The 113,853-nt window shown below is 73.0% G+C and carries 102 protein-coding genes, 4 pseudogenes and 1 riboswitch (1 of these 107 cut by a window edge); of the genes and pseudogenes, 37 read left to right on the forward strand and 69 right to left on the reverse strand.

Annotated elements, in window-relative coordinates:
* Positions 1-43: 43 nt before the first annotated feature.
* On the reverse strand, positions 44-844 hold the full coding sequence (locus AF335_RS00465; protein ID WP_102916258.1) for a S1 family peptidase: 801 nt from the start codon (positions 842-844) through the stop codon (positions 44-46).
* Positions 845-1,106: 262 nt separating this feature from the next.
* Between AF335_RS00465 and AF335_RS00470 the strand changes: the two genes are divergently transcribed.
* Positions 1,107-1,988, forward strand: a complete 882-nt coding sequence (locus tag AF335_RS00470) for a hypothetical protein (protein ID WP_102916259.1) — start codon at positions 1,107-1,109, stop codon at positions 1,986-1,988.
* Positions 1,989-2,079: 91 nt separating this feature from the next.
* On the opposite strand, the gene AF335_RS00475 is transcribed toward AF335_RS00470, so the two are convergent.
* Together AF335_RS00475 and AF335_RS00480 are read right to left on the reverse strand one after the other, a co-directional pair.
* Positions 2,080-3,138 carry a glycoside hydrolase family 113 gene (locus AF335_RS00475; RefSeq protein WP_221505130.1) on the reverse strand — a complete coding sequence of 353 codons (1,059 nt, stop codon included), beginning with the start codon at positions 3,136-3,138 and terminating at the stop codon, positions 2,080-2,082.
* Positions 3,139-3,143: 5 nt separating this feature from the next.
* Positions 3,144-4,979, reverse strand: coding sequence for a DUF2334 domain-containing protein (locus AF335_RS00480; RefSeq protein ID WP_102916261.1), 1,836 nt, complete (start codon positions 4,977-4,979; stop codon positions 3,144-3,146).
* Positions 4,980-5,328: 349 nt separating this feature from the next.
* On the opposite strand from AF335_RS00480, the gene AF335_RS34315 reads away from it, so the two are divergent.
* From AF335_RS34315 to AF335_RS00495, 4 genes are read left to right on the forward strand one after another with little or no spacing between them, the layout of a single operon-like run.
* The gene (locus AF335_RS34315; protein WP_170127551.1) at positions 5,329-5,493 is read left to right on the forward strand and encodes a hypothetical protein; all 165 of its coding nucleotides are present in this window, start codon (positions 5,329-5,331) and stop codon (positions 5,491-5,493) included.
* Positions 5,490-6,761 carry a glycosyltransferase gene (locus tag AF335_RS00485; protein WP_102916262.1) on the forward strand — a complete coding sequence of 424 codons (1,272 nt, stop codon included), beginning with the start codon at positions 5,490-5,492 and terminating at the stop codon, positions 6,759-6,761. Before AF335_RS34315 ends, AF335_RS00485 begins: the two co-directional genes overlap by 4 nt.
* A 45-nt stretch (positions 6,762-6,806) precedes the next feature.
* Positions 6,807-8,000, forward strand: coding sequence for a non-hydrolyzing UDP-N-acetylglucosamine 2-epimerase (gene wecB / locus AF335_RS00490; protein WP_228773049.1), 1,194 nt, complete (start codon positions 6,807-6,809; stop codon positions 7,998-8,000).
* Entirely contained in the window at positions 7,997-8,665 is a 669-nt protein-coding gene (locus tag AF335_RS00495) for a 3-keto-alpha-glucoside-1,2-lyase-like domain-containing protein (RefSeq protein WP_102916263.1), read from the forward strand. The genes wecB and AF335_RS00495 overlap by 4 nt, the downstream gene beginning before the upstream one ends.
* Before the next feature lie 109 nt (positions 8,666-8,774).
* Here AF335_RS00495 and AF335_RS00500 read toward each other — a convergent pair whose 3' ends face one another.
* The 14 genes from AF335_RS00500 to hisI form a co-directional block, all read right to left on the reverse strand.
* A complete protein-coding gene (locus tag AF335_RS00500; RefSeq protein ID WP_102916264.1) occupies positions 8,775-10,235 on the reverse strand; it encodes a glutamate synthase subunit beta in 1,461 nt (486 codons plus the stop codon).
* Positions 10,228-14,811, reverse strand: coding sequence for a glutamate synthase large subunit (gene gltB / locus AF335_RS00505; RefSeq protein WP_102916265.1), 4,584 nt, complete (start codon positions 14,809-14,811; stop codon positions 10,228-10,230). The genes AF335_RS00500 and gltB overlap by 8 nt, the downstream gene beginning before the upstream one ends.
* 313 nt (positions 14,812-15,124) lie before the next feature.
* Entirely contained in the window at positions 15,125-15,856 is a 732-nt protein-coding gene (locus tag AF335_RS00510; RefSeq protein ID WP_102916266.1) for a VIT1/CCC1 transporter family protein, read from the reverse strand.
* A gap of 208 nt (positions 15,857-16,064) precedes the next feature.
* Positions 16,065-16,928 carry a prolipoprotein diacylglyceryl transferase gene (gene lgt, locus AF335_RS00515; protein ID WP_102916267.1) on the reverse strand — a complete coding sequence of 288 codons (864 nt, stop codon included), beginning with the start codon at positions 16,926-16,928 and terminating at the stop codon, positions 16,065-16,067.
* A 120-nt stretch (positions 16,929-17,048) separates the two neighbouring features.
* The gene (locus AF335_RS00520) at positions 17,049-17,831 is read right to left on the reverse strand and encodes a DsbA family protein (RefSeq protein WP_102916268.1); all 783 of its coding nucleotides are present in this window, start codon (positions 17,829-17,831) and stop codon (positions 17,049-17,051) included.
* Between the two features lie 64 nt (positions 17,832-17,895).
* The gene (trpA, locus tag AF335_RS00525; RefSeq protein ID WP_102916269.1) at positions 17,896-18,711 is read right to left on the reverse strand and encodes a tryptophan synthase subunit alpha; all 816 of its coding nucleotides are present in this window, start codon (positions 18,709-18,711) and stop codon (positions 17,896-17,898) included.
* A complete protein-coding gene (gene trpB, locus AF335_RS00530; protein WP_102916270.1) occupies positions 18,708-19,952 on the reverse strand; it encodes a tryptophan synthase subunit beta in 1,245 nt (414 codons plus the stop codon). The genes trpA and trpB overlap by 4 nt, the downstream gene beginning before the upstream one ends.
* A 52-nt stretch (positions 19,953-20,004) precedes the next feature.
* Positions 20,005-20,193, reverse strand: a complete 189-nt coding sequence (gene trpM, locus AF335_RS35280) for a tryptophan biosynthesis modulator TrpM (RefSeq protein ID WP_102916271.1) — start codon at positions 20,191-20,193, stop codon at positions 20,005-20,007.
* Positions 20,194-20,257: 64 nt separating this feature from the next.
* Positions 20,258-21,067 carry an indole-3-glycerol phosphate synthase TrpC gene (gene trpC / locus AF335_RS00540; protein WP_102916272.1) on the reverse strand — a complete coding sequence of 270 codons (810 nt, stop codon included), beginning with the start codon at positions 21,065-21,067 and terminating at the stop codon, positions 20,258-20,260.
* Positions 21,068-21,292: 225 nt separating this feature from the next.
* Positions 21,293-21,724, reverse strand: a complete 432-nt coding sequence (locus tag AF335_RS00545; RefSeq protein WP_102916273.1) for a DUF2752 domain-containing protein — start codon at positions 21,722-21,724, stop codon at positions 21,293-21,295.
* A gap of 105 nt (positions 21,725-21,829) precedes the next feature.
* Positions 21,830-22,063: an HGxxPAAW family protein gene (locus tag AF335_RS00550; protein WP_102916274.1), complete on the reverse strand. Its 234-nt coding sequence runs from the start codon at positions 22,061-22,063 to the stop codon at positions 21,830-21,832.
* Between the two features lie 112 nt (positions 22,064-22,175).
* The gene (locus AF335_RS00555; protein ID WP_102916275.1) at positions 22,176-22,829 is read right to left on the reverse strand and encodes a TIGR02234 family membrane protein; all 654 of its coding nucleotides are present in this window, start codon (positions 22,827-22,829) and stop codon (positions 22,176-22,178) included.
* Between the two features lie 91 nt (positions 22,830-22,920).
* Positions 22,921-24,447 (reverse strand): anthranilate synthase component I, encoded by a 1,527-nt coding sequence (locus tag AF335_RS00560; RefSeq protein ID WP_102916276.1) that lies wholly within the window; start codon positions 24,445-24,447, stop codon positions 22,921-22,923.
* Positions 24,448-24,458: 11 nt separating this feature from the next.
* On the reverse strand, positions 24,459-24,842 hold the full coding sequence (gene hisI, locus AF335_RS00565; protein WP_102916962.1) for a phosphoribosyl-AMP cyclohydrolase: 384 nt from the start codon (positions 24,840-24,842) through the stop codon (positions 24,459-24,461).
* Positions 24,843-25,172: 330 nt separating this feature from the next.
* Here hisI and AF335_RS36095 point away from each other — a divergent pair, with 330 nt between their 5' ends.
* From AF335_RS36095 to AF335_RS00580, 3 genes are all read left to right on the forward strand, one after another.
* A complete protein-coding gene (locus AF335_RS36095; RefSeq protein WP_146045400.1) occupies positions 25,173-25,982 on the forward strand; it encodes a hypothetical protein in 810 nt (269 codons plus the stop codon).
* 134 nt (positions 25,983-26,116) lie between these two features.
* Positions 26,117-26,749 (forward strand): TIGR03085 family metal-binding protein, encoded by a 633-nt coding sequence (locus AF335_RS00575; RefSeq protein WP_102916278.1) that lies wholly within the window; start codon positions 26,117-26,119, stop codon positions 26,747-26,749.
* A gap of 104 nt (positions 26,750-26,853) precedes the next feature.
* A complete protein-coding gene (locus tag AF335_RS00580; protein WP_102916279.1) occupies positions 26,854-27,363 on the forward strand; it encodes a DoxX family protein in 510 nt (169 codons plus the stop codon).
* A 112-nt stretch (positions 27,364-27,475) separates the two neighbouring features.
* Here AF335_RS00580 and hisF read toward each other — a convergent pair whose 3' ends face one another.
* From hisF to hisD, 8 genes are read right to left on the reverse strand one after another with little or no spacing between them, the layout of a single operon-like run.
* Positions 27,476-28,231 (reverse strand): imidazole glycerol phosphate synthase subunit HisF, encoded by a 756-nt coding sequence (gene hisF / locus AF335_RS00585; protein WP_102916280.1) that lies wholly within the window; start codon positions 28,229-28,231, stop codon positions 27,476-27,478.
* The gene (locus AF335_RS00590; RefSeq protein WP_102916281.1) at positions 28,228-28,635 is read right to left on the reverse strand and encodes a RidA family protein; all 408 of its coding nucleotides are present in this window, start codon (positions 28,633-28,635) and stop codon (positions 28,228-28,230) included. Before AF335_RS00590 ends, hisF begins: the two co-directional genes overlap by 4 nt.
* Positions 28,632-29,357 carry a bifunctional 1-(5-phosphoribosyl)-5-((5-phosphoribosylamino)methylideneamino)imidazole-4-carboxamide isomerase/phosphoribosylanthranilate isomerase PriA gene (priA, locus tag AF335_RS00595; protein ID WP_102916963.1) on the reverse strand — a complete coding sequence of 242 codons (726 nt, stop codon included), beginning with the start codon at positions 29,355-29,357 and terminating at the stop codon, positions 28,632-28,634. The genes AF335_RS00590 and priA overlap by 4 nt, the downstream gene beginning before the upstream one ends.
* Before the next feature lie 8 nt (positions 29,358-29,365).
* Positions 29,366-30,010 (reverse strand): imidazole glycerol phosphate synthase subunit HisH, encoded by a 645-nt coding sequence (gene hisH, locus AF335_RS00600; RefSeq protein ID WP_102916282.1) that lies wholly within the window; start codon positions 30,008-30,010, stop codon positions 29,366-29,368.
* Entirely contained in the window at positions 30,007-30,174 is a 168-nt protein-coding gene (locus tag AF335_RS34320) for a hypothetical protein (protein WP_170127552.1), read from the reverse strand. Before AF335_RS34320 ends, hisH begins: the two co-directional genes overlap by 4 nt.
* Positions 30,171-30,764 carry an imidazoleglycerol-phosphate dehydratase HisB gene (hisB, locus tag AF335_RS00605; RefSeq protein WP_087928524.1) on the reverse strand — a complete coding sequence of 198 codons (594 nt, stop codon included), beginning with the start codon at positions 30,762-30,764 and terminating at the stop codon, positions 30,171-30,173. Before hisB ends, AF335_RS34320 begins: the two co-directional genes overlap by 4 nt.
* Positions 30,761-31,888 (reverse strand): histidinol-phosphate transaminase, encoded by a 1,128-nt coding sequence (locus AF335_RS00610; protein ID WP_102916283.1) that lies wholly within the window; start codon positions 31,886-31,888, stop codon positions 30,761-30,763. The genes hisB and AF335_RS00610 overlap by 4 nt, the downstream gene beginning before the upstream one ends.
* Positions 31,885-33,261 (reverse strand): histidinol dehydrogenase, encoded by a 1,377-nt coding sequence (hisD, locus tag AF335_RS00615; protein ID WP_376697797.1) that lies wholly within the window; start codon positions 33,259-33,261, stop codon positions 31,885-31,887. Before hisD ends, AF335_RS00610 begins: the two co-directional genes overlap by 4 nt.
* 163 nt (positions 33,262-33,424) lie before the next feature.
* On the opposite strand from hisD, the gene AF335_RS00620 reads away from it, so the two are divergent.
* The 4 genes from AF335_RS00620 to AF335_RS36785 all read left to right on the forward strand — a co-directional run bounded on the left by AF335_RS00620 (position 33,425) and on the right by AF335_RS36785 (position 36,675).
* Positions 33,425-35,026, forward strand: a complete 1,602-nt coding sequence (locus tag AF335_RS00620) for an oxidoreductase (protein WP_102916284.1) — start codon at positions 33,425-33,427, stop codon at positions 35,024-35,026.
* Between the two features lie 225 nt (positions 35,027-35,251).
* Positions 35,252-35,989, forward strand: a complete 738-nt coding sequence (locus AF335_RS00625) for an LON peptidase substrate-binding domain-containing protein (RefSeq protein ID WP_102916285.1) — start codon at positions 35,252-35,254, stop codon at positions 35,987-35,989.
* Positions 35,990-36,009: 20 nt separating this feature from the next.
* Positions 36,010-36,507, forward strand: a complete 498-nt coding sequence (ybaK, locus tag AF335_RS00630; protein ID WP_102916286.1) for a Cys-tRNA(Pro) deacylase — start codon at positions 36,010-36,012, stop codon at positions 36,505-36,507.
* A 93-nt stretch (positions 36,508-36,600) separates the two neighbouring features.
* Positions 36,601-36,675, forward strand: coding sequence for a hypothetical protein (locus AF335_RS36785; RefSeq protein ID WP_483409768.1), 75 nt, complete (start codon positions 36,601-36,603; stop codon positions 36,673-36,675).
* A 6-nt stretch (positions 36,676-36,681) separates the two neighbouring features.
* Here AF335_RS36785 and AF335_RS00635 read toward each other — a convergent pair whose 3' ends face one another.
* The 4 genes and pseudogenes from AF335_RS00635 to AF335_RS00650 all read right to left on the reverse strand — a co-directional run bounded on the left by AF335_RS00635 (position 36,682) and on the right by AF335_RS00650 (position 40,797).
* Positions 36,682-37,305: a hypothetical protein gene (locus tag AF335_RS00635; protein WP_102916287.1), complete on the reverse strand. Its 624-nt coding sequence runs from the start codon at positions 37,303-37,305 to the stop codon at positions 36,682-36,684.
* 59 nt (positions 37,306-37,364) lie between these two features.
* Positions 37,365-38,219 carry an ABC transporter permease gene (locus AF335_RS00640; RefSeq protein WP_102916288.1) on the reverse strand — a complete coding sequence of 285 codons (855 nt, stop codon included), beginning with the start codon at positions 38,217-38,219 and terminating at the stop codon, positions 37,365-37,367.
* A gap of 49 nt (positions 38,220-38,268) precedes the next feature.
* Positions 38,269-39,240, reverse strand: coding sequence for an ABC transporter ATP-binding protein (locus tag AF335_RS00645; protein ID WP_102916289.1), 972 nt, complete (start codon positions 39,238-39,240; stop codon positions 38,269-38,271).
* Positions 39,241-39,488: 248 nt separating this feature from the next.
* Positions 39,489-40,797 (reverse strand): annotated as a pseudogene (locus tag AF335_RS00650) (NYN domain-containing protein).
* A gap of 296 nt (positions 40,798-41,093) precedes the next feature.
* On the opposite strand from AF335_RS00650, the gene AF335_RS36100 reads away from it, so the two are divergent.
* Positions 41,094-41,222, forward strand: coding sequence for a hypothetical protein (locus AF335_RS36100; protein WP_260421951.1), 129 nt, complete (start codon positions 41,094-41,096; stop codon positions 41,220-41,222).
* A gap of 104 nt (positions 41,223-41,326) precedes the next feature.
* Here the strand turns inward: AF335_RS36100 and dnaE are convergent, their stop codons facing one another.
* Complete coding sequence (dnaE, locus tag AF335_RS00655) at positions 41,327-44,878, reverse strand: DNA polymerase III subunit alpha (protein ID WP_102916290.1); 3,552 nt, start codon at positions 44,876-44,878, stop codon at positions 41,327-41,329.
* 179 nt (positions 44,879-45,057) lie between these two features.
* Between dnaE and AF335_RS00660 the strand changes: the two genes are divergently transcribed.
* The 6 genes from AF335_RS00660 to AF335_RS00685 all read left to right on the forward strand — a co-directional run bounded on the left by AF335_RS00660 (position 45,058) and on the right by AF335_RS00685 (position 51,409).
* Positions 45,058-46,386 carry a DUF2252 domain-containing protein gene (locus AF335_RS00660; protein WP_102916291.1) on the forward strand — a complete coding sequence of 443 codons (1,329 nt, stop codon included), beginning with the start codon at positions 45,058-45,060 and terminating at the stop codon, positions 46,384-46,386.
* 62 nt (positions 46,387-46,448) lie between these two features.
* Positions 46,449-47,126 carry a hypothetical protein gene (locus tag AF335_RS00665; RefSeq protein WP_102916292.1) on the forward strand — a complete coding sequence of 226 codons (678 nt, stop codon included), beginning with the start codon at positions 46,449-46,451 and terminating at the stop codon, positions 47,124-47,126.
* An 81-nt stretch (positions 47,127-47,207) separates the two neighbouring features.
* Complete coding sequence (locus tag AF335_RS00670; RefSeq protein WP_102916293.1) at positions 47,208-48,029, forward strand: thioredoxin domain-containing protein; 822 nt, start codon at positions 47,208-47,210, stop codon at positions 48,027-48,029.
* Between the two features lie 119 nt (positions 48,030-48,148).
* Positions 48,149-48,826, forward strand: a complete 678-nt coding sequence (locus tag AF335_RS00675; RefSeq protein WP_102916965.1) for a hypothetical protein — start codon at positions 48,149-48,151, stop codon at positions 48,824-48,826.
* A gap of 43 nt (positions 48,827-48,869) precedes the next feature.
* Complete coding sequence (locus AF335_RS00680; RefSeq protein WP_102916294.1) at positions 48,870-49,691, forward strand: thioredoxin domain-containing protein; 822 nt, start codon at positions 48,870-48,872, stop codon at positions 49,689-49,691.
* A gap of 74 nt (positions 49,692-49,765) precedes the next feature.
* Entirely contained in the window at positions 49,766-51,409 is a 1,644-nt protein-coding gene (locus tag AF335_RS00685; RefSeq protein ID WP_102916295.1) for an alkaline phosphatase D family protein, read from the forward strand.
* 54 nt (positions 51,410-51,463) lie between these two features.
* Here the strand turns inward: AF335_RS00685 and AF335_RS00690 are convergent, their stop codons facing one another.
* Entirely contained in the window at positions 51,464-52,054 is a 591-nt protein-coding gene (locus AF335_RS00690; protein WP_102916296.1) for a dienelactone hydrolase family protein, read from the reverse strand.
* Positions 52,055-52,165: 111 nt separating this feature from the next.
* On the opposite strand from AF335_RS00690, the gene AF335_RS00695 reads away from it, so the two are divergent.
* A complete protein-coding gene (locus AF335_RS00695; protein WP_102916966.1) occupies positions 52,166-53,269 on the forward strand; it encodes a mechanosensitive ion channel family protein in 1,104 nt (367 codons plus the stop codon).
* A 15-nt stretch (positions 53,270-53,284) separates the two neighbouring features.
* On the opposite strand, the gene AF335_RS00700 is transcribed toward AF335_RS00695, so the two are convergent.
* The 5 genes from AF335_RS00700 to AF335_RS00720 all read right to left on the reverse strand — a co-directional run bounded on the left by AF335_RS00700 (position 53,285) and on the right by AF335_RS00720 (position 58,391).
* Positions 53,285-54,877 (reverse strand): Na+/H+ antiporter, encoded by a 1,593-nt coding sequence (locus AF335_RS00700; RefSeq protein ID WP_102916297.1) that lies wholly within the window; start codon positions 54,875-54,877, stop codon positions 53,285-53,287.
* A gap of 466 nt (positions 54,878-55,343) precedes the next feature.
* Positions 55,344-55,838, reverse strand: a complete 495-nt coding sequence (locus AF335_RS00705) for a GNAT family N-acetyltransferase (protein ID WP_102916298.1) — start codon at positions 55,836-55,838, stop codon at positions 55,344-55,346.
* A complete protein-coding gene (locus AF335_RS00710) occupies positions 55,835-56,776 on the reverse strand; it encodes an RluA family pseudouridine synthase (RefSeq protein WP_102916299.1) in 942 nt (313 codons plus the stop codon). The genes AF335_RS00705 and AF335_RS00710 overlap by 4 nt, the downstream gene beginning before the upstream one ends.
* A gap of 51 nt (positions 56,777-56,827) precedes the next feature.
* Complete coding sequence (gene lspA, locus AF335_RS00715) at positions 56,828-57,391, reverse strand: signal peptidase II (protein ID WP_102916300.1); 564 nt, start codon at positions 57,389-57,391, stop codon at positions 56,828-56,830.
* Between the two features lie 64 nt (positions 57,392-57,455).
* Positions 57,456-58,391: a TraR/DksA family transcriptional regulator gene (locus AF335_RS00720; protein ID WP_102916301.1), complete on the reverse strand. Its 936-nt coding sequence runs from the start codon at positions 58,389-58,391 to the stop codon at positions 57,456-57,458.
* Between the two features lie 471 nt (positions 58,392-58,862).
* Here AF335_RS00720 and ileS point away from each other — a divergent pair, with 471 nt between their 5' ends.
* A complete protein-coding gene (gene ileS, locus AF335_RS00730) occupies positions 58,863-62,006 on the forward strand; it encodes an isoleucine--tRNA ligase (protein WP_102916302.1) in 3,144 nt (1,047 codons plus the stop codon).
* Between the two features lie 291 nt (positions 62,007-62,297).
* Here the strand turns inward: ileS and AF335_RS00735 are convergent, their stop codons facing one another.
* The 16 genes and pseudogenes from AF335_RS00735 to rsmH all read right to left on the reverse strand — a co-directional run bounded on the left by AF335_RS00735 (position 62,298) and on the right by rsmH (position 80,347).
* Positions 62,298-63,521: a DivIVA domain-containing protein gene (locus AF335_RS00735; RefSeq protein WP_087928501.1), complete on the reverse strand. Its 1,224-nt coding sequence runs from the start codon at positions 63,519-63,521 to the stop codon at positions 62,298-62,300.
* Positions 63,522-63,582: 61 nt separating this feature from the next.
* A complete protein-coding gene (locus tag AF335_RS00740; protein ID WP_087928500.1) occupies positions 63,583-63,867 on the reverse strand; it encodes a YggT family protein in 285 nt (94 codons plus the stop codon).
* 76 nt (positions 63,868-63,943) lie between these two features.
* Complete coding sequence (locus AF335_RS00745; RefSeq protein WP_087928499.1) at positions 63,944-64,546, reverse strand: cell division protein SepF; 603 nt, start codon at positions 64,544-64,546, stop codon at positions 63,944-63,946.
* Between the two features lie 122 nt (positions 64,547-64,668).
* On the reverse strand, positions 64,669-65,388 hold the full coding sequence (locus AF335_RS00750; RefSeq protein WP_102916303.1) for a YggS family pyridoxal phosphate-dependent enzyme: 720 nt from the start codon (positions 65,386-65,388) through the stop codon (positions 64,669-64,671).
* 3 nt (positions 65,389-65,391) lie between these two features.
* Entirely contained in the window at positions 65,392-66,138 is a 747-nt protein-coding gene (gene pgeF, locus AF335_RS00755) for a peptidoglycan editing factor PgeF (RefSeq protein WP_102916304.1), read from the reverse strand.
* 27 nt (positions 66,139-66,165) lie between these two features.
* Positions 66,166-67,401, reverse strand: coding sequence for a cell division protein FtsZ (gene ftsZ, locus AF335_RS00760; protein ID WP_102916305.1), 1,236 nt, complete (start codon positions 67,399-67,401; stop codon positions 66,166-66,168).
* A 241-nt stretch (positions 67,402-67,642) separates the two neighbouring features.
* Positions 67,643-68,488 (reverse strand): cell division protein FtsQ/DivIB, encoded by an 846-nt coding sequence (locus tag AF335_RS00770; RefSeq protein WP_102916307.1) that lies wholly within the window; start codon positions 68,486-68,488, stop codon positions 67,643-67,645.
* Positions 68,489-68,517: 29 nt separating this feature from the next.
* Entirely contained in the window at positions 68,518-69,612 is a 1,095-nt protein-coding gene (murG, locus tag AF335_RS00775) for an undecaprenyldiphospho-muramoylpentapeptide beta-N-acetylglucosaminyltransferase (RefSeq protein WP_102916308.1), read from the reverse strand.
* Positions 69,613-69,618: 6 nt separating this feature from the next.
* Positions 69,619-70,962: a putative lipid II flippase FtsW gene (gene ftsW / locus AF335_RS00780; protein ID WP_102916967.1), complete on the reverse strand. Its 1,344-nt coding sequence runs from the start codon at positions 70,960-70,962 to the stop codon at positions 69,619-69,621.
* Between the two features lie 100 nt (positions 70,963-71,062).
* Positions 71,063-72,526: a UDP-N-acetylmuramoyl-L-alanine--D-glutamate ligase gene (gene murD / locus AF335_RS00785; RefSeq protein ID WP_244926875.1), complete on the reverse strand. Its 1,464-nt coding sequence runs from the start codon at positions 72,524-72,526 to the stop codon at positions 71,063-71,065.
* On the reverse strand, positions 72,523-73,587 hold the full coding sequence (gene mraY / locus AF335_RS00790; protein WP_102916310.1) for a phospho-N-acetylmuramoyl-pentapeptide-transferase: 1,065 nt from the start codon (positions 73,585-73,587) through the stop codon (positions 72,523-72,525). Before mraY ends, murD begins: the two co-directional genes overlap by 4 nt.
* Complete coding sequence (locus AF335_RS00795; protein ID WP_102916311.1) at positions 73,587-75,008, reverse strand: UDP-N-acetylmuramoyl-tripeptide--D-alanyl-D-alanine ligase; 1,422 nt, start codon at positions 75,006-75,008, stop codon at positions 73,587-73,589. Before AF335_RS00795 ends, mraY begins: the two co-directional genes overlap by 1 nt.
* 65 nt (positions 75,009-75,073) lie before the next feature.
* Positions 75,074-76,762: a UDP-N-acetylmuramoyl-L-alanyl-D-glutamate--2,6-diaminopimelate ligase gene (locus AF335_RS00800; protein ID WP_102916312.1), complete on the reverse strand. Its 1,689-nt coding sequence runs from the start codon at positions 76,760-76,762 to the stop codon at positions 75,074-75,076.
* 13 nt (positions 76,763-76,775) lie between these two features.
* Positions 76,776-78,731, reverse strand: a complete 1,956-nt coding sequence (locus AF335_RS00805; RefSeq protein ID WP_244926912.1) for a peptidoglycan D,D-transpeptidase FtsI family protein — start codon at positions 78,729-78,731, stop codon at positions 76,776-76,778.
* 402 nt (positions 78,732-79,133) lie between these two features.
* Positions 79,134-79,391 (reverse strand): annotated as a pseudogene (gene ftsL / locus AF335_RS36520) (cell division protein FtsL); the annotation flags it as partial.
* Positions 79,388-80,347, reverse strand: a complete 960-nt coding sequence (gene rsmH / locus AF335_RS00810; RefSeq protein ID WP_102916314.1) for a 16S rRNA (cytosine(1402)-N(4))-methyltransferase RsmH — start codon at positions 80,345-80,347, stop codon at positions 79,388-79,390. The pseudogene ftsL and the gene rsmH, both read right to left, overlap by 4 nt.
* A gap of 499 nt (positions 80,348-80,846) precedes the next feature.
* On the opposite strand from rsmH, the gene AF335_RS00815 reads away from it, so the two are divergent.
* From AF335_RS00815 to AF335_RS00830, 4 genes and pseudogenes are all read left to right on the forward strand, one after another.
* Positions 80,847-81,407 carry a beta-class carbonic anhydrase gene (locus AF335_RS00815; RefSeq protein WP_102916315.1) on the forward strand — a complete coding sequence of 187 codons (561 nt, stop codon included), beginning with the start codon at positions 80,847-80,849 and terminating at the stop codon, positions 81,405-81,407.
* A gap of 166 nt (positions 81,408-81,573) precedes the next feature.
* Positions 81,574-82,632: an AAA family ATPase gene (locus tag AF335_RS00820; RefSeq protein ID WP_102916316.1), complete on the forward strand. Its 1,059-nt coding sequence runs from the start codon at positions 81,574-81,576 to the stop codon at positions 82,630-82,632.
* The gene (locus tag AF335_RS00825; protein ID WP_102916317.1) at positions 82,632-84,002 is read left to right on the forward strand and encodes a DUF58 domain-containing protein; all 1,371 of its coding nucleotides are present in this window, start codon (positions 82,632-82,634) and stop codon (positions 84,000-84,002) included. The genes AF335_RS00820 and AF335_RS00825 overlap by 1 nt, the downstream gene beginning before the upstream one ends.
* Positions 83,999-86,481 (forward strand): annotated as a pseudogene (locus AF335_RS00830) (transglutaminase TgpA family protein). Before AF335_RS00825 ends, AF335_RS00830 begins: the two are co-directional and overlap by 4 nt.
* Before the next feature lie 87 nt (positions 86,482-86,568).
* Here AF335_RS00830 and AF335_RS00835 read toward each other — a convergent pair.
* The 3 genes from AF335_RS00835 to AF335_RS00845 form a co-directional block, all read right to left on the reverse strand.
* Positions 86,569-86,973, reverse strand: a complete 405-nt coding sequence (locus AF335_RS00835; RefSeq protein ID WP_102916318.1) for a DUF3040 domain-containing protein — start codon at positions 86,971-86,973, stop codon at positions 86,569-86,571.
* A 239-nt stretch (positions 86,974-87,212) separates the two neighbouring features.
* Positions 87,213-87,977: a methyltransferase gene (locus AF335_RS00840; RefSeq protein WP_102916319.1), complete on the reverse strand. Its 765-nt coding sequence runs from the start codon at positions 87,975-87,977 to the stop codon at positions 87,213-87,215.
* 406 nt (positions 87,978-88,383) lie between these two features.
* Positions 88,384-88,830, reverse strand: a complete 447-nt coding sequence (locus AF335_RS00845; RefSeq protein ID WP_102916320.1) for an SAV_6107 family HEPN domain-containing protein — start codon at positions 88,828-88,830, stop codon at positions 88,384-88,386.
* A gap of 168 nt (positions 88,831-88,998) precedes the next feature.
* On the opposite strand from AF335_RS00845, the gene AF335_RS00850 reads away from it, so the two are divergent.
* Both AF335_RS00850 and AF335_RS00855 read left to right on the forward strand, forming a co-directional pair.
* Positions 88,999-89,613: a TetR/AcrR family transcriptional regulator gene (locus AF335_RS00850; RefSeq protein ID WP_102916321.1), complete on the forward strand. Its 615-nt coding sequence runs from the start codon at positions 88,999-89,001 to the stop codon at positions 89,611-89,613.
* Between the two features lie 448 nt (positions 89,614-90,061).
* Entirely contained in the window at positions 90,062-91,585 is a 1,524-nt protein-coding gene (locus AF335_RS00855) for a phytoene desaturase family protein (RefSeq protein ID WP_102916322.1), read from the forward strand.
* 25 nt (positions 91,586-91,610) lie between these two features.
* On the opposite strand, the gene AF335_RS00860 is transcribed toward AF335_RS00855, so the two are convergent.
* The 5 genes from AF335_RS00860 to AF335_RS00880 all read right to left on the reverse strand — a co-directional run bounded on the left by AF335_RS00860 (position 91,611) and on the right by AF335_RS00880 (position 96,206).
* Positions 91,611-92,621, reverse strand: a complete 1,011-nt coding sequence (locus AF335_RS00860; protein ID WP_102916323.1) for a hypothetical protein — start codon at positions 92,619-92,621, stop codon at positions 91,611-91,613.
* 41 nt (positions 92,622-92,662) lie between these two features.
* Entirely contained in the window at positions 92,663-93,580 is a 918-nt protein-coding gene (gene metF / locus AF335_RS00865) for a methylenetetrahydrofolate reductase [NAD(P)H] (RefSeq protein WP_087928477.1), read from the reverse strand.
* A gap of 143 nt (positions 93,581-93,723) precedes the next feature.
* Positions 93,724-94,383 (reverse strand): thiamine phosphate synthase, encoded by a 660-nt coding sequence (thiE, locus tag AF335_RS00870; RefSeq protein WP_102916324.1) that lies wholly within the window; start codon positions 94,381-94,383, stop codon positions 93,724-93,726.
* Positions 94,384-94,508: 125 nt separating this feature from the next.
* A complete protein-coding gene (locus tag AF335_RS00875) occupies positions 94,509-94,874 on the reverse strand; it encodes an Rv2175c family DNA-binding protein (RefSeq protein ID WP_095584097.1) in 366 nt (121 codons plus the stop codon).
* 162 nt (positions 94,875-95,036) lie between these two features.
* A complete protein-coding gene (locus AF335_RS00880; RefSeq protein ID WP_221505155.1) occupies positions 95,037-96,206 on the reverse strand; it encodes an NAD(P)/FAD-dependent oxidoreductase in 1,170 nt (389 codons plus the stop codon).
* 247 nt (positions 96,207-96,453) lie between these two features.
* A riboswitch (TPP riboswitch) is annotated at positions 96,454-96,566 on the forward strand.
* On the opposite strand from AF335_RS00880, the gene thiO reads away from it, so the two are divergent.
* From thiO to AF335_RS00905, 5 genes and pseudogenes are all read left to right on the forward strand, one after another.
* Positions 96,564-97,742, forward strand: a complete 1,179-nt coding sequence (gene thiO / locus AF335_RS00885) for a glycine oxidase ThiO (protein ID WP_102916326.1) — start codon at positions 96,564-96,566, stop codon at positions 97,740-97,742. (Overlaps the previous riboswitch by 3 nt.)
* On the forward strand, positions 97,739-97,978 hold the full coding sequence (thiS, locus tag AF335_RS00890) for a sulfur carrier protein ThiS (protein WP_102916327.1): 240 nt from the start codon (positions 97,739-97,741) through the stop codon (positions 97,976-97,978). The genes thiO and thiS overlap by 4 nt, the downstream gene beginning before the upstream one ends.
* 9 nt (positions 97,979-97,987) lie before the next feature.
* Positions 97,988-98,788 (forward strand): thiazole synthase, encoded by an 801-nt coding sequence (locus tag AF335_RS00895; RefSeq protein ID WP_102916328.1) that lies wholly within the window; start codon positions 97,988-97,990, stop codon positions 98,786-98,788.
* 114 nt (positions 98,789-98,902) lie between these two features.
* Positions 98,903-100,847 (forward strand): annotated as a pseudogene (pknB, locus tag AF335_RS00900) (Stk1 family PASTA domain-containing Ser/Thr kinase).
* A 3-nt stretch (positions 100,848-100,850) separates the two neighbouring features.
* Positions 100,851-101,756, forward strand: coding sequence for a deoxyribonuclease IV (locus tag AF335_RS00905; RefSeq protein WP_102916329.1), 906 nt, complete (start codon positions 100,851-100,853; stop codon positions 101,754-101,756).
* Between the two features lie 22 nt (positions 101,757-101,778).
* Here AF335_RS00905 and AF335_RS00910 read toward each other — a convergent pair whose 3' ends face one another.
* Positions 101,779-102,411, reverse strand: a complete 633-nt coding sequence (locus AF335_RS00910; protein WP_102916330.1) for a sulfite oxidase-like oxidoreductase — start codon at positions 102,409-102,411, stop codon at positions 101,779-101,781.
* A 153-nt stretch (positions 102,412-102,564) separates the two neighbouring features.
* On the opposite strand from AF335_RS00910, the gene bfr reads away from it, so the two are divergent.
* Positions 102,565-103,053 (forward strand): bacterioferritin, encoded by a 489-nt coding sequence (gene bfr / locus AF335_RS00915; RefSeq protein ID WP_087928467.1) that lies wholly within the window; start codon positions 102,565-102,567, stop codon positions 103,051-103,053.
* A 144-nt stretch (positions 103,054-103,197) separates the two neighbouring features.
* Here the strand turns inward: bfr and AF335_RS00920 are convergent, their stop codons facing one another.
* Positions 103,198-103,446 (reverse strand): (2Fe-2S)-binding protein, encoded by a 249-nt coding sequence (locus AF335_RS00920; RefSeq protein WP_102916331.1) that lies wholly within the window; start codon positions 103,444-103,446, stop codon positions 103,198-103,200.
* 126 nt (positions 103,447-103,572) lie between these two features.
* On the reverse strand, positions 103,573-104,922 hold the full coding sequence (locus tag AF335_RS00925; protein WP_102916332.1) for a class II 3-deoxy-7-phosphoheptulonate synthase: 1,350 nt from the start codon (positions 104,920-104,922) through the stop codon (positions 103,573-103,575).
* Between the two features lie 71 nt (positions 104,923-104,993).
* Between AF335_RS00925 and AF335_RS33765 the strand changes: the two genes are divergently transcribed.
* Together AF335_RS33765 and AF335_RS00930 are read left to right on the forward strand one after the other, a co-directional pair.
* Positions 104,994-105,164, forward strand: coding sequence for a trp operon leader peptide (locus tag AF335_RS33765; protein WP_107503470.1), 171 nt, complete (start codon positions 104,994-104,996; stop codon positions 105,162-105,164).
* Positions 105,165-105,260: 96 nt separating this feature from the next.
* Positions 105,261-107,192, forward strand: coding sequence for an anthranilate synthase family protein (locus tag AF335_RS00930; RefSeq protein WP_102916333.1), 1,932 nt, complete (start codon positions 105,261-105,263; stop codon positions 107,190-107,192).
* Between the two features lie 216 nt (positions 107,193-107,408).
* Here the strand turns inward: AF335_RS00930 and AF335_RS00935 are convergent, their stop codons facing one another.
* Genes AF335_RS00935 through AF335_RS00950 form a run of 4 tightly spaced genes read right to left on the reverse strand, consistent with a single transcriptional unit; the run spans position 107,409 to position 111,223 of the window.
* Positions 107,409-108,440: a 6-phosphofructokinase gene (locus AF335_RS00935; RefSeq protein ID WP_102916334.1), complete on the reverse strand. Its 1,032-nt coding sequence runs from the start codon at positions 108,438-108,440 to the stop codon at positions 107,409-107,411.
* Between the two features lie 46 nt (positions 108,441-108,486).
* Positions 108,487-109,158, reverse strand: coding sequence for a response regulator (locus AF335_RS00940; protein WP_102916968.1), 672 nt, complete (start codon positions 109,156-109,158; stop codon positions 108,487-108,489).
* A 41-nt stretch (positions 109,159-109,199) separates the two neighbouring features.
* A complete protein-coding gene (gene macS / locus AF335_RS00945; RefSeq protein WP_376697798.1) occupies positions 109,200-110,450 on the reverse strand; it encodes a MacS family sensor histidine kinase in 1,251 nt (416 codons plus the stop codon).
* Between the two features lie 26 nt (positions 110,451-110,476).
* Positions 110,477-111,223 carry a lysophospholipid acyltransferase family protein gene (locus AF335_RS00950; RefSeq protein ID WP_184743235.1) on the reverse strand — a complete coding sequence of 249 codons (747 nt, stop codon included), beginning with the start codon at positions 111,221-111,223 and terminating at the stop codon, positions 110,477-110,479.
* Positions 111,224-111,350: 127 nt separating this feature from the next.
* Between AF335_RS00950 and AF335_RS00955 the strand changes: the two genes are divergently transcribed.
* Both AF335_RS00955 and AF335_RS00960 read left to right on the forward strand, forming a co-directional pair.
* Positions 111,351-112,121 (forward strand): alpha/beta hydrolase, encoded by a 771-nt coding sequence (locus tag AF335_RS00955; protein ID WP_102916337.1) that lies wholly within the window; start codon positions 111,351-111,353, stop codon positions 112,119-112,121.
* On the forward strand, positions 112,114-112,710 hold the full coding sequence (locus tag AF335_RS00960; RefSeq protein ID WP_102916338.1) for a hypothetical protein: 597 nt from the start codon (positions 112,114-112,116) through the stop codon (positions 112,708-112,710). Before AF335_RS00955 ends, AF335_RS00960 begins: the two co-directional genes overlap by 8 nt.
* Before the next feature lie 75 nt (positions 112,711-112,785).
* On the opposite strand, the gene AF335_RS00965 is transcribed toward AF335_RS00960, so the two are convergent.
* Complete coding sequence (locus AF335_RS00965) at positions 112,786-113,547, reverse strand: endonuclease/exonuclease/phosphatase family protein (RefSeq protein ID WP_102916969.1); 762 nt, start codon at positions 113,545-113,547, stop codon at positions 112,786-112,788.
* A 92-nt stretch (positions 113,548-113,639) separates the two neighbouring features.
* A protein-coding gene (locus AF335_RS00970) for an ROK family glucokinase (RefSeq protein WP_102916339.1) crosses the window boundary here: on the reverse strand, positions 113,640-113,853 show its final stretch. 728 nt of this gene lie beyond the right edge of the window; the window shows 214 of its 942 coding nt (coding positions 729-942); its start codon lies off the right edge, out of view; it ends in the stop codon at positions 113,640-113,642.

The raw sequence follows: 113,853 nt of genomic DNA on the forward strand, positions 1-113,853 counted from the left end.
CCGGGCTGGTCCGTCCGGGTCGGTGGGACGGGGCCGGCGGGGGTCAGCCGCCCAGGCTCGCGGCGGCGGTCCTGATGTTGGCGGCGAAGGTGCTGACCTCGCTGTAGACGCCGGGGTACCCGGGCCGGGCGCAGCCCTCGCCCCAGCTGACGATGCCGACCTGGATCCAGGCGCCGGCGTCGTCCTTGCGGAACATCGGGCCGCCGGAGTCGCCCTGGCAGGTGTCCACGCCGCCCTGCTCCAGATAGCCGGCGCATATCTCGTCGCCGGGGGTGAGGGCGCCGCCGTACGCCTTCTGGCAGGTGGCGTCGTCGACGAACGGGACGTTGGCCTTCAGCAGGTAGCGCTGCTGGGAGCCGCCCTCGGTCGCGGCGCCCCAGCCGGCGACGGTGAAGGTGCCGTTGTTGTACGCGGTGTTGTCGGCGATCTTGAGGGTGGGCAGGTTGACGGGCTTGGCGAGCTTGATCAGGGCCCAGTCCTTGCCGGTGCCGGTGTAGCCGGGGGCCTGGACGACCTGGGTGGACTTGACCTTGATCGCCTGGCTGGACTGGAGGTCGACGACGCCGGCGGTGGCGGTGATCGAGGTGTTGGGTCCGCTGCCGTCCACGCAGTGCGCGGCGGTCAGGACGATCTGCTGGGTGTAGAGGGCGCCGCCGCAGCCCATGGACAGCCGCACCATCCATGGGAACTCGCCCTGCGCGGCGCGGGTGCCGCCGACGACGCCGGGGCCGGGCCGGGCGGTGGGGTCCTGGGCCTGGGCGCTGCCGGGCTGGAGGCTGAAGGCGGCGAGGGCGACGGCCGCGACGGCGAGGGTTCTCCGGAAAGCCTTGAAGTAGGTGAGCAACGGGCTTCCTTTCGTGGGAGGTTGCACGCTTTGTCAGGCTCATGTCAATCCGATAATCGGAATACGGCCTTCGGAGCGCGGTGCGATTATGAGGAGTGGGCGAAAGGTGCGACAAGCCTTGCTTTTCGGCCAGTTTCTGTGTTCGTCGGCGGTCCGTCGCACGCCGTTCACGATGGCCGCGCGCCCTGCCCGGCCGGGGGTCCCGCCCGTAGAGTGCTCGTAGAGTGGAGACCGGGGCAGGACGGACCGAGGGGGTGGTCGCGTGGGCTCGGGCAGCGGAACCGTCGAGATCGCGCACGGATTCCCGCACCTGGAGACGGTGCGCGCCGCGATCACCGCGCTCTACCGCCGGCTCTCCTACGACACGGTGCACTCCTTCGGCCTGAGCGTGCCCCCCTCCGACGTGGCCTTCTCCGACGACGAGGACCCCTACCTGGGCGTGCAGCGGGTGGCCGGGGCGATGGTCGGGCACCTGCGGCTGCCGGACGCCCGGATGATCGTCAGCTTCCGGGAGATGCGGCACGCCGGCAGCGTCGAACTCGCCGCCGGCCCGGAGTACTTCATCGAGCTCAACTCCCGCTTCAAGACCCACCGCCGGGACATCGGCGCCGCCCTCGCCCACGAGGTCATGCACGTCTATCTGCACCGGCTCGATCTCGCCTTCCCGGGCACCAGGGACAACGAGATCCTCACCGACACCGCGGCGGCGTACCTGGGTTCCGGCTGGCTGCTGCTGGACGCCTACCGCGAGTCGTCGGTCACCACGCAGAAGCTCGGCTACCTCACGCCCGAGGAGTTCGGCTACGTCCTCGCCAAGCGGGCACTGGCCTTCGGGGAGGACCCCTCCCCCTGGTTCACCAGCCCGCAGGCGTACGACGCCTACGTCAAGGGGCTGGCGCACGCCCGGCGCGACGAGCAGCGGCCGCCGCTGGCCGCGGCCGGCCGGCTGGGCCGCCATCGCTACGCCCGCGACCGCCGCGCGGAGCGGGGCTCACCCGGCGGCGGGTACGCCTTCGAGGGGCGGGATCCGCTGCGGGTCAGCTTCCCGTGCCCCACGTGCCATCAGCGGATCCGGGTGCCGGTGCAGGGGCGGGTGCGGGCCCGGTGCGGGCTGTGCCGGACGGTGCTGGACTGCGATACGTAGCGGCCGGCGCCGGGCTTTTCCCCCACCCCGCCCCTTCCCGTGCCCGGGGGTTTCACCCCCGGGCCCCCTTCCGCGCTACCGCGCGGTGTCCTCAATCGCCGGACGGGCTGGATTTTCCCCACCACTTCCGCAGCACCTTCTCCGCCGGCTTGCCGTGCGGGGTGTACGCGAGGCGCTTCGCCGTCTCCCCCGTGTCCGGCCAGTCGTCCCACATCCACCAGCAGACGCCCGCCCACCACTCCTTGCCGTCCAGGGCGGCCAGCAGCGCCTCGTACGCGGCGGCCTGCTCGTCGGTGGCGGGCTTCTCGCTGACGGTCCAGGAGAAGGGGGCGGTCGTGGTGCCGCGCTGGCTGACGTAGCCGGCCTCGGTGAAGAGGATCTTGCGGTGGTGGGCGGCCGAGAAGGCCGCCAGCTCGTCCGTGATGGGCTGCCAGGCCCGGCGCAGCCGCGCGGTGTCGGTGGTGGGCCGGTCGCCGAGGGGCCAGTAGGCATCGATGCCGATGACGTCGAGGGCGTCCCAGAAGGGGATGTTCCGGTACTCGTCGTAGTTGGCGGCGTAGGTGAGCGGCCCGTGGTAGACCTCGCGGACGGCGGCGACGGCCTTGCGCCAGCGGGTGCCGTCCCGTGAGGTGCCCGCCAGTTCGGTGCCCACGGAGAACTGCTCGGCGCCGGTGGCGGCGGCCAGTCGCGCGTAGTGGGTCAGGAAGCGGGTGTACGCGCCGAACCAGGCGTCGGGGTCGGCGGGGCGGATCTCCGCGCGGTCGCCGCCCTTCACCAGGTCGACATGCGGCTTGATCATGGTCTTGAGGCCGGCCTCGTGGGCGAGGCCGATGATGTGGCGCAGGCTGTCGTCGGCCGCGGTCTCGTCGGTGACGCGCATGGCCGGGTCGGTGACGCGGTCCTGGTACCAGGTGGGGGTGAAGGTCACCCAGCCGGCGCCGGTGGCGGCGATCTGCCGGAGATATGTCGCGGCCTCGGGCCTTTTGTAGTCGTCGGCGTTCCAGGCGGGGAGCGTGATGCCTCGGATGTCGCTCACCTTGCCCTTCCCCGTCGGCGACGGGCTGGCGTCGTCCTCGGCCGGGCCGCCTGAGGAGCAGCCCGCGAGGAAGAGGGCGGCCGCGGCCGCGAGGGCGGCGACCGCCCTCTTCATCGCGTTCACTGGGTGAGGGCCGTGGGGCCGACGAAGGTGTAGCCGAGGGCGCGCATGCCCTCGATCGTCTGCTGGAGCGGTGCCACCGGGTAGTACGGGTGGTAGAAGAAGCTCGCCACCCCGTCCCGGACGGCCAGGTTGGCCTTGGCGGAGGCGATCAGATCGGCGGGGAGCCTCGGCGGGTGGTTGTTGAACGCGCCGGGCTCGTAGTTGCCGATGTTCTCGGGCAGCACGGTCGAGCCGTAGACGTCCTTCACCGCGTACGGGAAGAACTGGCCGATGTAGCGGCCGGGGTCGGCGGTGCCGCCGAGGGTGCCGGAGAAGTACAACGCTCTCTCCAGTCGGGCGGAGAAGTTCTGGCCGAAGACACGGTAGTCCGCGGCGGAGGCCGCGTAGTGCGGTGTCGTCCAGAGCGTCGGCCTGGGCAGGCCGGCCGCGGCGAAGGCGGCGAGGCCGGCGGTGACGCGGGACTGCGCCCAGGCGGTGGAGTCCTCGGCGACCGGGCCGTCGTAGACGACGTTGTCCGAGCCGTCGATGTGGGCGCGGAAGAACTCGAAGTCGTCGCCGGTGACGCCGTTGTAGGGGTTGTCGGTGTTGCCGTACTGGTGGGTGTAGCCGTGGTTCATCAGGACGGCGCCGTTGGCGAGCATGTTCTTGATCTCAGCGACGACGGCCGGGGCCTGGGCGAGGGTGACAGTCTGGGGGACGCCGTTGTTATAGGCGCCCTTGGGGTCCGTGTACACCGGGATGACGTTGATGCCGTACGGGATGTTCTGCGACTTGAGGTAGGTGGCGATGGTGCGCAGTCCGGCCGGGTCGGCCTTGGGGCTGATGTCCTCCAGGCGGACGAAGGCCCGGTGCCGCTCGGCGGTCGCGGGGGCGAGGGCGTCGAAGAGGAGGTCCTCGAAGACGATGACGCGGTCGCTCTCGGAGACGTACGCGAACGGGATCTCGCCCAGATAGGTGAGGTTGGCCGAGCGGATCGCCCAGGGGCTGATGGCGCCCGTCGTGCCGTCCTTGGCCTGCGCCAGCTGGGTCACCTGGGGGTGGCCGGGGCCGGTGAGCAGGGCCGGGTGAAGCACGCCGCCGTCCTGGCCCGCGGGGACCTTCCGGGTCAGCTGCTGGCCCCGGTAGGTGACCTGGTCGATGTTCCCCACGCCGCTGCCCGTGTCGTAGAACGAGTTGGTGGGGTCCCAGCCGTACTTCTGGCCGAAGGCTCCGGTGCCGACGGCGTTGGCCATGTTCCAGATGTTGTCGCCGATCCAGGTGACGGGCCGGCTGGTGGCCAGCGCGTCCTGGTAGAAGGCGGCGGGCACGGCGTCGGGCAGGGTGCCGCCGTAGTACGTGGAGCCGATGTAGACCGTGGCGGTGTACTGCTCGACGAGGCCCGCGGTGTAGGCGGAGACGGGTTTGGCGGTGACGGTGCCGAAGTGGCCGGCGAGGTTGGCGGCGGCCATGGCGTAGAGCTCGCCCAGATATCCGTAGGGGCCCGCGGTGTCGTAGAGGACGAGGGCGGAGGTGCCGGCCGGGGCGGCGGCGGCCGCCTTGGCGACCGGGGCGGTACCCGGGCGGGGCGCGGGCTGGACGAGGAGCGACTTCGCCCGGCGCAGCTTGTCGAAGCCGAGCCGGGTCCTGACCCAGGCGCCGAGGTCCTTGGCACTCTTCGGTGAGAGCGCGGCGGGGCCCGGCAGGTCCCCGGTGAGCCGCCCGGATATGGGGCCGCTCACCGCTTGTGCGGCCTGGCCGGGCGAGGTGAGTACGGAACCGCCGAGAAGGGCGGCGACGAGCATGACGACGGCTGAGATCCAGGAAATCCTGTATCTCGCTCTCGCTTTTCGCATTCTTTTTCCCCCTGATTTTACCGCTTGTCGCCACCCCCGGTGATCGAGGGCCCGACAGTTTGCAGATTCTTCTTGCCCCGAACAACCCATGTCAATAGACAGCAATGATCCCGAGTGCGCAGTTCCTTGCACAGCATTTGGCACAGACCATTAATCACACCCGTAACATTGGGCCCTGACCAGGCATAACAAACGGTATGCCCATTGAATTCGAGATTCCGATCAAACAACTCCAACCAAGTCCGACAGTAGTACCCTTGACCTCTGATACCTTCCCTGCGCACGCCTCAAGAGGCGCAATCGGGGGGAACTCATGTACGGAAAACCAGCTCTGGGGACAGTCCTGCCCATGGCAGGACTGACGGCCGCCCCGGAAGTGCTGCCGGGCATTCCTTTTGCCCGGGGTCTGCAGGAAGTCGCGGGTGCGGGCTTTCTGCTCTATGTCTCGACCGCGATAGCCCTGCTGTCGATCAAGTTGTGGTTCCGTCTGCACGGCGCCGGTGACCGGACTTGATCACCGAACTCCTGCTCTGGGCCGCCATCTCGATCATCGTGATCGCCGGCTGCTACAACGCCACGCTCTTCGTGCTCTCCCGGCGCCGGATCCGCCGCACCCACGGTCCGCGCCGGCCCCGGCTCTATGTCTTCCTGCTCGCCTGTCTCAACGAGGAGCGGGTCCTCGCGGAGAGCCTGGCCCGGATCACCGGGCTGCCCGCGGGCGAGTTCATGGCGCTCGTCATCGACGACGCCTCCGACGACGGCACCGCCGAGCTCGCCCGCGCCGCCGCCCGCGCCACGCCGGGCCGGGTCCACCTGCTCCAGCGGCACCTTCCGAACGCCCGGCGCGGCAAGGGCGCGGCCCTCAACGCCGGTATCCGGCACCTGAGATCGTCCGGGCTGCTCGACGGCCACGACCCGCACGACGTCATCGTCTGCGTCGTCGACGCCGACGGCCGGCTCGATCCGCACGTGGTCCAGGCGGTGGACCCCTACTTCGACGACCCGCGCACCGGCGGCACCCAGATCGGCGTGCGGATGTACAACCGTGACAAGGGCCTGCTGGCCCGGCTCCAGGACATGGAGTTCGTCATCTACGGCGACATCTTCCAGAGCGCCCGGCGCTACATCGGCAGCGTCGGCATGGGCGGCAACGGCCAGTTCATGCGGCTCGCCGCGCTCGACACCCTGATGGGCGAGGACGGCACCTCCCCCACAGGGCCCTGGAGCGACTCGCTGACCGAGGACCTCGACCTGGGGGTCCGCCTGATCGCCGGCGGCTGGACCAATCAGCACTGCACCACCGCCGCCGTCTCCCAGCAGGCCGTGCTCGACGTACGGCGCCTGGTGCGCCAGCGGTCACGCTGGTTCCAGGGCCACCTCCAGTCGGCCGGACTGGTCCCGCTGATCCTCCGCGAGGTGCCCACCCGGGCCGCCGTCGACCTGCTCTACCACCTCTCCAGCCCGGTGCTGATCCTGCTCACCTCGCTGCTGCCGCTGTCCTTCCTCGTCGCCCTGGGGGGCACCGCCGTCGGCTCCGTACAGGCGGGCCGGCCACTGATCTCGCCCCTGTGGGTCCTCGGCCCGTACGTGCTCTCCTTCACCGCCGCGTACGCCTACGCCTTCGTCTACGCCCGGCGCGAGCGGGGGCTGGGGCTGCTGCGCGCCGTCCTGCTCTCGCACGTCTTCGTCTTCTACGGCTACATCTGGTTCGCGGCCGGCTGGTGGGGGCTCTGGCGGATGCTCACCGGCAAGCGGACCTGGCTGAAGACCGCGCGCACCTGAACCACCTCGCCCCGCCCACCAGACAGGCCCTTCCTAGGGAGAACCATGTCCCCGAACATCATCACCGTGCCCGTACGCGCCATGCTCGTGCTCGGCACCCGCCCGGAGGCCATCAAGCTGGCGCCCGTGGCCCGCGCCATGGCCGCCTCCCCGCTCTTCGAGCCGATCGTCGTCACCACCGGCCAGCACCGCGAGATGCTCCAGCAGATGCTGGAGATGCTCCAGGTGCCCGTGCACACCCAGCTCGACGTCATGCGCGACCGCCAGCAGCTCTCGACGCTGACGGCACGTCTGGTCGACGGCCTCGGCGAGGTGTTCCGCGCCGAGCGGCCCGACCTCGTCCTCGTGCAGGGCGACACCACGACCGCGCTGACCGGCGCCCTCGCCGCCTTCTACGAGCACGTCCCCATCGCCCACGTCGAGGCCGGGCTGCGCACCGGGGTCCTCGACAACCCCTTCCCCGAGGAGGCCAACCGCCGCCTGATAGGCCGGCTGGCCCGCTGGCACTTCGCCCCCACACCGCGCGCCGCCGCGCACCTGGCCGCCGAAGGAGTGCCGGACGCGGAGGTGTTCACCACCGGCAACACCGTCATCGACAACCTCCTCTGGGTGCTGGCCGAGGGCACCGGGCACAACCACTTCGAAACCGGCCTGCGGCGGGTGCTGCTCACCCTGCACCGGCGGGAGAACCAGGGCGCCACCATGCGGGCCATGGGCAAGGCCATGCGACGGCTGGCCGACCGCGGTGACGTCGAGATGGTCGTACCGCTGCACAAGAGCCCCGCAGTCCGGGAGGCCCTGCTGCCCGAGCTGACCGGGCATCCGCACATCCGGGTCGTGGAGCCGCTGGGCTACGTCGACTTCTCCGCCACGCTCGCCGCCTGCGACCTGGTGCTGACCGACTCCGGCGGCATCCAGGAGGAGGCGCCCAGCCTCGGCAAACCCGCCCTGGTGCTGCGTACGACCACCGAGCGCCCCGAGGCGGTGGAAGCGGGCGCGGCCCAGCTGGTGGGCACCGAGCCGGAGCACATCCTGGCGGCGGCCGTGGGGCTGCTGGACGACCCCGTGGCCTACGAACGGATGGCGACGGCGGGCAATCCCTTCGGGGACGGCCACGCCACGGACCGCATCGTGGCCCAGCTCGCGGAGGACTTCGGCGCGGACGCCGGACCCGATCGGGGCGTCGTCCCGCTGGTCGCCTCCCGTCCCGAGGGCCCGGGGTCATACTCGACGGCATGACGAGAGTTCACCGGCTGCTCGGCCTCGCACTGCTCGCCGCCGCCGTGGTGGCGGGCGCCGCCCTCGCGATGAGCGGGCTGTGGGGGGACGACGGCGAGCCGGCACGCCCGTGGGCCGAGGGATCGGTCCACGGGCCGTGGCGGTCGGTGTTCGACGGGCACGGCGAGAACATCGGCCGCCACGACGGACTGGAGCTCTCGCCCAAGCCCGCCCGGGCCGCCGACGAGACACACGCCGGGCTGATCGTCTCCACCGCGCGGTACGGGGCGGTGGACTTCCAGGCGCGGATACGGACGGTCGCCCAGCTGCGGACGCCGCGGCCGAATCCGTGGGAGGTGCCCTGGCTGGTCTGGGCGTACACCGACCCCGAGCACTTCTACTACCTCACCCTGAAGCCCAACGGCTGGGAGCTGGGCAAGCGGGATCCCGCGTACGGCGGCGGGCAGCGCTTCCTGGCGACCGGCGCGGGGCGGTTCCCGGTCGGCGAGTGGTCGCAGGTGCGGATCGCGCAGCGCGGGGCCCGGATGGAGGTGAGCGTGGACGGGAAGGGGCTGGTGGCCTACCAGGACCACGAGCGCCCCTACCTGGAGGGGGCGGTCGGGGTGTACTCGGAGGACGCGAAGGTGGAGTTCCGGGATCTGCTGGTGCGCCCGCTGGACGACTGACGCGTCCCGGACGGGCCGAGGGTCTCGGCCCGTCCGGGACGGGGAGTGCCGCGACGCCCGTCTCCGGTCGGGGAAGGGCGGGCGCCGCGTGTTCAGGGGGTGCCGGGTCTCAGACGGTGAGCGCCCGGTCCGTCGGCCGCACCGGCGCCGGCAGGGTGCTGGCGCCCGTGAGGTGGCGGTCCACGCCGCGCGCGGCGGAGCGGCCCTCGGCGATGGCCCAGACGATGAGCGACTGGCCGCGCCCGGCGTCGCCGGCGACGAACACGCCGGGGACGTTGGTCCGGTAATCGGCGTCGCGGGCGATGTTGCCGCGCGCGTCCAGCTCCAGGCCGAACTGCTCGACCAGGCCGTTTCGCACGTCTGTGCCGGTGAAGCCCATGGCGAGGGTGACGAGTTGGGCGGGGATGCGCCGCTCGGTACCGGGCAACTGAGTGAGCGCGCCGTCCTTGAACTCCACCTCGACCAGGTGCAGCCACTGGACGTTGCCGTCCTCGTCGCCTTCGAAGTGGGTGGTGGAGACGGAGTAGACCCGCTCGCCGCCCTCCTCGTGCGCCGAGGTGACCTTGTAGAGCATGGGGAAGGTGGGCCAGGGCTGGCCCTCGTTCCGCTCCTCCCCCGGCCTGGGCATGATCTCCAGCTGGGTGACGGAGGCGGCGCCCTGCCGGTGGGCGGTGCCGACGCAGTCCGCGCCGGTGTCGCCGCCGCCGATGACGACGACGTGCTTGCCCTCGGCGGTGATCGGGGAGACCGTGAGGTCGCCCTCCTGCACCTTGTTGGCCAGCGGCAGGTACTCCATGGCGAAGTGGACGCCGCCCAGCTCGCGGCCGGGCACCCGGAGGTCGCGGGAGGTGGTGGCACCGGCGGCGATCACCACGGCGTCGTAGCGCTTGCGCAGCTTCGCGGCGTCGATGTCGCGGCCGATCTCCACCTCGGTGCGGAACTTGGTGCCTTCCGCACGCATCTGCTCGATGCGGCGGTTGATGTGCCGCTTCTCCATCTTGAACTCGGGGATGCCGTAGCGGAGCAGGCCGCCGATGCGGTCGGCGCGCTCGTAGACGGCGACGGTGTGGCCGGCCCGGGTCAGCTGCTGGGCGGCGGCGAGCCCGGCGGGGCCGGAGCCGATGACGGCGACGGTCTTGCCGGAGAGCCGCTCGGGCGGCTGCGGGGTGACGGAGCCGTTGTCCCACGCCTTGTCGATGATGGTGACTTCGACGTTTTTGATGGTGACGGCCGGCTGGTTGATGCCGAGCACGCAGGCGGACTCGCAGGGGGCGGGGCAGAGGCGGCCGGTGAACTCGGGGAAGTTGTTGGTCGCGTGCAGCCGCTCGCTGGCGCCCCGCCAGTCCTCGCGGTAGGCGTAGTCGTTCCACTCGGGGATGAGGTTCCCGAGCGGGCAGCCGTTGTGGCAGAACGGGATGCCGCAGTCCATGCAGCGGCCGGCCTGCTTGCTGATGATCGGCAGCAGGGAGCCGGGGACGTACACCTCGTTCCAGTCCTTGACGCGCTCGCCGACGGGGCGGGTCCGCGCGAGCTCGCGGCCGGTGGTCAGGAAGCCCTTGGGGTCAGCCATGAGTCGCCGCCTCCATCATCTTCTCGTGGGTCTCCTTCTCGGAGAGACCCGCTCGCTCGGCGGCGTCCTTGGCGGCGAGCACTGCCTTGTAGGTGGCCGGGACGACCTTGCGGAAGCGGTCGGCCGCCGCGTCCCAGTCGGCGAGGAGGCGGGCCGCGACGGTGGAGGCGGTCTCCTCGTGGTGGCGGCGCACGACGTCGTGCAGCCACCGCCGGTCGTCGGCGTCGAGGGTGTCGACGGCGGCGGCCAGCTCCTTGTTGACGTTGTCGGGGTCGAGGTCGATCACATAGGCGACGCCGCCGGACATGCCGGCCGCGAAGTTGCGGCCGGTCTCGCCGAGGACGACGGCGCGGCCGCCCGTCATGTACTCGCAGCCGTGGTCGCCGACGCCCTCGGAGACGACGGTGGCGCCGGAGTTGCGGACGCAGAACCGCTCGCCGACCCGGCCCCGGAGGAAGAGCTCGCCGCCGGTGGCACCGTAGGCGAGGGTGTTGCCGGCGATGACGGAGTACTCCGCGAGGTGGTCGGCGCCGCGGTCGGGGCGGACGACGATCCGGCCGCCGGAGAGGCCCTTGCCGACGTAGTCGTTGGCGTCGCCCTCCAGGCGCAGGGTGACGCCGCGGGGCAGGAAGGCGCCGAAGGACTGGCCGGCGGAGCCGGTGAAGGTGATGTCGACGGTGTCGTCGGGCAGTCCGGCACCGCCGAACTGCCGGGTGACCCGGTGGCCGAGCATGGTGCCGACGGTGCGGTTGATGTTGCGGATGGGCACCTGGGCGCGGACGGGGCGGGCGTCCTCGGCCGAGGCCACGGCGAGGGCGTCGGCGGCGAGCTCGATGAGCTCGTTGTCGAGGGCCTTGGCCAGACCGTGGTCCTGCTCGGTGACACGGTGCCGGACGGCGCCCTCGGGCAGCTCGGGGACGTGCAGCAGCGGTGCCAGGTCCAGGCCCTGGGCCTTCCAGTGGCTGACGGCCCGGCCGGTGTCGAGGAGCTCGGCGTGGCCGACGGCCTCCTCCAGGGTGCGGAAGCCCAGCTCGGCGAGGAGCTCGCGGACCTCCTCGGCGATGAACTCGAAGAAGTTGACGATGAATTCGGCCTTGCCGGAGAACCGCTCGCGGAGCACGGGGTTCTGGGTGGCGATGCCGACGGGGCAGGTGTCGAGGTGGCAGACGCGCATCATGACGCAGCCGGAGACGACCAGCGGCGCGGTGGCGAAGCCGAACTCCTCGGCGCCCAGGAGGGCGGCGACGACCACGTCACGGCCGGTCTTGAGCTGGCCGTCGGTCTGCACGACGATGCGGTCGCGCAGGCCGTTGAGCAGCAGGGTCTGCTGGGTCTCGGCGAGGCCGAGCTCCCAGGGGCCGCCCGCGTGCTTGAGGCTGGTCAGGGGCGAGGCGCCGGTGCCGCCGTCGTGGCCGGAGATCAGGACGACATCGGCGTGGGCCTTGGAGACGCCCGCCGCGACCGTGCCGACGCCGACCTCGGAGACCAGCTTCACATGGATGCGGGCCTCGGGGTTGGCGTTCTTGAGGTCGTGGATGAGCTGGGCGAGGTCCTCGATGGAGTAGATGTCGTGGTGCGGGGGCGGCGAGATGAGGCCGACGCCGGGGGTGGAGTGCCGGGTCTTCGCCACCCAGGGGTAGACCTTGTGGCCGGGCAGCTGGCCGCCTTCACCGGGCTTGGCGCCCTGGGCCATCTTGATCTGGATGTCGTCGGAGTGGACCAGGTACTCGCTGGTCACGCCGAAGCGGCCGGAGGCGACCTGCTTGATGCTGGAGCGGCGGGCCGGGTCGTGGAGCCGCTCGGGATCCTCGCCGCCCTCACCGGTGTTGGACTTGCCGCCCAGCTGGTTCATGGCGATGGCGAGGGTCTCGTGGGCCTCGCGGGAGATGGAGCCGTACGACATGGCGCCGGTGGAGAAGCGCTTGACGATCTCGCTGACGGGCTCGACCTCGTCCAGCGGGACGGCCGGGCGGTCGCCGGCCAGGGAGAAGAGGCCGCGCAGCGTCATCAGCCGCTCGGACTGCTCGTTCACGCGCCGGGTGTACTGCTTGAAGATGTCGTAGCGGCGGGCGCGGGTCGCGTGCTGGAGCCGGAAGACGGTGTCGGGGTCGAAGAGGTGCGGCTCGCCCTCGCGGCGCCACTGGTACTCGCCGCCGATGTCGAGGCGGCGGTGGCTGGCGGCGATGCCGGTGGCGGGGTACGCCTTGGCGTGCCGGGCGGCGACCTCCTGGGCGACGACGTCCAGGCCGATGCCGCCGATCTTGGTGGCGGTGCCGTGGAAGTAGGTGTCGACGAAGTCGCCGGCCAGGCCGATGGCCTCGAAGACCTGGGCGCCGCGGTAGGAGGCGACGGTGGAGATGCCCATCTTGGACATGACCTTGAGGACGCCCTTGCCGAGGGCCTTGATGAGGTTCGCGATGGCGTCCTCGGGCCCGGTGTCCGGCAGGTCGCGGAAGTAGGTGCCGGCGCGGACGAGGTCCTCGACGGACTCCATCGCCAGGTACGGGTTGACGGCGGCGGCCCCGTAGCCGATCAGCAGGGCGATGTGGTGGACCTCGCGGACGTCGCCGGCCTCGACCAGCAGGCCCACCTGGGTGCGCTGCTTGGTGCGGATGAGGTGGTGGTGGACGGCCGAGGTGAGCAGCAGGGAGGGGATCGGGGCGTGCTCGGCGTCGGAGTGCCGGTCGGAGAGCACGATGAGGCGGGCGCCGCCCGCTATGGCGGCGTCGGCCTCGGCGCAGATCGCCTCCAGCCGGGCGGCGAGCGCCTCGCCGCCGCCGCTGACGCGGTAGAGGCCGGCGAGGGTGGCGGCCTTCAGTCCGGGCAGGTCGCCGTCGGCGTTGATGTGGATGAGCTTGGCGAGCTCGTCGTTGTCGATGACGGGGAAGGGCAGGGTGACGCTTCGGCAGGAGGCCGCGGTGGGGTCGAGGAGGTTGCGCGCGGGGCCCAGGGAGGAGATCAGCGAGGTGACGAGCTCCTCGCGGATGGCGTCCAGCGGCGGGTTGGTGACCTGCGCGAACAGCTGGGTGAAGTAGTCGAAGAGCAGCCGGGGGCGCTTGGAGAGGGCCGCGATCGGGGAGTCCGTGCCCATGGAGCCGATGGGCTCGGCGCCGGTCCTGGCCATGGGGGCGAGGATGACGCGGAGCTCCTCCTCGGTGTAGCCGAAGGTCTGCTGGCGGCGGGTGACCGAGGCGTGGGTGTGCACGATGTGCTCGCGCTCGGGGAGGTCGGCGAGGTCGATCAGACCGGCCTCCAGCCAGTCCCCGTAGGGCTGTTCGGCGGCGAGCCGGGCCTTGATCTCGTCGTCCTCGATGATGCGGTGCGCGGCGGTGTCGACGAGGAACATCCGGCCGGGCTGGAGGCGGCCCTTGCGGACGACCTTGGCGGGGTCGATGTCGAGGACGCCGACCTCGGAGGAGAGGACGACGAGGCCGTCGTCGGTGACCCAGTAGCGCCCGGGGCGCAGGCCGTTGCGGTCGAGGACGGCGCCGACGAGGGTGCCGTCGGTGAAGGTGACGCAGGCGGGTCCGTCCCAGGGCTCCATGAGGGTGGAGTGGTACTGGTAGAAGGCGCGCCGGGCCGGGTCCATGGAGGCGTGGTTCTCCCATGCCTCGGGGATCATCATCAGGACGCTGTGCGGCAGGGAGCGCCCGCCGAGGTGGAGGAGCTCCAGGACCTCGTCGAAGGAGGCGGAGTCGGAGGCGTCGGGGGTGCAGACGGGGAAGGTCCGCGTGAGGTCGCCGTCGCCGCCGAACAGGTCGGAGGCCAGCTGGGATTCGCGGGCCCGCATCCAGTTGCGGTTGCCCTGGACGGTGTTGATCTCACCGTTGTGGGCGACGAACCGGTAGGGGTGGGCGAGCGGCCAGCTGGGGAAGGTGTTGGTGGAGAAGCGGGAGTGGACCAGGGCGATGGCGGTGGCGAAGCGCCGGTCGGAGAGGTCCGGGAAGAAGGGCTCCAGCTGTCCGGTGGTGAGCATCCCCTTGTAGACGAGGGTGCGGGCGGACAGGGAGGGGAAGTAGACGCCGGCCTCGCGCTCGGCGCGCTTGCGCAGCACGAACGCCTTGCGGTCGAGGGCGATGCCGCTCGGCACGGGCCCGTCCGCGGGGGCGCCGGCGACGAAGAGCTGGCGGAAGACGGGCATCGTGGCGCGGGCGCCGTTGCCGAGCAGGTCGGGGGTGACGGGGACATCGCGCCAGCCGAGGACGGTGAGCTCCTCCTCGGCCGCGATCGTCTCGATCCGCGAGACGGCGGCGTCCGCCGCGGCCTCCTCGGCGGGGAGGAAGGCGATGCCCACGGCATAGCCGCCGGCCTCGGGGAGGGCGAAGGGGACGCTTTCCCGCAGGAAGGCGTCCGGGACCTGGAGGAGGATGCCCGCACCGTCGCCCGAGTCGGGCTCGGAACCGGTGGCGCCGCGGTGTTCCAGATTCCGCAGAACGGTGAGGGCCTGCTCCACGAGCGCGTGGCTCGCCTCGCCGGTGAGGGTCGCGACAAAGCCGACGCCACAGGCGTCGTGCTCGTTCCGCGGGTCGTACATCCCCTGCTGGGCGGGGTGGGATGCGGCAAACAAGGGACGCATCGGCTCTCCCGTCGTCGTCATGGCAGTCATGGCATGTGCATGTGCCGAGGGACGACGTTGGCCCTCTGCGGAAAGAAAATTTGGTGCAGGTTACATGATGGGCCGCTTCTCGGAAAGCGGACGATTCAATCCAGCATGTGGACACTGCGGACGAGGTGGCGAACTCCGGAGGCCGAGGGATCACCCGGCCCGGCCGCGCCGGACACAGCGCAGAGCGGGCGGCGTTGCCCGCTGCGCTTCCGGATTGTGCCCGGTCGTCAAGGGCTTGAAACCGCGAGGTAACGCTGACGTTATGCGGCTGCCCGCATAAGCATCACCCCAGAGCGGTGCCGAAGGCAATACCGAGGAGGTAAGTCACACCCGCGGCGGCTCCGCCGAGGAGCAGCTGACGCAGGCCGCTGTACCACCAGCTGCGCGCCGTCACCCGGGCCACGACGGCCCCGCAGGCGAAGAGCCCGGCCAGGGCGAGCAGGACGGCGGGCCAGAGCTGGGTGGCGCCCAGCAGATAGGGCAGCAGGGGCAGCAGGGCGCCCAGCGCGAAGGAGCCGAAGGACGAGACGGCGGCGACCGCCGGGGACGGCAGGTCGGAGGGGTCGATGCCGAGCTCCTCGCGGGCGTGGATCTCCAGCGCCTGCTCGGGGTCGCGGGACAGCTGCATGGCGACTTCCAGCGCCAGCTTCGGCTCGACGCCCCGCGACTCGTAGAGCGCGGCCAGCTCCGCCAGCTCGTCGGCGGGGTGCTTGCGCAGCTCACGGCGCTCCACCTCCAGCTCGGCCAGCACCAGCTCACGCTGCGAGGCGACGGAGGTGTACTCGCCGGCGGCCATGGAGAAGGCGCCGGCCGCGAGACCCGCGAGGCCGGCGATCACGATCGCCTCCGAGGAGGCGGCGCCGCCCGCGACGCCGGTCATCAGGGCGACGTTGGAGACCAGGCCGTCCATCGCGCCGAAGACCGCGGGCCGCAGCCAGCCGCCGTTCACGTCGCGGTGCGTGTGGTTGTCGCGATGCGCCACGTGCGGCGCCTCGACGGCGTCGAGGACAGACATGTCTCCGGGTGCTCCCTTCCCCTCGGGAAGGGCCCGTCGCCCTCCCCGACAAATCGAAGGTACGCACGAACGGCCATGATCCGCTAGCAAGGAAGGCCGAACTTACCTCTCTGACCTGCGGGTTTGCGGAGAGGCTCGGAAAATTCCCTGGTCGTTGCCGAGTCTGGTGCCGATCAGGTACCGATCGGCACCAGCCGTCGGGCGGCGGTCAGCCCTTCTTCGCGGGCTCCGGGGTCTTCCCGGCGTCCTCGACCGCGGCGGGCTCCACCACGGCCTCGCGGCCGGGGCGCCGCTTGGCGGAGATCAGCATGTAGACCACCGCGCCGATGAAGACCACGATCGACGTCCAGCCGTTGAGCCGCAGGCCCAGTACGTGGTGGGCGTCGTCCACCCGCAGATACTCGAACCAGAAGCGGCCGACGGTGTACGCCGCCACATAGAGGGCGAAGGCCCGGCCGTGGCCGAGGGTGAAGCGGCGGTCCGCCCAGATCACAAGCGCCGCGATGGCCAGGCACCACAGCGATTCGTAGAGGAACGTCGGGTGGTACGTGCCGGCGACGCGGCCGATCGCGGGGTCGGCGTCGATTTTGAGGGCCCAGGGCAGGTCGGTGGCCTTGCCGTAGAGCTCCTGGTTGAACCAGTTCCCCCAGCGGCCGATGGCCTGGGCCACGGCGAGGCCGGGGGCGAGGGCGTCCGCCCAGGCCGGCAGCGGGATGCCACGGCGCCGGCAGCCGATCCAGGCGCCGACGGCACCCAGGGCGACGGCGCCCCAGATGCCCAGGCCGCCCTCCCAGATCTTGAAGGCGTTGACCCAGTCACGGCCCTCACCGAAATACAGCTCGTAGTCGGTGATCACGTGATAGAGCCGGCCGCCGACGAGCCCGAAGGGCACCGCCCACACGGCGATGTCGGCGACCGTGCCCGCCCGGCCGCCCCGTGCGATCCAGCGTCGGTTGCCGATCCAGACGGCGACGAAGACGCCGATGATGATGCAGAAGGCGTAGCCGCGCAGCGGGACCGGTCCGAGATGGACCACCCCGGTCGACGGGCTGGGAATGTAAGCGATTTCCATGGCAGCTCCGACGCTACCCTGCCGGGCCGGGCACCCGGCAACCCACCCGGCACAACGGCTGCGTAACGCACCGGCGGGCCCGGCGCCCGGCCGCCCCGCCGGCCGGGCCTCGCGCCGGGCTCAGCCCTTGGCCTTGGCCGTGACCATCTCGCGCAGTTTGTCGGGGGTCAGCGGGTTGGCCTGGTCGCCGTAGACGTCCTTGCCGTTGAGCAGCACGGTGGGGGTGGCGTGGTAGGAGGACTTGCTGAACGCCTCGTGGGACTTCTTCACCCAGCTGTCGTGGGTGCCGTCCTCGACGCACTTGCGGAAGGCGGGGGTGTCCAGGCCGGGGATCCGGCCGGCCAGCTCGATCAGGCGGGACTTCTTGCCGTAGGCGTCGTCCGTCTCCTGCGGCTGGTTCTTGAAGAGCAGGTCGTGGTACGCGGCGAACTTCCCGGCGTCCTGGGCGCACGCGGCGGCGTTGGCGGCGTTGAGGGAGCCGGAGCCGCGGAGGTTGCCGTCGATCAGGGTGACCAGGTGGTAGTCGGTCTTGAGCAGGCCCTTGGCCTCCAGGTCGCGGACGGTGTCGCGGAAGCCCATCTCGAACTGGCCGCAGCCGGGGCAGCGGAAGTCCTCGTAGACGGTCAGGGTGGACTTGGCGTCGGGCTTGCCGACCGGGATGGTCACGGTGTCCTTGCCGGTGGCGCCCTGCGGGGCGACCAGGGGGCCGGCCGTCTTCTTCTTGTCGTCCTTGCCGCCGCCGGCGACCAGGGCGGCGATCCCGGCCCCGGCGCCGAGGACGGCGACCACGACCACGGCGGCGATCAGGGTCCGCTTGCGCTTGGTGCGGCTCTCCTCCTGCCGGCGCTGTTCCTGCAGGCGCTCGCGGGCGCTGCGCTTTCCCTCAGAGTTCTTCTGGCTCACGTCCCTGTACAACGAACCGGGGGCGCGGCCTGCGCGCCCCCGGTCGTCGGTTCCATCAAAAGAGTTACGCGCGCTTGCGTACGCCCTGGGCGAGTTCACCCGCGAGGGCCCGGACCGCGGTCAGGCCCGCCTCCAGGTCGGGGGCCGCCAGCAGGCGCTTGACGAAGGCCGAGCCGACGATGACGCCGTCGGCGAACTGAGCGACCTCGGCCGCCTGCGCGGCGTCGGAGACGCCGAGGCCGACGCAGACGGGCAGCTCGGTCACGGCGCGGGTGCGGCGGACCAGCTCCTGCGCCTCGTGGCCGACGGACTCCCGGGTGCCGGTGACGCCCATCAGGGAGGCGGCGTAGACGAAGCCGGTGCCCGCCGCGGTGATCCGGGCGAGCCGGTCGTCGCGGCTGCTCGGGGCGACCACGAACACCGTGGCCAGGCCGTGCTGTTCGGCGGCCTTGCGCCACACCTCGGACTCCTCGACCGGGAGGTCGGGGAGGATGCAGCCCGCTCCCCCGGCCTCGGCCAGGTCGGCGGCGAACCGCTCGACGCCATAGGCGTCCACGGGGTTCCAGTACGTCATGACCAGGACCGGGGCGCCCGTCGCGGCGTGCGCGTCGCGGACGGTGCGGAGCACGTCGACGATCTTGACGCCGCCGCGCAGGGCGATGTCGTCGGCGGTCTGGATAACCGGGCCGTCGAGGACCGGGTCGCTGTGCGGCAGCCCGACCTCGACGACGTCGCAGCCGCCTTCGAGCATCGCGGTGACGGCGCGGACGCCGTCGTCGACGGTCGGGAAGCCGGCCGGGAGGTAGCCCACGAGCGCGGCGCGGTTCTCGGCGCGGGCCGCGGCCAGGGTGCTGTTCAGCAGTTCGATGTTGCCGCTCACTTGGCCGCCCCCTCGGTGGCGTCGTACAGCCCGAAGTAGCGGGCCGCCGTGTCCATGTCCTTGTCGCCGCGCCCGGAGAGGTTCACCAGGATCAGCCCGTCCTCGCCCAGCTCCCGGCCGAGGTCCAGCGCGCCGGCCAGCGCGTGGGCGCTCTCGATCGCCGGGATGATGCCCTCGGTGCGGGAGAGCAGCCGCAGCGCCTGCATGGCCTCGTCGTCGGTGACGGCGCGGTACTCGGCGCGGCCGGCGTCCTTGAGGTAGGAGTGCTCGGGGCCGATGCCGGGGTAGTCCAGCCCGGCCGAGATGGAGTAGGGCTCGGTGATCTGGCCGTCCTCGTCCTGGAGGACGTAGCTGCGGGAGCCGTGCAGGATGCCGGGGGTGCCGGCGGCGAGGGTGGCGGCGTGCTCACCGCTGGCGAGGCCGTGCCCGCCGGCCTCGCAGCCGATGAGCCGGACCCCGGTGTCGGGCAGGAAGGCGTGGAACAGGCCGATGGCGTTGGAGCCGCCGCCGACGCAGGCCACGGCGGCGTCCGGCAGCCGGCCGGCGCGCTCCAGGATCTGCCGGCGGGCCTCGACGCCGATCACCCGGTGGAAGTCGCGGACCAGCTGCGGGAAGGGGTGCGGGCCGGCGACCGTGCCGAAGAGGTAGTGGGTGCGGTCGACGTTGGCGACCCAGTCGCGGAACGCCTCGTTGATGGCGTCCTTCAGGGTGCGGCTGCCGGACTTCACGGCGATGACCTCGGCGCCGAGCATCCGCATCCGGGCGACGTTGAGCGCTTGGCGCTCGGTGTCGACCTCGCCCATGTAGATGGTGCACTCCAGGCCGAAGAGCGCGCAGGCGGTGGCGGTGGCGACGCCGTGCTGGCCGGCGCCGGTCTCGGCGATGACGCGGGTCTTGCCCATGCGCTTGGTCAGCAGCGCCTGGCCCAGCACGTTGTTGATCTTGTGCGAGCCGGTGTGGTTGAGGTCCTCGCGCTTGAGGAAGACCCGGGCGCCGCCCGCGTGTGCGGCGAAGCGCGGCACCTCGGTCAGGGCGCTGGGGCGGCCGGTGTAGTTGACCAGGAGGTCGTTGAGCTCGGCGGCGAAGGCGGGGTCGGCCTTGGCCTTCTCGTACTCGACGGCGACCTCGTCCACGGCGGCGACGAGGGCCTCCGGGATGAACTTGCCGCCGAAGGCGCCGAAGTAACCCTCGGCGCTCGGGATGTGACCCTCCGGGTCCGGGATGAAGAATTCAGAGGACACGTGCGTACTCCTCGAAAGGCGTGACGGTGCGGTCTACGGAAAAAGCGGTGCCTCAGCGGCCCGCGGCGGTGACTGCGCCGCCGCGCCATCGCATTCCGTTGATCTGCCCCGGCTCACAGCCGATGTGGTAACGCACGCGCCGGCCGAGCACGCGGCGCGCGGGCGCGCGGCAGCCCCGGGGACGGCAGCCCCGGGCCAGGCGCGCGTAGGAGCCGCCGGCGGACGAACCGGCCGCGGGCACGCCGGCGGGGCCGGGCGTCGGCCCGGCCCTGTGCGGCGGCTGCGGCTGTCGGCCATCCGGGACGTCAGCCCCGCCCGTGCCGCAGCGCCGGGTGCGCCCCGGCGGCGACCAGGTCGGCCACGGCGGCCTTGGGGTCGCGGCCGGTCACCAGGGACTCGCCGACCAGGACGGCGTCGGCGCCGTCGTTGGCGTAGGCGATGAGGTCGTGCGGGCCGCGCACGCCGGACTCGGCGATCTTGACGATGCCGTCCGGGATCTCGGGGGCGACGCGGGCGAAGGTGCCGCGGTCGACCTCAAGGGTCTTGAGGTTACGGGCGTTGACGCCGATGATCCGGGCGCCGGCGTCCACCGCGCGCTGGACCTCCTCCTCGTCGTGCACCTCGACGAGCGGGGTGAGGCCGATGGACTCGGCCCGCTCGATCAGGGAGACCAGGGCCTCCTGCTCCAGCGCGGCGACGATCAGCAGGACCAGGTCGGCCCCGTAGGCCCGCGCCTCCCACAGCTGGTAGGCCGTGACGATGAAGTCCTTGCGGAGGATCGGGATGTCGACCTTGGCGCGGACGGCCTCCAGGTCGGCGAGCGAGCCGCCGAAGCGGCGCTGCTCGGTCAGCACGCTGATGACGGCCGCGCCGCCCGCCTCGTAGTCCGCGGCGAGGCCGGCGGGGTCGGCGATCGCGGCGAGCGCGCCCTTGGAGGGGCTGGAGCGCTTCACCTCGCAGATGACGCTGACGCCCTCGCCGCGAAGGGCGGCGACGCCGTCCTTCGCCTGCGGGGCCTTGGCCGCCCGCTCCTTGAGCTCGTCGAGGCTGACGCGCGCCTGCCGCTCCGCGAGGTCGGCACGGACGCCCTCGATGATCTCGTCGAGCACACTCACGCGAGCGGCCCCCTTCCGGACTCGGCTGGTCTGGGCTGGTGGGGCGGGAAACATCCTCACCAGGCACTGCGATGGTACTTGCCGGAGGGCGAAGGTTTCGCATCCGGTTGACGCGGGTCCCACTCCGTGGATGCCCAGTGGACGCCCCGGGAATGCACACGAGATCGATTGAATGATCGCCCGCGGGGCCGCCGGGTATGCGCGGCGGAGCCGCGGGCGGGCCCGCTAGGGGACGAGTGCCGAGCCGCACGGCAGGTTCCGTACGACCGTGAAGGCGAGGACGAGCCCGCCCAGCGCCCACCACTGGGCCGCCCTCGGGAACACCGGGATCCCGCCGGCGCCGCGCAGCACCCGGACCGTCCAGACGGCCCAGAGCAGGGCGAAGGCGGCGTAGCCGGCGACGGCGAGGGCGTTGGCGCCCACCGCGGCCGCCAGGTCGCCGTGACACAGCGCGTGCAGGCCGCGCAGCCCGCCGCAGCCGGGGCAGTACAGGCCGGTGTACCGCAGCAGCGGGCAGGCGGGGTAGTGGCCCGGCCGGCCGGGGTCGACGGCGGCGACGTAGCCGGCGGCGACGGCGATGCCCGCCGCGACGCCGAGCGGAGCGGTCAGGCGGCGCGCCACGGCCCGGGCGGGGGCACGGCCGGCGCTGTCGCTCACGGCTCCCAGTCTCCGCCCGGCAGCGCGAAGGCGCGGCCGGGGACCCGGCGGATACCGCCGTACGGGTCCTCGGCCGCGCCTCTTCGCAACGAGCTCCGGGGGCGGTCAGCCCTGGGTCTGCGGCTGCGCCTTCTTGACGGCGGTCTTGGACGCCTGGCCGAGGCCCATCATGCGCATGATGCCGCCGACGACGCCGCCGAGGGCGATCACGACGATGCCCGCCCAGAACCCGGCCGGCTTGGCGGCCACCATGAACGCGCCGGAGACGCAAAAGCCGATGAAGGCGATGGTGACACCGGTCCAGGCGGCCGGGGTGTGTCCGTGGCTGCTACCCGACATGACTAAGACTCCTCGTTGCTGTGGCGCGCCCTGGGGCGCGGGGAACGCTCATGGTCATTGTCCCCGACGGCCGGGGCCGCCTCGCTCTGGGGTGGGGCGTGTCAGGACGGCGTCACGGCCGGGTGTCGCCGGTGGGGTCCTCGCCGCGGTCGAGGGCCTTCCACAGCTCCTCGGGGCGGTCGGGGTCGGGCGCGGTGCGGGCGCGGCGCGGGCGGGGGGTGCCGTCGCGCTCGTAGCGGCTGGACATGGCGGGCCAGTGACGGCCGTAGCGCAGGGCGAGGAGCCCGGCGAGGAGCAGCAGCACGCCGCCGGCGAGGGCGACCCAGGGCCAGGCGGTGTGGGAGACGCCGTCGATGGCGGCGCCGGTGAGCCCGCTGGCGCGGGACGCCTTCTCCTCCAGGGCGGCGGTGTCGGTGGCGCCGGTGACCGCGCCGGCGACGACGCCCGCGCCGCTCAGGGCGAGCAGGCCGGCGACGACGGTGCGCCAGACGCCGCGGACGGCGAAGACCGCGACGAGGGCGGCGAGGGCCACGATGGCGAGGGCGCCGGGCAGGCCGCCGACGTCCTGGCCGCTGGCGCTCTGGGCGACCGGCGACCCGTTGACCTGGGTGGTGCCCTCGGACCAGGTGCGGCCGCCCGCCAGGAGGACGAGTGCCGCGCCCGCGGCGCCGGCCAGCAGGGCGGTGCCGACGCTGCGACGGCGGCCGGCGCCGGTCCGGGCGGCGGGCTCGACGTGGGGGCGGGGGTGGGGTACGGCTGCGCTCACGGTTACCACTATCTCTCGTCGGTGCCGGGCGGGCGCCCCGGGGTCCCCTGTGCGGGCGTCCCGGGGCGCGCCGCGGCGGCTCCCGGGCGGCTCACGACCGGTGGGGGAGCCGGTTCGCGGAGTGGACGGCGCGGAGCACGGCGGCGGCCTTGTTGCGGCACTCGGCGTCCTCGGCCGCCGGGTCGGAGTCGGCGACGACGCCCGCGCCGGCCTGGACGTAGGCGGTGCCGTCGCGCAGCACGGCGGTGCGGATGGCGATGGCGGTGTCGGAGTCCCCGGCGAAGTCGAGGTAGCCGACGCAGCCGCCGTACAGGCCGCGGCGGGCGGGCTCCAGCTCCTCGATGATCTGCATGGCGCGGGGCTTGGGCGCGCCGGAGAGGGTGCCGGCGGGGAAGCAGGCGGTGAGGACGTCGAAGGCGGTGCGCCCGGGGGCGAGGCGGCCGGTGACGGTGGAGACGATGTGCATGACGTGGCTGTAGCGCTCGATGGACATGAAGTCGACGACCTCGACGCTGCCGGGCTCGCAGACCCGGCCGAGGTCGTTGCGGCCGAGGTCGACGAGCATCAGGTGCTCGGCGCGCTCCTTGGGGTCGGCCATGAGTTCCTCGGCGAGGGCGGCGTCGGTCTGCGGGGTGGCGCCGCGCGGCCGGGTGCCGGCGATGGGGTGCACCATGGCCTGCCCGTCCTCGACCTTGACGAGCGCCTCGGGGCTGGAGCCGACGATGTCGAACCCGTCGAAGCGGAGCAGGTACATGTACGGGCTCGGGTTGGTCGCCCGGAGCACGCGGTAGACGTCGAGGGCGGACGCCTCGCAGGGGGTCTCGAAGCGCTGGGAGGGGACGACCTGGAACGCCTCGCCCGCGCGGATGCGCTCCTTGACGTCCTCCACGGCCGCCATGTAATCGGGGCCGCCCCAGCGGGCGGTGTACTCGGGGAGCTCGGAGGGCGGCAGGGTGGTGGGGTCGGTCGGGGCGGGCCGGTGGAGGTCGGCGGCCATGGCGTCGAGGCGGGCGACGGCGTCGGCGTACGCCTCGTCGACTCCGGTGTCGAGGTCGTTGTGGTTGATCGCGTTGGCGATCAGCAGGACGGTGCCGTTCCAGTGGTCGAGGACGGCGAGGTCGGAGGTGAGGAGCATGGTCAGCTCGGGCAGGCCGAGGGTGTCGGCGCCGTGCTCGCCGATCCGCTCCAGGCGGCGCACGATGTCGTAGCCGAGATAGCCGACCATGCCGCCGGTGAAGGGCGGCAGCCCGGTGCCCTCGATGAGGTCGCGCGGGGTGTGCAGGGCGGCCACGGTGGCGCGCAGGGTCTCCAGCGGGTCGCCGTCGGTGGGCACGCCGACGGGCGGGGTGCCGAGCCAGTGGGTGGCGCCGTCGCGGACGGTGAGGGTGGCGGCGCTGCGGACGCCGACGAAGGAGTAGCGGGACCAGGTACGGCCGTTCTCGGCGGACTCCAGCAGGAAGGTGCCGGGGCGCTCGGCGGCGAGTTTGCGGTAGAGGCCGACGGGGGTGTCCCCGTCGGCGAGGAACCGCCGGGTGACCGGGATGACCCGGCGGTCCTTCGCGAGCGTACGGAAGGTTGCGGCGTCGGGGGCGATGTCACCCGGGGTCGTGGCTGCCATGGCAGCGGATGCTACTGGGCCAGCGGCAGGACGTCGGCATCGAAGCACGTGCGGTCACCGGTGTGGCAGGCGGCGCCGACCTGGTCGACCTTGACGAGGAGGGTGTCCGCGTCGCAGTCCAGGGCCACGGATTTCACGTGCTGGACGTGGCCGGAGGTGTCGCCCTTGACCCAGTACTCCTGGCGGCTGCGGCTCCAGTAGGTGCAGCGGCCGGTGGTGAGGGTGCGGTGGAGGGCCTCGTCGTCCATCCAGCCGAGCATGAGGACCTCGCCGGTGTCGTACTGCTGGGCGATGGCGGGGACCAGGCCGTGGGCGTCGCGCTTGAGGCGCGCGGCGATGGCGGGGTCGAGGGCGGTGGGGGCGGTGTCGGGCGTGGGGCGGGTGGTGCCGGTCATGCGGTCCATTCTGCCGCTACGGGCGGGGCGTGGGTGCGGGTGCGGGTGGGTGCCGCTGCGCGGGGCTTTTTCCCCTACCCGCCCCTTCCCGAACGGGGCTCTGCCCCGGACCCCGGTCCTCAAGCGCCGGACGGGCTGAATTTCAGCCCGTCCGGCGCTTGAGGACATTCGGGAAGGGGCGGGGTGGGGAAAGCCCGCCGCAGGCGCGGGGCCGGGACGGGGCCCGGGGAGACCGGTGCGCGGGCCCGTACGGAGATGGTGGCCGGTAAGGGTGGGTCGATCGGGAGCCCGCCGGAGGGGCTGTCAGCGGCGTACGGCATGCTGTCGCGCATGAGCTCTCCGCCGCCGCCGAACCCCCCGCAACCGCCTGGCCACGGCGGTGGTTTCGGACCGCCCCAGAACTTCGGACCGCCGCAGCCGCCGGCCCAGCCGCCCGCGCAGCCGTACGGTCAGCCTTACGGACAGCCGCAGCCTCCGCAGGGTTTCGGCCAGTACGGGCAGTTCGCCCCGCCGATGCCGCCGCCGCCCTCGGGCGGCAACGGCGCGAAGGTCGCCGCCATCGTGGTCGCGGCCGTGCTGGTGACGGGTCTGATAGTGGGCGGCGTCATCCTCACGTCCGGCGGCGGTGACGACAAGCCGTCCGCGAAGGCGTCACCGAGCTCCTCGGCCTCGTCCGCCGCGCCGTCCGAGGCGCCGAGCACGACCCCCGGCACGCCCTCCGACGCCCCCTCGGGCTTCGACCCGTCGGGCTCCGCCGAGCCGTCGTCGCCGTCCGTGTCCCGGGTGCCGTACGTGGTGCTCAAGCCCGGCCAGTGCTTCGACCACCCGCACCTGAGCAGCGGTGTCACCCGGGTGACCACGCGTTCCTGCGACACGAGCCACGACGGCGAGGTCATCGCCAACGCGACGCTGACGGGCACGTTCAGCACGGAGCTGGACATCCAGGCCAAGGCCAAGGGCCTCTGCGAGAAGAAGGCCCAGGAGCGCGTTCGCTCCATAGCCGACGGCCGGACGTATTACTCGTACACGCTGTATCCGGCGAAGTCGACGTACGACCGGGGGCAGTCGGAGGTCACCTGCACGATCACGCGGAGCACGGGGCCGGGGGGCGCGAAGCTGACGGAGGCGCTGCCGGATTAGGCCCCCTTCCGCGCTGACGCGCGGTGTCCTCAATCGCCGGACGGGCTGGTTTTCAGCCCGTCCGGCGATTGAGGACACCAGGCACGAGCGCGGCACCGTGGCACGGCAGGGACACCAGTCGTAGGCTGGGCCGCATGTCAACCCACGCGCAGCGCGAACGTCTGCTCCTCGCCGATCTGTTGGAGCTGGCGGGCCCGGACGCCCCCACCCTCTGCGACGGCTGGCGGGCCCGGGACCTCGCGGCCCACGTCGTGGTGCGCGAGCGCCGGGCCGACGCCTCCGCCGGAATCGTGATCAAGGCGCTGGCGCCCCGGCTGGAGCGGGTGCAGGCCGAGTTCGCCGCGAAGCCGTACGAGGAGCTGATCCAGCTCATCCGCACGGGGCCGCCGCGGCTGTCGCCGTACGCCCTCAAGCCGGTCGACGAGGCCGCCAACACGGTGGAGTTCTTCGTGCACGCCGAGGACGTCCGCCGCGCCCAGCCGGACTGGACTCCCCGGGAGCCGGACCCCGTCTTCGCGGACGCGCTGTGGGCGCGGCTGGAGCGGGTGGCGCGGATGCTGGGCCGCCGGTCGCCGGTGGGCCTGGTGCTGCGGCGGCCCGACGGGCGGACGGCGGTGGCGCACCGGGGTGCTCCGGTGGTGACGGTGACCGGTGAGCCGGGCGAGCTGACGCTGTTCGCCTTCGGCCGGCAGGGCGCGGCCCGGGTGGAACGCGAGGGTGACGCGGACGCGCTCGCGAAGCTGAGTGGGGCGACACTGGGTTTCTGAGCCCCCTGAGGGCGAGGGGCCACCCGGATCCCGACCGGAAGAAGGTGCCCGACATGGCATCCCGCCACAGAACCACCTCCCTGACCAGTCCTCTCGGCAGCCCCATGGGCGGCCCGGCGGCCACAGCGCTGCCGACGGGGGTCTCCCTGGGGCTGCTGCTGTTCCGTCTGGTGATCGGCCTCATCATGACCGGGCACGGGACGCAGAAGCTCTTCGGCTGGTTCGACGGCCCCGGGATCGACATGACGGGGAAGTTCTTCACCCAGTCGGGCTATCCGGCGGGCAAAGCGATGGCCGTCGTGGCCGGCCTCAGCGAGACGCTCGGCGGGGTGGGCCTGTTCCTGGGTCTGCTCACCCCGCTGGCGGCGGCCGCCGTGCTGGGCACGATGATCAACGCGCTGGTGGTGACGTGGGGAGACTTCTTCCTGCCGGCCGGTGTGGAGTTCACGCTGCTGATCGCCGTGGCGGCGGCGGGGCTGGCGCTCACGGGGCCGGGGCGGTACGCGGTGGACCACTACCTGCCGGTGGTGCGGGCGCACCGGCTGTCGTACGGGGTGGGGGCGATCCTGCTGGCGGCGGTGGCGGCGCTGGCGATCGTTCTGACGCGGGACTAGAGCGGCGGCGGGGATTTTTCCCCACCCCGCCCCTTCCCGAATGTCCTCAATCGCCGGACGGGCTGAAAATCAGCCCGCCCGGCGATTGGGAGACCGAGCCCCGGAACAATCCTCAGCGGACCGGGTGGCCCGCCTCGCGGAGGGCGCCCTTGACGTCCGCGATCCGGAGGTCGCCGAAGTGGAAGACGGAGGCGGCGAGGACCGCGTCCGCCCCGGCGTCGACCGCGGGCGCGAAGTGCTCCAGCCGGCCCGCGCCACCGCTGGCGATCACCGGTACGGAGACGTGCTTCCGCACGGCCCGGATCATCTCCGTGTCGTAGCCGTCCTTGGTGCCGTCGGCGTCCATGGAGTTCAGCAGGATCTCGCCGGCGCCCAGCTCGGCCGCGCGGTGCGCCCACTCCACGGCGTCCAGGCCGGTGCCCCGGCGGCCGCCGTGGGTGGTGACCTCGAAGCTCCCGGAGGCGGTGCGGCGGGCGTCTACGGAGAGGACCAGCACCTGCCGGCCGAAGCGCTCCGCGATCTCCTGGATCAGCTCGGGCCGCTCGATGGCCGCGGTGTTGACGCCGACCTTGTCCGCGCCGGCCCGCAGCAGCTTGTCGACGTCGGCCGCGGCGCGGACGCCGCCGCCCACGGTCAGCGGGATGAAGACCTGCTCGGCGGTGCGGCGGACCACGTCGTAGGTGGTCTCGCGGTTGCCGGAGGAGGCGGTGATGTCCAGGAAGGTCAGCTCGTCGGCGCCCTCCTGCCCGTAGATCTTGGCCATCTCGACGGGGTCGCCGGCGTCGCGGAGGTTCTGGAAGTTGACGCCCTTGACGACCCGGCCGTTGTCCACGTCCAGGCAGGGGATGACTCGGACCGCCAGGCTCATGTGCTCGTTGCTCCTCTAAAAGCTTCTACTTCTACCTGGACCAGGACGCGCGAGTCGACGAAGCCGGAGACGACGACCAGGGTCGCCGCGGGCCGTACCGCGTCGAAGAGCTCGTGGTGGGCGCGGCCGACCGCGTCCACGTCGCGCGCGTGGGTCAGGTACATACGGGTGCGGATGACGTCGGCGGCGCCGAGGCCGAACTCGCCCAGGGCGGCGAGGGCGTTGCGGAAGGCGGCGAGCGCCTGCTCGTAGGGGTCGCCCTCGCCGTGCAGGACGCCGCCGGCCAGTGGCATGGTGCCGGCGACGAGGACCGTGTCCCCCGCCGCCACGGCGCGTGCGAAGCCGATCGTCTGCTCCCAGGAGCTGTCTGACTGTACGCGCCGCGGTGCGGGGGAATCGGTCATACGGACACAGCCTCCAGGGCCTCTTCCAGGGTGAACGCCTTGGCGTAGAGGGCCTTGCCGACGATGGCGCCCTCGACGCCCTCCGGTACCAGCGTGGCGATCGCCCGCAGATCGTCAAGGGAGGAGACACCGCCGGAGGCGACGACCGGCCGGTCGGTGACGGCGCAGACGTTCTTCAGCAGCTCCAGGTTGGGGCCCTGGAGGGTGCCGTCCTTGGCGATGTCGGTGACGACGTAGCGGGCGCAGCCCTCGGCGTCGAGGCGGGCGAGGGTCTCGTAGAGGTCGCCGCCGTCGCGGGTCCAGCCGCGGCCGCGGAGGGTGGTGCCGCGGACGTCGAGGCCGACGGCGATGCGGTCGCCGTGCTCGGCGATGACCTTGGCGACCCACTCGGGGGTCTCCAGGGCGGCGGTGCCGAGGTTGACGCGGGTGCAGCCGGTGGCGAGGGCGGCGGCGAGCGAGGCGTCGTCGCGGATGCCGCCGGAGAGCTCGACCTTGATGTCCATGGAGCGGGTGACCTCGGCGACCTGGGCGCGGTTGTCGCCGGTGCCGAAGGCGGCGTCGAGGTCGACCAGGTGCAGCCACTCGGCGCCGGCCCGCTGCCAGGCGAGGGCCGCGGACAGCGGGTCGCCGTAGGACGTCTCGGAGCCGGACTCGCCGTGGACGAGGCGGACGGCCCGGCCGTCGCGGACGTCTACCGCGGGGAGGAGTTCGAGCTTCGGCATCTGGGGGCTCACAGGGTCTCGATCCAGTTGGTCAGCAGCTGGGCGCCGGCGTCGCCGGACTTCTCGGGGTGGAACTGGGTGGCGCACAGCGGCCCGTTCTCCACGGCGGCGACGAAGGGCTCGCCGTGTGTGGCCCAGGTGACCTGGGGAGGCCGGATGTGGTCCGCGGTGATCTCGAAGCCCCACTCGCGCACGGCGTAGGAGTGCACGAAGTAGTAGCGGGTGCCGGCGTCGAGGCCGGCGAAGAGCCGGGAGTCCTCGGCCGGGGTGACGGTGTTCCAGCCCATGTGCGGGACGACGGGGGCCTTGAGCGGCTCGACCGCGCCGGGCCACTCGTCGAGGCCCTCGGTCTCGACGCCGTGCTCGATGCCGCGCTCGAAGAGGATCTGCATGCCGACGCAGATGCCCATGACGGGGCGGCCGCCGGAGAGCCGGCGGCCGACGATCCAGTCGCCGCGGGCCGCGCGCAGTCCGCGCATGCAGGCGTCGAAGGCGCCGACGCCGGGGACGAGCAGTCCGTCGGCGGTCATGGCCTTGTCGTAGTCGCGGGTGATCTCGACGTCGGCGCCGACGTGGGCGAGGGCGCGCTCGGCGGAGCGGACGTTGCCGAAGCCGTAGTCGAAGACGACGACCTTCTTCTTCGGGGCGCTCATGACCACAGTCCTTCGATCCTGAGGGTGCCGGCGGCCAGGCACATGGTGGCACCTATGCCGAGCAGCACGATGATGCTCTTGGGCATGCCCTGCTTGGCGAAGGAGATGATGCCGCCGACCAGGAAGAGGCCGACGACGATCAGGGTGGTGGAGAGGCCGTTCACAGGGCGCCCTTCGTGGAGGGAAGGATTCCGGCGGCGCGCCGGTCGTGTTCGCAGGCGTAGCGCAGCGCCCGGGCGAGGGCCTTGAACTGGCACTCGACGATGTGGTGGGCGTTGCGGCCGTAGGGGACGTGGACGTGCAGGGCGATCTGAGCCTGCGCGACGAACGACTCCAGGATGTGGCGGGTCATCGTGGTGTCGTAGGTGCCGATCATCGGCGCCATGTTCTCGGGCTCGGTGTGCACGAGGTAGGGGCGGCCGGAGAGGTCGACGGTGACCTGGGCGAGGGACTCGTCCAGGGGGACCGTGCAGTTGCCGAAGCGGTAGATGCCCACCTTGTCGCCGAGTGCCTGCCGGAAGGCGGCACCGAGCGCGAGGGCGGTGTCCTCGATGGTGTGGTGGGTGTCGATGTGCAGGTCGCCGTCGGTCTTGACGGTGAGGTCGAAGAGGCCGTGGCGGCCCAGCTGGTCGAGCATGTGGTCGAAGAATCCGACCCCTGTCGACACATCGACCTGTCCGGTGCCGTCGAGGTCGATCTCGACGAGGACGGACGTCTCCTTCGTGGTGCGCTCGACGCGCCCGACGCGGGTCATCGCTGGTTCTCCTTCAGTACTGCGCGGACCGCGTCCAGGAACGCGTCGTTCTCGGCGGGGGTGCCGGCGGTAACCCGCAGCCATCCCGGTACGCCGTTGTCCCGGACCAGCACGCCGTGGCCGAGGATGGCCCGCCAGGCGGCGGGGCTGTCCGCGAACCGGCCGAACTGCACGAAGTTGGCGTCCGAGTCGGTCACCTCGCAGCCCATGGCGCGCAGCTCGGTGACGAGGCGGTCGCGTTCGGTCTTGAGCTGTTCGACGTAGCCGAGCAGGGTGTCGGTGTGCTCCAGGGCGGCGAGGGCCGTGGCCTGGGTGACGGCGGACAGGTGGTAGGGCAGCCGGACGAGCTGGACGGCGTCCACGACGGCGGGGTCCGCGGCGAGGTAGCCGAGGCGCAGTCCGGCCGCGCCGAACGCCTTGGACATGGTGCGGGAGACGACGAGGTTCGGCCGGCCCTCGATCAGCGGGAGCAGCGAGGGGTGGTGGCTGAACTCGCCGTACGCCTCGTCGACGACGACGAGCGCTCCGCCGGTGTCCGCCCTGGCCGCCTGCGCGGCCTCGTACAGCCGCAGGACCGTCTCCGCCCCGACCGCGGTGCCCGTGGGGTTGTTGGGCGAGCAGACGAAGACGGCGTTCGGCCGGTGTTCGGCGATGGCGCGCTCGGCCGCCGCCACGTCGATGGTGAAGTCCTCGCGGCGGGGGCCGGGGATCCAGCCGGTGCCGGTGCCGCGCGAGATCAGGGCGTGCATCGAGTACGAGGGCTCGAAGCCGATCGCGGTGCGGCCGGGGCCGCCGAAGGTCTGCAGCAGCTGCTGGAGGACCTCGTTGGAGCCGTTGGCCGCCCACACGTGCCGCATGGTGACCTCGTGCCCGGCGGTGCGGGTGAGGTACTTGGCCAGCTCGGTGCGGAGCTCGGTCGCGTCCCGGTCGGGGTAGCGGTTGAGGTGCCGGGCGGCCTCGGCGACGCGCTCGGCGATGCGGGCGACGAGGGGCTCGGGCAGCGGGTAGGGGTTCTCGTTGGTGTTCAGGCGTACGGGCACGTCCAGCTGGGGGGCGCCGTACGGGGACTTGCCGCGCAGCTCGTCCCGGATGGGGAGGTCGTCGATACGGGTCTCGTGCGTCACTTGCCGTCCGGAACCTTCCAGTCACTGTGCTTGTCCAGTTCGCCTTCGGCGAAACGTGCCTTGACCGCGGCGCCGTGCGCCGGCAGGTCCTCCGCCTCGGCGAGCGTCACCACATGGCCCGCGACCTCGGCCAGGGCCTCCCGGGTGTAGTCCACGACGTGGATGCCGCGCAGGAAGGACTGGACGGAGAGGCCGGAGGAGTGGCAGGCGCAGCCGCCGGTGGGCAGCACGTGGTTGGAGCCCGCGGCGTAGTCGCCGAGCGAGACGGGGGCGTACGGGCCGACGAAGATCGCGCCGGCGTTCCGCACCCGGGCCGCGACGGCCGCGGCGTCCGCGGTCTGGATCTCCAGGTGCTCGGCGCCGTAGGCGTCGACGACGGCGAGGCCGTGGTCGACGGAGTCGACCAGGACGATGCCGGACTGGCGGCCGGCGAGCGCGGGCACGATCCGGTCCTCGATGTGCCGGGTCAGCGCGACCTGGGTCTCCAGCTCCTTCTCCACCGCGCTCGCGAGGTCCTCCGAGTCGGTGACGAGGACGGAGGCGGCCAGCGGGTCGTGCTCGGCCTGGCTGATCAGGTCGGCGGCGACGTGCACGGGGTCGGCGGTGGCGTCCGCGAGGATCGCGATCTCGGTGGGGCCGGCCTCGGCGTCGATGCCGATGCGGCCCTTGAGCAGCCGCTTGGCGGCGGCGACCCAGATGTTGCCGGGGCCGGTGACCATGTTGACCGGGCGGCACTCCTCGGTGCCGTACGCGAACATGGCGACGGCCTGGGCGCCGCCCGCGGCGTACACCTCGTCGACGCCCAGCAGCGCGCAGGCGGCCAGGATGGTCGGGTGCGGCAGTCCGCCGAAGTCTGCCTGGGGCGGGGAGGAGACGGCCATGGACTCGACACCGGCCTCCTGGGCCGGCACCACGTTCATGATCACGGACGAGGGGTAGACGGACCGGCCGCCCGGCACGTACAGCCCCACGCGCTGCACGGGCACCCAGCGCTCGGTGACCGTGCCGCCGGGCACGACCTGGACGGTCTTGTCGGTGCGGCGCTGCTCGCGGTGGACGATCCGGGCGCGGCGGATGGACTCCTCCAGCGCGGCGCGCACGGCGGGGTCGAGCTCCTCGAGGGCACGGGAGATCGCCTCGGCGGGGACCCGGATCCGGTCGATCGTGACGCCGTCGAACCGATGCGCGTAATCGATCAAGGCCGCGGTGCCACGATGATGCACGTCCTCGCAGATGGGCCGCACCTTCTCCAGGGCGGCCTCGACGTCGAGTTCGGCTCGGGGCAGCAGGTCGCGGTCGATGCCGGCCGCGTCCCGGGCGGAAAGGGAGCCCGGGGCGGTGGCGGTGCCACGCAGATCGATTCGGGAGATCACACCGTTAATTGTCTCAGACCCTTACCGGCGCACGGCTCCCCGTACCACCCAGTGATACCTGCCAACGAGTGACATTCGGTTCTCACTATCAGTGTTCAACCGGTCACATGGCGGGAATGGGGACGGTACCCAGGGGTTTACGGGACGGGAGGGGGTACGGACCGTGACCGAGTCGCAGGGCGGCGAGCCGCCCGCCGGCCTGGAGCTGACCATCGCCGAGTGGGGCATGTGGGAGGCGTTCCGCACCGGCAGCACCCACGATCTGCGCACCCCCCATCCCGAGCGGAACGACCCGGGCGGCCCGCACCCATGGGGTCCCGAGCGGAGCGTGCGCGCCCAGGTCGTGGCCCTGCTGCTGCTGGCGGGCCCGCCCGCCCGGCCGGGCCGGGTCGCGGCCCTCAAGCTCAACGGCGCCCGGATCACCGGCACCCTCGACCTGTCCGGCGGCACGGTCGTGCCGTACGTCGAGCTGCACAACTGCCGCTTCGATCACCAGGTCCTGCTGCCGGAGAGCCACTTCACCACGCTGCGGCTGGTCGGCTGCGTCCTCCCCCGGCTGGAGGCCGCCCGGCTGCGGACGGAGGGCGATCTGCACCTGCCGCGCTGCACGGTGCAGACCGGCATCCGGCTGACGGACGCCCAGATAGGCACGGACCTGCTGCTCAACCAGCTGGTGGTGCGCCGGGACCGGCGCGGGGTCTCGGTGGCGGCCGACGGGATGACGGTCGGGCAGGACCTCCAGGCCGAGATGATGCGCTCGTACGGCGAGCTGAGCATGCGCGGCGCGCAGATAGGGGCCTCGCTCAGCCTGCGCGGCAGCACGCTCAGCAACCCCTACGGCCGGCGCGCGCTCAACGCACCCCAGCTGACGGTGGAGCGGACCCTGTATCTGACGGGCGCCTGGATCAGCGGCACCGCCTTCGCCTCCGGCGCCACTCCCCCGTACGGCGTCATCAACACCCCCGAGCAGGGCACCCGTGTGCAGCACTTCGAGTGCCGGGGCGGTGCCCGGCTGGACGACGGCCGGTTCGGCGACGCGGTGGACCTCAGCCAGGCCCGGTTCACGATGGAGGCGGACCAGGAGCTGTCGCTGCGCCGGGTGCAGACGCCCGAGCTGCGCTTCCTCGGGGAGTGGCTGTCGCGGGGGCGGGTGGTGCTCTCGGGGGCCCGGGTCGTCAACCTCGTCGACCGGGCCGACAGCTGGCCGGGGCCGGGCGGCCTGGTGATGGCCGGTTTCTTCTACGAGAACCTGATACCGCTGGGCCACTTCCCGCTCGCCACCCGGCTGGAGTGGGTGGCCGCCGCCACCCCGGAGTACGCCCCGGAGCCCTACGAACGGCTGGCGGGCGTCCTGCGCGACAGCGGCGAGGACGCGGACGCGCGGGCGGTCCAGCTGGCCAAGCAGCGGCGCCGCCGCGAGACGCTGCCGCTGGCCGGCAAGGCGTGGGGCTACCTCCAGGACTGGACGGTCGCGTACGGCTACCGCCCGGGGCGGGCGGCCCTGTGGATGGCGGTGCTCTGGGCGGCCGCCGCGGTCTACTTCACCTGGCACCCGGTCCCTCCCCTCAAGGAGGGCGAGGGCCCCCAGTGGAACCCGGAGCTGTACGCCCTCGATCTGCTGGTGCCCGTCATAGACCTGGGCCAGGGCACGTCGTGGCGGCCGACGGGGGCCGCGCAGTGGGTGGTGAGCGCGCTGATCCTGCTGGGCTGGATCCTGGCGACGACGGTGGCGGCGGGGGCGTCGCGGGTCCTGCGGCGGCAGTAAGGCGGGCGCTGCGCGGGACCTTTCCCCACCCCGCCCCTTCCCGAATGTCCTCAAGCGCCGGACGGGCTGAAATCAGCCCGTCCGGCGCTTGAGGACCGGGGTCCGGGGCGGAGCCCCGTTCGGGAAGGGGCGGGGTGGGGAAAGAGCCCCGCGCAGCGGCACCCCCGGCAGCCGGAAGGGAAACTCCGAACCGGCCGGCCGCCCAGGCCATTAGGCTTACCCGCTGTGACCACCGCGCGCCTTCCGATCTTCCCGCTGAACTCGGTGCTGTTCCCGGGCCTCCTGCTGCCCCTGAACGTCTTCGAGCAGCGCTACCGCGCGATGATGCGCGACCTGGACGCGCTGCCCGAGGAGCGGCCCCGCCGCTTCGGCGTCGTCGCCATCCGCGACGGCCACGAGGTGGCGCCCACCGCGCCGGGGCTGCCGGCCGGCTCGCTCCCGGAGCCCGGGCCCGCCTCCGGCTTCGGTGCCGACCCGATGAGGTCCCTCTACTCCGTGGGGTGCGCCGCCGACGCGGCCACGGTCCGGGAGCGGCCGGACGGCACGTACGAGGTCCTCGCCACCGGCACCACCCGCTTCCGGCTGCTGTCCCTCGACGCCTCGGGCCCGTATCTGACGGGTGAGGTGGAGTTCCTGGAGGAGGAGCGGGGCGAGGGCGCGGGCGCGCTCGCCTCGGGGGTCGTCCGGGCCTTCGGCGCGTACCAGAAGCGGCTGGCGGGGGCGGCGGAGAGCACCCTCGCGGGCCGGGCGGAGCTGCCGGGCGAGCCGTCCGTGCTGTCCTACGTGGTCGCGGCGGCGGCGATGCTCGACACCCCGGCCCGGCAGCGGCTGCTCCAGGCGCCGGACACGGCGAGCCGGCTGGCGGAGGAGCTGAGGGTGCTGCGGGCGGAGACCGCGCTGATCGGTAAGCTCCCGTCGCTGCCGGCCGTCGGCCTCACTCAGCGGCCGACCAGCCTCAACTGAGCCCGACCGGGAGGACGCCCGTGAAGAAGTCCAGGAAGCAGCAGTCCGGCCCGACGCCGGCGATCGTCGCCCTGGAGCGGGCCGGTACCGCGTTCACGGTGCACGCCTATCCCCACGATCCGGCCGTCGCCTCCTACGGCGAGGAGGCCGCGCGGGCGCTGGGCCGTGACCCCGGGCAGATCTTCAAGACCCTGGTGGCCGAGGTGGACGGCGCCCTGACCGTCGCCGTCGTGCCCGTCTCCGGTTCGCTGGACCTCAAGGCGCTGGCGGCGGCGGTCGGCGGGAAGCGGGCGGCGATGGCCGACCCGGCGGCCGCCGAGCGCAGCACCGGCTACGTACGCGGCGGGATCTCGCCGCTCGGGCAGCGCAAGCGGCTGCCGACGGCGCTGGACGCCTCGGCGAGCGCCCATCCGACCGTCTGTGTCTCGGCGGGCCGCCGGGGGCTGGAGGTCGAGCTGGCCCCCGCCGATCTCGCGGCGCTCACCGGCGCGGTGGTCGCGCCGATCGCCCGCTCCTGAGCGCCCCGCCGCGAGGGCTGGACTCCTGGCGCCGTCTTCGCTACGACCAAGGGTGCGGGCAGCGGTCCACGCGCCCGCAGGGAGGGGACGCCCATGTCGAAGCGCACCCGTAAGCGCCGCTGGCGCCTGAGGAAGGGCCGGGCCAACCACGGCCGCCGGCCCGCCTGACGCCGGCTAGTCCGCCGTCAGGTCCCCGGGCCCGGGCCACTGCGGTTCGGGTTCCGGGTCGCGGGGGCCGAAGACGGCGGTCAGCACGAGGTGCACGGCCATGGCCGCCAGCGGCCAGGCCAGCAGGACGCCCTTGGCGGAAAGCTTGAGGGGGGCGTCGAAGACGACGCCCTTGCCGGCCGACTTCGCGGCCGCGACCACGTCGGAGGCCGGGCCGAGCCGGATACCCAGCCGCCAGCCGATCAGCGCGCCGAGCAGCGAACCCGCCGCCAGCCCGGCGACCAGTGGGATCCCGCCCCGGCGGCGGACCAGGAAGACGACGACCGCGCTCAGCACGCCGAAGCCCAGCGCCAGCAGTGCGAACGTGCCGTCCGCGCCGATCGCCTGCTCGCCCTCGGTGCTCTTGAGGTAGACGGCCTTGCCGTCCGAGATCAGCGGCACCTTGGGGGCCAGCCAGGCCCACAGCGCTCCCAGCAGCAGCCCGGCCACCGCCACCGCCGCACCGGCGAACGCGCCCTCCCGCAGCTCCGCGCGCCGCTCGGCGGCCTGCTCGGGGGTCCGCCCGGCCGTGGGGAGGCCGACGGGGCCCTCGGACGGCGGCTGGTCGTGCGGGGTAAGGGGTGCGGTCACCCTGTCATCGTGCCAGGTGTCCGGCGCGCCCTTGGCCGCAGGACCGCCGGTCGGGCGCGTCACCGTACGGCCGCCCGCCGGTAGGCCCAGGTCGCGACGGCCAGGGAGACCACGCCGACGGCGGCGCACACGCCCAGGTCGGCGGCGATCAGCAGCCAGTCGGGGCGGGCGTCGAAGCTGCGGGCCAGCGCCTCCACCCCGTAGGTGGAGGGCAGCAGGTCACGGGCGAGGACGAGCGGCGCGGGCATATGGGCGGCGGGCAGCACGCCGAGCAGCAGCGCCGCCGACATGCCCAGCTGGCCCAGCAGGGTCGCCAGTTCCTGCCGGGGCGCGAGCAGGCCGAGCGCGGCGCCCAGCCCGGCCAGGGCGGCGCCGGACAGCGGGATCACCGCCGCCAGCACCCACAGGTGGGCCATCGGCAGCTTGAACATCACGCTGCCCAGCACGGCGGTGACGGCCGTCCCGGGCACGGTGAAGGAGGCGTACGCGCCGGCCGCGCCGAGCACCACCGCGGCCGGCGGCACCGGCAGCGTCGCGTAGTGGTCGAGGCCACCGCTCGCGCGCAGCTGCCCGAAGTACTGGGCGAGGAGGTTGAGCGCGACGAACGCCACGACCAGCACGCTGGAGCCGGCCACCACGGACCGCGCCTCGTCGCCGCCGTCCACGACGCCGCGCATCAGGACCATGATGCCGACCGACTGGAAGGTCGCCACGAACAGCAGCGGGATCCGCGCCACCCGGGCCCGGGACAGCTGGGCCCGGTAGACGGCGTCGAGCGCGGGCAGCAGCCGCGCCCGGGGCGCGAGCGCGGCGGCTCCGGCGCCGGACGGGCGGCCGGCGCCGGCCCGGTCGTGGCGTTCGCCGCCCTGGGCCCGGGTCCGCCCGGGGGCCGCTTCTGCGGATACAGCAGTCACGCCGCGGTGCTCCTCTTCGGTACTGACTGACGCCTGGTGGTGCGGGCGCTCACCCCTTCACCAACCCCTGTGCCCGGCCGCCCAGCGCGAGGTAGACGTCCTCCAGGCTCGGGGTGGCGAGGGTGAAGTCGTCCAGCGCGGCGAAGGCGGGGCCGCCGGTCACGGCGGCGACGGCGGCGCGGGCCTCGGCGGGGGCGAGCCGCAGCAGCCAGTGCCGGCCGGAGCCCTGCGCGGCCTCGCGCAGGGCGGCGACCTCGGGCACGTGCAGGGGCGGTTCGTCCCGCCAGACGAGCTCGACGCGCACCTCGTCGCCGACGAGCTCCTTGAGGCCGGCGGGGGTGTCACAGGCGATGATCCGGCCGCGCTCCAGCACCGCGACCCGGTCGAGGACGGTCTCGGCCTCGATGACGTTGTGGGTGACGAGCAGCACCGTCGCGCCGCGCTCGGCGCGGCGGCGGTCGACGGCGGCCCAGACGGCCCGGCGGGCCACCGGGTCCATGCCGGAGGTCGGCTCGTCCAGTACGAGCACGGGCCGGTCGCCGACGAGCGTGGCGGCGAAGCAGGCGAGCCGACGCTGACCGCCGGAGAGCTTGCGCAGCGGGCGGCCCGCGATCGGGGCGAGCCCCAGCTCGTCGATGACGGCGTCGCGCTCGGCGCGGGCGGCCCGCAGGTCCAGGCCGCGCAGCCGGCCGGTGGTCTCGGCGGCGAGGGAGACGGTCAGCTCGTCGAGGGCGGTGGACTCCTGGCCGAGGTAGCCGACCAGCCGGGAGGCGCGCTCGGGGTGGCGCACGAGGTCGTGGCCGAGCAGGTCGACGCTGCCCTCGTCGGGTCGGAGCAGCCCGGTGAGCTGGCGGACGAGCGTGGACTTGCCGGCGCCGTTGGGCCCGAGCAGGCCGAAGATCTCGCCGCGCCGGACCTCGAGGTCGATGCCGTCGCTGGCCCGCACGGCGGCGGTGCCGGGCGTGCCACGGCGCCCGCGCGCGGCGGGGTAGGTCTTCACGAGGCCGCGCACGGTGCACACCGTGTCGTCCGCCGTCCGCCCCGGGGAGCCCCGTTCCGCCTGTTTCGCGCCCGTCCTCACGAGCTATGAGGGTACGCGCTCGGCGGTCCGGGCTTGCTCCGGGGGCACACCGTGGCCGGGAATGGCGTCCGGAAAGTCGTGGCGCGGCGGGCACCCGGCGGGAGACGGCCCCGGAAAGCCGTCGTCCCCCCGCTCCCGGGAGGGCCGGGGAACGGGGGGACGGGCGAGGCGAGGCGGGCCGGCGCGGGTCAGTCGCCGGCCGGGGCGTGCTCCGCGGCCGTGCGGGCGTCGATCTCCCGCCAGAAGCCGGCGCGGATCGCGTAGCGGTCGTGCTCGTCGATCTGGTCGTCCTTGTGGGCGAGGAGGCCGAAGCGGGCGGCGTAGCGCAGCAGCTCGCCGTCGATGCGGTGCGGGATGCGGGGGTATTCGGTGGACAGGTGCTGGAGGTGTACGGAGTCGGTGAGCCGCTCCGTCCAGCGGCGGGCGAAGACCTGGCCGACCTCGAAGGGGTCGCCGCCGACGGTGGTGATGTCCTCCTCCCGGTCGGCCCAGCGCTGTTCGGCGCTGGTGAGCTGGGCGAGCATGGGGAGCGAGGCCGTTTCGGGGGGTTCGCCGAGCCCGGTGCCCGCGCCGCGCTCGACCCAGCCCTTGTCGGAGGACCAGCGCAGGGTGGCGTTGGGGGCGAGGCCGGAGGCCGAGGAGCTCTGGGCGGGGGTGACGGCGGCCGGGGGCTGGCCGACGGGGCCGCGGCCGAGGCCGGCGAGGTCCTTCGGGGTGGGGACGCCGCGGGCGGCCGGGGTCTCCGGGCCGTCCTGATGCCCGCGCCCGCCGTCCGGGCAGGGGCGGCGGGCGCGGGGCGGGCGGTGCCGTTGCGCTCGGGCGGGCGGGTGTCGGCGGCGCGGCTCGCGGCGGCGGCCGCCGCGGCCGCGGCGGTCTCCGGCAGGGGGCCGAGAGGATCGCGGCGATCTCGGGGCGGGGTGCGGGGGGCGGGGCGCAGATGCCGGTGAGTTCCTTGGCCCGCACGGCCCGGGTGATCCAGGTGCGGTCGAGGACGCGGCGCTCGTCGGCCTCGGCGACGAGGTCCTCGGACTGGTTGTAGTCGCCGTCGGCGGCCTGGACGGCCCAGAGGTGGACGGCGACGCCGTGTTCCTTGGCGGACATCAGGCCCGGCAGGAGGTCGCCGTCGCCGGTGACGAGGACGATGTCCGAACACGCGCGGTTGCGGGCGAGCTCGGTGAGCTCGGCGTGCATGGCGGCGTCGACGCCCTTCTGTGCCCAGCGGCCGTCGCTGCGGGTCAGGGCGCCCAGCCGGACGGTCACCCGGGGCATGACGCGCAGCCGGCGGTGCTCGGGCTGGGGCACCCGGTCGGGGGCGCCGTCGAACCAGTAGATCCTCAGCAGGGGCTGTTCGGTCTCGGCCTCGGCGCGTTCGCGCAGCCCTTGGATGAGGGTCGCGTGGTCCACGGTGATGCGGGACCGGGCGGGCTCCCCGGCCAGCAGGCTCGCGGCGGCGCCCAGCAGATAGCCGGCGTCCACCAGGACGACGCAGCGGTCCACGTTCCACCCTCTTTCTGTCAGTCCAGAAGTGCGGTCGCCCCCCGGCACGGTCGTGCCCTGGTTTTCCTTGGCTTTCCTTGGAGTCTGCCCGACCGTGCGGGGGTTATCAGTCCGAACTGGATCTTCGGCGTGGCGGATACGGCCCCGCGGCGGTAAGTGCACCTATCACCCACGGTAATTACCCGAAATGCACGCTTCGGAGATGCGTGCGAGGGTGAGCCGAGGGGGTCATCCCGAGGTGGAGGCACGGCAGCATGGCCAAGAACAAGAACCGGAAGACGCCACAGTCTCAGAGTGTGGCCGAACGCGGGGCGCAGCAGGCCAAGAGCTCCTCGCTGGAGTCGCAGGCGGAGCAGCGGGCGCAGCAGGTCACCCCGGGCGACATGGCACGCAAGGGCCGCCAGAAGCGCTTCGGCCACAACTGACCGGCGCCTTGACGCACCTGAGGGGCGCGTCCCGCTGATGCGGGCGCGCCCCCCGGTCGTGCACGGGGGCACCGGGCCCCGGCGGGGCCCGGTGCGGGTGGGGCTCAGCCGGCCAGGCAGGAGGGGCCGAGGAGCACCTTGAGGTCGCCGAAGAGGGCCGGGTCGGGGGTGACCCGGTGGCGGTCCAGCCGGAGCACGGTGGTGCTGCGGGCACCCTGGAGCTTGATCCGGACCTCGGTGGCGCCCCGGTGGTGGGTGAGGACCTGGCCGAGCTTCTCCACCAGCGGCGGGGTGACCTTCACGGTGGGGATGGTGATGATCACGGGGGCGTTGGTGCCCGCGTTGGAGAGGTCGGGGACCATCAGTTCCATGGCGACCAGGCGGGGGACGTCCTCGCGCTTGTCGAGCCGCCCCTTGACGAAGACGACGGCGTCCTCGACGAGCTGGGTGGAGACCAGCTGGTAGGTGGCGGGGAAGAACATGCAGTCGATGGAGCCCGCGAGGTCCTCGACGGTGGCGATGGCCCAGGCGTTGCCCTGCTTGGTCATCTTGCGCTGGAGGCCCGAGATGATGCCGCCGATGGTCACGATCGCGCCGTCGGCGTGCTCACCGCCGGTCAGCTGGGAGATCGAGGCGTCGGCCTTGTCGTTGAGGACGTGCTCGATGCCGAAGAGCGGGTGGTCGGAGACATAGAGGCCGAGCATCTCGCGCTCCTGCGCGAGGAGGTACGCCTTCTCCCACTCGACGTCGGAGAACTCCACGTCCAGGCCGAAGCCGGGGCCGTCGTCGGCGGTGTCGTCGCCCATGCCGCCGAAGAGGTCGAACTGTCCCTCGGCCTCCTTGCGCTTGACCGCGACCACGTTGTCGATCATCGGTTCGTAGTGCGCGGTGAGGCCCTTGCGGGTGTGGCCCATCTCGTCGAAGGCGCCGGCCTTGATCAGCGATTCGACGGTGCGCTTGTTGCAGACGACGGCCTCGACCTTGTCGAGGAAGTCGGGGAAGGAGCCGTACTTCCCCTTCGACTTGCGGCTGCGGATGATCGAGTCGACCACGTTCTGTCCGACGTTGCGGACGGCGGTGAGGCCGAAGAGGATCACGTCGTCGCCCTGGGCGGCGAAGTTGGCCTCGGACTCGTTGACGTTCGGCGGGAGCACCTTGATGCCCATGCGGCGGCACTCGTTGAGATAGATCGCCGACTTGTCCTTGTCGTCGCGCACGGAGGTGAGCAGCCCGGACATGTACTCGGCGGGGTAGTTCGCCTTGAGGTAGGCGGTCCAGTACGAGACGAGGCCGTACGCGGCGGAGTGGGCCTTGTTGAAGGCGTAGCCGGCGAAGGGGACCAGCACGTCCCACAGCTTCTGGATCGCCTCGTCGGTGTAGCCGTTCTTCCGGGCGCCCGCCTGGAAGATCGTGAAGTTCTTCGCCAGCTCGTCGGGCTTCTTCTTGCCCATGACGCGGCGGAGGATGTCGGCCTCGCCGAGGGAGTACCCGGCGACGATCTGGGCGGCCTTCTGGACCTGCTCCTGGTAGACGATCAGACCGTAGGTGACGGCCAGGACCTCTTCGAGGGGCTTCTCCAGATCCGGGTGGATCGGCGTGATCTCCTGCTGCTTGTTCTTGCGCAGCGCGTAGTTCGTGTGGGAGTTCATGCCCATCGGGCCCGGCCGGTACAGGGCCGAGACGGCGGAGATGTCTTCGAAGTTGTCGGGCTTCATCAGCCGCAGCAGGGACCGCATGGGGCCGCCGTCGAACTGGAAGACGCCGAGGGTGTCACCGCGCTGGAGCAGCTCGAAGGTCTTGGGGTCGTCGAGCGGCAGGCTCAGGAGATCGATGTCGATCCCCTTGTTGGCCTTCACCATCTTGACGGCGTCGTCCATGATCGTGAGGTTGCGCAGGCCGAGGAAGTCCATCTTCAGCAGGCCGAGCGACTCACAGCTCGGGTAGTCCCACTGGGTGATGGTGACGCCGTCGGAGTGCCGGACCCAGACCGGGACGTGGTCGGTGATGGTCTCGCTGGACATGATCACGCCGGCCGCGTGCACACCCATCTGCCGGACCAGGCCCTCGACGCCGCGCGCGGTGTCGATGACCTTCTTGACGTCCGGCTCGTTCTCGTACATCCCGCGGATCTCGCCGGCCTCGCCGTAGCGCGGGTGCTTCGGGTCGAGGATGCCGGAGAGCGGGATGCCCTTGCCCAGGACGTCGGCGGGCATCGCCTTGGTGAGGCGGTCGCCCATCGCGTACGGGTAGCCCAGCACGCGGGCGGAGTCCTTGATGGCGTTCTTGGCCTTGATGGTGCCGTAGGTGCCGATCATGGCGACCTTGTCGGCGCCGTACTTCTCGGTCACATAGCGGATCACCTCGGCGCGCCGGCGCTCGTCGAAGTCGATGTCGACATCGGGCATGGAGATGCGCTCGGGGTTGAGGAACCGCTCGAAGATCAGGCCGTGCGGGATCGGGTCGAGGTCGGTGATGCCCATGGCGTAGGCGACGATCGAGCCGGCCGCGGAGCCACGGCCGGGGCCGACCGCGATGCCCTGGTTCTTGGCCCACATGATGAAGTCGGCGACCACGAGGAAGTATCCCGGGAAGCCCATCGAGATGATGGTGTCCATCTCGTACTCGACCTGCTTCATGCGGTCGTCGGGGATCCCGCCGGGGAAGCGGCGGTGCATGCCCCGCATGGTCTCCTCGCGGAACCAGGTGACCTCGGTGTAGCCCTCGGGGATGTCGAACTTGGGCATCAGGTTCCGGAACTGGAACATGCCCTCGGTGTCGACCTGCTCGGCGACCAGCCTGGTGTTGGCGCAGCCCTGCTGCCAGGCGTCCGAGGAGTCGATGGCGTACATCTCGTCCGTGGACTTGAGGTAGTAGCCCGAGCCGTCGAAGCGGAAGCGGTCGGGGTCGGAGAGGTTCTTGCCGGTCTGGATGCAGAGCAGGGCGTCGTGGGCGGTGGCCTCGTGGGCGTAGGTGTAGTGCGAGTCGTTGGTGACCAGCGGCGGGATGCCGAGCTCCTTGCCGATCTTCAGCAGGTCCTCGCGGACGCGGCGCTCGATGTCGATGCCGTGGTCCATCAGCTCCAGGAAGTACCGCTCCTTGCCGAAGATGTCCTGGTATTCACCGGCGGCCTTGCGGGCCTCCTCGTACTGGCCGAGGCGGAGCCTGGTCTGGAGCTCGCCGGAGGGGCAGCCGGTGGAGGCGATCAGGCCCTCCGACCACTGGGCGATGGTCTCCTTGTCCATCCGCGGCCACTTCGTCAGCCAGCCCTCGGCGTAGGCGTCGGAGGACAGCCGGAAGAGGTTGTGCAGACCGGTGGCGTTGGCCGCCCAGATCGTCTTGTGGGTGTAACCACCCGAACCGGAGACGTCGTCCCGCTTCTGGTGCGGCTGGCCCCACTGGATGCGCCGCTTGTTCCGCCGGGACTCGGGGGCGACATATGCCTCGATGCCGATGATCGGGGTGATCCCGGCCTTCTGCGCGGAGTGGAAGAAGTCATACGCCCCGTGCAGGTTGCCGTGGTCGGACATGGCAATGTGTGTCATGCCCATTTCATTGCAGGCATTGAACATGTCCTTGAGCCGCGCCGCGCCGTCCAGCAGGGAGTACTGCGTGTGGACGTGCAGGTGCGTGAAGGGCGGCTTGGACGAGGCGGTCACGGTGGAAGACCTCCGGCGGCGGGTCGGCGACAGCGGGGAGACAGCTTTGAAGGTTACCGGCCCGCACTGACATCCACCGGCACTCGGCCGCACCCCCGGGCGTTGGACCCCTCGGGACGACCCGTCCCGCCGGGCGCGCGGCCCGCGGATCCGCGGCAGACTCCCAGGAGGACCTTGAGATGGCGCTCCAGCACGACCGGACCGGGCAGCGCGGCGAGGAGATCCTCGCCGTCTTCGACACCGCCTTCGGCGAACTGCTCGCGGCCGACCCCGCGGCCTTCCGCGTGAAGTTCCGGAAGATGGCGGCCTCCCCCTTCGCCTTCTACCGGGGCACGGCCTGCCTCTTCTACGCCGACCTGGCGGACGGCGCGGACAGCGGCCCGTACCTGGACGAGCGGACGAGCCGGGTGTGGATCCACGGCGATCTCCACGCCGAGAACTTCGGCACCTACATGGACGCCACGGGCCGCCTGGTCTTCAACGTCAACGACTTCGACGAGGCGTACGTCGGCCCCTTCACCTGGGACCTCCGGCGCTTCGCCGCGTCCGCGGCCCTGCTCGGGCACGCCAAGGCGCTCGGCGACCCGCAGATCGGCGACGTCGTGCGGGCCTACGCCGCCGCCTACCGCGAGCGCGTCCACGCCCTCGCGACGGGGGCCGCGGAGGACGACGCCCCGGCCCGCTTCACCCTCGACACCGCCGAGGGCCACGTCCTGAACGCGCTGCGCGGGGCCCGCTCGCGCACCCGCGTCGGGCTGCTGGACGCGACCACCGAGATCCGGGACGCCGAGCGCCGCTTCAGCGCCGGGAAGACCGCCGTGGAGCTCGACGCGGCGACCCGCTACAAGGTCCTCGACGCCTTCGACGGCTATCTGGAGACGCTGCCCGCGACGAGCCTGGTCCGCCCCGACTCCTACCGCGTCAAGGACGTGGTCGGCCGCCGCGGCATGGGCATCGGCTCGGCCGGCCGGCCCGGCTTCGACCTCCTCCTGGAGGGCGGCAGCGACGCCCTCGAACACGATGTGGTGATCTACATCAAGCGGGCCGAGGTCCCGGCGGCCTCACGGCACGTCGCCGACCCCGACGTGCGCGCCTACTTCCGGCACGAGGGCCACCGCACCGTGATCTCCCAGCGCGCGCTCCAGGCGCACGCCGACCCGTGGCTCGGCTGGACCGAGCTGGACGGCGTCGGCCAGCTCGTCGCCGAGGACTCCCCCTACGCGGTCGACCTCGCCTGGTCGGACATCGACCACCCCGAGGAGATCGCGGCCGTCGCCGCCGACCTGGGCCGGGCCACCGCCACCATGCACGCCGTCGCGGACGCCGACAGCGGCCACTCGCTGGTGCCCTTCTCCACCGAGCGCGCCATCGACGCCGCGATCGCCGCCGACGAGAAGGGCTTCCCGGAGCTCCTCGTCGACTTCGCGCACTCCTACGGGGCGCGGGCCCGCGCGGACCACCAGATCTTTGTGGACCTCTTCCGCAACGGCCGCATCCCCGGCCTCTGAGGTCCCGGGCCTTCCGGCCCTTTGATCCGCGCTTAACACGGTCCATGACAGACTCGGTTCTCATGGACATTTCGGCGGCATGGTTGCGGGCATCGCGCGCGGCGCTGTTCACAGCGCTGTGTGTGCTGCTCTCCGCCGCCTCCCACGTGCTGCTGTCCGGCACGGGCCTGCCCGTGCCGACGGTCGCCGCCGTGGCCGCGGGCGTCTTCGTCCTCGCCTACGCCCTGGCGGGCAAGGAGCGCGGTTTCGGCCATATCGCCGCCCTCCTCGTCCCCCTGGAGCTGGCGGCCGACACCCTCTTCACCACCGGCCAGCAGAGCTGCTACGGCGCGGACGGCCACCCCGTGCCCGGGGCCCTCACCGCGCTGTGCGGCGGCAGCGTCGGCGCCTCCTTCGCCCCGTCCGCGCCGGTCGGCGGCCCGGGCACCGCCTCCTGGCTGCTGCTCGCCGCGCACCTCTCGGTCGGGCTGCTGGCCGCCGTCTGGCTGCGCCGCGGCGAGGCGGCGCTGGGCCGGCTGCTCGGCGCCGTGGCGGCGGTCGCCTTCCGCCCGCTGCTGCTGGCCGCCGCCGCGGCCGGCGCGGCCACGGACCCCGCCGCCCCGGCGCGCCGGCCCGCACGCCACGCGCGCGTGCCCGGCGCCCGGCCCCTGCTGCTCCACTCCGTGATCCGCCGCGGGCCGCCGTCCGGCCCCGTCCCCGGCACCGCCTTCGCCCCCGCTCCCGCTCTCGCCTTCGGCTGAGCGGCGCGGCGCGTGTGGCGCGGGCGCCCCGGGACGTACCGCACGGAGATCCACGGCACACCACACGGAGAAGTCGGCACCATGAGCAAGCGCAACAGCCAGCAGAACAAGCAGGCGGCCCGCGAGCGGCTGCGCGCCGAGCGCGAGCGCCAGGCCAAGAAGGACAGGACCCGCCGCCAGCTCGTCGTCGGCGGAGGCGTCGTCGCGGTCCTGGCGATCGCGGCGGGCATCGTCGTCGCCGTGACCCAGCTGGGCGGCAAGGGCACGGACGCCGCCTGGGCGGCGGCGTCGAAGAAGGAGCTGGTCAAGCCCGCCAACACCGCGGGCGACAAGGGCACCGAGATCGTCGTCGGCGACAAGAAGGCCAAGCACACGCTGGACCTCTTCCAGGACATGCGCTGCCCGATCTGCTCGGTCTTCGAGCAGAACGTCGGCGACACGCTGGAGAAGGACGTCAAGGACGGCAAGTACAAGGTCTCGTACCACATCGCGACCTTCCTCGACCGGAACTTCGGCGGGGTGGGCTCGAAGAACGCCCTCAGCGCGCTCGGCGCGGCCCTGGACGTCAGCCCCGAGGCGTTCACCGCGTACAACAAGGCGCTCTACGCCAAGGACAACCACCCGCAGGAGACCAAGGACGACTACGCCAAGGACGACGTCCTGCTGAAGATCGCGAACACCGTCCCGGCGCTGAAGGACAACGCGGAGTTCCGCAAGAACGTCGAGGACGGCACCTTCGACAAGTGGGCGCTGGAGGTGTCGGACGCCTTCGACGCCAACAAGGACGTCACCGGCACCCCCACCCTGAAGCTGGACGGGAAGAAGCTGACGTCGGACGGGAAGAACGTCCCGATCACGCCGGACCAGTTCAACAAGGCGGTCGGTGACGAGCTGAAGTCCTGACCCCCGCCGGGCCCGGCGCCGGCCCGCCGCGGCCGGTGCCGCCCCGGGTGTCCCGTTCCCCCCACTGATGCCGAATCTTGACACGACACTTAACCGCGGCCGTGGCACACTTCGACCTCATGGAGGGGACGGGAGTTCGACTGCGGGCGCTACGCGCGGCGTTCTTCACCGCACTCTGCGTCACCCTGTCCGCGGCCTCGCACGTCCTGCTCTCGCGGGCGCCGCTGCCGCTCCCCACCGTCGCCGCGCTGTCGGCCGCCTTCTTCGCGGTCTCCTACGCGCTGGCCGGCCGGGAGCGGAGCTACGGGCGGATCGCCGCCCTGCTCGTCCCGCTGGAGCTGACGGCGGACACCGTCTTCACCACGGGCCAGCACGCCTGTTACGGACGGGCCGGCGGCCCGATCGCGGGCCCGCTGCACTCCATCGGCCTCGATCTGGTCTGCCGCGGCGGTGACTTCGGCACCCCGCTGGCCCGGCTCGCCGCCCAGCAGGACCCCGGCCGGGCCGCCCCGGACACGGCCCTGCCCTGGCTGCTGCTCGTCTGCCATGTCGCGGTGGGCCTGCTGGCCGCCGCCTGGCTGCGCCGCGGCGAGGTCGCCCTCGGCCGGCTGCTGCGCGCCGTCGCCGCCTCCGCGTTCCGCCCCCTGCTGCTCGCCGTCGCCACGCCCGTCGCGGCCGTACACCCGGGCGGCGGCCCCGTACGCCCCGTGCGCCGCACCCCGCCCGCGTACACCCTCCCGCTCCTCGTCCACTCCGTGGTGCGGCGTGGACCGCCCCGCTGCCCGGCCTTCGCCTGAGCACAGCGGTCCCCACCCCACCTTTCACCCCGCGGAGAACATCATGAGCAACCGGAACAACCAGCAGAACAAGCAGGCGGCCCGCGAGCGGCTGCGCGCCGAGCGCGAGCGCCAGGCCAAGAAAGACAAGACCCGCCGCCGGCTCATCGTCGCCGGCGCGATCGTCGTCGTCCTCGCGATAGCCGGCGGCGTCGGATACGCCGTCAGCAACATGAGCGACGACAAGGACGGCGGCTGGGCCGGCGACAAGGCGTTCGTCCAGCCCAAGAACACCGCGGGCGACAAGGGCCAGGAGATCGTCGTCGGCAGCGCCGCCGCCAAGGAGACCCTCACCGTCTTCGAGGACCCGCGCTGCCCGTCCTGCGCCAGCTTCGAGCAGAGCGCCGGCCCGCAGCTGCGCCAGGACGTGAAGGACGGCCGCTACAAGGTCCGGTTCGTGATGGTGAACTTCATCGACCAGATGGTCCCGGGCACCGGCTCCAAGAACGCGGTCAGCGCGCTCGGCGCGGCCCTGAACGTCAGCCCGGACGCCTTCGTCGAGTACAAGGAAGCGCTGTACTCCCAGAAGAACCACCCCGACGAGCGGGACGACGCCTTCGCGGACGACAAGAAGCTCATCGAGATCGCCCAGCAGGTCCCGGCCCTGAAGGGCAACAAGGACTTCGAGAAGAACGTCACCGAGGGCACCTACGACAAGTGGGCCGTGGAGATGGGCAAGCTGTTCGGCAAGGACGGCATCAACGGCACCCCCACCCTGCTCCACGGCGACAAGAAGATCCTCAAGGACGGCTCGCAGCAGCCGCCGATGGACAAGGACTCCTTCACCGCCGCGATCGACAAGGAGTTCGGCCCCAAGAAGAAGTGACGAACCGGTGATGAGCGGACGAACTATCAGAGTTCGTCCGCTCATTGCCTTATCGGGAAGTAAGGTGATGGTCCGTGACCTCCCACACCCCTGCCCAGATATCGCGTCGTACCGCCGTCACGGCCGTCGCCGCCACCGCCGCGCTCCTTCCCCTCGCCACCGGGCCCGCCGCCCGTGCGGCGGGCACCGGCGCCCCGGCCTTCCTGCACGGTGTCGCCTCCGGTGACCCGCTGCCCGACGGCGTCCTGCTGTGGACGCGCGTCACGCCCGTGCCGGACGCCGTCCCCGGCTCCGGGCGCGGCCCGGCCACCGAGGTGACCTGGGAGGTCGCCGAGGACGAGGCGTTCGGCAAGGTCGTCGCGCGCGGCACCGCCACCGCCACCGCCGCGACCGACCACACCGTCAAGGCGGATGTGCGCGGCCTGCACCCCGCGACCGGCTACTGGTACCGCTTCACCGCCGGCGGCACGCACTCCCCCGCCGCCCGCACCCGCACCACCCCGGCCCACGACGCCCCGGCGGACGGCCTCCGGCTCGGCGTGGTCTCCTGCGCCAACTGGGAGTCCGGCTGGTTCTCCGCCTACCGCCACCTCGCGGCCCGGCGCGACCTGGACGCCGTCCTCCACCTCGGCGACTACCTCTACGAGTACGGGACCGGCGTCTACCCCGCCGCCAAGTACGTCGTACGGCCGCACCGGCCCGCCCACGAGATCGTCACCCTGGCCGACTACCGCACCCGCCACGGCCACTACAAGACCGACGCCGACCTCCAGGCGCTGCACCACACCCACCCGGTCATCGCCATCTGGGACGACCACGAGTTCGCCGACAACGCCTGGTCGGGCGGGGCGGGCAACCACACCCCCGGGACCGAGGGCGACTGGGCGACACGGATGGCGGCGGCGAAGCGGGCGTACTTCGAGTGGATGCCCGTCAGACCCTCCGTCGAGGGCACCACCTACAGACGGCTGCGCTTCGGCAAGCTCGCCGATCTGCACCTGATGGACCTGCGGTCCTTCCGCTCCCAGCAGGCCAAGCCCGGCAGCGGCGCGGTCGACGACCCGGACCGCACGCTCACCGGCCGCGCCCAGCTCGACTGGCTGAAGGCCGGGCTGACCTCCTCCGACACCACCTGGCGCCTCGTCGGCAACTCCGTGATGATGTCCCCGGTCGCCTTCGGCGCGCTCCCCGCCGCCCTGCTGGAGCCGCTCGCCAAGCTCCTGGGCATGCCCGCCGGCGGACTGGCCGTCAACACCGACCAGTGGGACGGCTACACCCACGACCGGACCGAGCTGATCGGCCACCTCACCGACCACGCCGTCCGCAACACCGTCTTCCTGACCGGCGACATCCACATGGCCTGGGCCAACGACGTGCCGCGCAAGGCCGCGACGTACCCGCTGTCGGGGTCGGCCGCCACCGAGTTCGTGGTCACCTCGGTGACCGCCGACAACCTCGACGAGACCCTGCGGGTCCTGCCCCACACCGTGTCCCTGGCCGCCGCCGGCACCATCAAGACCGCCAACCGCCATGTGAAGTGGGTCGACATGGACTCGCACGGCTTCGGCGTCCTCGACGTCACGCCCGAGCGGGCCCAGATGGACTACTACGTCCTGTCCGACAAGCGCGACCCTGGGGCGACCGCGTCATGGAGCCGGTCGTACCGCACGCTGTCGGGCACCCAGCGGGTGGAACGCGTACGGACGCCGGTGCGCTGACCCCGCCGTGCCGTACGGGCCGGGGCCACCCCGCCCGTACGGCGCCGCCGCGCGCTACGCCGCGCCGACCTCGTCCAGGAACGCCAGCGCCACCCGCCACGCGGCCTCCGCGGCCTCCGCGTCATGGTCCGGCAGCTCCGGGTCCGTGAACAGGTGGCCCGCGCCCGCGTAACGGTGCACCTCCACCTCGGCCCCGGCCCGCCGCATCCGCAGGTACCACGCGTTCAGCCAGTCGTGCGGCTCGAACGGGTCGGGGTCCGCGACATGGAGCTGTACGGGCAGCTCGTCGACGGCCGCGTCCTCGGCCAGATCCGAGGTGCCGTGCAGGAGCAGCAGCCCACGGGCCTTCTCGTCGCCCAGCGCCAGGTTCTGCGCGACCGACCCGCCCAGCGAGAAGCCCGCGTAGACCAGCCCGCGGTCGGACAGCGGCGCCGCCGCGACGATCGCGCGCCGCAGCAGCTCCTCGTGCCCGATCTCGTCCTTGATGGCCATGCCGTCCTCGACGGTGTCCGCCGTCCGGCCCTCGTAGAGGTCCGGCACGTGCACCTCGTGCCCGGCGGCGCGCAGGCGCTCCGCGGCGGCGTGCACGGCGGGCCTGAGCCCGTAGGCCGAATGAAAAAGGACAATCGTGGTAGAGGACGCCACTGGGGTCACTTCCTTACAGGTGGATCGCGTGCCCCCATCGTGCCAGCTACGGTCGGGGGGGAAGCGCCCCACCGGTGTGCCGTGGCCGGCCCGGAAGGAGCTGAGGTGTCCGTGGAGGGCGTACTGCGTCCGGTGTTCATCATCGGCGGTGCCCTGGTCGTCACCCTGGTCGTGGGGTGGATCGCCGACCGGGCGCTGCGCCGGATCGGCGCGAGACATCCCGAGACCCCGCTGTGGGACCTGCTGCGGCGCTGCCGGCTGCCCCTCCAGGTGGTGCTGTGCGCGGCGCTGCTGCGCGCCGGATACCGCTCCGCGAAGCTCGCCGAGGAGCACGAGGAGGCGGTCGGCCAGGCACTGACGCTGGTGCTGATCGGGGCGTGCGCCTGGCTGGTGGTGCGGGTGGCCGTCGCGATAGTGGAGGCGACCTACGCGCGGTACGCCGCCGGGGCCCACGACCCGGCCCGGGTGCGGCGGGTGCGGACGCAGGTCACGCTGATCCAGCGGGTCGTCACGGCGGTCGTGTGCGTGGTGGCGGTGGCGGCGATGCTGCTGACGTTCCCGGCGATGAAGACCTTGGGCACCTCGGTGCTGGCCTCGGCCGGGCTGATCGGCATCGTCGCCGGGGTGGCCGCCCAGTCCACGCTCGGCAATCTCTTCGCGGGGCTCCAGATCGCCTTCGGCGACGTGGTGCGGATCGGGGACACCGTCGTGGTGGACCGCGAGTGGGGCCGGGTCGAGGAGATCACGCTGACCTATCTGGTGGTAACCACCTGGGACGAGCGGCGCATCACGATGCCGGTGTCGTACTTCACCAGCAAGCCGTTCGAGAACTGGTCCCGCAACAACCCGAGGATGACCGGCACGGTCTTCTTCCACCTGGACCACTCGGCCCCGGTCGACCTGATGCGGGAGCGCCTGCACGCGGTGCTCAAGAGCAGTCTGGAGTGGGACGAGCGGGCCTGGGGGCTGGTGGTCACCGACACCACGCCGTCCACCATCCAGGTGCGGGCGCTGGTGACCGCGCGGGACGCCGACGACATCTGGACGCTGCGCTGCGTGGTGCGCGAGCGGCTGATCGAGTGGCTGCGGCTGGAGCACCCGTACGCGCTGCCGCGGCTGAACACCGCGCCGGCGCCGGGCGCCGGGGACGCGCCCGTACGGCGGCAGACCCCGCCCCGCGCCGGGGACGTCGGGCCGGGGCCGGGCACGACCTGAGCCCGCCCGGCCGGCTCAGCCGCCGCGCAGGCTCTTTATGTCCAGGTGGCGCAGCACCCGGTCGACGACCTCGGGGTCCGCGCCGGGTTCGCTGCGCGCGGCGAGCACCTCGTGGCGGGCGGCGGAGAGCATCTCGCCCTGGACGCGCTGGAGGGTGCGCATCCGTTCCACCCGCCGGGCGTACGCCTCGCGCCGCTCCTCGTCGACCATCTCGGGGCTGATGCGGGCGCCGACGTCGTAGGCGCGCCGGGCCAGCATCTCGGAGAGGTCCTCGGGGAGGTCCTCCTTCTCCTCGATCTCCAGCAGGCGGCGCTTGGCGGCCCTGGCCGCCCGGATGGCCAGCTTCCGTTCCAGTTCGCGGTCCACGTCGGCGTCCGCGCGCACCTTCAGCCGCCGGACCAGCCAGGGCAGGGTGAGCCCCTGGACGACGAGGGTGGCGATGACGACGGTGAAGGCGATGAAGAGGATCTCGTCGCGGGCGGGGAAGGGCGAGCCGTCGTCCATCTCCAGCGGGATGGCCAGGGCGAGCGCCACGGAGGCCACACCGCGCATCCCGGACCACCACATCACGACGGTCTCCCGCCAGCTCATCAGGACCTCCTCGTCGACGTCCCTGCGCTTGTGCAGCTTCCGGGTCAGCCACGCGGCGGGCAGCAGCCACAGCAGGCGGACGCCCACCACGACCGCGGCGACGACGGCGCCGATGCCGAGCATCTCTCCCCAGCGGCCGGAGGCGGTGGCGACGGCGTTGTGCAGTTCGAGGCCGACGAGGCCGAAGGCGGCGCCCGTGACGAGGGTGTCGACGACCTCCCAGAAGGTGTGCCCGGCCAGCCGGCCCAGGACGTCGTCGGCGTCCGTCGCGTACTCGGCGAGGAAGAGCGCCGTGGTGAGCACGGCGAGCACGCCGGAGCCCTTGAACTCCTCGGCGAGGACGTAGGAGACGAACGGGACCAGCAGGGTGAGGCCGATCTGGAGGGTGGGTTCGCCGAGCAGGTCCATCAGCCGCTTGGCGGCCCAGCCGAGGGCCAGGCCGACGGCGACGGCCACGACGGCGGAGAGCACCAGCTCGCCGACCGCCCGGGGCGCCGAGAAGCTGCCGCTGACGGCCGCCGCGATGGCCACGTGGTAGAGCACGATGGCGGTGACGTCGTTGAAGAGCCCCTCGCCCTCCAGGATGGAGACGACGCGGCGGGGCAGGCCCAGCGAGCCCGCGACGGCGGTGGCGGCGACCGGGTCGGGCGGGGCGACGAGCGCGCCCAGCGCGACGGCGGCGGCGAGCGAGATCCCCGGCACGACCGCGTCGGCGATCGCGGCGACGGCGGCCGTGGTGACGAACACCAGCGCGACGGCGAGCAGGAAGATCGGCCGCCGGTTGGCCGCGAACTGCCGCCAGGAGGTGCGCTGGGCGGAGGCGTAGAGCAGCGGTGGCAGCAGCAGCGGGAGGATGAACTCCGGGGCGATGTCCACATTGGGGACGAACGGCAGCAGGGCGAGGACGATCCCGCCGAGCGTCATCAGCACCGGCGACGGGAGCCCCAGCCGGTCCCCGAGGGGCACGGTGACCAGGGCCCCGAGCAGCAGGATGAACAGCAGGGCGAGCTGGTCCACGGATGCCCTCCGGGCGGGTGGGGAACGATGATCCGTTCACCAGCCTGCCATGGGGCGCCTGGGGCGCCCGTTGCGGGGAGCTGTCAGAGTTGTGCGACGGATGCCGAGCGGGCCCGGCACGGTGCCCCCGTGCCTCGGGCGGGCAGCCCCTCCCGCCCGGCTTCCGGGCGGCGGCCGGGCCGGGGCGGAGGCGAGGGATCCCGGCCCACGCCACCCGTTCCGGGCAGCGATCGATACCGGCCCCCGGCCGAGGGCCGCCGGAGCGGAACCACGGAACCCGGCCGCACCCCGGAGCCGTCGGGCGGGGCCCGGCCCGCGCGCCGTTCCGGGTGTCGGCCGGTACCGGCCGACGGCCGGGGCCGGGCCGGGGCCGGGGCCGGGGCCGGGCCGGGGCCGGGGGCCGGGCCGGGGCCGGGGCAGGGGCAGGGGCGGGGGCGGGGGCGGGGTCACAGGACCCCGGTGCACCTCACAGCGTCTTGGTCATCGCCCGGTGGAGGATGCCGCTGCCCTCGTCGAACTCCGGGCCGTGCGCCGTGTAGCCCAGCCGCTCGTAGAACCCGAGCACCGGCACCTGCGCCTCCAGATAGACCCGGCGCAGGCCGAGGCGGCGGGCCTCGGCCTCCACCGCGCGGACGAGCGCGGCGCCCAGGCCGGTGCCCCGGGCGGCGCGGCCCACGGCGAGCCGGCCGAGGACGGCCGTGGTGTCGTCGTCGACGCCCGCGTGGGCGTACTTCCTCCGGGCCGGGGCGCCGTACAGGAAGCGGACCGTGCCGACGGGGCCGGCCGGGCCGGTGGCCAGGAGGTGGACGGCGCCGGCGTCGTAGCCGTCGATCTCCTCGGCCTCCGGGACGCCCTGCTCGGCGACGAAGACCGCACGGCGCACGGCGTGACAGCCGGGCAGCTCGTCGAGGCCGACGACCCGGACCGGGAGGGCGCCCGGGGCGGGAGCCGCCTGGCTCACGCGCTCTCGGCGCGCACGATGTCCAGGGCGCGCTGCAGGTCCTCGGGGTAGGCGCTCTCGAACTCCACCCAGCGGCCGTCCTCGGGGTGCTCGAAGCCGAGGCGCACGGCGTGCAGCCACTGGCGGGTGAGCTTCAGCCGCTTGGCGAGCGTCGGGTCGGCCCCGTAGGTGAGGTCGCCGACGCAGGGGTGCCGGTGCGCGGACATGTGCACGCGGATCTGGTGCGTGCGCCCGGTCTCCAGCTTGATGTCGAGGAGGCTGGCGGCCCGGAACGCCTCGATCAGGTCGTAGTGGGTCACGGAGGGCTTGCCCTCGGCGGTGACGGCCCACTTGTAGTCGTGGTTGGGGTGGCGGCCGATGGGGGCGTCGATGGTGCCGCTCATCGGGTCCGGGTGGCCCTGGACGAGGGAGTGGTAGCGCTTGTCGACCGTGCGCTCGCGGAACTGCTGCTTGAGCAGGGTGTAGGCGCGCTCGGACTTGGCGACGACCATCAGGCCGGAGGTGCCGACGTCCAGGCGGTGCACGATGCCCTGGCGCTCGGCGGCGCCCGAGGTGGAGATGCGGTAGCCGGCCGCGGCGAGGCCGCCGATGACCGTGGGGCCCGTCCAGCCGGGGCTGGGGTGGGCGGCCACGCCGACGGGCTTGACGATCACGACGATGTCGTCGTCGTCATGGACGATCTCCATGCCCTCGACGGGCTCGGCGACGATCCGCACGGGCGCGGGCGGGGCCGGCATCTCGACCTCCAGCCAGGCACCGCCGGTGACCCGGTCGGACTTCCCGGCCACCGCGCCGTCGAGCTGGACCTTGCCCGCCGCCGCCAGCTCGGCCGCCTTGGTACGGGAAAAGCCGAACATACGGGCGATGGCGGCGTCGACGCGCTCGCCCTCGAGGCCGTCGGGTACGGGCAGGGCGCGGATCTCGGGAATGGTGCTCACCCGTCGAGTATGACGGACGGCGCCGGCCGGGCCGCACGTCCGCCCTCGCCGTCAGTCCTTGTGGACCGTGCCGTCCGGGTCCAGACCGCGGAAGGAGAGGATGACGATCAGGAAGCCGCCGCAGACGATCGCGGAGTCCGCGAGGTTGAAGACGGCGAAGCCCTGGGGGGCGATGAAGTCCACCACACCGCCCTCGAGACCGCCCGGCGCCCGGAAGAGCCGGTCCGTGAGATTGCCGAAGGCGCCGCCGAGCAGCAGCCCGAGCGCGATCGCCCAGGGCAGGCTGTAGAGCTTGCGGGCGATCCGGGCGATCACCACGATCACCGCGGAGGCGATGATCGTGAAGACGATCGTCATCGCCTCGCCGATGCCGAAGGCCGCGCCGCGGTTGCGGATCACGTCGAGCTGGAGCCAGGTGCCGAAGATCTCGATGGGGTCGTGGTGCTCCAGCTTGGCCACCACGAGCAGCTTGCTGCCCAGGTCGAGGAGGTAGGCGCAGACGGCCACCGTGAGGAGCACGGCAATGCGCCGCCCGCCCTTGGCCACGCCCTCCGGCGCGCCCGCGGCCTCGTCGGCGCCCTCAGGCGTGCCGGTGGTCTGTTCCGCCTCTGTCACGTGAGTCCTTCGACGTCGTCCTGCCTGACTGAGGACGAGGGTACGGCACACACGCGCGAACGGGTCAGCGGCGTTCCTGCCGCTGTTTGCACTCCACACACAGCGTGGCCCGGGGAAACGCCTGCATCCGCGCCTTCCCGATGGGCTTGCCGCAGTTCTCGCAGAGCCCGTACGTACCGGCGTCGAGCCGCTCCAGGGCGCGCTCGCTCTGGAGCAGCATCTCGCGGGCGTTGGCGGCCAGGGCCAGCTCGTGCTCCCGGGTGATGTTCTTGGTGCCGGTGTCCGCCTGGTCGTCGCCCGCGCCGTCGCCCGAATCGCGCATCAGGCCGCTGATCGCCTCCTCGGAGCTGGCGAGCTCGGCGCGCAGCCGCAGCACCTCGCTCTGCAGCTCCGTACGGGCCTCGGCGACCTCTCCCGGCGACCAGGGCTCCTCCCCCGGCCGCACGGCGAGGACCCCGGGGGGCGTCGCGGCCGCGCGGGCGCCGGGGACCTTCCCCGCGGCCCGCGCCCCTGCTGTCACGTCCACGGTCTTCTTCGCAGCCACCGTCCTGGCTCCCGTCTTCTTCGCGGGCACCGCCTCGCGGGCGGTCTTCCCGGCCGCCTTCGGGGCGTGCGCCCCGGCAGCCTTCGGAGCGGCCGCGCCCTCGGCGGCCGCCTTCTTCGCAGCTGTCTTCCCGGCGGGCGCCTTCTTCGCGGCCGTCTTCCCGGTGATCTTCCCGGTGGTCTTCGTGGTCTTCCCGGCCGCCTTCCCGGCCGTCTCCTCCGCCGGGGCCTTCGCCGGGGCCTTCTTCGCGGCGGTCTTCGCGGCCGCCGTCTTCTTGGTGGCCGTCTTCTTCGCCGCGGTCTTCTTCGCCGCCGTCTTGGTGGCCGTCTTCTTCGCGGCCGTCTTCCCGGCCCCCGCTCCGGCGGCCTTCTTCGCCGTCGCCTTCTCGGCGGGCTCCGCCTTCCCCGCCGGTCTCTCCGCCGGTTCCGCGGCCTTGGCCGTCCTCTTCGCCACCATGACCGCGGCCCCTTCACATTTTATGATCTTGCGCGCGAATCGTGCCGGAACGATAGATCTCCACCGGGCACGCAGCAACGGGGCACGCCGGTCTCATCGTTTGTGCCCCGCCCCCGGCCCTGTAATCGGGCCGGGCCGCTACCCGTACGGCCCCGCTCAATCCGGTAGGCCGTCCCCGGCCCGGCCCCTTACACTGGGCGCAGCGAAAGGCGTGGAAGGGACGAGTAGCTCCGCACGCGGCCATGAGCGACCCGGGGACGGTGGAAGCCCGGGGGTCCGCACGGTGTGAAGATCACCCCTGAGCCGCCGGAAGAACGCCCCTCGGGGTCAGTAGAACCGGCGTCGCGGCCCAATGAGGGGGCCGGAGGCACATGTGCCTGCGGCCAAGGAGGGTGGTACCGCGGGAGGCGCACGGCGCATCTCGTCCCTCCGACGGACAGCGCCAAGACGTTCCGCCGGAGGAAGCCTCAGATGAGTCCCCAGCCGCAGTACCGCCAGGTACCCGCTCAGGTGGACCTGCCCGCCCTGGAGCACGCCGTGCTCGATTTCTGGCGCGAGAGCAAGGTCTTCGCCCGTAGCCTCGAACAGTCCGAGGGACGGCCCGAGTGGGTCTTCTACGAGGGCCCGCCCACCGCCAACGGCATGCCGGGCGCCCACCACATCGAGGCCCGCGTCTTCAAGGACGTCTTCCCCCGCTTCCGCACCATGCAGGGCTACCACGTGGGCCGCAAGGCCGGCTGGGACTGCCACGGCCTGCCGGTCGAGCTCGCGGTGGAGAAGGAGCTGGGCTTCAACGGCAAGCAGGACATCGAGAAGTACGGCATCGCCGAGTTCAACGCGAAGTGCCGGGAGTCGGTGACCCGCCACACGGACGCCTTCGCCGAGCTCACCACCCGCATGGGCTACTGGGTGGACCTGGACGACGCCTACCGGACCATGGACCCCGAGTACGTCCAGTCCGTGTGGTGGTCGCTCAAGGAGATCTTCAACAAGGGCCTGCTGGTCCAGGACCACCGCGTCGCCCCCTGGTGCCCCCGCTGCGGCACCGGCCTGTCGGACCACGAGCTGGCGCAGGGCTACGAGACGGTCGTCGACCCGTCCGTCTTCGTCCGCTTCCCGCTGACCTCCGGCCCGCTGGCCGGCGAGGCCGCGCTGCTGGTCTGGACGACCACCCCGTGGACCCTGGTCTCCAACGTGGCCGCCGCCGCGCACCCTGACGTCACCTACGTCGTGGCCACCGACGGCACCGAGAAGCTGGTCGTCGCCGAGCCGCTGCTGGAGAAGGCCCTCGGCGAGGGCTGGACGGCGACGGGGCAGTCCTTCACCGGCCGCGAGATGGAGCGCTGGACCTACCGCCGCCCGTTCGACCTGGTCGAGCTGGAGAACGCGAACTACGTCGTCAACGCCGAGTACGTGACCACCGAGGACGGCACCGGTCTGGTCCACCAGGCCCCGGCCTTCGGTGAGGACGACCTCAAGACCTGCCGCGCCTACGGCTTGCCGGTGATCAACCCGGTCCGCCCCGACGGCACCTTCGAGGAGGGCGTCGGCCTGGTCGGCGGCGAGTTCTTCAAGAAGGCCGACGAGAAGCTCGTCGCGGACCTGGACGCGCGCGGCCTGCTCTTCAAGCACATCGCCTACGAGCACAGCTACCCGCACTGCTGGCGCTGCCACACCGCGCTCCTCTACTACGCGCAGCCGTCCTGGTACATCCGCACCACCGCGGTCAAGGACCGGCTGCTCCAGGAGAACGAGAAGACCAACTGGTTCCCCGAGTCGGTCAAGCACGGCCGCTTCGGCGACTGGCTGAACAACAACATCGACTGGGCGCTCTCCCGCAACCGCTACTGGGGCACCCCGCTGCCCATCTGGCGCTGCGAGGAGAACCACCTCACCTGCGTCGGCTCGCTGGCCGAGCTCTCCGAGCTCACCGGCACCGACCGGAGCGCGCTCGACCCGCACCGCCCGTACATCGACGACGTCACCTTCACCTGCACCGCCGACGGCTGCTCCCACACCGCCGTCCGTGTGCCGGAGGTCATCGACGCCTGGTACGACTCGGGGGCCATGCCCTTCGCGCAGTGGGGCTACCCGTACAAGAACAAGGAGCTCTTCGAGAAGCGCTACCCCGCGCAGTTCATCTCGGAGGCCATCGACCAGACCCGCGGCTGGTTCTACACCCTGATGGCGGTCGGCACCCTCGTCTTCGACAAGTCGTCGTACGAGAACGTCGTCTGCCTGGGCCACATCCTCGCCGAGGACGGCCGGAAGATGTCCAAGCACCTGGGCAACATCCTCCAGCCGATCCCGCTGATGGACCAGCACGGCGCCGACGCCGTCCGCTGGTTCATGGCGGCCGGCGGCTCCCCGTGGGCCGCGCGCCGCGTCGGCCACGGCACGATCCAGGAGGTCGTCCGCAAGACGCTCCTCACCTACTGGAACACCGTCGCCTTCCAGGCCCTCTACGCCCGTACGTCCGGCTGGGCGCCGTCCGCGTCCGACCCGGCCCCGGCCGACCGCCCGCTGCTGGACCGCTGGCTGCTCGGTGAGCTGAACACCCTGACCGACCAGGTCACCCAGGCGCTGGAGGCGTACGACACCCAGCGCGCCGGCAAGCTGCTGTCGTCCTTCGTCGACGACCTGTCCAACTGGTACGTGCGGCGTTCGCGCCGCCGGTTCTGGCAGGGCGACGCGGCGGCGCTGCGCACGCTGCACGAGGTCGTCGAGACCGTCACCCGTCTGATGGCGCCTCTGGTGCCGTTCATCACCGAGCGGGTGTGGCAGGACCTGGTCGTCCCGGTGGACGCCGAGGCCCCGGAGTCGGTGCACCTGGCGAGCTGGCCGGTGGCCGACACCGCACTGATCGACCCCGAGCTGTCCCGGCAGATGCTGCTGGTCCGCCGGCTGGTCGAGCTGGGTCGCGCGACCCGCGCCGAGTCCGGTGTCAAGACGCGTCAGCCGCTGTCCCGCGCGCTGGTCGCCGCCGCCGGCTTCGAGGCGCTGGGCACGGAGCTGCGCGCCCAGATCACCGAGGAGCTGAACGTCTCCTCGCTGGCCTCGCTGAGCGAGGTCGGCGGTTCGCTGGTGGACACCACGGCCAAGGCCAACTTCCGGGCGCTGGGCAAGCGGTTCGGCAAGGGCGTCCAGGCGGTGGCCAAGGCCGTCGCCGAGGCCGACGCGGCCGCGCTGTCGCTGGCCCTGCGCGAGGGCACCGCCTCCGTCGTCGTCGACGGCGAGCCCGTGGCGCTCTCCCCGGACGAGGTGATCATCACCGAGACCCCGCGCGAGGGCTGGTCGGTGGCCTCCGACTCCGGTGCCACGGTGGCGCTCGACCTGGAGATCACCCCGGAGCTGCGGCGTGCGGGCCTCGCCCGTGACGCGATCCGGCTGATCCAGGAGGCCCGTAAGAACAGCGGCCTGGACGTCGCCGACCGCATCGCGGTCCGCTGGTCCACGACGGACGCCGAGACGTCCGGTGCGCTGGCCGAGCACACGGGCCTCATCGCGGACGAGGTCCTCGCGCTGGACTTCGCCGAGGGCGAGGCGGACGGCTCCTACGGCGAGCCGTTCGAGGACGAGGGTCTCGCTCTGACGTTCCGCCTCCGTAAGGCGTAACGGCACCGGAGCAACGCACCGGCTGCCCCGGGAGGTCGAACCTCCCGGGGCAGCCGGTTTTTCCGTATCCCCACGTTTCGGCACCGCGTCCCGGGGCACCCGCACGGAAGTATCGCCGCCCGTCCCCTTCGCCCCGGTGTCTCCCCATCCGTACTTCCGCGCCCCGCGCCCGCCGCCGCCCCGGCCACCGCGTTTGTCTCCGTGGCAAAACGCTTTGGACACAAAACGGGCCGGGCCCGGGACAAAGTCCCGGGCCCGGCCCGATGATTGCCTACGGCTCGCGCCGAGCGATCAGTTGTCGTCCTCGTCGATCAGGAAGCCCCGCATGGGGGACGGCGCCTGCTGCATCGGCTGCTGGCCCTGGGGCCGCACCGGTGCCATCGGCTGCGTCATCGCCGGGGACATCTGCTGCTGACCGCCGTACGACGGGGCACCCATCGAGGTGTTGCCACCCATGGAGGTGTTACCGCCCATGGACGGGTTGCCGCCCATGCTGTGGCCACCCATGCCCGCACCGGCCGAGGCCATGGACCCGCTCATCGACGGGGCCGCGGGCAGCGACGGGGTGTTGGGGTTGCGCGGCGGGGCCAGCGAGTCGTCCGCCTGGTTCTCCAGCTGACGCAGCTGGCTCTCCAGGTAGGACTTCAGACGGGTGCGGTACTCGCGCTCGAAGCCGCGCAGGTCCTCGACCTTGCGCTCCAGCGTGGCGCGGGCGGACTCCAGGGAACCCATCGCGACGCGGTGCTTCTCCTGGGCGTCCCGCTCCAGGGCGTCGGCCTTGGCACGGGCGTCCCGCTCCAGACCCTCGGCACGGCTGCGCGCCTCGCCGACGATCTTGTTCGCCTCGGAACGGGCCTCCGCGATCGCCTGGTCGGCGGTCTGCTGGGCGAGCGAGAGCACCCGTGCGGCGCTGTCACCGCCCGGACCCTGACCCGGCTGCGGAAGCTGGGGGCCGGGGCCACCCATCGGACCGTTCTGACCCATGGCGTTCTGACCCATGGGGCCGTTCTGCCCCATCTGGCCCTGACCCATGCCGTTCTGACCCATAGGACCGCCCTGACCCATCGGACCGTTCTGTCCCATGGGTCCGCCCATCGGGCCGCCCATCGGGCCGTTCTGACCCATCGGGCCGGGGCCGTGCGGGCCCTGGGGACCGTGGCCGTGACCGCCGGGGCCGGCCGGCAGCTGCGGGGCACCGCCCGGAAGCTGCGGCGGGCCGCCCATCTGCTGCTGCTGCGGCACCGGCTGCGGTCCGGATATGGCGGCGGGCACCGGCGCGCCGGGTCGCTGGTCCTGCGGCTCGGGCTTCCGCATTCCCTGCTGCTGCTGGTTCTGCGCGGCGGCACGCGTCGCGGCGGCCAGCTTGGCGCGCAGGTCCTCGTTCTCCCGGAGCAGTCGGGTCAGTTCGGCCTCGACCTCGTCGAGAAAGGCATCGACCTCGTCCTCGTCATAGCCTTCTCGGAGACGGACGGTCGTGAACTGCTTGTTCCGCACGTCCTCGGGGGTCAACGGCATCTCTTCTTCACCTCAACGTAGTCGTCGGCAATCGGCAAGACCGTATCGTTCACAGCCGCGTTCACAGCCGGCTCACGACGGTGATCAGGATGTAGACGATGATCATCAGTACGAAGAAGGACAGGTCGAGCGCCACGCCCCCGAGACGCAGCGGCGGAATGAACCGCCGCAGAAGCTTGAGTGGCGGATCGGTGACAGTGTAGGTCGCCTCCAGGACGACCACCATCGCCTTACCGGGTTGCCATGAGCGAGCGAACTGGAAGACGTAATCCATCACCAGCCGGAAGATCAGAACGAACAGGAAGCAGTACAGCGCGATGTAGATCACCTGCAGTGCGATGTCCATCTCGCGCTTCCCTCTCCCCTTGCTCGTACCCGGCCTGTTAGGCCGTCATTCATCCGGCATTGCCCGGTATTGCGTCTCAGCTCTGATTGAAGAACCCGCCCTCTGCGATGCGGGCCTTGTCCTCCGCCGTGACATCGACGTTAGCAGGAGACAGCAGGAACACCTTCTGCGTCACCCGCTCGATGCTGCCGTGGAGACCGAAGACCAGACCGGCGGCGAAGTCGACCAGACGCTTCGCGTCCGTGTCGTCCATCTCCGTCAGATTCATGATCACCGGGGTGCCCTCCCGGAAGTGTTCCCCGATGGTACGGGCCTCGTTGTAGGTCCGGGGGTGCAATGTCGTGATGCGGTAGGGCTCCCGCTCGGACACAACCTTGGGCATGATCACCGGTGCGTTCTTCTCCAGAGAGTGGCGTTCGGGTGTGATGGACGCCACGGGGGCGATTCGGGCGGGTCGTCCCGTTTCCGCTACGAGCGGAGCGGGTTCGCGTTGTGCAGGTGGCTGGGCGACTCGAACCGGTTCGTCCGGTTGCGTCTGTTGAGACTGGTGCTGCTGCCTGCGGCGGTCGGGCTCAGGCTCGGGCTCGAACTCGTCGTCGGGGTCGAAACCCGGGCCGTCGTACCCATCGTCCTCCACGAGGCCGAGGTAGACCGCCATCTTGCGCATCGCGCCGGCCATTCTCTGCGTCCTCCGCTCTGTGGTGGATCGGCTCCGTCAACGGCGCCTTGGATCCACTTGGTCTGCCCGTCTTTTGACGGTAATGACCATATTTTCTGCTGTGGTCCGACTTCCTGGCGACGTTACCCGAGCCTGGGTCGGACTCCGAGCACCGCCGATCCGACACGTACATGTGTCGCCCCGGCCGCCACGGCGTCATCCAGGTCCGCGCTCATCCCTGCTGACACCATGTTCGCAGCAGGATGGGCCGCGCGCATGCCCGTTGAGATTTCCAGCAGCCGGTCGAAGGCCGCCCGGGGGCGCCCGGCGAACGGGCCGGCGAGCGGAGCCACCGTCATCAGTCCGGCGGGGCGCAGCCCTTCGGCGGCGGCGAGCCCGTCGGCGAGCGCGGCGACCCCGTCGGGCGCGACCCCGCCGCGGGCCCCGCGCTCACCCGACTCGGCGTCAAGAGCCACCTGGATCAGGCAGTCGAGCTCACGGCCGGCCCGGACGGCGGCCGCGGACAGGGCGGTGACCAGTCGATCGCGGTCGATGGAATGCACCACATCGGCATAACTCACCACCGAACGCACCTTGTTCGTCTGCAATTGTCCGACAAAGTGCCAGGTGAGGGGCAGATCCGCGCACTCGGCGGCCTTGGGGGCGGCGTCCTGGTCGCGGTTCTCCGCGACGTGCCGGACGCCGAGTTCGGCGAGGAGGCGCACATCACTCGCGGGATAGGTCTTGGTGACCACGATCAGGGTCACCTCGTCCCGCGCGCGCCCGGCGGCGGCACAAGCGGAGGAGATACGTTCCTCCACGCGCGCCAGATTGCCGGCGAGTTCTGTTTTACGGTCCGTCACGGCTCAGTCCAACCAGACATAACTCGCGAGCCGCCCTGTGGTGTGCTCGCGCCGATACGAGAAATGATCCGGCGATTCCAGCGTGCAAATGTGAGATTGTCCGCTGATATTCACGCCGAGTCGGGCCAATTGCGCCCTTACCCCCGCGGCCACGTCCACCGCCGGGGTGCCCTGCCGGGTGGTGGCCCACGCCTCGGGCACCACCGCGGCGACCTCGGCGCGCATGGCCTCCGGCACCTCGTAGCAGAGTCCGCAGACCGAGGGGCCGGTGCGGGCGACGATCCGGGCGGGGTCCGCGCCGAGCGCGGTCATCGCCTCGACCGCCGCGGGGACGACCCCGGCGACCAGGCCGGGCCGGCCCGCGTGGGCCGCGCCCGCCACCCCGGCGACCGGGTCGGCGAGCAGAACGGGAGTGCAGTCCGCGGTCAGGACCGCGAGGGCGAGCCCCCTACGGGCCGTCACCACCCCGTCCACGGCCGGAATGTCCGGGGTGTCCCAAGGGCCGTCGACCACGGCCACGTCACGGCCGTGCACCTGGTTCATCCAGACGACCGCCGCGGGGTCGAGGCCGAGGCCCTTCGCCGTCCGCTCGCGGTTGGCCCGGACGGCTGCGGGATCGTCGCCGACCGCGCCGCCGAGGTTGAGCTCGCCATACGGAGCGGCGCTCACCCCGCCCCACCTGTCGGTGAAGGCGAAGTGCGCGCCGCTCGCGTGCTCTTCGGTTGTCACTGCGTGCTGTTGCCCTATCACTGGGGGCCGCTCACTCGCTCGTTGGCACTACTTGAGGAAGTCCGGCACGTCCAGTTCCTCGGCGGTCGAGTCCTGGTACGGACGGGCCGGCGGGACCTGCGGGGACGAGACCGGCGGCGCCGGGATCTCGTTGACCGGGGCCGGCTCGGACAGCGGCTCCTCGCTGCGCGGGGTCACGCCGCCGAGTCCGCCGAAGGACGACCGGGAGGGCTCGGGCGTGGCCGGACGGCTCGGTGCCGCCGAGGCCGGGGCCTCCTCGCGGCCCGTGCCGTAGGAGGAGCCGAGCACCTTGTCGCGGCTGCCCTTGGCCGGCGGCTGGCCGCCGTCGAAGCCCGCCGCGATGACGGTGACCCGGACCTCGTCACCCAGGGCGTCGTCGATGACGGCGCCGAAGATGATGTTGGCCTCGGGGTGGGCCGCCTCGCTGACCAGCTGCGCGGCCTCGTTGATCTCGAAGAGACCGAGGTCGGAGCCACCGGAGATGGAGAGCAGCACACCGCGGGCGCCGTCGATGGACGCCTCCAGGAGCGGCGAGGAGATCGCCATCTCCGCGGCGGCCACCGCGCGGTCGTCGCCACGGGCGGAGCCGATGCCCATGAGGGCCGAGCCCGCCTCGGACATCACGGACTTGACGTCGGCGAAGTCGAGGTTGATCAGGCCCGGGGTGGTGATCAGGTCGGTGATGCCCTGGACACCCGACAGCAGGACCTGGTCCGCGGACTTGAACGCGTCGAGCACGCTCACCTGGCGGTCCGAGATCGACAGCAGTCGGTCGTTGGGGATCACGATGAGGGTGTCGACCTCGTCGCGCAGACCCGCGATGCCGTCCTCCGCCTGGTTCGCCCGGCGGCGTCCCTCGAAGGTGAACGGGCGGGTGACCACACCGATCGTCAGGGCGCCCAGCGAGCGGGCGATGTTGGCGACGACGGGCGCGCCACCGGTGCCGGTGCCACCGCCCTCGCCGGCGGTGACGAAGACCATGTCGGCCCCCTTGAGGACCTCCTCGATCTCCTCGCGGTGGTCCTCGGCCGCCTTGCGGCCGACATCGGGGTTGGCGCCGGCGCCGAGGCCGCGGGTGAGCTCACGGCCGACGTCGAGCTTGACGTCGGCGTCGCTCATCAGCAGGGCCTGCGCATCGGTGTTGATCGCGATGAACTCGACGCCCTTGAGACCGACCTCGATCATCCGGTTGATGGCGTTCACGCCACCGCCGCCGATTCCGACGACCTTGATGACTGCGAGGTAGTTCTGCGGTGCTGCCACGTCGAAGGCCTCTCGCCTCGAGTTACGTATGCCTGGGGGACGGTTCTCTATGCCGACCCGAACCCTCAACCTCAAGTTTAGGGTTACCGGTGCCACTGTTCGCTGGGGTTCTCCGAACAGGACACTAAGTCGACAAGCCGCGCGTGTTCAACGAACACGCCGAACCTCCCGTTTTTCTTTTCACCCTATGTGATCACCCATAGCCGTAGCCAGCCAGGGTGTCGGCCGGCCGCCCCGGGCGTCAACTCCCCGATGCCGCCGGAGCGCTGGGAGCGCTCACATCGAAGTGCCGCGCCCCCCGCGCCGCCTTCATCAGAGCGGTGAGCGTACGGGCTTTCGCGTCGCCCCGCTCACCACTCCCCCAGACCACCGTCCGACCGCCCGTCAGCTCCAGAGTGATGGAGTCGTACGAGCGTACGCGGATGGCACGGGTGTCCGCGCGGACGTCCGCGGGCAGCGACTCGGCGACCCGGACGCCCTCGCGCTCCAGCCTCGGCGGGCCGAACCGGCGGAGGCTGGGCGAGTCCGCCGCCTCGACCGTCAGCCGGGGGACGCCCTTCGGAGCGCGATCGACTGTGGCGAACCGCACGCCGTCGCCGTCGATTTCGATGAACTTTCCGCCCTTCTCGACGATCGCCCGTGGCTGACGTTCGACCACTTCGAGGGCGATCCCGTGCGGCCAGGACCGCTCGACGGCCACCGTGTCGATCCTCGGCAGCCGCTCGCGCAGCCGCTCGGCGATGGCGTCCGTGTCCACCGAGGCCAGGGGTTCGCCGAGCGGGACCTCGGCGGCCTCGCGCACCTCCTCGGGCGTCAGCACCCGGACGCCGCTGACGTCCACGTGCCGGGCCCGCAGCCAGCTGGAGCCGTAGAGCGCCCAGCCGGCGGCGCCGCCGAGGAGCACCGCGGCGGCGGTCCAGAGGAGCAGCCGCCGCCGGGGCACCTTGAGCCGGAGGAGGGGGAAGCGGCCGCGGGGCCCGCGCGGCTTGCGCTTGGCCGGCCGGGGCGGGCCGGACCGCACCGCTTTCCCGCTCCTGGGGTTCCTGCTCTTCGAGCCACCGCGCTGAGCGGTCGACGGTCCGGCCACGCTCCCCTAGCCTCCTGCTCTACGGGCGCTCAGCCCGCTCTGCGTGCGGCAATAGCCTCGTACACCATGCCGACGAGCAGCTCGTCGGCGTCGCGGCGCCCGAACTCGGAGGCGGCGCGGGACATCTCGTACAGCCGGTGCGGGTTGCCGAGCACCGGGAGGACCTGGCTCTGGATCCACTCGGGGGTCAGCTCGGCGTCGTCGACCAGCAGGCCGCCGCCCGCCTTGACCACCGGCTGGGCGTTCAGCCGCTGTTCGCCGTTGCCGATGGGCAGCGGGACGTAGGCGGCCGGCAGCCCGACGGCGGACAGCTCCGCGACGGTCATGGCGCCCGCGCGGCAGAGCATCATGTCGGCCGCGGCGTACGCGAGATCCATCCGGTCCACATACGGTACCGGGACATAGGGCGGCATTCCGGGCATGTTGTCCACATGCGGCAGTTCGTTCTTCGGACCGACCGCGTGCAGGATCTGGATTCCGGAGCGCTGCAGCGCCGGGGCGACGGCCTGGACGACCTCGTTCAGCCGGCGGGCGCCCTGCGAGCCGCCGGAGACCAGCAGGGTCGGCAGGTTGGGGTCGAGCCCGAAATACGCCCGCGCCTCGAACCGGGCCGCGGCCCGGTCGAGGGTGGCGATGGTGCGCCGCAGCGGGATGCCGACGTAGCGGGCGTTGCGCAGCTTGCTGTCCGGGGTGGACACCGCGACGCCGGCCGCGTAGCGCGAGCCGATCTTGTTGGCGAGGCCGGGCCTGGCGTTGGCCTCGTGCACGATGATCGGCACACCGAGCCGCTTGGCGGCCAGATAGCCGGGCAGCGCCACATAGCCGCCGAAGCCGACCACGCAGTCCGCCTTGGTGCGCTCCAGGATCTGCTCGGCGGCCTTGATGGTGCCGCGCAGCCGTCCGGGGACGGTGATCAGCTCGGGTGTGGGCTTGCGAGGCAGGGGTACGGCGGGGATGAGCCCGAGTTCATAGCCCCGCTCGGGCACCAGCCGGGTCTCCAGACCCCGCTCCGTGCCGAGCGCCGTGATCCCCACGGTCGGGTCCTGCCTGCGCAGGGCGTCCGCGAGGGCGAGCGCGGGCTCGATGTGGCCGGCGGTCCCCCCACCGGCGAGTACGACATGCACCGAAATTCACCGCTCTCCGGACGGTCGCTTCTTGACGCGCCGTCTCATCGTCTTCCATCTCACCCCAGGCTGCCGCATGGCCAGCGCCGCCCGTGCACCGGGTTCGTCGCGTGCGAACGCGATCAGCAGCCCGATGGCGAACATGGTCGGCAGCAGGGCGGACCCTCCGTAGGAGAACAGCGGCAGGGGGACACCGGCGATCGGCAGCAGGCCGAGCACCGCACCGATGTTGACCACGGCCTGGGCCGTGATCCAGGTGGTCACACCTCCCGCGGCGTACCTCACGAAGGGGTCCTCCGTGCGTCCGGCCACGCGGATACCCGCATAGCCTAGAGCCGCGAACAGGGCGAGCACCGACAGCGTCCCCGCGAGACCGAGTTCCTCGCCGGTGATGGCGAAGATGAAGTCCGTGTGAGGTTCGGGGAGTTCGCCCCATTTCTCCACACTCGCTCCGAGGCCGGCCCCGAACCATCCGCCGTTGGCCAGCGCGTAGATCCCGTGCACGGCCTGCCAGCACTGGTCATTGGTGCCGGGGTCGGTGGCGCCGATGCAGGCGAGCCGGGACATCCGGTTCGCACTGGTCTTGATGAAGAGTACGGCGAGGACGGCCGTGACGCCGAACACCCCGGCGAACAGCCGGGTGGGGGCGCCGGCCACCCACAGCAGGCCCAGCAGCACCGTGGTGAGCACCACGGTGGTCCCCATGTCGCCGCCCAGCATGATCAGGCCGAGCAGCACGAAGGTCACCGGCACCAGCGGCACCAGCAGGTGTTTCCACTGGGTGAGCAGCTTCTTGACCTGTTTACGGGCCAGCAGGTCGGCACCCCAGAGCACCAGGGCCAGCTTGGCGAACTCGCTGGGCTGGAGCTGGAAGGGGCCGCCGAGCGAGATCCAGTTGGTGTTGCCGTTGATGGTCTCGCCGATGCCGGGCACCTGGACCAGGCAGAGCAGGAAGAGCGAGCCCGCGAGGGCGGGGTAGGCGAAGGCCCGGAGCACCTTCACGGGCATCCGGGCGGCCGTCAGCAGCAGCACGGCGCCGATCGCGGCGGCCAGCAGCTGCTTGCGGAAGAAGAAGCTGGGCGGCAGGCCGTTCTGCAGGGCCTTGATCTGGGAGGCGGAGTAGACCATGACCAGGCCCAGCACGGTGATCAGCAGGGAGCCGCCGAGCACCAGGTAATAGGCGGTCAGCGGCCGGTCCCAGGCGCGCTTGGCACGGATGTGCAGGGTCTTGAGCCCGCCCAGCACGGTGCCGCGGGGCGGCCGGCGGCCGGGCCGCCCCGCCACGGGCCCCGCCGGGCGGGGCGCCCGGACGGGCCGGGGCGCGCGGCGGGCCCGCGCAGGGCCGTCCAGGCGTCCCGGGGGCCCCGGGGGGCTGCGGTGTGGCCGGCGTGCATCCGGGTGTCCCTCCGCTCGAGTCCCGCGCCGCCCGTCCGCGCCCGGGCCCGGGCGGCTACGCGTCCGTGTCGCGGCCCGCCGCGAGCGCGTGGACCGCCTCGGCGAATGCCTCGCCGCGCTTGTTGTAGTTGACGAACATGTCCATCGAGGCGCACGCCGGGGCCATGAGCACGGTGTCCCCCGGTCCGGCGAGCCGGGCCGCTTCGCGGACCGCTTCGGCCATCGCACCAGTGTCGGTCCGGTCGAGGTCGACCACCGGCACATCCGGGGCGTGTCGCGCCAGCGCTTCACCGATCAGGGCGCGGTCGGCGCCCATCAGGACGACGCCGCGCAGCCGCTTCGCCGACCGGGTCACGAGGTCGTCGAAGGTGGCACCCTTGGCGAGGCCGCCGGCGATCCAGACGATGGACTCGTAGGCCGCCAGGGACGCCTCGGCGGCGTGCGTGTTGGTGGCCTTGGAGTCGTCCACGTACGCGACGCCGTCGACGTCCGCGACATGGGCGATCCGGTGGGCGTCCGGGCGGAAGGCGCGCAGGCCCTCCCGGACGGCCGCGGGCTGCACGCCGAAGGCGCGGGCCAGGGCGGCGGCCGCGAGGGCGTTGGCGATGTTGTGCGGGGCGGCCGGCTTGATGTCGGCGACCTCGGCGAGCTCCTGGGCGTTCTTCTGCCGGTCGGCCACGAAGGCCCGGTCGACGAGGAGGCCGTCGACCACGCCGAGCTCGGAGACCGCGGGGGCGCCGAGGGTGAAGCCGATGGCGCGGCAGCCCTCCTCGACGTCGGCCTCGCGGACCAGGTGCTCGGTGCGGGGGTCCGCCGTGTTGTAGACGCAGGCCACCTGGTTGCCCTCGAAGACCCGGCCCTTGTCGGCGGCGTACGCCTGCATCGAGCCGTGCCAGTCGAGGTGGTCGGGGGCGAGGTTGAGGACGGCCCCGGAGTGGGCGCGGACCGACGGCGCCCAGTGCAGCTGGTAGCTGGAGAGCTCCACGGCCAGGACGTCGTAGGGCTCCGCGCCCGGGGCGTCCTGGGCGAGCACGACGTCGACGATCGGTGTGCCGATGTTGCCGACGGCGGCGGTGCGCAGCCCCGCGGCCGTGAGGATCGAGGCCAGCATCTGCACGGTGGTGGTCTTGCCGTTGGTGCCGGTGACCGCGAGCCAGGGGGCGGCGTTCTCGCCGCGCAGCCGCCAGGCGATCTCGACGTCGCCGACCACGTCCACGCCGGCCGCGGCGGCGGCCGCGAAGAGCGGGCTGTCGGGGCGCCAGCCGGGCGAGGTGACGACCAGGTCCGTGCCCTCGGGCAGGGTCTCGGCGTCGGCGAGGCGGACGGTGACGCCCTCGGCGCCGAGCGCGGCGGCGCGCTCGCGCAGCGCCTCGCCGTCGCCGCCGTCGACCACGGTCACCCGGGCGCCGAGGCCGGCCAGGGCGCGGGCGGCGCTGACGCCGCTCACCCCGAGGCCGGCCACGGTGATGTGCTTGCCGCTCCAGGCGGCGGGGCCGGAGGGGCCGGAAAGGGGGGTCACTTGATGGCCAGCCATCCCGCGTAGAAGATTCCGAGTCCGACGGCGACGCACAGGCCCTGGATGATCCAGAACCGGACCACCACAAGGACCTCGCTCCACCCCTTGAGTTCGAAGTGGTGCTGGAGCGGAGCCATCCGGAAGACCCGCTTACCGGTGAGGCGGAAGGAGCCGACCTGGATCACCACGGACATGGTGATCAGGACGAACAGACCGCCGAGGAGGGCGAGCAGCATCTCCGTGCGGGAGCAGATCGCCAGGCCCGCGAGGGCGCCGCCGAGGGCGAGCGAGCCGGTGTCGCCCATGAAGATCTTGGCGGGCGAGGTGTTCCACCACAGGAAGCCGAAGCAGGAGCCCATCAGCGCCGAGGCGACGACCGCGAGGTCGAGCGGGTCGCGGACCTCGTAGCAGGCGGCGCCGGCGGTCAGCGGGTTGCCGCAGGACTGGCCGTGCTGCCAGGTGCCGATGAAGACGTAGGCGCCGAAGACCATCACGGAGGCGCCGGTGGCGAGGCCGTCGAGGCCGTCGGTGAGGTTCACGCCGTTCGACATCGCGAGGATCATGAACAGCGCCCAGACCACGAAGATCACGGGGCCGACGGACCAGCCGAAGTCCTGGGTGAAGGACAGCTTGGTGGAGGCCGGGGTCTGGCCCCGGGTGTCCGCGAACTGCAGCGCCAGCACGGCGAAGGCGATGCCGACGATCAGCTGGCCGGCCATCTTGGCCTTGGCGCGCAGGCCCAGGCTGCGCTGCTTGACGATCTTGATGTAGTCGTCGAGGAAGCCGACCAGGCCCATGCCCGCGGTCAGGAACAGCACCAGCAGACCGGAGAAGGTCGGCTCGTGGCTGGTGATGACCTTGGTCAGGGCGTAGGCGATGAGCGTGGCGAGGATGAAGGCGATGCCACCCATGGTGGGCGTGCCCTTCTTCCCCGCGTGGCCGCGCGGGCCGTCGTCGCGGATGAACTGGCCGTAGCCCTTGCGGGCCAGGAACTTGATCAGCAGCGGGGTGCCGACGAGGGTCAGGACCAGACCGATGACACCCGCGAAGAGGATCTGGTTCATCAGCCCCGGACCTCGCCCTCGCGCTCGAGCAGCTGCTGCGCGACCCGCTCCAGGCCGACCGACCTGGACGCCTTCACCAGCACGACGTCACCCGGGCGCAGCTCGCTGCGCAACAGGTCGACCGCCGCCTGCGTGTCGGACACGTGCACCGACTCCTCACCCCACGAACCCTCGTTATAGGCGCCCATCCGCAGCCAGGCCGCTTCCCTGCCCCCGACTGCCACGAGCTTGCTGACGTTGAGCCGGACGGCGAGCCGTCCGACCGCGTCGTGCTCGGCGAGGGCCTCCTCGCCGAGCTCGGCCATCGGACCGAGCACGGCCCACGTACGGCCCCCGCGCGCCGAGGCGGCTTCGCCCATGGCGGCCAGCGCGCGCAGCGCGGCTCGCATGGATTCGGGGTTCGCGTTGTAGGCGTCGTTGACGATCGTCACGCCGTCCGCACGCTCGGTGACCTCCATCCGCCAGCGGGAGAGCTGGCCCGCCCCGGAGAGCGCGGAGGCGATCTCGTGCGCGGGCATGCCCAGCTCATGGGCGACGGCGGCGGCGGCGAGCGCGTTCGACACGTGGTGCTCACCGTACAGCCGCATGGTCACGTCCCCGCACCCGGTGGGTGTGTGAAGCGTGAAGGAGGGCTGTCCGGTCGCGGTGAGGCGGACCTTCTCGGCGCGCACGTCGGCGTCGGCGGACTCGCCGAAGAGGACGACGCGGGCCTTGGTGCGCGCGGCCATGGCGCGGACCAGGGGGTCGTCGGCGTTGAGGACGGCGACGCCGCCGGCCTCGGCGGCGGGCAGGGCCTCGACCAGCTCGCCCTTGGCGACGGCGATCTGCTCCCGGCCGCCGAACTCGCCGACGTGGGCGGTCCCGACGTTGAGGACGAGGCCGACGCGCGGCGGGGTGATCTCGGTGAGGTAGCGGATGTGGCCGATTCCGCGCGCTCCCATTTCCAGCACCAGGGTGTCGGTGCCGGCGTCGGCGGAGAGCGCGGTGAGCGGCAGGCCGATCTCGTTGTTGAGCGAGCCGGGGGTCCAGACCGTGGGGCCGAGGCGCTGCAGCAGCTGCGCGATCAGGTCCTTGGTGCTGGTCTTGCCGGCCGAGCCGGTGAGCGCGACGACGGTGGTGCCGAGCTTCTCCACGACGGCGCGGGCGAGGGCGCCGAGGGCCGTGACGACGTCGTCGACGACGATCGCGGGGACGCCCACGGGGCGGGTGGCCAGCACGGCCGCGGCGCCGGCGGCGACGGCGCGCTCGGCGTAGTCGTGGCCGTCGACGTGGTCCCCGGGCAGCGCGGCGAAGAGGCTGCCGGGCCGTACCTCACGGGAGTCGATGACGACCGGGCCGTCGGCCGTACGGCCCGGGTCCGGTATGTCGTGCTGCTGCCCGCCGACAATCGCGGCGATCTCGGCGAGGGACAGAGCGATCACTGAGATTTACCTCCGGCCGTTCGGGAGAGCTTCCGGGGGGAGGGTTGTGCGCGCATGGCGGTCTGTCATCCCTGGTCGTTCCGGTGCTTGGTCGACGGGCCCGGCCGCACGGCCTCGATGGCCTCGCGCAGCACCTGGCGGTCGTCGAAGGGGCGTACGACTCCGGCGATGTCCTGGCCTTGTTCATGGCCCTTGCCCAGGACGAGGACGGCGTCGCCGGGCTCGGCGCGGGCGACCGCGGCGGCGATGGCGTCGGCCCGCTCCTCCGCGAGGAGGACCGTGCCGCGCTCGTGGGCCGGCACCTCGGCGGCGCCCGCGAGCATGCTGGCGAGGATCGCGAGGGGATCCTCGGAGCGGGGGTTGTCGGAGGTCAGCACGGCCGTGTCGGCGAGCCGGGCCAGGGCGGCGCCCATCGGGGCGCGCTTGGTCCGGTCGCGGTCGCCGCCGCAGCCGAGCACCGCGTGGATGCGGCCTTCGGTGACCTTGCGCAGGGCCCGGAGAACCGATTCGACGGCGTCGGTCTTGTGGGCGTAGTCGACGACGGCCAGATAGGGCTGGCCCGCGTCGACGCGCTCCAGCCGGCCGGGCACGCCGGGGACGGCGGCGACGCCGTCGGCGGCGGTCTGCGGGTCGGCCCCGGCGACGACGAGGGCGGTGATGGCGGCCAGGGCGTTGGCCACGTTGAACGGGCCGGCCAGCGGGGACCGGGCCCGGACCCGCTCGCCGTTCGGGCCGAGGACGGTGAAGACCGAGTCGAAGGGGCCGGTCTCGACGTCGGCGGCGCGCCAGTCGGCGTCGGGGCGGCCCTCGGCGGAGAAGGTGGTGACCGGGACCTCGGAGGCGCCCTCGGCGAGCCTGCGGCCGTACTCGTCGTCGAGGTTGACGACGCCGACGCGGCTGCGGGCCTTGGTGAAGAGCTCCGCCTTGGCCTGGAAGTAGTCCTCCATGCCCGTGTGGAACTCCATGTGCTCCGGGCTGAGGTTGTTGAAGACCGCGACGTCGAAGACGCAGCCGTCGACGCGGCCGAGCACCAGGGCGTGGCTGGAGACCTCCATGGCGACCGAGCGGACGCCGCGCTCGCGCATCACGGCGAAGAGCGCCTGGAGGTCGGTGGCCTCGGGGGTGGTGCGCTCGGACTTGATCCGCTCGTCGCCGATGCGGGACTCGACGGTGCCGATGAGGCCGGTGAGCCCGCCCATGGCCTTGAGGCCGCCCTCGATGAGGTAGGCGGTGGTGGTCTTGCCGGAGGTTCCGGTGATGCCGATCTGGAGCAGGTCGCGGCCCGGCTGTCCGTAGATCGTCGCCGCGAGCTCGCCCATCCGGCCGCGCGGGTCGGCGACGGTGAGGACGGGCAGACCGGTGGCCGCGGCGCGGTCGGCGCCCGCCGGGTCGGTCAGCACGGCGACGGCGCCGAGGCCGGCGGCCTGGGCGGCGAAGTCCGCGCCGTGGAAGCGGGCGCCGGGCAGGGCGGCGTAGACGTCGCCCGGCCGCACGGCCCGTGAGTCGTGGGTGATCCCGGTGACGTCGGCGTCACCCGGGGCGCCGATGCCCAGCTGACCGGCCAGCTCCGCGAGGGGCGCGGGGCGGACATGGGTGGGGCGGGGCGCTCCCGGGTGTACGGCGGGGGCGTCCTGGGTGGTGGGGGACTGATCAGCGTGTGGCACGGCGGTGAGCGTACCGGGCGGACCCGCCCCGTCGCGAAGCGAGGGGCGGTCCGGGCCGCGGTTCCCGGGATCGGGAGTGATGGTCGTCACGGCCGCCGCCGGATCACTCGCCGTCGTAGCCGACCGGCAGCCGCGGGGGCTGGGTGCCGGACGGCGGTACCTGGAGGGTCTTCAGGGCGAACTCCATCACCTGCTTGTAGACGGGACCGCAGATCTGGCCGCCGAAGTAACTCCCCTTGGTGGGGTTCTGGATGGCGCAGTAGACGGTGATCCGCGGCTGGTCGGCGGGGGCGAAGCCGGCGAAGGAGGCGGTGTACCCGTGGTAGCGCCCGGTGACCGGATCCACCCGGTTGGAGGTGCCGGTCTTGCCCGCGACGCGGTAGCCGGGGATCTTCGCCTTGGTGCCGGTGCCCTCGCGGTCGTCGACCACGGACTCCAGCATGTCCCGGAGGCTCTTGGCGGTCTTCCCGCTCACCACCCGGGTGCGCGGCGGGGTGGGCGCGGGGGTGAAGCGGCCGTCGGGGCCCTTGGTGCCGCGGACGAGGGTGGGCTGCACGCGCTGGCCGCCGCCCGCGATCGTGGAGTAGACGGACGCGGCCTGGACGGCGTTGAGGGACAGGCCCTGGCCGAAGGGGATGGTGTACTGCTGGGAGGCGCTCCACTTCCCCGGGTCGGCGAGGATGCCGGGGGTCTCGCCCGGGAAGCCGAGCCCGGTGGGCTCGCCGATGCCGAACTTCCGCAGGTACGAGTGGAGGACCCGGTTGGCCTGCGACTGGTCCTTGCCGAGCTGTTCGGCGGCCAGGATGGTGCCGATGTTGCTGGACTTGGCGAGCACGCCGTTGAGCGTGAGGTGCCAGGTGGCGTGGTCGATGTCGTCGGCGAAGGCCCGGTCCGCGCGCGGCAGCCGGTTGGGCACCTCGACCCGGGTCTCCGGGGTGGCGGCGCCCTCCTCCAGGACGGCGGCCATGGTCATGACCTTGCTGACGCTGCCCGGTTCGTAGGCGTCCTGGAGGGCGGCGTTGCCCAGGGAGCCGCTGTCGGCGTGGGCGAGGTCGTTGGGGTCGTAGCCGGGGGCGTTGGCCATGGCGAGGATCTCGCCGGAGCGGGTGTCCTGGACGACGACGTAGCCGCGGTCGGCCCCGGACTCCTCCACCTGGCGGGCGATGGCGCTCTGGGCCGCCCACTGGATGTCCCGGTCGATGGTCAGCTCGACCTGGGAGCCGGGCACGGCGGGCTGTTCCTTGACGTCGCCGGTGGGCACCTGGCGGCCGCCGGACTGGGCGTAGACGAGCTTGCCGTCCCGGCCGGCCAGCACCTTGTCCAGCTGGGCCTCGATGCCACCGCCGCCGCGGCCCTCGGCGTTCACAAAGCCCAGTATCCCCGAGGCGAGCCCGCCGTTGGGGTAGACGCGCTTGCTGTGCGGCTCGCGGTTGATGCCGGCGAGGACGTCGCCGGTGCCCTTCTTCTTCGCCGCCCCGGCCGCCGAGCGCTTCTTGAGCTCCTTGACGCGGGTCCAGGTCTTGGGGGTCTGCTGGCGGGCGAGCACCACGTACTTCGACTTGGGGTTGGCCGTGAGCTTCCGCTCCAGCACGTCCGGGCTCTGGTCCAGGACCGGGGCGAGCAGCTCGGCGGCCCGCCGGGCCGCGCCCTCGGACTTGATGCGGTCGGGGGTGAGCAGGTCGGGCGCGGCCGTGATGTCGTAGGCGTCGACGGTGGTGGCGAGGGCCACCCCGGTGCGGTCGGTGATGGTGCCGCGCTCGGCGGCCAGGGTCACCGGGATGTAGCGGTTGACATTGGCGCGGGCCGCGTACGCGCTGGCGTCGAACGCCTGCACCTGGAGCAGCCGCACGGTGAAGGCCAGCAGGACGAGCGCGAGCCCCAGGCCGACCATGCGCAGCCGGGGCCGGGGGCTGCCGAGCCGGAGCGGCAGGGAGCCGGCCCGGGGGCGGGCGGCGGGCGGGCCGGCGACCGGGCGGGGGCCGTGCGGCGCGCGCGGGCCGGGCACGCCGCGGCGGGGTCCGGGCTGCCTGGGGGGCCGGCCTCCGGGGGTCTGCGGCACAGCGTCACCTGCCGGTGATCGGGATGGGCGGGTTGTCCGGCTGGGCCGGCACGGTCGGGGCGGCGGTGCCGGTCGCTGCCCATGGTGCCGGTGGTGCGGCCGGTGCGGGGGGTACCGACACGGCCGGGGCGGGCACGGACTGCGGGCGGGGGGTGCGGCCGGGGCCGCGGGGACCTGCCCGCCCGGGGGGACCGAAGCGGCCGACGGGCCCGCGGGAGCGGTGTTCGCGGGGGCCCGGGCCGCCGGGGCGGCCTGGTCCGCCGAGGGGGCCAGGGGCGTGGTCCAGCCCGTGGTGTCCATGGCGCCGGCCGGGGCCGGGGCGCCGCGGACGGTGCCGTCGGGGCCGAGGAAGGCGGGGTTGCCGCCGGGGATCATGCCCAGCTCCCGGGCGCGCCGCTCCACGGCGTCGGGGGCGGCGAGCCGGTCGACCTCCTGCTGGAGGGCCTGCTGCTCGTCGGTGAGCTCGGTGGTCTCGCGCTGGAGCCGGGTGAGGTCGAAGGAGCCCTGGTTGAGGGAGGAGTTCAGGAGCAGCAGCGAGATCAGCCCGGAGCCGAGCAGCACCACCACCAGCAGGACGAACGGGGTGCGTTTCGCCCCGGCCGGGCCCACGACGCGCAGCCGGCCGAGCCGGGCGCCCCGGCCGCGGGCCGCGGGGGTCATGCGGCTTCCTCCCGGATGCGCTCGGCGCCGCGCAGCCGGGCGGGGGCGGCCCGCCGGTTCTCGGCGACCTCCTCCTCGGTGGGCAGCTCCGCGCCGCGGGTGAGCAGCTTCAGCCGGGGCTGGTAGCGCTCGGGCACGACGGGCAGGCCGGGGGGCGCGGTGGTGGCGGCGCCGGCGGCGAAGACCTGCTTCACGATGCGGTCCTCCAGCGACTGGTAGGAGAGCACGGCGATCCGGCCGCCGACGGCGAGGGCGGCCACGGCGGCGGGGATGGCGGCCTCGACGCTGGCCAGCTCGGCGTTGACCTCGATGCGCAGGGCCTGGAAGGTGCGCTTGGCGGGGTTGCCGCCGTGCCGCTTGGCGGCCTGCGGGAGGGCGTCGCGGATGAGCTCGACGAGCCGGGCGCTGTTGGCGAAGGGCTCCTTGGCGCGCTCCTTCACCACGGCCTCGACGATCCGCTTGGCCTGCTTCTCCTCGCCGTAGCTGCGCAGGATGCGGACCAGGTCGCCGGGGGCGTACGTGTTGAGGACGTCGGCCGCGCTGATGCCGGTGGTCTGGTCCATCCGCATGTCCAGGGGCGCGTCCTGGGCGTAGGCGAAGCCGCGGTCGGCCTCGTCCAGCTGCATGGAGGAGACGCCGAGGTCGAAGAGGACGCCCTGGACGCGGGGGACGCCGAGCCGCGCCAGGACGTCGGGCAGCTCGTGGTAGACGGCGCGGACCAGGGTGGCGCGGTCGCCGAAGGGGGCCAGCCGCTCGCCGGCCAGCGCGAGGGCGGTGGGGTCGCGGTCGAGGGCGACGAGCCGGGCCTCCGGGAACCGGGTGAGCAGCGCCTCGCTGTGGCCGCCCGCGCCCAGGGTGCAGTCGACGACGACCGCGCCGGGCTCGGTGAGAGCGGGAGCGAGCATGTCCAGGCAGCGCTGGAGCATGACGGGGACGTGTCGCGCGTTGCTGCTCATGCGCCCTTCTGAGATTCGGCCCGGTTCGGCGTGTGCACGGCGAATCCGGAGGGGGCGCGGGGCGCACGTACCGCCGGGTCCCCACCCGCCCCGAGGGGAAGCGGCCGGTCTGGCACCGGGGAAGTGACGCCAGGCGACCGGGGAGCGGGAGGAGGCCGAGAGGTACGTCCGCGTCGCGCACGTGTTTGGGTTTTTTGGATCCAAGGGGAGCGTGGGGCCTCCCACTTCGCGCCACTTTAGTCCACTCGTCCCCCCGGTCAACCAACCGGAGAGCGCGTCCCGGCGTGGGCGCGGGGCGTGTACGGAGCGCTCCGGGCGGACTCCCGGGCGGCGCTTCGGGCGACCGGGTGTGATCTTGGCCGGCGCGTCCGGCGCGCCCCTCACCCGTACGGCGGCAGACCCCGCTGAGCTGTGGCTTACCTCACAGGAGGGCACGTCAGAGGTATTTTGTCGGCGCTGGAACGGGCCTGCGGGCCGTTCGCCGACTACCTTCGTTCACATGTCGATATCCGCGTCCCAGCCGGCGCCTCAGAGCTCCGAAAGCGACCGCGCCCAGACCCAGGGCACGGTCACCGACCGTCTCGTTCAGGCCAACGCCGAATACGCCGCCGCGTTCACCGACCCCGGTATGGACGCCCGCCCCGTTCTCAAGGTCGCCGTGGTGGCCTGTATGGACGCCCGTCTCGACCTGCACGCCGCGCTCGGCCTCGAGCTCGGCGACTGCCACACCATCCGCAACGCCGGCGGTGTGGTCACCGACGACATGATCCGCTCGCTGACCATCAGCCAGCGGGCGCTCGGCACCCGCTCCGTGGTGCTGATCCACCACACCGACTGCGGTCTGCTCAGCCTGACCGAGGACTTCCGGCACGAGATCGAGGCCGAGGTCGGACAGCGCCCGGCGTGGGCGGTGGAGGCGTTCAAGGACCTGGACAAGGATGTCCGGCAGTCCATGCAGCGCGTCCGGACCTCGCCGTTCCTGCCGCACACCGACGACGTGCGCGGATTTGTCTTCGACGTGACGACGGGTCTGCTGCGCGAGATCGACCCCCGGGACTGATTATCCACAGGCGGTGACGGGACACCGCGCGGACGGCCAGAATGCGTGGAGTGGGTGCGCCGTCCAGCCGCCGTCGCATTTCCACGGCGGGCACGGTGTCCGTGATGTCGGGGTGGACCGGGTCCGTGCGTCGGACCCGGCCAGCAGGAGGGCCGAGGAGGGCCGGGTGACGACCCATGACGAGCGAGCGAGCCTTGGGGATCCCCCCACGCGAGCGGAGCCGAGCGTAGGGGGAGATCTGATCACCACCGCCGAGCGGATCCGCAGGGCGGTGGAGAGTGTGATCGAGGGCAAGCCGGAGGTCGTACGCCTCTCGCTGACGGTCCTGCTCGCCGAGGGCCACCTGCTGATCGAGGACGTGCCGGGGGTGGGCAAGACGATGCTCGCCAAGGCGCTGGCCCGGTCCATCGACTGCTCGGTGCGGCGCATCCAGTTCACCCCGGACCTCCTGCCGTCCGACATCACGGGCGTGAGCGTCTTCGACCAGCAGCGGCGGGACTTCGAGTTCAAGCCCGGCGCGATCTTCGCCCAGATCGTGATCGGCGACGAGATCAACCGCGCCTCGCCCAAGACCCAGTCGGCGCTGCTGGAGTCGATGGAGGAGCGGCAGGTCACCGTCGACGGCCACACCTACGAGCTGCCCGGCCCGTTCATGGTGGTGGCCACCCAGAACCCGGTCGAGATGGAGGGCACCTACCCGCTGCCCGAGGCGCAGCGCGACCGCTTCATGGCCCGCGTCTCGATGGGCTATCCGAGCCCCGAGGCCGAGATGCGGATGCTCGACACCCACAGCGTCGTCGACCCGCTGGACGACCTCCAGCCGGTGGCCCACGCCCATGACATCCTCAAGCTGGTCGACGCGGTCCGCACGGTGCACGTCGCCGACTCCGTGCGCCGCTACGCGGTGGACCTGGTCGCCGCGACGCGCCAGCACCCGGAGCTGAGACTCGGCGCGTCGCCGCGCGCGACGCTGCACCTGGTGCGGGCCGCGAAGGCCGCGGCCGCGCTGGCCGGCCGGGAGTACGCCCTGCCCGACGACGTCCAGGCACTGGCCGTCGCGGTGCTCGCGCACCGGCTGCTGCCCACCGCGCAGGCCCAGCTCGGCCGCCGCACGGCCGAGCAGATCATCCTCGAGCTCCTCCAGCGCACCCCCGTGCCCGATCCGGCCGCGCAGCACCGCTGGGCGTCCAACGGCCACCAGCCCCCGGGCGCGCGGAGGCTGTGATGGACCGGGGGGAAGGCGCCCCGGGGACCGGGGGGCGCGAGCCGGGCGGCGGTTACTTCCACGGCCTGGGGGCGGCGCTCGGCGGGCTGACCACCCGCGGCCGCTCGTTCCTGGCCGCCGGCGTCGCGGCGGCCGGCTGCGCATACGTCCTGGGCCAGTCCGACCTGCTGCGGGTGGGGCTGCTGCTGGCCGTGCTGCCGCTGGTGTGCGTGCTGGTGCTGCACGGCACCCGCCACCGGGTCACGGGCAGCCGGCGGCTGACGCCCGCCCGGGTGTCCATGGCCGCCGAGGCCCGGGTGCACCTCCGGATCGACAACGTCTCGCGGCTCCCCACGGGCCTGCTGATGCTCCAGGACCGGGTGCCGTACGTCCTGGGACCCCGCCCCCGCTTCGTGCTGGACCGGGTGGAGCCCGGCGGCCGGCGCGAGGTGGCCTACCGGGTCCGCTCCGAGCTGCGCGGGCGCTATCCGCTCGGCCCGCTCCAGCTGCGCCTGACGGACCCCTTCGGCATGTGCGAGCTCACCCGCGGCTTCAGCGCGTACGACACCCTCACGGTCGTCCCGCGCGTGGACCCGCTGCCCCCGACCCGCCTCGGCGGCGAGGCCACCGGCTACGGCGACGGCCGCGCCCGGTCGCTCGCCCTGGCCGGCGAGGACGACGTCATCCCGCGCGGCTACCGCCACGGCGACGACCTGCGCCGGGTGCACTGGCGCTCCACCGCCCGCCACGGCGAGCTCATGGTGCGCCGCGAGGAGCAGCCGCAGCGCGCCCACTGCACGGTGCTGCTGGACACCCGCGGCGTCGGCTACGAGGGCGTGGGCCCGGACGCCCCCTTCGAGTGGGCGGTGTCCGGGGCGGCCTCAGCCGCCGTCCACCTGCTGGAGCGGGGGTTCGCCGTGCGGCTGCTGACGGACACGGGGAGCTCGCTGCCCGGCCCGGACGGCGGGGGCGGCGCCCATGACGCCTCGGACGCGGCGGGCCTGCTGCTCGACGCCCTGGCCGTGGTCGACCACTCCGCGGGCGACGGCCTGTCGCCCGCGTACGACGCGCTGCTCCGCGGCGGAGAAGGGCTGCTGGTGGCGTTCCTGGGCGGGCTGGACGACCGGGAGACGGCCGTGGTCGCGCGGATGCGCGGGCGCAGCCGGGCGGCGGTGGCCTTCGTGCTGGACCCGGCGGCCTGGGCGGCGGACGCCCGGGCCCACGACCCGCGGGCCCGGCAGGCCGCCGAGAGGCGGCTGCGGGTGCTGCGCGAGGCGGGCTGGACGGCGCTGTCCGCCGCCCCGGGCGCCTCGCTGCCCGAGCTGTGGCGGCTGGCGGGCGGCCCGCCGGGCACCGCGGGCGCGGCGGAGCAGCCGGGAGGAGCCGCGTGAGCGGGCGGATGCGGCTGGCGGTGTGCGCCGCGCTGGCCACGCTGGCGGCGGCCTGCGCGCTGCTGCCGCTCGTCGAGCGGACGGCCTGGATCCTCCAGGCCGCGCTGCTGCTGGCCGTGCAGACGGCGGTGGGGGTGCTGGGCCGCCGGATGCCGCTGGCCCGGCCCCTGACGGTGGCCGCGCAGGCCGTGGCGGGACTGCTGCTGCTCACCGTGGTCTTCGCCGGTTCCCAGGCGGTCGGCGGGCTGCTGCCCGGCCCGGACGCCTTCCGGGAGTTCGGGCAGCTGGTCCAGGAGGGCGCCGAGGACGTCGGCCGGTACGCCATCCCCGCCCCGGCGACGACGGGCATCAGGCTGCTGCTGGTCGGCGGCGTGCTGGTGGTCGGCCTGATCGTGGACGCCCTGGCGGTGACGTACGGCGCCGCCGCCCCCGCGGGCCTGCCCCTGCTGGCGCTCTACTCCGTGGCGGCCGGGCTGGCCAAGGACGGCACGGACTGGCTGTGGTTCCTGGTGGCGGCGGCCGGCTATCTGGTGCTGCTCCTGGCCGAGGGCCGGGACCGGCTGGCCCGCTGGGGCCGGGTGTTCGGCGGCGGGCCGGGCGGCGCCGGTTTCGCCCCGGCGGGCGCCGTGCCCGCCCCGGTCCGCACGGGCCGGCGGATCGGCGCGCTGGTGCTGGGCATCGCGCTGGTGGTGCCGGCCGTGCTGCCCACGATGGACAGCGGTCTGCTGGACTCCCCCGGCCGGGGTTCCGGGGCGGGCGCCGGCGACGGCGGGGTCACCTCCGTCAAGCCGCTGGTCGCGCTCCAGGACAGCCTGAAGCAGCCGGTGAACCGCGAGGTGATGCGCTATCGCACCTCCACGGCGAACAGCCGCGACCTGTATCTGCGCATCGTCGCCCTCGACCGGTTCGACGGCTCCTCGTGGCGGTCCTCCGAGCGGCGGCTGACGGAGCTGCCCGACGAGCTGCCCGCCCCGGCGGGGCTCGCCCCAGACGTCCGCGCGGATCTGGTCAACACCTCCGTCGCCGCCTCCGGTTCGTACGCGCAGAACTACCTCCCGCTCCCCTACCCCGCCGAGCGGGTGCGCGCCGAGGGCCGGTGGCGGTACGAACCGGAGGGGCGCGCCCTGGTCGGCGACCGCGGGCAGACCACCCGGGGCCTGCGCTATCAGGTGTCGAGCCTGCTGGTGGAGCCCACGGCCGAGCAGCTCACGGAGGCGCCCGCGCCGCCCACCCAGGTGCTCCGCGAGTACACCGCGGTGCCCTCCTCGCTGCCGTCGGTGGTGGCCAGGACGGCCCGGGAGGTGACGGCCGGCTCGGCGAACGCCTATCAGCAGGCGGTGCGGCTCCAGGACTGGTTCGCGGTCGACGGAGGCTTCCGGTACGACACGGAGGTCGAGTCGGGCACCGGCGGTCAGGCGATCGCGAAGTTCCTGAAGGACAAGCGGGGCTTCTGCGTCCACTACTCCTTCTCGATGGCCGCCATGGCGCGGACGCTGGGCATCCCCTCCCGGGTCGCGGTCGGCTTCATGCCGGGCACCCCGCAGGCGGACGGCTCGGTGTCGGTCGGCTCCAAGGACGCGCACGCCTGGCCCGAGCTCTATTTCGAGGGCGCGGGCTGGACCCGCTTCGAGCCGACGCCCAGCCGGGGCTCGGCGCCCGAGTACACCGTCTCCCAGCGGCCCTCCGCCGCCGACCCCGGGGTGCCGAGCCCGGCGCCGGCCCGCTCGGCGCCCGCCGCGCCCCCGTCGGCGGACGACCGCTGCACGGCCCGGATGAAGAAGCTGGAGGGCTGTGTGCCCCCGCCGCAGCAGGCCGGCGGCGGAAGCACGGGCACCGGCGGGCCCGGAGCGGGCGCGCTGGCGGGCATCGCGGTGGCCGTCCTGGCCGTGGCGGCGCTTCCCCTGCTGCCGTTGCTGTGGCGCAGGCGGGTCCGTGCCCGCAGGCTCGCGGACACCGCGCCCCGGCGGCGCGGGAAGGCGGCCCGGGCGGCGGAGGCCGGGGCTCCGGGGCCCGAGGGGCCCGGCCGGGCCGGGGCGGGGGACGCCGTCGTGGCGGAGCGCACCCTGGCGGCCTGGCGGGAGCTCACCGACTCCGCCTGGGACTACGGCATCCCGCCCGACGAGGCCCGGTCGCCGCGGAGCGCGGTGGAGCGGATCGTCCGGCTCGGGGAGCTGGACGGGCCGGCCGCCGAGGCCGCGGGCCGGGTCGCGACGGCGGTCGAGCAGGTGCTGTACGCGCCCCGGCCCCGGCCGGCCGGCGGGCTGGCGGCCGAGGTCGGCGACGTCCGGGCCGGGCTGCGGCCCGCGCGGGGCGGGGCGCCCGGCTGCGGGCGGCGCTGGCGCCGCGCTCGGCGGTCCGGGTGCTGTGGGAGTTCTCCCGGCGCCGGGAGGCGGCGGCCGCACGGCTGCGGACCGGCCGGGCGTCGGCCCTCCGCCGCCGGGTGGGGGCCGCCCTGCGCCCGGCCCGGCAGCGCGGCTGACGGACCGTCAGGCAATAGGGAAGAGAAACGGCGTGGGGCCGGGACATCCGTCCCGGCCCCACGCCGAAAGGCATGGTCGCGGAAGGCTCAGTGGCCCTGCTCGTCGCGTCGGCGCTGCCAGCGCTGCTCGATGCGGTCCATCACGGTCCGGCGCTGCCGCACCTGGCCACGGCCCGGGCCCCCCAGGGGACCGGCGGCGCCGGGCTGGGCACCGGGCCTCGGGGCCTTGCGCCAGCCGGTCACGGCCAGTGCCGCGCACCCCAGCATCACGAGGAAGCCCACCACGCTGATCCAGTACTGCCCCGGAATCATCACGCCGGTCATGAGGAGCGCGATGCCCACCAGAAATCCGGCGACCGCCTGGTAGACCCGTCGCCGGGTGTACGTGCGCAGGCCGCTGCCCTCGAGCGCTGTCGCGAACTTGGGATCTTCGGCGTACAGCGCTCGCTCCATCTGCTCGAGCATGCGCTGCTCGTGCTCCGAGAGCGGCACGGAGTCCTCCTACTCGTCGGTCGCGGGGGGCGACCGGGGTGCGACCCTTTCAAGGATAGGCAGGGAATCGCCCCCGTGAAACCCGCCCCTCTGCGCCAATCCGCCCACCGCTGCCGGCCTGGCGATCGGTGGTGTCGAGACGTACATTCCCGCTCCGCCGATACGCCATGCCGGACGGTGTCCCCCGATCATACGGGGCGAAGCGGCTGATCGGGTGGCCTGTGACCTACCGCGCGCGGTCAGCCACGCTCGGCCAGGACGTGCAGTTGAGTGGCCACGGAGTGGAAGGCCGGGAGCTCGGCCGCGACGGCCTCCAGCTGGAGCAGGGCGTCCATGGCGCCGGGCTCGGCGTCGAGCAGCACACCCGGCACCAGATCGGCGAAGACGCGCACGCCGTGCACGGCCCCGACCTCCAGACCGGCCCCGGTGACCAGTGCGGACAGCTGGTCGGCCGTGAACCGGCGCGGGACGGGGTCGCCGGCGCCCCAGTGGCCCGTGGGGTCGGTGAGGACCTGCTTGGCCTCGGCGAAGTGACCGGCGAGGGCACGGGCCAGCACGGCGCCGCCCTGGCCCGCGGCGAGCAGGCTGAGGGTGCCGGAGGGGCGGAGCGCCTCGACGACACTGCGGACGCCCTCGGCGGGGTCGTCCACGTACTCCAGCACGCCGTGGCACAGGACGGCGTCGTAGGCACCGCGCTCCACCACGTCGAAGAGGCCGTGGGTGTCGCCCTGGACGCCGCGCACCCGGTCGGCGACACCGGCCTCGGCGGCCCGGCGCTCCAGGGCGAACAGGGCGTTGGGGCTCGGGTCGACGACGGTCACGCGGTGCCCGAGGCGGGCGACCGGCACCGCGAACTTGCCGGAGCCGCCGCCGGTGTCGAGGACCTCCAGCACACCGCCGGTATCCCGCCCGGTGGCCTTGACCCGGCGGTCCAGGGCGTCCTTCAGGACCTCCCAGACCACGGCGGTACGGAGGGACGCCCGGGGGCGCAGCGGGTCTGACACGGCGGGTGGCTCCTCGACAGTGCGACGAAAGGGTGGAACGGCCGGACAGCCGACGCGGACGCCCGGCTGACCTGGGCGTGCGGCTCCCAGCCTAATGGGCTGGACCAAGCGCTCCGACGACCGCTCGCCGCGGTGGCGGGACCGGATCAGTGTGCGGGGGAACGGGGGCGAGCGACAGACCGCCTCCGCGGGTGGGGGGTGAGGCGGGTCTGTCCCCTACCCGCCCCTTCCCGTAACCGGGGGCAAGCCCCCGGGCCCCCTTTCCGCGCTGACGCGCGGTGTCCTCAAACGCCGGACGGGCTGAAATTCAGCCCGTCCGGCGTTTGAGGGCATTCGGGAAGGGGCGGGGTGGGGAAAAAGCCCCGCGCAACGGCAACCCGCACCCACCCGCCACCGCCACCCGATTTCAGCCCGCCTCGCGCGGCAGCCGCCGCTGTCCCACCAGATCCGCCTCGACCAGACGCAGGAACACCGCCGCGTCCCGCAGCAGGTCGTCCGCCTCGCGGGGCGTCGCCGCCGAGGGGATGCCCGCCTCCGCGCGGGCGCGGCGGGCCGCGCCGGAGGCGAACAGTGCGCTCCATTCGGACAGTTCCGGCGCGACCTCCGAGAGGTCCTCCCAGGCGCTGCGGATCCGGCGGCGCCGGGCCGGGGCCGCCGGGCGGCCGCGGACGGCGAGGACCGCGGCGGCCGTGCGCAGGGCGGCGAGGTGCGCGGTGGCGTACCTCTCGTGGGGGGCTTCGAGGGCGGCGGCCGCCACCAGGCCGTCGTGCGCCTGGGCGAGCAGATCGAGGGCCGCGGACGGGGCCGCGGCGGGGCGCGGCACGGGACGGACGTCGCTCGCGCTACGAGCCATGACGAACCTCCTTCGTCGGGGCGGGCCACCGCGCGGAGGCGGAGCCGCCAGCTGCCCCCATCGTGGCGCATACCACTGACAATCGGCCTGAGCTGCGTGAACGCTCAAGACGGCGCATGGAGTTGACGGCAGCGCCGGCGGCCGTGCGGCGGCAGGGAGAATCGGTTCATGGACAGCAGCAGCACGCGCCGCCGGAACACCCGGCGGAAGCTCTTCGAAGCCGCGGTCACCCTCATCGCCGAACAGGGCTTCTCCTCCACCACCGTGGACGAGATCGCCGAACGGGCCGGAGTCGCCAAGGGCACGGTCTACTACAACTTCGCCAGCAAGACCGTGCTCTTCGAGGAGCTGCTGCGGCACGGCATGGAACTGCTGGCCGACTCCCTGCAGCAGGCGGCCGACGAGATGGCCGAGCGGGGCGGCGGCCGGGTGGACGCCCTGGACGCGATGATCCGGGCCGGGCTGGACTTCATCGCCCGCTACCCGGCGCTGACCCGGCTGTACGTGGCCGAGCTGTGGCGGACCAACCGGGCCTGGCAGCCCACGCTGACCCAGGTGCGGCGGCGGACGGTCGCGGTGATCGAGTCGATCCTGCGGGAGGCGGTGGCGGCGGGCGAGCTGAGCCCGGAGGTCGACATCCCGCTGACGGCGTCCGCGCTCTTCGGGATGGTGCTGGTGGCGGCCCTGGACTGGCAGTCCTTCCAGCCCGAGCGGTCGATCGACGACGTGCACGCGGCGCTCTCGCGGCTGCTCCAGGGGCGGGTCGGCGGCGTCGCCCGCTGAGCGCTCCGCCGGCACTCCGGCGAGTCATCCGCGGGTGCGTCGTGGCCGGCCGCGCGGTTCCCCGCGCCCCTTCGGGGCGCTGCTGAAAGGCACCGGACTTCGCCGAGCCGGCTCAGCCGCCGGGACGAGGCCGCTGAAGGGCCCGGACCCGGGGCGCTGTCCCGGCGCCGACCGATCCCCCTCGGCCGACCCCGGAACAGCGTTCCCCCGTGTTCCCCCGAGCCCCGTTTCCGCGGGGCCCCCGTGCTCCCCCGGTCACGTCGGGAGCCGCGGGCCGTTCCGCCGCCCCGTGTCGGCGGTACGGGCACCCGCGCCCCTTCCGTGGTCACCACTCTCCCCCGCCGGACGGCGCGGACCATCCGTGCGGCTACTCATCTCCTCCTCTGAGTACGTGTACTCACGCCTGAGCGTTCAACCCCATGGGATCCCGCCGGATAAAGTCGCACCCATGGCACGGATTGCGGTGATCGGCGCCGGGATGGGCGCGATGGCAGCCGCCGCCAGGCTGGCCGTCGCGGGCCACCGGGTGGCGGTGTACGAACGCGCTGGGACGCACGGCGGCGGGGTCGGACGGCTGGCGAGGGAAGGTTTCGCCTTCGACACCGGGCCGGGGCTGCTGCACCTGCCCGCGGTCTACCGCGACCTGTTCGTCAAGACCGGCAAGGAGTCCCTGGAGCGCAGCGTCGAGCTCGTCCAGGTCGACCCGGCGAGCGGCCACGTCTTCGCGGACGGCACGGCCTTCGCGCTGCCCAACGCCTCGCGGGCCGGCGTGGTCCGGGCCCTGGACGAGGCGGTCGGCGCGGGTGCGGGCGAGCGCTGGAGCGAGCTGGTCAACCGGGCCCGCGAGGTCTGGGACGCGACCCGGCGGCCGCTGCTGGAGGAGCCGCTGCGGGCCGGGCCCGCCGCCCGCGAGGCGCTCGGCCGGGACCCCTACCCGGCGGTGCGCGGCCGCGGCCTGTTCCGGCGGAAGGCACCCGTCACGCTCGCGTCCGTCGCCGGCCGGGAGCTGAAGGACGCCCGGCTCGTCGCCCTCCTGGAGAGCCACGCCCTGGCGTACGGGCTCGACCCCCGGCGGGCGCCCGCGAGCGCGACGGTGCTGCCGTATCTGGAGCAGACCTTCGGCAGCTGGTACGTGCGCGGCGGGATGCGGGGCCTCGCCGACGCCCTGCACGCCCGGTGCGTGGCCCGGCGGGTCGAGTTCCGCTTCGACGCGGAGGTGGTGCGCGTCCTGACGGAGGACGGCCGGGCCGCCGGGGTGGAACTGGCCGGCGGCGAACGGGCCGAGGCGGACATGGTGGTGGCCGCGGTCTCCCCCGGCCGCCTCGCCGCGCTCGCGCCGGGCGCGGCCGGCGGGCTGCCGCGCTCCGGCGGCCCGGTGCCGCCCGGCCGGTTCTCGGTGTTCCTCGCGCTCCGGGGCGGCCGTCCCGAGGGCACCGCGCACCGCACCGTGGTCCACGCCCCCGACCGCGGCGCGGAGTTGGCGGAGGTCTTCGACGAGGCGCGAGCCGGTGGCGGGTGGCGCTACCGGCCGACCGTGACCGTGCTGCGCCCGGACGACGCGGGCACCCGCCCGGACGACGGGCACGAGGCCGTCACGCTCACCGCGACCGTCGCGCCGCACGGCGCCGTGGACTGGACCGACGAGCGGATCGCCACCGACTTCGCGGCGCGGCTGACGGAGGCCGCGGAGGCGGCGGTTCCGGGCCTGCGGGAGCGGCTGTTGTGGCGGGAGGTGCGCACACCGGCCGACACGGAGACCGCGACCGGAGCCGAGGGCGGCGGGATCCCCGCGCCCGTACTGGCGGGCGCCGAGGGCGCCTTCCTACGGCCGGGGAACACCACGGACGTCCCGGGCCTGTACCTCGCGGGCGGTTTCGCCCACCCCGGCGGCGGGCTGGCGCACGCCGGGATGTCGGGCGCGATGGTGGCCGGGCTCATCGTGGACGGGGCCGGCTGGCGGGGCTCGCAGTGAGCGGGGCGCCGCCGGCGGGCCGGGGTCAGTAGCGGTACTGCTGCCCGTCGTGGCCGGGCAGCTGCTGCGGGTGGTACGGCTGCTGCGGACCGCCGGGCGGCGGCGGGTTGTCGCCGTCGCGCTGCTGGGGCACCCACACACCGCCGGGCGGGGTGTCCATGTCGTACTGCTGCGACTGCGGCTGCTGCTGCCCGTAGCCGTCCGCGGCGTACCCGCCCGTTCCGTACTGCTGGGGGTAGGGGGTGTACTGCCCGAAGGCGTCGTAGTTCTCGTAAGCCTGCGGGCGGCTGCCGATGTACGGGTCCGAGTACGCGGCGTACTGGCCCTGGCCCTGCCCGTAGGAGGGGTCGGGGGCCTGCCCCGCGTAGGCGTCGTAGCCGGTGAAGCCGGCGGCGTCCGGAGCGGGCGCCTCCGGGGCGTGGCCGGGGTCGCCGTAGCCCCCGTAGGCGCCGCCCTGGACGCTCGGTGCGGGGGCGAAGCCATCCGGCTGATCCGTCCGGTCGCCGCCGTACGGAGCCTGGCCGAGGCCGGTCGCCGGAGGCGTGCCGGGCATCAGGTCCGGGCCGGCGCCGGGCTCGGGGAAGGACAGGTCGAGGGCGGCCGTCTCGTCGAGGGCGGGCGCGGCCGGCGGCTCCGCGGCCCGCTCGGCCTTGCGGCGCCGTCCGGCCCTCGGCGCACCCGCGCCGGAGGGCTCGTCGTCCGAAGTCCCGGACGGGACGCCGCTCTTGCCCCGCTTGCCCTTCCTGCCCGGCTCGTCCCGGTCGCCCCGATCGTCGCTCTTGTCGCGGCGGAGCGACCAGCCGGTGGAGAAGCCCCGCCGGAAGGAGAGCGTCACATAGGTCTGCCCGACCGCGAAGGCGATCGCGCCCACGGCGATGACCACCACGGACGGGATGACGACACCGGCGACCACGCCGAGGAAGCCCACGAAGGCGAGGAGCCGCCAGCGCAGCCGCGCCTTGTACTGCAGCAGCACCTCGCCCAGCAGCCAGAGCGCGACGACGCCGAACGCGATGTAGAGGACCGTCCAGCCCATTTACGCCCCTCTCGTTCCGGCTGCCGCACCCGGAACAGCCGTCAGGACCGCTGGTGCAGCCCCAGATTCTCGTAGATTTCCAGCGTCGCCGTGGAGTGGTTCAGGGTAATGAAGTGCAGACCCGGAATCTCCTCGGCCATCAGGCGCGCGCACAGCTCGGTGGCGTACTCGATCCCGATCGAGCGTACAGCGGCCGGATCGTCCTTGACCGCGAGGATCCGCTCGGCCAGCTCGGGCGGGAAGGCGGCATTGCTGAGCTGGGCGAAGCGCTCGATCTGGCGGACGTTGGTGACGGGCATGATCTCGGGGATGATCGGGGTGTCGCACCCCGCCGCCGCGACCCGGTCGCGCAGCCGGAGGTAGTCCTCGGGGTAGAAGAACATCTGGGTGATGGCGAAGTCCGCCCCGGCCCGGCACTTGTCCACGAAGTACCGGACGTCCGTCTCCCAGTCGTCGGAGCGCGGGTGCATCTCCGGGAAGGCGGCGACGCCGACGCAGAAGTCGCCGGACTCCTTGATGAGCCGGACGAGGTCGGCGGCGTAGCGCACGCCCTCGGGGTGGCGCACCCACTCGCCCATGGGGTCACCGGGCGGGTCGCCGCGCAGCGCGAGCATGTTGCGGATGCCGACGTCGGCGTACTGGCCGATGATGTTGCGCAGCTCCGCCGTCGAGTGGTTCACCGCCGTCAGGTGCGCGACGGGGGTGAGGGTGGTGTCGGTCGCCATGCGCTCCGTCACCCGCACGGTGCCCTCGCGGGAGGAGCCTCCGGCGCCGTAGGTCACGGACACGAAGGTGGGGCCGACCGCCTCGATCCGGCGAATGGCGTTCCACAGGGTCCGTTCGCCCTTCTCGGACTTCGGGGCCGCGAATTCGAAGGAATACGACCGCTCGCCTGAGGCGAGCAGCTCACGCACCGTACGGGCGTGGTCTGTCCTGGTGGAGGCTGTGCCAAGGGCCATACTCGCAAGTTAACCAGCGGGCCGGGGGCACACCCAAGCACGCGCTTCGATATGCCCGATTCGCCGGGCTCCCGTCCAGCACCTGGACAGGACGTGTGTCAGGTCACGGACCGGACGCGTGCGCACACGGGCCGGCGCGCGCCTCAGGCCGAGGCCGCCCGCTCCCGGACACGCCGGGCGAGCGACGCGGCGGCGGCTCCCGGGTCGTCGGCCTCGGTGATCGCGCGGACCACGACGATCCGGCGGGCGCCGGCGTCCAGCACCTCGTCCAGATTGCCGGCGTCTATGCCGCCGATGGCGAACCAGGGCCGCGCGGGGGCCAGGGCGGCGGTGTGGCGCACCAGGTCCAGACCCGGGGCGTGCCGTCCCGGCTTCGTGGGGGTGGGCCAGCAGGGGCCGGTGCAGAAATAGTCCACGCCGGGCTCGGCGACCGCGGCGGCCACCTCTTCCTCGGCGTGCGTGGAGCGGCCGACGAGCACGTCCGCGCCCAGCACGGCGCGGGCGGCGGGCACCGGGAGGTCGCCCTGGCCCAGGTGGAGCACGTCGGAACGGATGGCGTGGGCGACGTCCGCGCGGTCGTTGACCGCGAGGAGCCTGCCGTGGCGGCGGGCGGCCTCGGCGAAGACCGCGAGGTGCTCCAGCTCCTCCCCCGCCTCCATGCCCTTGTCGCGCAGCTGCACGATGTCCACGCCCGAGGCGAGCACCGCGTCCAGGAACTCCGGCAGGTCGCCCTGGCGCTTACGGGCGTCGGTGCACAGATACAGCCGGGCGTCGGCGAGCCGCTCGCGCGCGGTGACGGACATCGGGTGTTCTCCCCCGGGTCGGCGGCGTACGGGCACGGGGGCTCGGCCCCCGCGCCCGTACGCCGGACGGTTTTCGCGGTCGTTCTCTACGGGTGTCGCACGCGTCTACGGCGCCGCCGGGCGGGTCAGACGGCCAGCGCCTGGGCGCGGCGCTTCACCTCCGTGCCGCGATTCTCGCGCAGGGCCTGCGCCGGGGTGCCCGGCAGGGTGGGGTCGGCGGTGAAGAGCCACTCCAGCATCTCCTCGTCGCTGAAGCCGTCGTCCCGCAGCAGGGTCAGGGTGCCGGCCAGCCCCTTGACCACCTTGTCGTCGCCGATGAAGTCGGCGGGCACCATGAGCACTCGGTTCTCGCCACGGCGCACCGCGATCAGCTGGCCCTCCTTGACCAGCTGCCGGACGCGCGTCACCTCGACGCCGAGCTTTTCGGCGATGTCGGGGAGGTTGAGCCAGGCGGGGACGAGAGCATCGATCTTTGCGTCAATCTCGGTCACGGGACAAGCCTGCCATCTGGGACTGACAGTCGGTAGCCGGGTTGACCCGACCCGGCGTCAGCGGGTCGTCAGGGAACCCGCCGGAAACCGGTCGGCGACGACGCCGGAACCCCCGAGGGCCGAGGCGGGACCGGGGCAGGACCGGGCCCGCCCCGGCGCCCGTCACAGCCCGGCGGACTTCAGTGGCACCGACGGGTTCGCCGCCTTCTCCCGGTCCACGGCCGCGCCGCGCTCGATGAGCTTGCGGCCCTGCGCCAGGTCCCGGGGCCGGCCGACGGCCAGCAGCGCCACCAGGACGCCGTCGCGCAGCCAGCACACCGTCCAGGCGGCGCCGGCGGGGTCGCCGCGCCAGACGAGCTCGTCGCCGTCGGCGTGGTGGCCCGCGTACTGCACGAACCGGCCGAACTGCTCCGACCAGAAGTAGGGCACCGGGTCGTAGCGGGGACCCTCGGCCGGGCCGAGGGCGATGTTCTCGGCGACGGTCCGCGGGCCCTGGAGGGCGTTGTCCCAGTGGTGGACCAGCAGCCGCTCGCCGTAGCGGGCGGACGGGAACGACGCGCAGTCGCCCACCGCGTAGACGTCGGGCAGGGAGGCGCGCAGCCGGTCGTCGGTGGCGACGGAACGATCCGCCGCGAGCGTGATCCCGGAGCCCGCCAGCCAGTCGGTGTCCGGCCGGGCGCCGATGCCGACGACCACCGCGCCGGCCGGCAGCCGGGTGCCGTCCGCGAGCAGCACCGCGCCGTCCTCCACGGCGGCCACCCGCGCGCCGGTGAGCAGCCGGGCGCCGCTGTCGGCGTACCAGGCGGTCATGTGCGCGGCGACCTCGGCGGGCAGGGCGCCCGCCAGCGGCCGGTCGGCGGCCTCGACGACGGTCACCGCGCAGCCCGCCTCCCGGGCGGCCGTCGCGAACTCGGCGCCGATCCAGCCGGCGCCGACGGCCACCACGTCCCGCTGCTCGGCCAGCACCGGACGCAGACCCTCCGCGTCGTCCAGGGTGCGCAGCAGATGGACGCCGGGCACGCCCTCGCTGCCGGGCAGCTCGATCGGGCGGGCACCGGTGGCGATGACCAGCACGTCGTAGGGCACCGGCCCGGCGGAGGTCTCCAGCACGCGTTCCCCGGCGCGCAGCGCGGTGACCTCCCGCCCGAGGCACAGGTCTATGCCCAGGGACGCGAAGTCCACCTCGAACGCCGAGCCCTCGGCCTTGCCGAGGAGCACCGCTTTGGACAGGGGGGGCCGGTCGTAGGGCCGGTGGGGCTCGGCCCCGAGCAGGGTGATGGTGCCGAGCCAGCCCTGTTCACGCAGGGCCACGGCGGTCTGCACGCCGGCCATGCCGGCACCCACGATGACGACGCGCCGGTCACTGGAGGTATTCGTCTGGTCGCTCACCCGATCACTGTAGGGCGGGGGCCGGGCTTCCCCGCAGCACCGTGCGGGGAGACCTCCGACACAAGGTCATCCACCAGTACTTCGCGGACGGCCCGGCGCGGGGCCGCCGTTCCGGGTGCTCCCGGCACCCCGCCCGCCCCGGTCCGAGCGGCCTTCCGGTCGCTTCCCGGCGCGTACTAGGGTGGCCGGTGCAAGCACTCGCGGGAGCCCGGACGCACCGGGCTGAGAGGGAGGCTGGACGGCCTCCGACCGTACGAACCTGATCCGGGTCATGCCGGCGAAGGGAGGGGCTGGACACCCATGTACGCGTCTTCCACCGCGTCGCCGGGGACGTACGACGTCCTCGTCGTCGGCGGCGGTGTCATCGGTCTGGTCACGGCGTGGCGGGCGGCCCAGCGCGGCCTGCGCACCGCGCTCGCGGACCCCGCGCCCGGCGGCGGGGCGGCGCACGTGGCGGCCGGGATGCTGGCCGCGGTGACCGAACTGCACTACGGCGAGCAGACCCTGCTCGCGCTGAACCTGGAGTCGGCCCGGCGCTATCCGGCGTTCACGGCCGAGCTGGAGGAGGCGACCGGGCGGGACACCGGGTACCGCGCGTGCGGCACCCTCGCCGTCGCCCTCGACGCCGACGACCGGGCGCACCTGCGGGAGCTGCACGCCCTCCAGCGCGCCTGCGGCCTCGACGCCGAGTGGCTGTCCGGGCGCGAGTGCCGCCGGCTGGAGCCGATGCTCGCGCCCGGCGTGCGCGGGGGTGTGCGGGTGGACGGCGACCACCAGACGGATCCGCGGCGGCTCGCCGGGGCCCTGCTCACGGCCTGCGAGCGGGCCGGGGTGAGCTTCCACCGCGCGGCGGTCATCCGGCTGCTGTGCGCGGGCGGCCGGGCCACCGGGGCCGAACTCGCGGGCGGCGAGCGGCTGTCCGCCGGTCAGACGGTGCTCGCCGCGGGCAGCCGCAGCGGCGCCCTGGCGGGCGTGCCCGAGGGCGTGCTGCCACCGGTCCGCCCGGTGAAGGGACAGATCCTGCGGCTGCGGGTGCCCGCCGCGTACGCCCCGTTCCTCTCCCGGACCGTACGGGCCGTGGTGCGCGGCTGCCCGGTGTACCTGGTGCCGCGCGAGAACGGCGAGCTGGTCGTCGGCGCGACCACCGAGGAGCTCGGCTGGGACACCACGGTCACCGCGGGCGGGGTCTACGAACTGCTGCGCGACGCCCATGAGCTGGTGCCCGGCATCACCGAACTGCCCCTGGTCGAGACCCTCGCCGGGCTGCGCCCCGGCTCCCCCGACAACGCCCCGCTGCTCGGCCCGACGGACCTGCCGGGGCTGCACACCGCCACCGGCCACCACCGCAACGGCGTCCTGCTCACACCGGTGACGGGCGACGTCATGGCCGAGGTGCTGACCACCGGGCGGCTGCCCGACGAGGCCCGCCCCTTCTCCCCCCGACGCTTCGCGAACGCCCCCCAGGAGCTGCCCGTATGAACCCCACCGACCCCACCGACCGCCCCGAGGCCCAGGTGGGCATCAGCGTCAACGGCGAGAGCCGCGCCGTACCCACGGGCCTGACCCTGGACCTCCTCGTCGCGTCGCTCACCACGGCGCGCGGCGGCGTCGCGGCCGCCGTCAACGAGGCGGTCGTCCCGCGCGGCCAGTGGGCCGCCACCACGCTCGGCGCGGGCGACCGCGTCGAGGTCCTCACCGCAGTACAGGGAGGCTGATCAGCTCCGATGGCAGACGATCTGCTCACCATCGCGGACACCACCTTCACCTCACGCCTCATCATGGGCACGGGCGGGGCGCCCAGCCTGGAGGTCATGGAGCGCGCCCTGCTGGCCTCGGGCACCGAGCTGACCACCGTGGCCATGCGCCGGCTGGACGCGAGCGTACGGGGCTCCGTGCTGTCGGTGCTCGACCGGCACGGCATCCGCGTCCTGCCGAACACCGCCGGCTGCTACACGGCCGGCGAGGCGGTCCTCACCGCCCGGCTGGCCCGGGAGGCGCTCGGCACGGACTGGGTCAAGCTGGAGGTGATCGCCGACGAACGGACCCTGCTGCCCGACCCGGTCGAGCTGCTGGACGCCGCGGAGATACTCGTCGACGACGGCTTCACGGTGCTGCCGTACACCAGCGACGACCCGGTGCTCGCCCGGAAGCTGGAGGACGTCGGCTGCGCCGCGATCATGCCGCTGGGCTCGCCCATCGGCTCCGGGCTCGGCATCCGCAACCCGCACAACTTCCAGCTGATCACCGAACGGGCGGGCGTGCCCGTGATCCTCGACGCGGGCGCGGGCACCGCCTCCGACGCGGCCCTCGCGATGGAGCTGGGCTGCGCGGCGGTGATGCTCGCCTCGGCGGTGACCCGCGCCCAGGAGCCGGTCCTGATGGCCGAGGCGATGCGGCACGCGGTCGAGGCGGGCCGGCTGGCGCACCGGGCGGGCCGGATCCCGCGCCGGCACTTCGCGGCGGCGTCGTCCCCGGCCGAGGGCGTCGCCCGGCTGGATCCGGAACGGCCGGCTTTCGGCGGGTGAGGCACGGGGCGGCCGTCCGCCCGGCGGGCACGGGGGCCGGGCGGGGCCGCCGGGACCGCCACCGGGCGGACCGGGGGAAACCGGCCCGCCCGCGCGGCCTCTTAGACTCGTCCCGTGGATACGACGCTAGGGGACCCGCTCGTCGGGAACGTGCTCGACGGCCGCTACCGAGTCGACGCCCGGATCGCCGTCGGCGGCATGGCCACGGTCTACCGGGCCGTGGACACCCGGCTCGACCGCGTGCTCGCGCTGAAGGTGATGCACCCCGGGCTCGCCGGGGACGCCGCGTTCGTCGAGCGCTTCATCCGCGAGGCGAGGTCGGCCGCCCGGCTCGACCACCCCAATGTGGTGAGCGTCTCGGACCAGGGCACCGACCGCGGGTACGTCTACCTCGCGATGGAGTACGTACCCGGGTGCACCCTGCGCGACGTCCTGCGCGAGCGCGGCGCCCTCCAGCCCCGCGCGGCCCTGGACATCCTGGAGCCGGTGCTCGCGGCGCTCGGCGCGGCCCACCTGGCGGGCCTGATCCACCGCGACATGAAGCCGGAGAACGTCCTGATCGGCGACGACGGCCGGGTGAAGGTCGCCGACTTCGGGCTCGTACGGGCCGTGGACACCCACACCTCGGCCTCCACGGGCTCGGTGCTGGGCACCGTCTCGTACCTGGCCCCCGAGCAGATCGAGCACGGCACCGCCGACACCCGCGTGGACGTCTACGCCTGTGGCGTGGTGCTCTACGAGATGCTCACGGGCGCCAAGCCGCACGGCGGCACCACCCCGGCCCAGGTGCTCTACCAGCACCTGCACGAGGACGTACCGGCCCCGTCCGCGGCCGTCCCCGGGCTCGCCCCCGGCCTGGACGCCCTGGTCGCCGAGGCCACCGCCCGTGACCCGCGCGACCGCCCGGCCGACGCCGCCGCGATGCTGGCGCTGGTCCGCGCGGCGCGCGAGGCGCTCTCCGACGCGCAGCTGGACGCCGTGCCCCCGCAGGCGTCACCGGCGGCCCGGGCGCGCTGGCGGCCGGCTCCGAGGACCGTACGAGCGTGCTGCCCCGCCCCGCGCCGCCCCGCCCGCGCCCGCCGACGACGCCCTGAACCGCACCACGCGCCTGGACCACCCGCCCGTGCCCCCGGGCCGCCGCCGCCGGCGGCACCCGGCCGGGCCGCCGCCCGCTGCCCGGCGCGGGCTGCTGGCGGCGCTCGCCGCCGTGCTGGCGGTGCTGATCGGCTCGGGCGTCTGGTACATCAACTCCGGCCAGTTCACGACCGTCCCGGCCGTCCTGGACATGCCCCAGGACAAGGCCGAGAAGGAGCTCGGCAAGGCCGGGCTCGGGGTGAAGGTCAAGCAGGAGACCAGCGACACGGTCGAGCGCGGCCGTGTGATGGCGACGGACCCCGCCACCGGCGAGCGGATCCGCAACACCGGCAAGGTGACGATCACCGTCTCCCGCGGCCCGGCCAGGGCCGAGGTGCCCAACGTCATCGGCATGGGGCTCGACGCCGCGAAGCGGAAGATCGAGGGCGCGGGCCTCACGGTCGGCGACGTGGGGACGCAGTTCAGCGACGAGACCGCACAGGGCGCGGTGCTGGCCACCGACCCCAAGGCGGGCGAGGAGCGACGGCCGGACACCCCCGTCGCGCTGACCGTCAGCAAGGGCCCGGCCCTCGACGTGCCGGACGTGACCGGCCAGTCCGTCGCGGCGGCCACCGGCGCGCTCCGCGACAAGGGCTTCGAGGTCGAGGTCTCCGGCACCCGGGTCTTCTCCGACAAGCCCAAGGACGCGGTGGCCGAGCAGTCCCCCGGCAAGGGCGCCAAGGCGGCCAAGGGCGACAGGATCACGCTCACGGTCTCCAAGGGCCAGGAGATGGTCACGGTCCCCGACGTCACCGGGAAGAGCGAGGCCGACGCCCGGCGGGCGCTCACGGACACGGGCTTCAAGGTCGAGGTGAAGCGGCCGTTCTTCTTCCCCCGGGACTCCGTCGACCGGCAGTCGGTCAAGGGCGGCGACCAGGCGCCCAAGGGCGGCACCATCACCATCGAGCTCAAGGGCGGTCTGTAGGCCATGCGCGAGGACGCGGAACCCACGGGCACGGCCCGCGCGCGGGCGCGCAACCCCATCGGCGGGCACATCCCCGTCGCGGGCGGCCTGGCCCGGACCGGGCTGCCCTACGCCCGGACGATGGGCGCCGAGACGGTGCAGGTCTTCGTGGCCAACCCGCGCGGCTGGGCCACCCCGGCGGGCGTCGCGCGGCAGGACGAGGAGTTCCGGGCCGCCTGCGCCGAGGAGGACCTCCCGGTCTGGGTGCACGCCCCCTATCTGATCAACTTCGGCTCGCACACCCCGGCGACGGCCGAGCTGTCCGTCGAGTCGATGCGGCACTCGCTGCGCCGCGGCCGGGCGATCGGCGCGCGCGGCGTCGTCGTCCACACCGGCTCGGCGACCGGCGGCCGGCCGCGCCGCGAGGCCCTGGCCCAGGTCCACGAGCGGCTGCTGCCGCTGCTGGACGAGCTGACGCACGACGACGACCCCTGGCTGCTGCTGGAGCCCACCGCCGGGCAGGGCTCGTCGCTCTGCTCCCTGGTCGAGGACCTCGGCCCGTACTTCGAGGCGCTGGAGCACCACCCGAAGCTGGGGGTCTGCCTGGACACCTGCCACGTCTTCGCGGCGGGCCACGACCTCGCCGAGCCGGGCGGGATGAAGCGGACGCTCGACGAGCTGGTCTCCGTCGTGGGCGAGGGCCGGCTGCGGCTGATCCACGCCAATGACTCCAAGGAGGCCGTCGGCGCGCACCGGGACCGGCACGAGAACATCGGTTCCGGCCACATCGGGGCGGACCCGTTCGCGGAGCTGTTCACCCACCCGGCGACGGAGGGCGTCTCCCTGACGATCGAGACGCCGGGCGGCCCGGAGGGCCACGCGGCGGACGTGGCCCGGCTGAAGGAGCTGCGGGAGGCGGCGGGCTGCTGAGGCCCGCCCCACCCGCCGCGGGTCAGATCTCCGGGCCCTCGCCCGGCTGTTCCTGGTACGTGTAGCGCTGTTCCCGCCACGGGTCACCGACGTTGTGGTAACCGCGCTCCTCCCAGAACCCCCGCCGGTCGGCCGTCATGTACTCCACGCCGCGCACCCACTTGGGGCCCTTCCAGGCGTAGAGGTGCGGCACCACGAGCCGCACCGGGAAACCGTGCTCGGCGGTGAGCGGCTCGCCGTCCTTGTGGGTGGCGAAAATCGACTGCTCGGAAGTGAAGTCCGACAGCCGCAGATTCGAGCTGAAACCGTATTCGGCCCACACCATCACATGCGTGACCTCGGGCGCGGGCGGGGCGAGTTCAAGGATCGTACGCGCCGATACCCCGCCCCATTCGGCGCCCAGCATGCTGTACTTCGTGACGCAGTGCAGATCCGCCACCACCGTCGAATACGGCAGCGCGGAGAATTCGTCGTGCGTCCAGCAGTGCTTGTCGCCGTCGGCGGTGGAGCCGAAGACACGGAATTCCCAGCGGTCCGGTCTGAACCTCGGCACCGGCCCGTAGTGCGTCACCGGCCAGCCGCGCTGGAGGCGCTGCCCCGGGGGCAGCTGGGGGAGGTCCCCTTTGCGGCTTTCGGCGTTTTTAGAGGGCCCCATGGCTCCATGGTGTCAGACCTTCGGCAGTGCCGATGACCAGGGGTTCCACTATTCGGGCAACTCACACTAAGTGTGCACTTACTGGACGGTATCGAAGGTCGGTGCGAGGATGCGCGCAACCTGCCAGCCACCCTTGTGGAAGGAGCCTCTGCGATGCAGGGCGACCCTGAGGTCATCGAATTTCTCAACGAACAGCTGACGGCCGAGCTCACCGCCATCAATCAGTACTTCCTGCACGCGAAAATGCAGGAGCACCTCGGTTGGACGAAGATCGCCGAGCACACCCGCGCAGAGTCCTTCGACGAGATGAAGCACGCGGAGGTGCTGACCGACCGCATTCTCTTCCTGGAGGGGCTGCCGAACTACCAGCGGCTCTTCCATGTGCGGATCGGCCAGTCGATCGTGGAGATGTTCCAGGCCGACCGCCAGGTGGAGGTCGAGGCCATCGACCGGCTCAAGCGCGGGGTGGAGGTCATGCGGGCCAAGGGCGACATCACCTCGGCCAATATCTTCGAGGCCATCCTCGAGGACGAGGAGAACCACATCGACTACCTCGACACCCAGCTGGACCTGATCGAGAAGCTCGGCGAACCGCTCTACCTCGCGCAGTTCATCGACCAGTCCAACGGCGGAGCGGACTGAGCGGGCGCGGGACGGTCACCCGGGCGGCCCAAGCCGGCTCGGCGAAGTCCGGTACGGTTCGGCAGCGCCCCGAAGGGGCGCGGGGAACCGCGCGGCCGGCCGCAACGCACCCGCGGACGACTCGCCGGAGTTCCGGCGGAGCGCTCAGGCGGCCTGCGGTATCTCCGCGATCTCCGCGCCGAGCACACCGGGATCCCCCTGGTCGGCCAGCTCGCGGCGCGGGCACGCGCCACGGCCGAGCAGGGCCTGGATGCGGCGCACACAGCTGCCGCAGTCGGTGCCGGCCTTGCAGGCGGAGGCTATCTGGCGGGGCGTGCACGCCCCCTTGTCCGCGTGCTCACGCACCTGCTGCTCCGTGATGCCGAAGCAAGAGCAGACGTACACGCGTTTCACCGCCCAGCCGGGTTGATCAATAAGGTTACCCTTACCTTACCCGGCCGGGCGGCCGAATAACAACGCCGTGGGGCGCGGATCACTCGGATCCGCGCCCCACGGTCGTTCACCGGCGAAAAGCCGCCCTCACTGGTCCCGGTACATCTCCGCGACCAGGAACGCCAGGTCCAGCGACTGGCTGCGGTTGAGCCGCGGGTCGCAGGCCGTCTCGTAGCGCTGGTGCAGGTCGTCGACGAAGATCTCGTCGCCGCCGCCCACGCACTCCGTGACGTCGTCACCGGTCAGCTCGACGTGGATGCCGCCCGGGTGGGTGCCGAGGCCCTTGTGGACCTCGAAGAAGCCCTTGACCTCGTCCAGCACATCGTCGAAGCGGCGGGTCTTGTGGCCCGAGGCCGCCTCGAAGGTGTTGCCGTGCATCGGGTCGCAGATCCACGCGACCTGGGCACCGGACGCCGTGACCTTCTCGACCAGCTCCGGCAGCTTCTCCCGGATCTTGTCGGCACCCATCCGGGTGATGAAGGTCAGCCGGCCCGGCTCGCGCTCCGGGTCGAGCCGCTCGATCAGCGTCAGCGCGTCCTCAGCCGTCGTCGTCGGGCCGAGCTTCACCCCGATCGGGTTACGGATCTTCGACGCGAACTCAAGGTGCGCGCCGTCCAGCTGCCGGGTCCGCTCACCGATCCAGACCATGTGGCCCGACACGTCGTACAGATCGCCGGTCCGCGAGTCGACGCGGGTCAGCGCCGACTCGTAGTCCAGGACGAGCGCCTCGTGCGACGAGAAGAACTCGACGGTCTTGAACTCCTCCGGGTCCACCCCGCAGGCGTTCATGAAGTTCAGCGCCCGGTCGATCTCACGGGCCAGCGCCTCGTAGCGCTGCCCGGAGGGGGAGGACTTCACGAAGTCCTGGTTCCAGGCGTGGACCTGGCGCAGGTCCGCGTAACCACCGGTGGTGAAGGCGCGGACGAGGTTCAGGGTGGCGGCGGAGGCGTGGTACATCCGCTTCAGCCGCTGCGGGTCCGGCGTACGGGCCTCGGGCGTGAAGGCGAAGCCGTTGACGGAGTCGCCGCGGTAGGTCGGCAGGGTCACGCCGTCGCGGGTCTCGGTCGGCTTCGAGCGCGGCTTGCTGTACTGACCGGCGATCCGGCCCACCTTCACGACGGGCACGGAGCCCGCGTAGGTCAGCACGGCGCCCATCTGGAGCAGCGTCTTGAGCTTGTTGCGGATCTGGTCGGCGCCGACGGCGTCGAACGCCTCGGCGCAGTCGCCGCCCTGGAGCAGGAACGCCTCACCACGGGCGACGGCTCCCAGGCGCTGGCGCAGCTGGTCGCACTCGCCCGCGAAAACCAGCGGCGGATAGGACTCGAGCTCGGCGATCACATCGCGCAGAGCCTCCTGGTCCGGCCAGTCAGGCTGCTGCGCCGCGGGAAGGGAGCGCCAGGTGTTGCCACCGGCGTGGAGTTCAGCGTTCACGGTCACGCCCCAACCCTACGGGGTCACGGGAGCCGTCCATCCGCGGGCCCGCACTGTGAGACGCGAAGGGCGCGCGAATGGACGGCACACGCCCCGGGTTCCGCCCCGGCGGCGCGGGCACCGGCCGCGCGCTCCCGCCCGTCCGCCCGGTCACCATCGCCCGGGGCGCCCCGTCCGGTAGGGTGCGGAGCATGTTCGCGCAGACGACCCAGAACTGGTGGTGGACCGCTCATCCGGCGGCCCACTGATCGCGCGTACACCGACTGACGCACCGCGAAGGCCGCCCGAGGGGCGGCCTTCGGCGTTTCCCGGGGCCGTTCCTCTCCTCACCGGAAGGAACCCAGATGACCGGCGACACCCACACCCTCCTCGCACGGCTGACCGAACCCGACTGCCCGCCCTTCGCCCTGCTCCACCGCCGCACCCCCGGGCGCGGCGAGGACACCGTCGAGCTGCTCCTCGGCCCGGTGGCGGAGTACGCGCGGCTCGCCGACATCCCGCTGCCGGACGGTCCGCCCACGACCGGCGCGCCGGTCCTGGACGCCCTCGCCCTGGTCCCCTTCCGGCAGATCCGCGAGCGCGGCTTCGACGTCCACGACGACGGCACCCCGCTCGCGGTGCTGCGCCCCGAGGAGTGCCACGAGCTGCCGCTCGGCGAGGTCCTCGCGGCGCTGCCCGCCCACGAGGTACGGGTGGAGGGCGGCGCCTTCGACGTGGACGACGAGGCGTACGCCCGGATCGTCGAGCGGGTGATCGCGGACGAGATCGGCGCGGGCGAGGGCGCCAACTTCGTCATCCGGCGCACTTTCGAGGGCGAGATCGAGGGTTTCGGGGCGGCCGACGCCCTGGCCCTCTTCCGCAGGCTGCTCGCGGGTGAGCGCGGCGCCTACTGGACGTACGTCGTGCACACCGGCGACCGCACGCTGGTGGGCGCCAGCCCCGAGGTGCACGTCCGGATGTCCGGCGGCACGGTCGTGATGAACCCGATCAGCGGCACCTACCGCTACCCGCCGGAGGGCCCCTCCAAGGAAGGGCTGCTGGCCTTCCTTGACCACCGTAAGGAGGTGGAGGAGCTGTCCATGGTCGTGGACGAGGAGCTGAAGATGATGTGCACCGTCGGCGACATGGGCGGGGTCGTCGTCGGGCCCCGGCTCAAGGAGATGGCCCACCTCGCGCACACCGAGTACGAGCTGCGGGGCCGCTCCTCGCTGGACGTCCGGGAGGTGCTGCGCGAGACGATGTTCGCCGCGACCGTCACCGGCTCCCCGGTGCAGAACGCCTGCCGGGTCATCGAGCGGTACGAGCCGAGGGGCCGCGACGGCCGGGGCCGCGGCTACTACGCGGGGGCGCTCGCCCTCCTCGGCCGGGACGGCGGCGGCACCCGCACCCTCGACTCGCCGATCCTGATCCGCACGGCCGACATCGACCGGCGGGGCCGGCTGCGGCTGCCGGTGGGCGCGACCCTGGTGCGCCACTCGGACCCGTACGGCGAGGTCGCCGAGACCCACGCCAAGGCGGCGGGCGTCCTGGCGGCGCTCGGCGTCCGCACCGCCCTGCGCGACGCCGGGACCCGGCCCGCCGCCCGGCTCGCGGAGGACCCGGACGTCCGGGCCGCCCTGGACGCCCGCCGCGCGGACCTCGCGCCCTTCTGGCTGCGGATGCGGACGACGTCCTCCACCGCCCGGCTGACCGGGCACGCGCTCGTCGTCGACGCCGAGGACACCTTCACGGCGATGCTGGCCCATCTGCTGCGCACCTCGGGCCTCACGGTCACGGTCCGCCGCTACGACGAGCCGGGCCTGCGGGAGGCCGTGCTGGGGCACGAGGGCCCGGTCGTCCTGGGCCCCGGCCCCGGGAACCCCTCCGACACCGCCGACCCCAAGATGCGCACGCTGCGCGCGCTGACGGCCGAGCTGCTGCGGGGGCACCCGTACGGCCTGCTCGGCGTGTGCCTGGGGCACGAGCTGATCGCGGCGGAGCTGGGCATGGAGATCGCCCGCAAGGCGGACCCGTCGCAGGGGGCGCAGCAGCGGATCGACTTCTTCGGGCGGGAGGAGACGGTGGGCTTCTACAACACGTTCACCGCGCGGTGTACGGAGCGGGCGGAGGCGGAGCTGGCCATGCACCGGGTGGAGCTGAGCCGGGACGCCGCGAGCGGCGACGTCCACGCGCTGCGGGGGATCGGATTCGCCGGCGTGCAGTTCCATCCGGAGTCGGTGCTGACGCTGGACGGCGCGGCGATCGTGGCGGAGCTGCTGGCGTCGGTGCTGGTCTGAAGGAGGGGCCCCGCGGGAACGGGGCCGCCGCGAGCGGTGGGCGGGCCGGATGCCACCCCGCCCGCCGCCCGGCCGGGCCGTCCTCGGCCCGCACCGGGGCCGGGGACGACGCGGGAGCCCGCGCGCCCCGGCCCCGGCCGGGAACAGGCCCGGATCAGGCCCGTCGGACGCCCGGGAAAAGCCCGGCGGCCCGCCCGGCCGCGCCCGGAGCCGCCGTCAGCCGAAGAACGTCCGCGCCTCCGCGTACAGCGCGTCCGGGACCGTCTTCAGCCGGGCCGTGGCCTCCCGCAGGGGCACGCGGACCACGTCCGGCCCGCGCAGCGCGACCATCCGCCCGTACTCCCCGTCCCGCACGGCGGTGATCGCGTGCAGGCCGAAGCGGGTGGCCAGCCAGCGGTCGAAGGCGCTCGGTGTCCCGCCCCGCTGGACGTGCCCGAGCACGGTCGTCCGGGCCTCCTTGCCCGTGCGGGACTCGATCTCCTTGGCCAGCCACTCCCCCACGCCGGACAGCCGTACGTGCCCGAAGGAGTCGTGCGCGGCGGCGTCCTTGAGGACGAGGTCGCCGTCCCTGGGCATGGCGCCCTCGGCGACCACCACGATCGGGGCGTAGCTGGCGCGGAAGCGGGAGGTGACCCAGCCGCAGACCTCGTCGAGGTCGAAGCGCTGTTCGGGGATGAGAATGACGTTGGCGCCGCCGGCGAGGCCGGAGTGCAGGGCGATCCAGCCCGCGTGGCGGCCCATGACCTCCACCACGAGGACCCGCATATGGGACTCGGCGGTGGTGTGGAGGCGGTCGATGGCCTCGGTGGCGATGTTGACGGCGGTGTCGAAGCCGAAGGTGTAGTCCGTGGCGGAGAGGTCGTTGTCGATGGTCTTGGGGACGCCGACGCACCGCACGCCGTGTTCTTCGTGGAGGCGGGCGGCGACGCCGAGGGTGTCCTCGCCGCCGATCACGATCAGGGCGTCGACCTCGTCCTTGGCGAGGTTCTCGCGGATGCGGCGGACGCCGTCGGGTTCCTTGAAGGGGTTGGTGCGTGAGGAGCCGAGGATGGTGCCGCCCCGGGGCAGGATGCCCCGGACGGCGGGGATGTCGAGCCGGGACACGGAGCCCTGGAGCGGCCCCCGCCATCCGTCCCGGTAGCCGGTGAAGTCGTAGCCGTAGTCCTGGACGCCCTTGCGGACGACCGCGCGGATGACCGCGTTGAGCCCGGGGCAGTCACCACCGCCGGTCAGCAGTCCGACCCGCATGACGCTCTCCCTTCAGCCGAGGACGGCGCCCGGCCTCCGGGGAGCGTCAGGCGTCGTCGAGTCCTCGCTCTATCGCGTAGCGCACGAGCTCCACGCGATTGTGCAACTGGAGCTTGCCCAAGGTGTTCTGTACATGGTTCTGCACCGTGCGGTGGGAAATAACCAGCCGCTCCGCTATCTGCTTGTACGACAGGCCCTTGGCGACGAGGCGCAGCACCTCGGTCTCGCGGTCGGTCAGCCGGGGGGCCTTGGGGCCGTCGGGCGCGGCCGGGGCCGGGTCGGCGGCGAGGCGGCGGAACTCGCCGAGGACGAGGCCGGCGAGGCCGGGGGTGAAGACGGCGTCGCCCACGGCCGTCCGCCGGACGGCGTCCAGCAGCTCCTCGGTGCTGGCGGACTTCAGCAGATAGCCGGTGGCCCCGGACTTGACGGCCTCCAGCACGTCGGCGTGCTCGCCGCTGGCGGAGAGGACGAGGACGCGCAGCGCGGGGTTCTCGCCGACGAGCTCCTTGCAGACGGCGACGCCGGGCAGGCCGGGCAGGTTGAGGTCGAGGACCAGCACGTCGGGGGCGGCGGCCCGGGCCCGGCGCACCGCCTGGGGGCCGTCGCCGGCGGTGGCCACCACGTCGAACCCGGCGCCCGCCAGATCGCGGGCGACGGCGTCGCGCCACATCGGGTGGTCGTCGACCACCATGACCTTCAGGGTCCGCTCTTCACCCATCGGCTCTTCACCCATCGGCTCTTCGTTCATCGGCTCTTCGTTCATCGGCCGGTCTCGCTCCCCCGTGGGACTCTCAATTCGACTTCCGTGCCCTGTCCCGGTACGGACAGCAGTTCGGCGCTGCCGCCCAGGTCCCGCAGCCGGCCGCGGATGGAGAGGGCGACTCCCATGCGCCCTTCCCGTTCCGCGTCGGCGAGCCTGCCGTCCGGGATGCCCGGGCCGTCGTCCCGCACGGTGACGATCACCGCGTCCGGCTCGTCCTCCAGCAGGATCCAGGCCCGCGCGCCGTCGCCGGCGTGCTTGCGGACATTGTCCAGGGCGGCGCCGACGGCGGCGGCCAGCTCCGCCGCCGCGGCCGCCTCCAGCAGGACGGCGGTGCCGGGCCCGGCGAAGGAGACGTCGGGGCCGGCGTGCGGGGCGAGCAGGGCCGCCACGTCGCAGGGGCCCTCGGGGGGCCGGGGTGCGGGTACCGGCCCGGCGGGCCCGGTGGGCACTGCCAGGCCGGCGAGCTCGGCGTCCTCGGCGTACCGCTCCGGGGTGCCGCTCCGCGCGGGCAGCAGGCCGCCCGCCACCAGGGTGCGCAGGGCGATCTCCTGCTCGCCGGCCATCCTGCCCAGCTCGGCGGCCTCGCCGCCGAGGGCGGTGCCCCGGCGCTGCACCATGGCCAGCACCTGGAGGACGCCGTCGTGGATGTCGCGGGCGAGCCGCTCGCGCTCGCGGGTCGCGGCCTCGATCTGGAGGGCGCGGGCCAGCGTGCGCTCACTGGCCCGGGCCACCTCGACGATGTAGCCGATGGCGATGGAGGAGACCCAGACCAGCAGGACGTTGTGGACGGTGTCCCGGGCCGGGCTGCCGCGCTCGACCAGGTTGGCGAGGGCGACCAGCGTGGAGCCGACGGCCGCCCAGCGCCAGCCGCCCTTGATGGCGCAGCCGAGCACGGCGCCGCCGGTCCATATGGACGGCAGGGTCGCCGCGCCGCCGTCGATGCGCGCCGGGGAGTCCACGAGCGTGGTCAGCAGCACGCCGGCCAGCGCGATGGTGAGGTCGGCGGCCAGGAAGCGCTTGGTGCAGCGCTCGGGCGAGGAGACCCGGTTCCAGGTCAGCGCCATCCACAGGGTGAGTACGCCCATGTAGAGCGCCCCGCCGAGCGGATGGGCGTATTCCTCGTAGTTGAAGCCGAACAGTGCGAGCGCGTAGCCGAGCGTCAGAACGCGGTAGCCGGTCAGCGCCCGCCACAGCGGCAGCTCCACCGACATCCGTACGACGCGCGTCTTTCTGCTGCGCGGTGCCATGGACCGTCCCCCCAGCCCGGACGGGGCTATGCCTCGGGCTGCTTCCCCGCCTTGTCGAGTCCGGCGGCCTTCGCCGCCTTCTCCTCCTCGGCCTTGCGCTTCGCCTCGTCCGCGATCTGCCGCTTGGCGGCGGTCGCGTAGATGTCGACGTACTCCTGGCCGGAGAGCTCCATGATCTTGTACATGACCTCGTCGGTCACCGAGCGCAGGATGAAGCGGTCGCCGTCCATGCCGTGGTAGCGGCTGAAGTCCAGCGGCTCGCCGATCCGGATGCCCGGCCGGATCATCTTCGGCAGGACCTTCCCGGGCGGCTGCACCTTCTCGGTGTCGATCATCGCCACGGGGATCACGGGCGCGCCGGAGAGCAGCGCGACGCGGGCCAGGCCACCGGGCTTGCCGCGGTAGAGGCGGCCGTCCGGGGAACGGGTGCCCTCGGGGTAGATGCCGAAGAGCTCACCGCGCTCCAGCACCTCCAGACCGCTCTTGATCGCCGCTTCGCCGGCGCCGCGGCCGCCCGAACGGTCCACGGGCAGCTGGCCCACGCCCTTGAAGAACGCGGCCGTCAGCTTTCCCTTGACCCCGGGGGAGGTGAAGTATTCCTGCTTCGCGATGAAGGTGATCTTGCGATCGAGCACCGCGGGCAGGAAGAAGGAGTCCGAGAACGAGAGGTGGTTGCTCGCCAGGATCGCGGGCCCGTCGGCCGGGATGTTCTCCAAGCCCTCCACCCACGGCCGGAAGGCAAGCTTCAGCGACCCGCCGATGGACAGCTTCATAGCGCCGTAGAACAACCGAGAACCTCCTGTAGTGACGAGGAGACCTTAACCTGCCTACCCGCCCGGCGGCGCTCCGCGTACGCTGAGGGGCAGACCCCTTTTCCCGTTCCACCGATCGGAGATCCCGGTGCCGCTCCTCCCCGGCGCCGAGCCGTTCCGCCACGACGGCGGAGAGGTCGGCGTCCTCGTGTGCCACGGCTTCACCGGTTCCCCGCAGTCCGTACGGCCCTGGGCCGAGCACCTCGCGGAGCGCGGCCTCACCGTCTCCCTCCCCCTGCTGCCGGGTCATGGCACCCGCTGGCAGGACATGCAGCTCACCGGCTGGCAGGACTGGTACGCGGAGGTCGACCGCGCGCTGCGGGAGCTCCGGGAGAACTGCTCCGAGGTGTTCGTCTGCGGCCTGTCGATGGGCGGGGCGCTGACGCTGCGGCTGGCGGCGAAGCACGGGGCGGATATCTCGGGCATCGTCCTGGTCAACCCGGCGAACAAGGTGCACGGCCCGGCGGCCAGGGCGCTGCCGGTGGTGCGCCATCTGCTGCCCTCGACCTCGGGCATCGCCAGCGACATCGCGAAGCCCGGCCGCGAGGAGGTCGGCTACGACCGGGTGCCGCTGCACGCGGCGTACTCCTTCCGCCGCTTCCTGACCATGCTGGACCGGGAACTTCCGCAGGTCACTCAGCCGTTGCTGCTGCTGCACAGCCCCGAGGACCATGTGGTACCGCCCGCCGACTCGGCGCGGATCCTGGCCCGGGTGTCCTCCCGGGACGTCACCGAGCGGCTGCTGGAGCGCAGCTATCACGTGGCGACGCTGGACCACGACGCCGAGCTGATCTTCGAGGAGACCTTCGCGTTCATCAGCCGGCTCTCGGCGGGTGTCGGGACGGCCTCCCGTGGCTGAGCACGACGCGGACCACGACCGCGACGAGAGCCGCGACCCGCTCGACGAGGACGCCGCGTGGGCGGAGCTCGTCGCCGCGTACGGCGAGCAGCCCGACCCGGCGAAGGGCCGCTGGCCCGCCTCGGGTGACGTCCTGGACTCCGCCGCCACCCGGCCGGGCCCGGCGGACGGCCCCTCGGCCGCCGACCCGACCGGTCCGGAGGAGCCGCCGCTGAAGCGCTCCCCCGAGGAGCCCCGGCCCGCGAAGCCGGAGCAGCCGGGCAGCTTCATCGTGTACGCGCCCGGGGTCGGCCCCCGGGACTGGGACACCCCGGCCGAGGAGGCGCTCGACGACTCCGAGGAGGGCCACTTCGTCCCGCCGGAGCCGCCGCCGCTGCCCACGGGCGATGTGACGTCGCGGTTCGCGTGGCTCGCGGTGCTGGGCGGCCCGTTGCTGCTGCTGATCATGGTCCTGCTGCGGCAGGAGCTGACGTGGTGGGTGACGACGCTGGGGGTGGGCGGGTTCCTGGGCGGTTTCGCGACGCTGGTCCTGCGCATGAAGGACACGGATGAAGAGGACGACGATCCCGGGCGCGGTGCGGTGGTGTAGTGACGGGGGGTTTTCCCCTACCCGCCCCTTCCCGAATGTCCTCAAGCGCCGGACGGGCTCAATCAGCCCGTCCGGTCACGAAGCCGGCACCCGTACGGCCGCCAGCACCGGCAGGTGGTCCGTCGCCGCCCGGAGGTCCCGTTCCTCCACCCCCGGCAGCCCCATGGGGACCCCGCAGCCCAGGAACTCCACGCCGCCGGTCGCGAACACCGCGTCGATCCGCTGGAGCGGATCGCCCAGGCGCGTCGTGTGCTCACGCCCCCACGGCCGGGTCGCCCAGCCGTCCTGGAGGGCGTCCGCGAGCAGGCCGAAGGTACGCCCGTCGGGGCGGTCGTTGAGGTCGCCGGCCGCCACGGCGTACGGCACGTCCAGCGCGGCCAGCCGCTCCAGGAGCAGCCCGCCCTGTTCGTACCGCTCCCGGTCCTTGATGCTGAGGTGGCAGCTGAGGACGCCCAGCCGGGCCCGGCCGAAGCGGAGCACGGCGGTCGCGAAGCCGCGCTGGTGCAGCCCCGGGGTACGGGGCAGCAGGACGTCCTCGGCGCGCTCCACGTGCGCCCGGAGCGAGGACATGATCATCGGGCCGGAGGCGGTGGCGCCGCCCGTGACGTACACCAGGCCCGAGGCGCGGCCTAGCCGGGCCGCGGCCTTGCGCCAGCGGAAGAAGCGCGGGGCCTCCTGGACGCAGACGACGTCGGGCGCGCAGGCCCGGATGACCCGGCCCAGCGCGTCCACGTCGTCCCGCATGGAGCGGATGTTGTAGCTGAGCACCCGGACGACGGCCGAGCCGTCCGGCTCGGTACGGGAGGCCGGGAGGTCCGGCAGCGGAGCGGTAGTCACGGACCCGGACACACCCTTTCACCGGGCGGTGCCGAGCCGGCACCGCCGGAACGCCGTCGTGGGACCCGGCCGCCGGGGCGGCCGGGGAGCGCTCAGCCCTGGCGGGCCAGGTCCGCCGCGCCGACCAGGCCGGCCTTGCCGCCCAGCTCGGCGGCGAGGACCTGCGCGTGCGGTCGCCACTGGCCGCCGATCAGCCAGCGCTTGAAGGACTTGCGGATGGGGTCGAGGACGAGGTCGCCCTCGTCCGAGACGCCGCCGCCGACGATGAACGCCGACGGGTCGAAGAGGGAGGCGAGGTCCGCCAGG

The organism is Streptomyces eurocidicus (genome assembly GCF_002891295.1).
Taxonomy (GTDB): domain Bacteria; phylum Actinomycetota; class Actinomycetes; order Streptomycetales; family Streptomycetaceae; genus Streptomyces; species Streptomyces eurocidicus.

Coding starts and splice junctions, on each gene's coding strand:
- AF335_RS00845 (WP_102916320.1), bottom strand. CDS start 88,830: ATGGCTCGTAGCGCGAGCGACGTCCGTCCCGTGCCGCGCCCCGCCGCG.
- AF335_RS00895 (WP_102916328.1), top strand. CDS start 97,988: ATGGCAGACGATCTGCTCACCATCGCGGACACCACCTTCACCTCACGC.
- AF335_RS33765 (WP_107503470.1), top strand. CDS start 104,994: ATGGACGGCACACGCCCCGGGTTCCGCCCCGGCGGCGCGGGCACCGGC.
- AF335_RS00815 (WP_102916315.1), top strand. CDS start 80,847: ATGTCGATATCCGCGTCCCAGCCGGCGCCTCAGAGCTCCGAAAGCGAC.
- AF335_RS00740 (WP_087928500.1), bottom strand. CDS start 63,867: ATGGACATCGCACTGCAGGTGATCTACATCGCGCTGTACTGCTTCCTG.
- AF335_RS00930 (WP_102916333.1), top strand. CDS start 105,261: ATGACCGGCGACACCCACACCCTCCTCGCACGGCTGACCGAACCCGAC.
- hisI (WP_102916962.1), bottom strand. CDS start 24,842: ATGACCGGCACCACCCGCCCCACGCCCGACACCGCCCCCACCGCCCTC.
- AF335_RS00850 (WP_102916321.1), top strand. CDS start 88,999: ATGGACAGCAGCAGCACGCGCCGCCGGAACACCCGGCGGAAGCTCTTC.
- thiO (WP_102916326.1), top strand. CDS start 96,564: ATGTACGCGTCTTCCACCGCGTCGCCGGGGACGTACGACGTCCTCGTC.
- priA (WP_102916963.1), bottom strand. CDS start 29,357: ATGCCGAAGCTCGAACTCCTCCCCGCGGTAGACGTCCGCGACGGCCGG.
- hisB (WP_087928524.1), bottom strand. CDS start 30,764: ATGACCCGCGTCGGGCGCGTCGAGCGCACCACGAAGGAGACGTCCGTC.
- AF335_RS00735 (WP_087928501.1), bottom strand. CDS start 63,521: ATGCCGTTGACCCCCGAGGACGTGCGGAACAAGCAGTTCACGACCGTC.
- AF335_RS00500 (WP_102916264.1), bottom strand. CDS start 10,235: ATGGCTGACCCCAAGGGCTTCCTGACCACCGGCCGCGAGCTCGCGCGG.
- AF335_RS00940 (WP_102916968.1), bottom strand. CDS start 109,158: ATGGGTGAAGAGCGGACCCTGAAGGTCATGGTGGTCGACGACCACCCG.
- AF335_RS00575 (WP_102916278.1), top strand. CDS start 26,117: ATGTCAACCCACGCGCAGCGCGAACGTCTGCTCCTCGCCGATCTGTTG.
- AF335_RS00660 (WP_102916291.1), top strand. CDS start 45,058: ATGGCGCTCCAGCACGACCGGACCGGGCAGCGCGGCGAGGAGATCCTC.
- AF335_RS00480 (WP_102916261.1), bottom strand. CDS start 4,979: ATGCGAAAAGCGAGAGCGAGATACAGGATTTCCTGGATCTCAGCCGTC.
- AF335_RS00665 (WP_102916292.1), top strand. CDS start 46,449: ATGGACATTTCGGCGGCATGGTTGCGGGCATCGCGCGCGGCGCTGTTC.
- AF335_RS00905 (WP_102916329.1), top strand. CDS start 100,851: ATGCGCGAGGACGCGGAACCCACGGGCACGGCCCGCGCGCGGGCGCGC.
- macS (WP_376697798.1), bottom strand. CDS start 110,450: ATGGCACCGCGCAGCAGAAAGACGCGCGTCGTACGGATGTCGGTGGAG.
- AF335_RS00935 (WP_102916334.1), bottom strand. CDS start 108,440: ATGCGGGTCGGACTGCTGACCGGCGGTGGTGACTGCCCCGGGCTCAAC.
- AF335_RS00560 (WP_102916276.1), bottom strand. CDS start 24,447: ATGGCAGCCACGACCCCGGGTGACATCGCCCCCGACGCCGCAACCTTC.
- AF335_RS00745 (WP_087928499.1), bottom strand. CDS start 64,546: ATGGCCGGCGCGATGCGCAAGATGGCGGTCTACCTCGGCCTCGTGGAG.
- AF335_RS00860 (WP_102916323.1), bottom strand. CDS start 92,621: ATGGGCTGGACGGTCCTCTACATCGCGTTCGGCGTCGTCGCGCTCTGG.
- metF (WP_087928477.1), bottom strand. CDS start 93,580: ATGGCCCTTGGCACAGCCTCCACCAGGACAGACCACGCCCGTACGGTG.
- AF335_RS00680 (WP_102916294.1), top strand. CDS start 48,870: ATGAGCAACCGGAACAACCAGCAGAACAAGCAGGCGGCCCGCGAGCGG.
- AF335_RS00590 (WP_102916281.1), bottom strand. CDS start 28,635: ATGACCGATTCCCCCGCACCGCGGCGCGTACAGTCAGACAGCTCCTGG.
- AF335_RS00910 (WP_102916330.1), bottom strand. CDS start 102,411: ATGGGGCCCTCTAAAAACGCCGAAAGCCGCAAAGGGGACCTCCCCCAG.
- rsmH (WP_102916314.1), bottom strand. CDS start 80,347: ATGAGCAGCAACGCGCGACACGTCCCCGTCATGCTCCAGCGCTGCCTG.
- thiE (WP_102916324.1), bottom strand. CDS start 94,383: ATGTCCGTCACCGCGCGCGAGCGGCTCGCCGACGCCCGGCTGTATCTG.
- AF335_RS00475 (WP_221505130.1), bottom strand. CDS start 3,138: ATGAAGAGGGCGGTCGCCGCCCTCGCGGCCGCGGCCGCCCTCTTCCTC.
- thiS (WP_102916327.1), top strand. CDS start 97,739: ATGAACCCCACCGACCCCACCGACCGCCCCGAGGCCCAGGTGGGCATC.
- gltB (WP_102916265.1), bottom strand. CDS start 14,811: ATGCGTCCCTTGTTTGCCGCATCCCACCCCGCCCAGCAGGGGATGTAC.
- AF335_RS00670 (WP_102916293.1), top strand. CDS start 47,208: ATGAGCAAGCGCAACAGCCAGCAGAACAAGCAGGCGGCCCGCGAGCGG.
- AF335_RS00580 (WP_102916279.1), top strand. CDS start 26,854: ATGGGCGGCCCGGCGGCCACAGCGCTGCCGACGGGGGTCTCCCTGGGG.
- AF335_RS00950 (WP_184743235.1), bottom strand. CDS start 111,223: ATGAAGCTGTCCATCGGCGGGTCGCTGAAGCTTGCCTTCCGGCCGTGG.
- AF335_RS34315 (WP_170127551.1), top strand. CDS start 5,329: ATGGCAGGACTGACGGCCGCCCCGGAAGTGCTGCCGGGCATTCCTTTT.
- AF335_RS00550 (WP_102916274.1), bottom strand. CDS start 22,063: ATGTCGGGTAGCAGCCACGGACACACCCCGGCCGCCTGGACCGGTGTC.
- lgt (WP_102916267.1), bottom strand. CDS start 16,928: ATGGAAATCGCTTACATTCCCAGCCCGTCGACCGGGGTGGTCCATCTC.
- AF335_RS00510 (WP_102916266.1), bottom strand. CDS start 15,856: ATGTCTGTCCTCGACGCCGTCGAGGCGCCGCACGTGGCGCATCGCGAC.
- AF335_RS00720 (WP_102916301.1), bottom strand. CDS start 58,391: ATGGTGGCGAAGAGGACGGCCAAGGCCGCGGAACCGGCGGAGAGACCG.
- hisH (WP_102916282.1), bottom strand. CDS start 30,010: ATGAGCGCCCCGAAGAAGAAGGTCGTCGTCTTCGACTACGGCTTCGGC.
- mraY (WP_102916310.1), bottom strand. CDS start 73,587: ATGAACCAGATCCTCTTCGCGGGTGTCATCGGTCTGGTCCTGACCCTC.
- AF335_RS36095 (WP_146045400.1), top strand. CDS start 25,173: ATGAGCTCTCCGCCGCCGCCGAACCCCCCGCAACCGCCTGGCCACGGC.
- ileS (WP_102916302.1), top strand. CDS start 58,863: ATGAGTCCCCAGCCGCAGTACCGCCAGGTACCCGCTCAGGTGGACCTG.
- AF335_RS00855 (WP_102916322.1), top strand. CDS start 90,062: ATGGCACGGATTGCGGTGATCGGCGCCGGGATGGGCGCGATGGCAGCC.
- hisF (WP_102916280.1), bottom strand. CDS start 28,231: ATGAGCCTGGCGGTCCGAGTCATCCCCTGCCTGGACGTGGACAACGGC.
- AF335_RS00880 (WP_221505155.1), bottom strand. CDS start 96,206: ATGGCCGGCGTGCAGACCGCCGTGGCCCTGCGTGAACAGGGCTGGCTC.
- AF335_RS00825 (WP_102916317.1), top strand. CDS start 82,632: ATGGACCGGGGGGAAGGCGCCCCGGGGACCGGGGGGCGCGAGCCGGGC.
- AF335_RS00495 (WP_102916263.1), top strand. CDS start 7,997: ATGACGAGAGTTCACCGGCTGCTCGGCCTCGCACTGCTCGCCGCCGCC.
- wecB (WP_228773049.1), top strand. CDS start 6,807: ATGTCCCCGAACATCATCACCGTGCCCGTACGCGCCATGCTCGTGCTC.
- bfr (WP_087928467.1), top strand. CDS start 102,565: ATGCAGGGCGACCCTGAGGTCATCGAATTTCTCAACGAACAGCTGACG.
- AF335_RS00675 (WP_102916965.1), top strand. CDS start 48,149: ATGGAGGGGACGGGAGTTCGACTGCGGGCGCTACGCGCGGCGTTCTTC.